85 protein-coding genes are annotated in these 113,463 nt (G+C 47.5%); 64 read left to right on the forward strand and 21 right to left on the reverse strand.

Features of this window, described 5'->3' with window-relative positions:
• Positions 1-185: 185 nt before the first annotated feature.
• From HY811_05875 to HY811_05900, 6 genes are all read left to right on the forward strand, one after another.
• Positions 186-608, forward strand: coding sequence for a PilZ domain-containing protein (locus HY811_05875; GenBank protein MBI4834325.1), 423 nt, complete (start codon positions 186-188; stop codon positions 606-608).
• 76 nt (positions 609-684) lie between these two features.
• Complete coding sequence (locus HY811_05880; protein ID MBI4834326.1) at positions 685-1,518, forward strand: WYL domain-containing protein; 834 nt, start codon at positions 685-687, stop codon at positions 1,516-1,518.
• Positions 1,519-1,738: 220 nt separating this feature from the next.
• Positions 1,739-3,064 carry a glucose-6-phosphate isomerase gene (locus tag HY811_05885; GenBank protein MBI4834327.1) on the forward strand — a complete coding sequence of 442 codons (1,326 nt, stop codon included), beginning with the start codon at positions 1,739-1,741 and terminating at the stop codon, positions 3,062-3,064.
• A 15-nt stretch (positions 3,065-3,079) separates the two neighbouring features.
• Positions 3,080-4,441, forward strand: a complete 1,362-nt coding sequence (locus tag HY811_05890) for a tryptophanase (GenBank protein MBI4834328.1) — start codon at positions 3,080-3,082, stop codon at positions 4,439-4,441.
• Between the two features lie 14 nt (positions 4,442-4,455).
• Positions 4,456-5,646: an acetyl-CoA C-acetyltransferase gene (locus HY811_05895; protein ID MBI4834329.1), complete on the forward strand. Its 1,191-nt coding sequence runs from the start codon at positions 4,456-4,458 to the stop codon at positions 5,644-5,646.
• A 100-nt stretch (positions 5,647-5,746) separates the two neighbouring features.
• Positions 5,747-11,371, forward strand: a complete 5,625-nt coding sequence (locus HY811_05900) for a fibronectin type III domain-containing protein (GenBank protein MBI4834330.1) — start codon at positions 5,747-5,749, stop codon at positions 11,369-11,371.
• Positions 11,372-11,374: 3 nt separating this feature from the next.
• Here the strand turns inward: HY811_05900 and def are convergent, their stop codons facing one another.
• Positions 11,375-11,890, reverse strand: coding sequence for a peptide deformylase (gene def / locus HY811_05905; protein ID MBI4834331.1), 516 nt, complete (start codon positions 11,888-11,890; stop codon positions 11,375-11,377).
• A gap of 75 nt (positions 11,891-11,965) precedes the next feature.
• Here def and HY811_05910 point away from each other — a divergent pair, with 75 nt between their 5' ends.
• The 19 genes from HY811_05910 to HY811_06000 all read left to right on the forward strand — a co-directional run bounded on the left by HY811_05910 (position 11,966) and on the right by HY811_06000 (position 32,851).
• Positions 11,966-12,892 carry a thiamine-monophosphate kinase gene (locus HY811_05910; GenBank protein MBI4834332.1) on the forward strand — a complete coding sequence of 309 codons (927 nt, stop codon included), beginning with the start codon at positions 11,966-11,968 and terminating at the stop codon, positions 12,890-12,892.
• A 1-nt stretch (position 12,893) separates the two neighbouring features.
• Positions 12,894-13,457 (forward strand): transposase, encoded by a 564-nt coding sequence (locus tag HY811_05915; GenBank protein MBI4834333.1) that lies wholly within the window; start codon positions 12,894-12,896, stop codon positions 13,455-13,457.
• Positions 13,439-13,876 (forward strand): tRNA (adenosine(37)-N6)-threonylcarbamoyltransferase complex ATPase subunit type 1 TsaE, encoded by a 438-nt coding sequence (gene tsaE, locus HY811_05920; GenBank protein ID MBI4834334.1) that lies wholly within the window; start codon positions 13,439-13,441, stop codon positions 13,874-13,876. The genes HY811_05915 and tsaE overlap by 19 nt, the downstream gene beginning before the upstream one ends.
• A 49-nt stretch (positions 13,877-13,925) precedes the next feature.
• Complete coding sequence (locus HY811_05925; GenBank protein MBI4834335.1) at positions 13,926-14,993, forward strand: M42 family metallopeptidase; 1,068 nt, start codon at positions 13,926-13,928, stop codon at positions 14,991-14,993.
• A gap of 57 nt (positions 14,994-15,050) precedes the next feature.
• Entirely contained in the window at positions 15,051-15,662 is a 612-nt protein-coding gene (locus HY811_05930; GenBank protein ID MBI4834336.1) for a sigma-70 family RNA polymerase sigma factor, read from the forward strand.
• 14 nt (positions 15,663-15,676) lie between these two features.
• On the forward strand, positions 15,677-18,622 hold the full coding sequence (locus HY811_05935; GenBank protein ID MBI4834337.1) for a hypothetical protein: 2,946 nt from the start codon (positions 15,677-15,679) through the stop codon (positions 18,620-18,622).
• Between the two features lie 12 nt (positions 18,623-18,634).
• Positions 18,635-20,368 (forward strand): terpene cyclase/mutase family protein, encoded by a 1,734-nt coding sequence (locus HY811_05940; protein MBI4834338.1) that lies wholly within the window; start codon positions 18,635-18,637, stop codon positions 20,366-20,368.
• A 46-nt stretch (positions 20,369-20,414) separates the two neighbouring features.
• A complete protein-coding gene (locus tag HY811_05945) occupies positions 20,415-21,488 on the forward strand; it encodes a terpene cyclase/mutase family protein (GenBank protein MBI4834339.1) in 1,074 nt (357 codons plus the stop codon).
• Positions 21,489-21,758: 270 nt separating this feature from the next.
• Positions 21,759-22,607, forward strand: coding sequence for an RHS repeat-associated core domain-containing protein (locus tag HY811_05950; protein MBI4834340.1), 849 nt, complete (start codon positions 21,759-21,761; stop codon positions 22,605-22,607).
• A gap of 68 nt (positions 22,608-22,675) precedes the next feature.
• Positions 22,676-23,137 (forward strand): hypothetical protein, encoded by a 462-nt coding sequence (locus HY811_05955; protein ID MBI4834341.1) that lies wholly within the window; start codon positions 22,676-22,678, stop codon positions 23,135-23,137.
• A gap of 15 nt (positions 23,138-23,152) precedes the next feature.
• The gene (locus HY811_05960; protein ID MBI4834342.1) at positions 23,153-24,205 is read left to right on the forward strand and encodes a tetratricopeptide repeat protein; all 1,053 of its coding nucleotides are present in this window, start codon (positions 23,153-23,155) and stop codon (positions 24,203-24,205) included.
• Between the two features lie 1,269 nt (positions 24,206-25,474).
• On the forward strand, positions 25,475-26,269 hold the full coding sequence (locus tag HY811_05965; protein ID MBI4834343.1) for a hypothetical protein: 795 nt from the start codon (positions 25,475-25,477) through the stop codon (positions 26,267-26,269).
• Positions 26,270-26,535: 266 nt separating this feature from the next.
• Positions 26,536-27,492 (forward strand): methionyl-tRNA formyltransferase, encoded by a 957-nt coding sequence (locus HY811_05970; protein MBI4834344.1) that lies wholly within the window; start codon positions 26,536-26,538, stop codon positions 27,490-27,492.
• Complete coding sequence (locus HY811_05975) at positions 27,479-27,934, forward strand: DUF116 domain-containing protein (GenBank protein MBI4834345.1); 456 nt, start codon at positions 27,479-27,481, stop codon at positions 27,932-27,934. The genes HY811_05970 and HY811_05975 overlap by 14 nt, the downstream gene beginning before the upstream one ends.
• Positions 27,935-28,047: 113 nt before the next feature.
• The gene (locus HY811_05980; GenBank protein MBI4834346.1) at positions 28,048-28,197 is read left to right on the forward strand and encodes a hypothetical protein; all 150 of its coding nucleotides are present in this window, start codon (positions 28,048-28,050) and stop codon (positions 28,195-28,197) included.
• Between the two features lie 199 nt (positions 28,198-28,396).
• Complete coding sequence (locus HY811_05985; protein ID MBI4834347.1) at positions 28,397-29,299, forward strand: polysaccharide deacetylase family protein; 903 nt, start codon at positions 28,397-28,399, stop codon at positions 29,297-29,299.
• Positions 29,300-29,368: 69 nt separating this feature from the next.
• Positions 29,369-31,324, forward strand: coding sequence for an adenylate/guanylate cyclase domain-containing protein (locus HY811_05990; protein MBI4834348.1), 1,956 nt, complete (start codon positions 29,369-29,371; stop codon positions 31,322-31,324).
• Between the two features lie 13 nt (positions 31,325-31,337).
• Positions 31,338-31,838 carry a hypothetical protein gene (locus HY811_05995; GenBank protein ID MBI4834349.1) on the forward strand — a complete coding sequence of 167 codons (501 nt, stop codon included), beginning with the start codon at positions 31,338-31,340 and terminating at the stop codon, positions 31,836-31,838.
• Positions 31,839-31,969: 131 nt separating this feature from the next.
• A complete protein-coding gene (locus HY811_06000) occupies positions 31,970-32,851 on the forward strand; it encodes a M48 family metalloprotease (protein ID MBI4834350.1) in 882 nt (293 codons plus the stop codon).
• A gap of 75 nt (positions 32,852-32,926) precedes the next feature.
• Here the strand turns inward: HY811_06000 and frr are convergent, their stop codons facing one another.
• On the reverse strand, positions 32,927-33,487 hold the full coding sequence (gene frr / locus HY811_06005) for a ribosome recycling factor (protein ID MBI4834351.1): 561 nt from the start codon (positions 33,485-33,487) through the stop codon (positions 32,927-32,929).
• 217 nt (positions 33,488-33,704) lie between these two features.
• Between frr and HY811_06010 the strand changes: the two genes are divergently transcribed.
• From HY811_06010 to HY811_06060, 11 genes are all read left to right on the forward strand, one after another.
• Positions 33,705-35,660, forward strand: coding sequence for a sigma 54-interacting transcriptional regulator (locus tag HY811_06010; protein MBI4834352.1), 1,956 nt, complete (start codon positions 33,705-33,707; stop codon positions 35,658-35,660).
• A 243-nt stretch (positions 35,661-35,903) separates the two neighbouring features.
• Complete coding sequence (locus tag HY811_06015; protein ID MBI4834353.1) at positions 35,904-37,925, forward strand: hypothetical protein; 2,022 nt, start codon at positions 35,904-35,906, stop codon at positions 37,923-37,925.
• Positions 37,926-38,024: 99 nt separating this feature from the next.
• Complete coding sequence (locus HY811_06020) at positions 38,025-38,828, forward strand: hypothetical protein (protein MBI4834354.1); 804 nt, start codon at positions 38,025-38,027, stop codon at positions 38,826-38,828.
• 439 nt (positions 38,829-39,267) lie between these two features.
• Positions 39,268-39,945: a hypothetical protein gene (locus tag HY811_06025; GenBank protein MBI4834355.1), complete on the forward strand. Its 678-nt coding sequence runs from the start codon at positions 39,268-39,270 to the stop codon at positions 39,943-39,945.
• Between the two features lie 648 nt (positions 39,946-40,593).
• The gene (gene queC / locus HY811_06030; GenBank protein ID MBI4834356.1) at positions 40,594-41,259 is read left to right on the forward strand and encodes a 7-cyano-7-deazaguanine synthase QueC; all 666 of its coding nucleotides are present in this window, start codon (positions 40,594-40,596) and stop codon (positions 41,257-41,259) included.
• 89 nt (positions 41,260-41,348) lie between these two features.
• On the forward strand, positions 41,349-42,206 hold the full coding sequence (locus tag HY811_06035; GenBank protein ID MBI4834357.1) for an aminotransferase class IV family protein: 858 nt from the start codon (positions 41,349-41,351) through the stop codon (positions 42,204-42,206).
• Between the two features lie 201 nt (positions 42,207-42,407).
• Positions 42,408-44,510 carry an FHA domain-containing protein gene (locus HY811_06040; GenBank protein ID MBI4834358.1) on the forward strand — a complete coding sequence of 701 codons (2,103 nt, stop codon included), beginning with the start codon at positions 42,408-42,410 and terminating at the stop codon, positions 44,508-44,510.
• Positions 44,511-44,513: 3 nt separating this feature from the next.
• Positions 44,514-46,223, forward strand: coding sequence for a pilus assembly protein PilM (pilM, locus tag HY811_06045; GenBank protein ID MBI4834359.1), 1,710 nt, complete (start codon positions 44,514-44,516; stop codon positions 46,221-46,223).
• A gap of 15 nt (positions 46,224-46,238) precedes the next feature.
• Positions 46,239-47,015 carry a hypothetical protein gene (locus HY811_06050; GenBank protein ID MBI4834360.1) on the forward strand — a complete coding sequence of 259 codons (777 nt, stop codon included), beginning with the start codon at positions 46,239-46,241 and terminating at the stop codon, positions 47,013-47,015.
• Between the two features lie 9 nt (positions 47,016-47,024).
• Complete coding sequence (locus HY811_06055) at positions 47,025-49,625, forward strand: tetratricopeptide repeat protein (protein MBI4834361.1); 2,601 nt, start codon at positions 47,025-47,027, stop codon at positions 49,623-49,625.
• Positions 49,626-49,655: 30 nt separating this feature from the next.
• The gene (locus HY811_06060) at positions 49,656-50,270 is read left to right on the forward strand and encodes a prepilin-type N-terminal cleavage/methylation domain-containing protein (protein MBI4834362.1); all 615 of its coding nucleotides are present in this window, start codon (positions 49,656-49,658) and stop codon (positions 50,268-50,270) included.
• A gap of 11 nt (positions 50,271-50,281) precedes the next feature.
• Here HY811_06060 and HY811_06065 read toward each other — a convergent pair whose 3' ends face one another.
• From HY811_06065 to HY811_06120, 12 genes are all read right to left on the reverse strand, one after another.
• Entirely contained in the window at positions 50,282-51,475 is a 1,194-nt protein-coding gene (locus HY811_06065; GenBank protein MBI4834363.1) for a tyrosine--tRNA ligase, read from the reverse strand.
• 7 nt (positions 51,476-51,482) lie between these two features.
• Positions 51,483-52,733: a hypothetical protein gene (locus HY811_06070; GenBank protein ID MBI4834364.1), complete on the reverse strand. Its 1,251-nt coding sequence runs from the start codon at positions 52,731-52,733 to the stop codon at positions 51,483-51,485.
• A gap of 13 nt (positions 52,734-52,746) precedes the next feature.
• Positions 52,747-53,100 carry a 50S ribosomal protein L20 gene (gene rplT, locus HY811_06075; protein MBI4834365.1) on the reverse strand — a complete coding sequence of 118 codons (354 nt, stop codon included), beginning with the start codon at positions 53,098-53,100 and terminating at the stop codon, positions 52,747-52,749.
• A gap of 138 nt (positions 53,101-53,238) precedes the next feature.
• Positions 53,239-54,087 carry a ribonuclease Z gene (locus HY811_06080; GenBank protein ID MBI4834366.1) on the reverse strand — a complete coding sequence of 283 codons (849 nt, stop codon included), beginning with the start codon at positions 54,085-54,087 and terminating at the stop codon, positions 53,239-53,241.
• Positions 54,088-54,100: 13 nt separating this feature from the next.
• Positions 54,101-55,180: a phosphotransacetylase family protein gene (locus HY811_06085; protein MBI4834367.1), complete on the reverse strand. Its 1,080-nt coding sequence runs from the start codon at positions 55,178-55,180 to the stop codon at positions 54,101-54,103.
• 51 nt (positions 55,181-55,231) lie between these two features.
• Positions 55,232-57,352, reverse strand: coding sequence for an acetate--CoA ligase family protein (locus tag HY811_06090; GenBank protein MBI4834368.1), 2,121 nt, complete (start codon positions 57,350-57,352; stop codon positions 55,232-55,234).
• A 10-nt stretch (positions 57,353-57,362) separates the two neighbouring features.
• Positions 57,363-57,821 carry a ribose 5-phosphate isomerase B gene (rpiB, locus tag HY811_06095; protein MBI4834369.1) on the reverse strand — a complete coding sequence of 153 codons (459 nt, stop codon included), beginning with the start codon at positions 57,819-57,821 and terminating at the stop codon, positions 57,363-57,365.
• A gap of 95 nt (positions 57,822-57,916) precedes the next feature.
• On the reverse strand, positions 57,917-58,987 hold the full coding sequence (locus HY811_06100) for a threonylcarbamoyl-AMP synthase (GenBank protein ID MBI4834370.1): 1,071 nt from the start codon (positions 58,985-58,987) through the stop codon (positions 57,917-57,919).
• Between the two features lie 387 nt (positions 58,988-59,374).
• Positions 59,375-60,094: a hypothetical protein gene (locus tag HY811_06105; protein ID MBI4834371.1), complete on the reverse strand. Its 720-nt coding sequence runs from the start codon at positions 60,092-60,094 to the stop codon at positions 59,375-59,377.
• A 27-nt stretch (positions 60,095-60,121) separates the two neighbouring features.
• A complete protein-coding gene (locus HY811_06110) occupies positions 60,122-60,298 on the reverse strand; it encodes a hypothetical protein (protein ID MBI4834372.1) in 177 nt (58 codons plus the stop codon).
• A 164-nt stretch (positions 60,299-60,462) separates the two neighbouring features.
• Positions 60,463-62,007, reverse strand: coding sequence for a YifB family Mg chelatase-like AAA ATPase (locus HY811_06115; protein MBI4834373.1), 1,545 nt, complete (start codon positions 62,005-62,007; stop codon positions 60,463-60,465).
• Between the two features lie 3 nt (positions 62,008-62,010).
• Positions 62,011-63,300 carry an insulinase family protein gene (locus HY811_06120; protein ID MBI4834374.1) on the reverse strand — a complete coding sequence of 430 codons (1,290 nt, stop codon included), beginning with the start codon at positions 63,298-63,300 and terminating at the stop codon, positions 62,011-62,013.
• Positions 63,301-63,397: 97 nt separating this feature from the next.
• Here HY811_06120 and queD point away from each other — a divergent pair, with 97 nt between their 5' ends.
• The 3 genes from queD (at position 63,398) to HY811_06135 (ending at position 65,444) form a co-directional block, all read left to right on the forward strand.
• Positions 63,398-63,769 carry a 6-carboxytetrahydropterin synthase QueD gene (queD, locus tag HY811_06125; protein ID MBI4834375.1) on the forward strand — a complete coding sequence of 124 codons (372 nt, stop codon included), beginning with the start codon at positions 63,398-63,400 and terminating at the stop codon, positions 63,767-63,769.
• 92 nt (positions 63,770-63,861) lie between these two features.
• On the forward strand, positions 63,862-64,368 hold the full coding sequence (locus HY811_06130) for a UvrB/UvrC motif-containing protein (GenBank protein MBI4834376.1): 507 nt from the start codon (positions 63,862-63,864) through the stop codon (positions 64,366-64,368).
• Positions 64,365-65,444, forward strand: coding sequence for a protein arginine kinase (locus HY811_06135; GenBank protein ID MBI4834377.1), 1,080 nt, complete (start codon positions 64,365-64,367; stop codon positions 65,442-65,444). Before HY811_06130 ends, HY811_06135 begins: the two co-directional genes overlap by 4 nt.
• On the opposite strand, the gene polX is transcribed toward HY811_06135, so the two are convergent.
• Both polX and HY811_06145 read right to left on the reverse strand, forming a co-directional pair.
• Positions 65,436-67,145 carry a DNA polymerase/3'-5' exonuclease PolX gene (gene polX, locus HY811_06140; protein MBI4834378.1) on the reverse strand — a complete coding sequence of 570 codons (1,710 nt, stop codon included), beginning with the start codon at positions 67,143-67,145 and terminating at the stop codon, positions 65,436-65,438. The genes HY811_06135 and polX overlap by 9 nt on opposite strands.
• Positions 67,142-68,341, reverse strand: coding sequence for a hypothetical protein (locus HY811_06145; protein MBI4834379.1), 1,200 nt, complete (start codon positions 68,339-68,341; stop codon positions 67,142-67,144). Before HY811_06145 ends, polX begins: the two co-directional genes overlap by 4 nt.
• A 234-nt stretch (positions 68,342-68,575) precedes the next feature.
• Here HY811_06145 and alr point away from each other — a divergent pair, with 234 nt between their 5' ends.
• Complete coding sequence (gene alr, locus HY811_06150) at positions 68,576-69,715, forward strand: alanine racemase (protein MBI4834380.1); 1,140 nt, start codon at positions 68,576-68,578, stop codon at positions 69,713-69,715.
• Between the two features lie 811 nt (positions 69,716-70,526).
• On the opposite strand, the gene gyrA is transcribed toward alr, so the two are convergent.
• Positions 70,527-73,031 (reverse strand): DNA gyrase subunit A, encoded by a 2,505-nt coding sequence (gyrA, locus tag HY811_06155; GenBank protein MBI4834381.1) that lies wholly within the window; start codon positions 73,029-73,031, stop codon positions 70,527-70,529.
• Positions 73,032-73,210: 179 nt separating this feature from the next.
• Between gyrA and recA the strand changes: the two genes are divergently transcribed.
• The 6 genes from recA (at position 73,211) to HY811_06185 (ending at position 83,208) form a co-directional block, all read left to right on the forward strand.
• Positions 73,211-74,278: a recombinase RecA gene (gene recA / locus HY811_06160; protein MBI4834382.1), complete on the forward strand. Its 1,068-nt coding sequence runs from the start codon at positions 73,211-73,213 to the stop codon at positions 74,276-74,278.
• A gap of 40 nt (positions 74,279-74,318) precedes the next feature.
• Positions 74,319-74,909, forward strand: a complete 591-nt coding sequence (locus HY811_06165; GenBank protein ID MBI4834383.1) for a hypothetical protein — start codon at positions 74,319-74,321, stop codon at positions 74,907-74,909.
• A gap of 9 nt (positions 74,910-74,918) precedes the next feature.
• Positions 74,919-76,172 (forward strand): imidazolonepropionase, encoded by a 1,254-nt coding sequence (locus HY811_06170; protein MBI4834384.1) that lies wholly within the window; start codon positions 74,919-74,921, stop codon positions 76,170-76,172.
• Between the two features lie 4 nt (positions 76,173-76,176).
• A complete protein-coding gene (locus HY811_06175) occupies positions 76,177-78,645 on the forward strand; it encodes a diguanylate cyclase (protein MBI4834385.1) in 2,469 nt (822 codons plus the stop codon).
• 242 nt (positions 78,646-78,887) lie between these two features.
• Positions 78,888-81,830, forward strand: a complete 2,943-nt coding sequence (purL, locus tag HY811_06180; protein ID MBI4834386.1) for a phosphoribosylformylglycinamidine synthase subunit PurL — start codon at positions 78,888-78,890, stop codon at positions 81,828-81,830.
• 196 nt (positions 81,831-82,026) lie between these two features.
• Positions 82,027-83,208: a radical SAM protein gene (locus HY811_06185; GenBank protein MBI4834387.1), complete on the forward strand. Its 1,182-nt coding sequence runs from the start codon at positions 82,027-82,029 to the stop codon at positions 83,206-83,208.
• A 619-nt stretch (positions 83,209-83,827) separates the two neighbouring features.
• Here the strand turns inward: HY811_06185 and HY811_06190 are convergent.
• Positions 83,828-84,538 carry a 50S ribosomal protein L1 gene (locus HY811_06190; GenBank protein ID MBI4834388.1) on the reverse strand — a complete coding sequence of 237 codons (711 nt, stop codon included), beginning with the start codon at positions 84,536-84,538 and terminating at the stop codon, positions 83,828-83,830.
• A gap of 1 nt (position 84,539) precedes the next feature.
• Positions 84,540-84,968, reverse strand: coding sequence for a 50S ribosomal protein L11 (gene rplK, locus HY811_06195; protein ID MBI4834389.1), 429 nt, complete (start codon positions 84,966-84,968; stop codon positions 84,540-84,542).
• 150 nt (positions 84,969-85,118) lie between these two features.
• On the opposite strand from rplK, the gene dnaA reads away from it, so the two are divergent.
• The 5 genes from dnaA (at position 85,119) to HY811_06220 (ending at position 93,382) form a co-directional block, all read left to right on the forward strand.
• A complete protein-coding gene (dnaA, locus tag HY811_06200) occupies positions 85,119-86,522 on the forward strand; it encodes a chromosomal replication initiator protein DnaA (protein ID MBI4834390.1) in 1,404 nt (467 codons plus the stop codon).
• A gap of 218 nt (positions 86,523-86,740) precedes the next feature.
• Complete coding sequence (gene dnaN, locus HY811_06205) at positions 86,741-87,856, forward strand: DNA polymerase III subunit beta (protein ID MBI4834391.1); 1,116 nt, start codon at positions 86,741-86,743, stop codon at positions 87,854-87,856.
• Between the two features lie 413 nt (positions 87,857-88,269).
• Entirely contained in the window at positions 88,270-89,034 is a 765-nt protein-coding gene (locus tag HY811_06210; protein MBI4834392.1) for an HNH endonuclease, read from the forward strand.
• Positions 89,035-89,254: 220 nt separating this feature from the next.
• Positions 89,255-91,000 (forward strand): DUF2326 domain-containing protein, encoded by a 1,746-nt coding sequence (locus tag HY811_06215; protein MBI4834393.1) that lies wholly within the window; start codon positions 89,255-89,257, stop codon positions 90,998-91,000.
• 1,218 nt (positions 91,001-92,218) lie between these two features.
• Positions 92,219-93,382 (forward strand): ATP-binding protein, encoded by a 1,164-nt coding sequence (locus HY811_06220; protein ID MBI4834394.1) that lies wholly within the window; start codon positions 92,219-92,221, stop codon positions 93,380-93,382.
• Between the two features lie 47 nt (positions 93,383-93,429).
• On the opposite strand, the gene HY811_06225 is transcribed toward HY811_06220, so the two are convergent.
• The gene (locus tag HY811_06225; GenBank protein ID MBI4834395.1) at positions 93,430-94,947 is read right to left on the reverse strand and encodes a phosphoenolpyruvate carboxykinase; all 1,518 of its coding nucleotides are present in this window, start codon (positions 94,945-94,947) and stop codon (positions 93,430-93,432) included.
• A gap of 209 nt (positions 94,948-95,156) precedes the next feature.
• On the opposite strand from HY811_06225, the gene HY811_06230 reads away from it, so the two are divergent.
• The 9 genes from HY811_06230 (at position 95,157) to HY811_06270 (ending at position 106,065) form a co-directional block, all read left to right on the forward strand.
• Positions 95,157-95,837 (forward strand): class I SAM-dependent methyltransferase, encoded by a 681-nt coding sequence (locus HY811_06230; protein ID MBI4834396.1) that lies wholly within the window; start codon positions 95,157-95,159, stop codon positions 95,835-95,837.
• 15 nt (positions 95,838-95,852) lie between these two features.
• Complete coding sequence (locus HY811_06235; GenBank protein MBI4834397.1) at positions 95,853-96,926, forward strand: HEAT repeat domain-containing protein; 1,074 nt, start codon at positions 95,853-95,855, stop codon at positions 96,924-96,926.
• Positions 96,927-96,968: 42 nt separating this feature from the next.
• Complete coding sequence (locus HY811_06240) at positions 96,969-97,955, forward strand: glycosyltransferase family 4 protein (protein ID MBI4834398.1); 987 nt, start codon at positions 96,969-96,971, stop codon at positions 97,953-97,955.
• A gap of 114 nt (positions 97,956-98,069) precedes the next feature.
• Positions 98,070-101,450, forward strand: coding sequence for a HEAT repeat domain-containing protein (locus HY811_06245; GenBank protein ID MBI4834399.1), 3,381 nt, complete (start codon positions 98,070-98,072; stop codon positions 101,448-101,450).
• Positions 101,451-101,456: 6 nt separating this feature from the next.
• Complete coding sequence (locus HY811_06250; protein MBI4834400.1) at positions 101,457-102,932, forward strand: glycosyltransferase; 1,476 nt, start codon at positions 101,457-101,459, stop codon at positions 102,930-102,932.
• 122 nt (positions 102,933-103,054) lie between these two features.
• Entirely contained in the window at positions 103,055-103,687 is a 633-nt protein-coding gene (locus tag HY811_06255; protein MBI4834401.1) for a hypothetical protein, read from the forward strand.
• Complete coding sequence (locus HY811_06260) at positions 103,687-104,349, forward strand: isoprenylcysteine carboxylmethyltransferase family protein (protein ID MBI4834402.1); 663 nt, start codon at positions 103,687-103,689, stop codon at positions 104,347-104,349. The genes HY811_06255 and HY811_06260 overlap by 1 nt, the downstream gene beginning before the upstream one ends.
• A 90-nt stretch (positions 104,350-104,439) precedes the next feature.
• The gene (locus HY811_06265; protein ID MBI4834403.1) at positions 104,440-105,564 is read left to right on the forward strand and encodes a type IV pilus twitching motility protein PilT; all 1,125 of its coding nucleotides are present in this window, start codon (positions 104,440-104,442) and stop codon (positions 105,562-105,564) included.
• 21 nt (positions 105,565-105,585) lie between these two features.
• Positions 105,586-106,065 (forward strand): hypothetical protein, encoded by a 480-nt coding sequence (locus HY811_06270; protein MBI4834404.1) that lies wholly within the window; start codon positions 105,586-105,588, stop codon positions 106,063-106,065.
• Positions 106,066-106,073: 8 nt separating this feature from the next.
• Here the strand turns inward: HY811_06270 and folE are convergent, their stop codons facing one another.
• Complete coding sequence (gene folE, locus HY811_06275; protein ID MBI4834405.1) at positions 106,074-106,637, reverse strand: GTP cyclohydrolase I FolE; 564 nt, start codon at positions 106,635-106,637, stop codon at positions 106,074-106,076.
• 135 nt (positions 106,638-106,772) lie between these two features.
• Here folE and HY811_06280 point away from each other — a divergent pair, with 135 nt between their 5' ends.
• Genes HY811_06280 through HY811_06295 form a run of 4 tightly spaced genes read left to right on the forward strand, consistent with a single transcriptional unit; the run spans position 106,773 to position 113,166 of the window.
• On the forward strand, positions 106,773-107,390 hold the full coding sequence (locus HY811_06280) for a TetR/AcrR family transcriptional regulator (protein MBI4834406.1): 618 nt from the start codon (positions 106,773-106,775) through the stop codon (positions 107,388-107,390).
• Positions 107,391-107,401: 11 nt separating this feature from the next.
• Complete coding sequence (locus HY811_06285; protein MBI4834407.1) at positions 107,402-108,841, forward strand: TolC family protein; 1,440 nt, start codon at positions 107,402-107,404, stop codon at positions 108,839-108,841.
• Between the two features lie 21 nt (positions 108,842-108,862).
• The gene (locus HY811_06290) at positions 108,863-109,996 is read left to right on the forward strand and encodes an efflux RND transporter periplasmic adaptor subunit (GenBank protein ID MBI4834408.1); all 1,134 of its coding nucleotides are present in this window, start codon (positions 108,863-108,865) and stop codon (positions 109,994-109,996) included.
• Between the two features lie 23 nt (positions 109,997-110,019).
• Positions 110,020-113,166 carry an efflux RND transporter permease subunit gene (locus HY811_06295; protein ID MBI4834409.1) on the forward strand — a complete coding sequence of 1,049 codons (3,147 nt, stop codon included), beginning with the start codon at positions 110,020-110,022 and terminating at the stop codon, positions 113,164-113,166.
• Positions 113,167-113,463 lie beyond the last annotated feature (297 nt).

The following is a 113,463-nucleotide window of genomic DNA, read 5'->3' on the forward strand; positions in this document are numbered from 1 at the left end:
AGGGTAACATAATGAATCTGTTTAAGTTTGTTAGCAGAGGTTATCGGAAAGAAAAAGCCATAGCGTAGAGGTAAAACAGCTAATAAACCGAAAGAAGAAACTTATAAAAATTATTCAACAGAGCAGGGACACCCCGAATAATCGGGAGTCCCTCGTAGGGGGGCCGTGGAACGATTTTCTTGAATATGGAAGATAAACCGTTAGAGCAGGATGAACACCGTAATTTCAAGCGCTACAGTATCGACGGGCTGGCCGTCCGCTCGGAAGAAAAGCACGTCCTGGGGCTTTTTAAGACCACCCCTAAAAAGCATATGGTACTGGATATTTCCAAAGGCGGAATACATTTTATCAGCCGGGAGAAATTCAAGATGGCCCAGGAGTTCTCCCTGGAAATTACCGGTAAACTGTTAAAGGACGCCCCTATCAAGGCGCAAGGCAAAATCATCCGCATAAAAGAGTTTCCCGGAATGACCGCTTTCGCAATCGGCGCGGAATTTACCGCAATGGACGACGAAAACAAAGAACGGTTGAAAATGCTGATTAAAAGCGCCGCCAAAGCCAAGGGCGAGATTTCCTCATATATCGATATCAACGCTACGCAAAAGTAAAAGTTCAATTGTTCATCAGTTCAACAGCTCAATAGTTCATGAGTTTTTATTGCCATAGATACCATATTATTTTAAAATGGCAGCCATGGAATTTATTTCCTTTGACCTTGAAACCACCGGTTTATACCCGATAAGGGACAGGATTATCGAAATCGGCGCGGTGAGATTTAGTGGCAATAAAATATTAGGCAAGCTTGAAACATTTGTCAACCCGGGAATGCCCATCCCTCCCGAACTCACCGCCAATGTCCACGGGATTACGGACGAGATGGTCGCCAACGCGCCGGGGGAACGCGACGCGGTGGAAAATTTCCTCAAATTCATCGGCACGACACCACTGATTGCCCATAATATCACTTTTGATATCGGATTCGTCTCCGCGGTCGTCTGCCAGCATAAGATAAAAACCCCCAGGAATATCCTGATAGATTCCTGCGAACTTTCCCGGAGTTATATCAAGGGAGTTGCTAATCATAAACTGTCCACGCTTGCCGAGTATCTGCAAATCAAGGAGCCGACCGCGCACCGGGCGATGGCGGATTCCTTGGTCGTGATGAGATTGTTTCTGGCGTGCCTGAAACAGATGCCGCCGGACATCACGCCCGAAGGCATTGCCCAGCATATCGGACAGCTTATCAGTTTCGGGGATTATATCTTCGGCGATGTGGAACTTTTCCCGGAGCAGCAGGTCTTGGACGAAGCAGCCAAAGGTAACCTTGATGTCGAAATAGAATACAAAAACAACAACGGCGACCTTTCCCGCAGGTGGCTGAGCCCCTACACCCTCTTTACATTTAAAGGCCGGCCCTACCTGGTCGCTTACTGCCACCAGTCCGCGGAGATGCGCCAATTTCGGATAGACCGGATAGTGAATGTCTACGGCAAGCGCCCGACGAGACAGGGAAGATAACAACTCAAAATCCCGACTTTGTCGGGACGTCTCCTTGCTCCGCAGGGGCTTTCACGAGACTTTAAAGAGACTATGGTTTTAGTTACAAGTCTCTTATAAGTCCCTGTTAAAATGTATTCTCTGTTTTATTTTTATGGTTTTAGTTGCTAGCGAATCGGTAATTTGATTTTATTATACCTATCAATCAAAAAAGCAAATACCGAAAGGATGGGGAACCCACATGATGCATATAGATTTCAAGAACATTAAATCAAATATCGTCGGCCCCAACAACGGCTTGAGCGACAGCGAGCTTAACGCCTACATCAATGGCTACCAGCACATCATCCGCGATAACGAAATAGAGCAAAGAAACGGGAAGCTCAAGTTTCTGGACCTGCCGAAACAGAACGTTTCTGAAATAGAAAAACTCGCCAAGAAGTATGCCGGCAAATTCGAGAATTTCGTGGTCTTGGGGATAGGCGGCTCGGCATTAGGGGCGCGGGCGCTGCAGACGGCTTTGTGCCCTCCGTTTTACAACCTGCTTTCCGCCAAATCCAGGGGAAACAGGCCGCGCCTCTTTATCCTTGATAACGTCGACCCGGACGAGACAAACGCGTTGCTCAAACTGCTTGACCTCAAAAAGACATTGTTCAACGTAATAAGCAAATCCGGCAAGACCCCGGAAACGACCGCCGGATTCCTGTTGGCGCTGGATATCTTAAAGAAGGCATTCGGGAAGAAATACCGCGAGCACCTGATTATCACCACGGACAAGGATAAAGGCATTTTAAGAAAGTTTGCCAACGATGAAAATATAATCTCATTTGAAGTGCCGAACGGGGTGGAAGGCCGGTATTCCGTACTTTCCGCGGTCGGCCTGGTGCCGGCTGCATTCGTCGGAATTAATATTTCCAAACTCCTTAAGGGCGCGCGCAATATGGCCGAGGCCTGCCGCAAGACATCCCCGCAAGGCAACCAGGCATACCTGACCGCGTTGGTTAATTGGCTCATGGACACCAAAAAGGGCAAGAACATGCTTGTCATGATGCCTTATTCGTATGCCCTTAAGGATATTGCGGATTGGTTCAGGCAGCTCTGGGCAGAAAGCCTGGGGAAGAAAGTGGATTTGCAGGGCAAAAACGTATTTACCGGGCCAACCCCGATTAACGCCCTAGGTGTGACCGACCAGCATTCCCAGATTCAGCTTTATAACGAAGGTCCCAATAATAAACTGGTGGTATTCCTGGAAGTGGAAAAATTCCGCTCCACCGTAAAGATACCGAAGATATTCAAAGACCCTGATATGGATTTCATCCAGGGAAAAAGCTTTAACAAGCTGATAAATGCGGAAAAGAAAGGCACGGAAATAGCCCTGACCGAAAGCAAGCGTCCGAATTACACAATCAAACTGCCGAACGTTTCGGAGGAGACCGTCGGCGGGCTTATTTATTTCTGGGAACTGGTCACAGCCTATTCCGGCAAGTTATATAATGTAAACGCCTTTAACCAGCCGGGCGTGGAAGCCGGCAAAATCGCGACAAGAGAATTATTAACTAGGAAATAGAAAAGGATTTGTTTTATGTTACTGCCTCCGTTTAAGATTAAAAGCGTTGAGCCCATCTCAACCACCACCCGAGAACACCGGATAAAGAAAATAAAAGCCATCGGCTACAATCCCTTCCTCCTGCCGGCGCAGGATGTCGTCATAGACCTCCTGACCGATAGTGGCACGGGCGCCATGTCCGACCGCCAGTGGGCAGGCATTATGGCCGGGGACGAAAGCTATGCCGGAAGCGTTAATTTCCAGCATATGGCCGCGGCGGTGAAAGATATCATGGGTTTCCCTTACACCCTGCCCACCCACCAGGGACGCGGGGCGGAAAAGGTGCTTGACCGCGCCATTGTCAGGAAAGGCCAGACTATCCCGGGCAATATGCATTTTGATACGACCAAGGCGCATATCGAGGATGCGGGCGGGAGGGCCGTGGATTGCACGATTGACGCTATTTATAATCCTTATTCAACCTATCCCTTTAAAGGCAATCTGGATTTGAAAAAGCTGGAGGCGGCAATAAAGCCCAATCCTGGCAACGTGGCTTATGTCCTGATAACGGTTACCTGCAATTCTGGAGGCGGACAGCCGGTATCGCTTAAGAATATCAGGGAAGTCGCGCAGATTGCCCGCAAATATAAATGTAAGCTCTTTATCGACGCGGCGCGCTTTGCCGAGAATGCCTATTTCATAAAACAGCGTGAACAGGGTCATCAAAATAAATCCATCGGGCAAATCGTGCGCGAAATGTTCTCCTATGCGGACGGCTGCACGATGAGCGCCAAGAAAGACGCCATTGTCAATATGGGCGGATTCATCGGGGTCAGGGATAAAGCGCTTTACCAGAAACTCGTTCCCCTGGGTGTCCTTCTGGAAGGATTCCCCACCTATGGAGGGATGAACGGGCGCGACATGGAAGCTTTGGCAATCGGCCTTTACGAAGGCACCGAGGAAGAATACCTGCGCTACAGGACAGGGCAGGTGGCGTATCTGGGAGGTGAAATGAAGAAAGCCGGAATTCCGGTTGTGGTGCCTTTCGGCGGGCATGCCATTTATATCGATGCCAAGAAATTCCTGCCGCATATTAAAAGGGAAAACTTCCCGGGCCATGCGTTAACCATCGAGCTTTATATCGAAGGCGGCATCCGGGCTGTGGAAATCGGCGCTCTTCTGGCCGGGCGCGACCCCGACACAAAGGAAAATATCTTTCCGGAACTGGAATTGGTTAGGTTAGCCATCCCGCGCCGTGTCTATATGAAAGAACACCTGGATTACGTTATCGAATGCGCTAAGAATATCTGGAAACGCCGTAAGAAGATTAAGGGCGTAACTTTTAAATTCGAATCGCCCATTATGAGGCATTTCCAGTCAACATTTAAACGATTATAGAAAGGGATTATCCGATGAACAGAAAAGTTGTAATCACACATGCCAAGCGGACCCCGATAGGCAAATTCCTGGGAATGTTTTCCGAAACCACGGCGGTTGATTTAGGCGTCTCCGTTACCAAATCGCTTTTCAAAGAATCCGGTCTTAAGCCGGACAAAGTGGACGAACTGATTTTCGGCAATGCCCGTCAGGCAGGCAACCGCCCTAATCCGGGCCGGCAGATTGCGTATTTTTCCGGGATGCCGCAAGAAAAACCCGGCTATACGGTCAATAAGGCCTGCGGCTCAAGCTTAAAATCAATCGTCCTGGCATACCAATCGATTACCTTGGGCGACGCGGATATCATCGTTGCCGGCGGGACGGAAAATATGACGATGGTCCCGTTTATGCTTCCCAAATTCCGCGCGGGATACAGGCTCGGCAATGACAAAGTGGTTGACGGGATGTACCACGACGGATTGCTTTGCCCGCTGTGCAATTTGGTGATGGGTGCAACTGCGGAAAACCTGGTTGTCCAATATAAAGTTTCCCGCGAGGAACAGGATAAATACGCCCTGGCTAGCCAGCATAAATGCGAGAAGGCCATCAAGGGAAACAGGTTCAAGGAAGAAATCGCCCCGGTAGAAATCAAGACAAAAAAAGGCACTATCCTGGCGGAAAAAGATGAAAACCCGCGCGAAGGGGCGACGCTCGAATCCCTTGCCAAGCTTAAACCGGTATTCAAGAAAGAAGAAGAAGGCGGAACGGTCCATCCGGGAAACGCCTGCGGGATAGCAGACAGCGCCGCGGCGGTTCTGGTCATGGCGGAAGATGTTGCCAATAAGCTTGGGTTTAAACCCATGGCTTATATCAATGGTTATGTCAGCGTGGGGGTTGACCCTGCGTATATGGGAATCGCGCCGGTTTCGGCTATCAAGAAACTGGAAGCCAAAACAGGCGAAAAGCTCAACGATTTTGACTTGATAGAATTGAACGAGGCCTTTGCCGCACAGGTAATCGCCGCGGACAGGGAACTCAAACTCCCGATGGACATAGTTAATGTAAACGGCGGTTCGATAGCGCTGGGACACCCCATCGGCGCGACCGGCTGCCGGTTTGTCGTGACATTACTCCATGAGATGCAGAAACGCAATGCCAAAAAAGGGTTGGCGACCCTTTGTATGAGCGGCGGCATGGGCATGGCAGTAAGTTTTACCCGTAAATAATATTCCGTTCTCAGACAAGCTAGATATTTCGCTTGACAAAAGCGTCTAGTTTCATTATATTACCGAATAGTGGGACTATGGGCAGTAACAGGAATTTATCATGATGTCAGGTTCAAGACTTTATTTATATTTATCGGTGCTTTTAACATTAGCCCTGTGTATCGGGGCTAAATGCGACTGGACCAAGGATAAAAAGGAAGATGCCGTCCAGCCAACCACCGGAAGCAGCGGTGAACCAGAGGACATAGATACCTGGCAAAACCAATCCATTGACTCCTCCGGCTCGGAAGGCGCTTTTCCTTCTATGGCCGTTGACCATAACGGCAAAATCCATATCAGCTATCTGGATAACACCAACAGCGACCTGAAATATGCCACTAATCTTTCCGGTACATGGTTCAGCACGACCATCGACTCCACCGGCAGCGTCGGCGCGTATTCATCGCTTGCCATAGACACTAATAATAACGCCCATGTTGCCTATTATGATGTCATCAACCGCGACCTTAAATATGCCACCAACCAAACTGGCGCCTGGGTACGCACCACGCTGGATTCCGCCGGCATGGTCGGCGCCTGGTGTTCGCTCGCACTGGACGGCAATAACAAAAGCCATATCAGTTATGCGGACGAAACCAACGGAGACCTGAAATACGCCACCAATATTTCCGGCACATGGGCAACCTATACGATAGATTCTCCCGGCGTGGTCGGGATAAAAACATCCATCGCCGTGGATGGAAACAACAAAGCCCACATCGCCTATTACGATGCCACTAATAAATCCGTGAAATACGCGACTAATTCAAGCGGAAACTGGCTGGCAAGCACCGTTGCTTCCGCATCAAACTCAACAATCTCCATCAAAGTAGGGACTAACAATAAAGCTTATATTGCTTACGATAACAGCCTCACCAAATCATTAAAATGCGCGACCAATGCCGAAGGGGAAAACTGGGTAATAACGACGATAGATGAAAACGCGGCGATTCCATCCCTTACCATTGATTCCCAAAACAAGCTTTATGTAAGTTATTATGATTTAACCAATAACTGCCTTAAGTATGCAACAAATGCCGGGGGTGGCGGCTGGGTTGTTTCAACCATCGACAGCAACTATCACGCAGGGGAGTTTTCATCAATCGGGATTGGCGCCGATAACACCGTATCTATCGCATATTACGACGCTAATAACCAAGACCTAAAATACGCGACTACCAGCCAGGAAACTCTGCCTGAAGTAACGGTTCCAACCGCGCCTAGCCCGCCAAGCAGCTTGACTGCAACGGTCGTATCTTCTTTCCGCATAGATATTAACTGGACGGATAACGCCAACAACGAAACAGGATTTACACTGGAACGCAAGATCGGTGCGGGCGGTACCTATCAGGCTATCGCAACGCCCGGAGTGGACACCGTAACTTACGCCGACAGCAGTTTAACCGAGGGAACCAGGTATTATTACCGTATTAAAGCACTTAACAGCGTGGGCTCCAGCAGTTATTCAGCAGAGACCAATGCACTGACCATTCTTAATTCACCTTCCAATCTGCAGGCAACGGTTATCTCCTCAACACGGATTGCCCTTGCCTGGGCAGATAATTCAGGAGGGGAAACCGGATATAAGATCGAACGCAAGACCGGTGCCGGCGGCACATACGGGCAAATCACATCGGTCGGGGCTAACGTCATGGCGTATTCGGATAACAGCGTGGTGGACGGCGAAATTTATTATTACCGCGTGAGGGCTTATAACGCCGACGGCAACAGCATTTATTCTGGTGAAACCAATTCACCCGTTTCGCTTAACGCGCCAACTGCTTTAACGGCCAGCACTATTTCGGCAACACAAATAAACCTCAGCTGGAACGATAATTCCAAGAACGAAACAGGTTATAAGATTGAGCGTAAAATCGGCACGGGCGGAATTTATGCATTGATTACAACCACCATGGCAAGCGTTATTTCTTATTCCAATACGGCACTGGTGGACGGGACGGTTTATTATTACAAAATCAAGGCCACTAATGCCAACGGCGACAGCTCTTATTCCGGAGAAGCCAACACGGCTACCATACTCGCCCAGCCGACAGGCCTGACCGCTGTGGCTGTTTCTGCCACGCAGATTAATCTCGGCTGGTCGGATAATTCCAATAGTGAACTGAACTACAAGATTGAACGCAAGACCGGTGCCGGCGGCACATACGGCGAAATCGCTTCGGTCGGGGCCGATATTACATCTTACCCTGATAGCGGCTTGACTGAAGGAACTCTTTATTTTTACAGGGTAAAAACATCCAACGCCCTTGGAGATTCGGCTTATTCGGGAGAAGTTTCTGCTTTGAGCACTATGGGACCGCCTTCCCTGCTCCAGGCAACGGTTATCTCTTCAACACGGATTAACCTTACCTGGAACGATAATACCAATACCGAAACAGGTTATAAAGTGGAACGCAAAACCGGAGCGCTCGGCGCTTACGGAGAAATCACCTCTCTCGGTGTTGACACCGAAGCATACCAGGATAATACCGTGGTGGATGGCGCGACTTATTACTACCGCGTGCGCGCTTATAACGCCGACGGTGAGAGCTCCTATTCCAACGAAGCCAGCCCGGCTATCCCGCTCAACGCCCCGACCGTTTTAACCGCCAACACAACCTCGTCTACCCAGATAAATTTGGGGTGGACGGATAATTCCCTGAATGAAACTAATTTTAAGGTCGAACGCAAGACCGGTGCGGGCGGCACTTACGGCGAAATTGTTTCTCTCGGAGCTAACACCACGTCCTACCCGAATATCGGCCTGGTAGACGGAACACTTTATTATTACAAAGTCAAAGCAACTAACGCCAGCGGCGAGAGTTCCTATTCCAACGAGGCGTTTGCGGTCACCGTTCTTAACCCGCCGACATCTTTACAGGGCAATGCCGTATCTTATTCCCAGGTCAATCTCAACTGGAACGACAACTCCGGCAGCGAAACCGGCTATAAGATCGAACGCAAGGCCGGGGCAGGCGGCACTTATAACCAAATAACCACCACTAACGCCAACGCTACTTCATATCCCGACACAGGCTTGACGGACGGGATTACCTATTATTACAAAGCCCGGGCAACCAATACCAATACCGACAGCGTTTATTGCGATGAAATCAGCGTGGCTATGCTTCTTTCTCCGCCGACCGGATTAAGCGCGACAGCCGCCTCGGCAACACAAATCAATATCGGCTGGCTCGATAATTCAAACAGTGAAACGAGCTACAAGATTGAGCGTAAAACCGGCGCGGGCGGCGCTTATGAAGAAGTCGCTTCGGTCGGGGCCAATATCACCTCTTATCCTGATACGGGTTTGACAGAAGGAACGCTTTATTACTACCGCGTCCGGGCTTCCAATGCCATAGGCAACAGCGCTTATTCAGGCGAAGCCAATGCCACCACTCCACTCAATCCGCCGACCGCTTTAACTACCACGGTTCTTTCTTCATCGCAGGTAAGATTGAACTGGGAAGATAATTCAAATAGCGAACTAGGATATAAGATAGAGCGTAAAACCGGCCTAGGCGGCATTTACGGCGATATCGGATTGGCCTCTATTGACATTACTGTCTTTACCAATACCGGAACGTCGCCGGAAACCATTTATTATTACCGCATCAAGGCTTATAACGCCAATACGGAAAGCAACTACAGCAACGAAGTCAGCGCGGCGACATCACTCGGCACGCCGACCGGGTTGGCAACGACCCCGCTTTCGCAAACCAGCATACGAATTAACTGGTCGGATAATTCCGATAACGAAAGCGAATACTGGATTGAACGTTCGTCTACCGGAGGAGGAATCAACTTCAGCCAAATTGCTACTGTTACGGCAAGCACCAGTATCTATAATGATACCGGACTTACCGCAAACACCACTTATTATTACCGTGTCAGGGGTTATAGCGTAGTTTTCGGAATCAGCGCTTATTCCGGTGAGGCATCCGGAACGACATGGGATAACCCGCCAGCGGCCCCGACAAACCTGATTGCTAAAGGACAGGCATTACAAATCGTTATCACCTGGACGGATAACGCCAATAATGAAACAGGATTCAAAATAGAACGCGGACCGGACGGAACAAACTTTAACCAGATTGATACGACCGGCGCAAATATTACTGCTTATACTGACGCTCCTCTTGCGCTTTTCACCACCTATTATTACCGGGTCCGTTCATATAATATCGGAGGGAACAGCACCTATTCCAATGTCATTTCCGCCACAACGAAAGCCGGTTATCTGGGCACCGGGGCGGACGGGGCGCTTAATGTCCCTGCCGGAAACACATTTAATATAAACACCCAGACTAACGGTGTAAACGGACGTGCCCAGCCTGATGGGTGGTGCTCGCGTATTTCTTCTCTTACCGCCAATACGGCTGTTTTAAATACCGTCCCGCCTGTCGGAACGTTTGTTGCTAACGATGAGGTTATCATTATCTCGGTGAAAGGAACAGTTTCTTCCACCAATATCGGCAATTACGAATTTATGCGCGTCCAATCAGTTGCCGGTAATGTTATTACATTCGATGATAATAAAATCAAATTCTATGGTGAAACTGCCGGGCAGGATAACAATCTCGCTACCTCGCAATATGTTATGCTCCAGAGGGTGCCTAATTACACCAATGTCACGGTTAATTGGACCGGCACATTAACCTGTGAAAACTGGAATGGCATAACCGGCGGAGTGGTGGCGTTCAGGGCAAACGGAACTGTGTCGGTTGGCTCAACAAGGGTTCCGGTTCAACCAAATATAACGGCATCAATTACGGCTTCCGGCAAAGGTCATCGCGGCGGAACAGGCACTGATTATGATAGTGATGCTCCGGCTGGAGAAACCTATTGCGGGGGGCTATATAATTCAGGAGGCAATGCTAATGGAGGTGTAATTGTAACTCCTGCTCCAGGAGGCGGTGGAGGCGGTGGTGGTGCCACAACTTGGGAGGGCGACGGAGCCCGTGCATCTAACGGAACCACTGGTCCGGCAGGTGGAGGTGGCGGTGCCGCTTATACCTCTTGGGGAGCTTGGCCTGATCCATCATTTGGAGGAGGCGGAGGCGGGGGTGGTTATGGATCTGTCGGATTAGGCGGGTTGGGATTTGCTGCCGGTTCTGATGGAGCGGGAGTAACCGGAGGGAATGGGGGCAGCTCAGACCTACAATCATGGATAACCGATGGCGGAGGCGGTGGCGGCGGCGGAACTTACGGTAATTCAGCCCAATTAAACAGCAAAATTTATTTTGGCGCTGGCGGCGGGGCCGGAGGAGGTGCGGGTGACGCTGATACAGATACTTCTCTCAATGGCGGTTCAGGCGGCAAAGGCGGCGGGTTTGTTTATATCACCGCCAACACTCTCAATGTTTTCTATAATTTTGACGGGGCTAATTCTGATTCTGGTTATATAATCGCTAATGGCGGCGATGGCGAATCAGTCGATTTTCTTAACTTCTCAACTCCCGGTGGCGGCGGCGGTGGAGCAGGTGGCTCGGTTGTCATTAAAGCTAATTCTATAATCAATCAACATGCCAATGGAATTACAGCAAAACCGGGGGCAGGCGGCACGAGTAATGGCGGATATAATGGAAGTAACGGCGGTGGCGGCAGGACTTATGCTGAGTATAATATTGCGCCGGCTAATCTACCCACTCCCAATTATGCATTCGGTGGTGCTCCTCAGAACTAACCTTTAAGATTTGGCTTTCCCGTCAAAAATTTTCTTTTCTTCTCCTGTCAGGTAATCCACAAAAAGAACGCCGTTGAGATGGTCTGTTTCGTGCTGAATCACGCGGGAAAGATTTTCCTGTATGTTTTTGTCTTCGCTAACCGGAACCAAGCCGGTATCTATCTCTATCTTTTGCCCGTCCAGGTTAAGGGCTTCGCATAAGATTCGTTTATGGCGCGGAACCTTTGCGCTAAATCCCGGAACGCTCAAACACCCTTCTTCTTCGCAAAGCTTGCCTGACTTTTTGGTTATCTTAGGATTAACCAAAACCAGCTCGCCCTCGGGCTTTTTGGAAAGGTTTATCACGACCATTCTTAAAGGTCTCCCGACCTGGGTGGCGGCAAGCCCTATCCCGTTTTCCTTATACATCAAATCCAGCATTTTCCTGGCAAGCTGTTTCAAGTCCTTATTGATTTCTTTGACATCCTGCGCTTTCCTGCGCAGTTTGTGGTCGGGATATTTTAATATAGTGAGTTTCATCTCATTTCCTTGGGGATTATTTTACTAAACTCTTATTGTTTTGCCAATAAAATTTTTATTATATATAATAGCTCCATGAAAGAACTTGCCTATATCAAATGGGTTCAAAGGCAATTGAAATCATCCCCCGAAATAACCATTCCTTCAGGCGATGATTGCGCCGGAATAAAAATTGACGGGAACAAAACTGCCTTAATTACTACCGATGTAGTTGTCGAAGGGATTGATTTCCGTCTCGGGACAACCGGGGCAACAGCTTTTAAGGTTGGTTATAAGGCGCTGGCTGTTTCGATTTCTGATATCGCGGCCATGGGCGGCGCGGATAAGCTTTATGCAGTCGCCACCATGGCCCTGCGCAAAGAATTAAGCAACCGCTTTGCCAAAGAGTTATTCCACGGGATGAAAACACTTGCCCGGAAGTTTAATATACCTATCATCGGCGGAGATATTTCTTCCGTAAAAGGGCCAATCAGCATAAGTACCACCCTATTAGGAATAGCCAAGAGCAAGAATATCCTAAAGCGCGCGGGCGCCAAGGAAAATGATGCCATTATGGTAACCGGAAAACTAGGCGGCTCGATTCTTGGAAAGCACCTTGGCTTTATTCCCCGCCTGGATGAGTCGCGCATCCTTAAAAACAATTATCGCATCAATTCCATGATAGATTTAAGCGACGGATTATTAATGGATTTGGATCATATCCTTAATCCAAGCGGAAAAAGCGCGATATTGTGGGAAAATAATATCCCGATATCGGATGATGCGCGTAAATTAAGCAGGAAAGATAAAACTCCCCCTCTCCACCACGCCTTAACAGATGGAGAGGATTTTGAATTGCTGTTTACTCTGCCGATAAACGAGGCTTACAAAATAGCCAAAGATAATCCTTTAAAAGCACCGGTTTCCTTTATCGGTATTATATGCAAGGGCAAAGGAATCAATTTATTGACCGAACAGGGCAAAATAAAGAAACTTATCCCCAAAGGATATGAACACTGGTAATATGGAACAAACAAAGCAACCTCAACGAAAACTAATGCGGTTAAAACATTATGATTATTCTCAAGCTGGTGGGTATTTTGTAACAATATGCGCACAGAACAGACAGATGATATTAGAACCGGACGAAATACAAAAAGTCATCCAACAATATTGGGACAAATTACCGGAGAAATACGCAGAGGTTGAAGCCGACCAATTCATCATTATGCCTAATCATATTCATGGCATTCTATTCATTGTAGGGGCGGTTCACGAACCGCCTAAATATAATAAGGCAATTCATGAATTGCCCCTACAGCAACGCCGCCAAATGGTCTTGCCTAAAATCATCGGTTATTTCAAAATGAATACGGCAAAACATATTAACAGAATCAGAAACACGCCCGGTTTTCCTCTATGGCAACGGAATTATTACGAGCATATCATTCGCAATGAAAACGAATTAACGAGAATTCGTGAATATATCATCAATAACCCGCTGAAATGGCACTTTGACAGGGAGAATCCTGAGCGGGTGTCCAACAAGCAGTATGAAGAAGGCTTGAAATGGTTAGAAGGAAACTAATCTCTAACAGCGTCAAAGAAACCGTGGCTTTTGGGGCGCGCCTCGGTAAAAAACTCAAAGCCGGGGATATTGTGGCGCTTTCCGGCATTTTCGGCGCAGGGAAAACCTATTTTACCAAAGGCATTGCCCGCGGGTTGGGCGTAAAAAATATCGACAAAGTCGTCAGCCCCAGTTTTGTCCTCGGAACGGTCCATCACGGCAAAAGATACAAACTTTACCACTTTGACGCCCACAGGCTGCCTGATGCCGCGGAACTTTTACGGCTGGGCTTTACCGACTGCTTCTCGAACGGCGTGTGCGTGATGGAATGGGCGGAACGTATGCGTGAACTTAAAGCGCAACCTAATGTAACTATTGTATACTTCAAGGTTACCGGAAAGAATAAACGGCTTATAAAAATCTCCGGTAAAAAGTTATAGAATTAATAATGAATTCCCCCGATGAATATCGGGAGAAAAGGAGGACTTTATGGATAAAGCAAAGCTCGGTCTCTTAAAAAAGCTGGTGGATGCCAATGGAGTTCCCGGGTATGAAGGGGAAATATCCGATATCATCGCCAGCGAGATGAAAGGATTAACCAATTTAAGTTATGACAAAATGGGGTGCATCATCTGTGAAAAGAAAGGGGCAAACGCCTCGCCGAAAATCATGATCCCCGGCCATATGGATGAAATCGGGTTTATGACAACTCTTATTACCGAGGAAGGATTTATCAAGTTTACGGCATTAGGCGGATGGCTTCCCCAATATCTGGTCGCCCAGCGCGTTATTATTAAAACGACCAAAGGCAATCTCCACGGAATCATCGGATCGAAGCCGATTCATCTGATGAGTGATGAGGAACGTAAAAAGCCTACGGAAATCAAAGCTCTTTACATAGATATAGGCGTTAAGGACAAAAAAGGCGCGCTAGAAGCCGGGGTAAAACCGGGCGACCCGATTATCCCGGTCGGCCCTTTTACCGTCATGGCGGATTCAGATTACCTTTTGGCCAAGGCATGGGACGACCGTATCGGCTGTGCCATATTTATCGAGGTAATCAAGGCGCTTAAAGGCCGAAGGCACCCCAATACCGTCTACGGAGTCGGCACGGTCCAGGAAGAAGTCGGCACCCGCGGCGCGCAGACCGCCGCACATAAGATTAATCCGGATGTTGCCTTAATCTGCGACGTCGGGCTGGCGCAGGATGTCCCGGGCGGAGAAAAAGGCGTCGGGGTCCTGGGAAAAGGGCCGATGATTACCATTTATGATGCGGGCATGATACCTAACCTGGCGCTTCGTGATTTTATTATCGAAGTAGCCGAAAAGAATAAAATTCCTTACCAGATACAAGCCCTGGAACGCGGCGCCACGGACGGGCGACCCATCCATATCCATGCAGGAGGCGTGCCTTGCGTTTATCTGGGCGTTGCCACCCGTTATATCCACAGCCATTCGGGGATTATCCACGCGGCTGATTATGAAAATATCATTAAGCTTCTGACCGAAGTGGTCATGAAACTAGATGAAAAACAAGTGCGAAAGTTCAGTAAATAAATTTTCTATAAAAACACGTATTTTTTGAACTAAAACCAGTTTTATACGTTTATATATATGTCAGCGCCGATTGAAGCCGAGAACAATGAATGGGCAGAAATACCGGATACCGAGCTGATGATGCGGTATAAAAAAAGCCGTGATAAAAAGGCGTTTGCCGAACTGGTCAGGCGGCACCAGAAACCGCTCTTGAACTTCTTTTACCGGTTTTCCTGGGACAGCGGAATATCGGAAGATTTGGCCCAGGAAGTATTTATAAAACTGGCGCAAAGCTCAAAGAACTATCAGCCGCGCGCCAAATTCAACACGTTTTTGTATACGATCGCCCGGATGACCTGGATGGACAATTTAAGGACGCGTAAATACAGGCTCCATCCGGTTTCCCTGGACCAGGGAATTAAAGATTCGGATAAAGACACGACGCTCAAAGAAATGGTCGTAAAAGACCCGAAAAGACCTGAAGAAAAACTGATAAACAAGGAAATGATTGACAAGGTAAAAGAAACCATGAAAGAATTGCATGAGGAACACCAGGTAATAATTAACCTGTGCGTTTTCCAGGGAATGAGTTACGACGATGCCGCAGAGGTGCTGAAAATACCGCTGGGCAGCGTGAAATCCAGACTGCATTTTGCGCTGGCAAAATTAAAGGAATTGGTAAAACCTTAGGTAAAAAGAGGTTTATGAAAACGTCTATTTATTGTTATTTATCTTTTATCTGCTTGGGGGTCTTGGTTATTTCTCAACCAGCAAAAGCTGAAAATAAGCCTCTTTCACCCATAAGCCGGGTTGAAACGGAATTAGAATTTGCCCAAAAGATGGTTGATAAATACCACTACTTGCTCTCTTTTGAATTAGCTGATGAAATATTAAAAAAGATACCGAAGAGTTCCCTGCCCAAGGAAACCCAGATTAAAGTTGATTCAGTTACGGCTGAGGTTAAGGTGCAAAAAATTAACATCCCCGGATTGAAAATGGAGGAACAATTCACTTATTTGGAGGAAGCAACCGATGCTTTAAAGCAACTGATTAAAACTTACGGCGATGACTATGCCGAAATCAAGGATGCCAGGCTTCAGATAGGAAACCTATTATTTGGCAAAGGAAAAATCCTTTTAAATCGGCTGGAACAGGAAACCGACGCGGATGTAAAAAGCAAGTTACAACCAGAGGCGGTTTCTTCTCTCAACCAGGCTGCTGAATATTTCGCAAAAACAGAAGATGCTTATCACAAAGAAATAGATGTTTTAAAAGAGCAAATTATCGCTGAAAACCTGAAAGACATCCCCGACAGCAAATTACTGCAACAGCTGGAGAAAAAACTATCTGACAACGATAACATTTTATCCTCCTTGCGATTTGCCAAGCCGCAGGTTTTATCCACGATGGCATTATTACCAAGTAATACCCAGCAACAAAAGAAGGATTTATTAAACAATGCCATAGATATGTTTGAACAAATCATGCTGGAAAAAGGACCGTTTTCGTCATTTACTTATCAGGCAGCTAATGAAGAAGGTGTTTGTTATTTATCTTTATGCGATTGGCAAAACGCTCTTCGATGCTTTACGATTTCAACTACCGAGTTGTTGAGCCAATTGGGGTTTCCGCAAAGCTCTTTGGGTTCCATTGACCCAAACTTCAAGGAAATCATCCAGCGCGGGTTTTCTTTAAAGGCACGGACTTACAACCAGATGTATGAATACCGACTGGTAATTGGAACTTTCGATGAGTTATCCAAAGTTTTTCCTCAAGCAGGGCAAAAAACCGATTATTACTTTCAAGAAGCCCTTCTTGAAAAAGCACTCGCCTTATACTATTTACAAACACCCGCCCAGTCTTTCGGAATAATCCAAAAAGTCATATCCGAAAAAGGGCCACTGGCAATAAAAGGGGTGGATTTATATTATAAGCTGGTACGTCACAGCACCCCCTTCGCTCTTTCCCCGGATATTCTCTTGAACAATATCAATTATCTCCGGCAAGCCAATCGTATCGATAAGATGGTTGCCCAAAGCAAACAATTCCTAACTGTTTTAAGAATGCTCCCCAAAGACACACAGGTGAAATATGCTCCGGAAGTATTATGGATACTGGGTCAGGAATTCTTACAACAAGCCAATCCGAATATTTACCAAGCATTAATCGCCTTTGAAGAACTATACAAGCAATACGGGGAATCCGATTATGCCCCTGATGCAGCAAATAATTCCCTGAAATGCTATCTAGAAATGGGAAAAGAAACCAACGACCGCTCTTACGAAGAACACGGCACGTTGATTGCTTCGCTAATGAGCAAAAAAGGATGGGGAGGCGATTGGCTGACGGCAATGACGGCATATCGCAATGGGAAATATCTTGAGGCGGTTAAATTATTCCAAAAAGCCTCTGAAACCCCTGCGAAATTTCTCCAATCGAAGGAAATGATCGGCTCGATGTATTATTTACACGCGGAAAGGGATCTCTGGCCTGCATACGAAAAAGAAGAGGATTCTGCCAGCAAGGCAAAACTAAAGGAAGAAACTATTCGCTATTTGAAAATGTCAGAAGAAAATGAAAAGGTGCTGACTGAATCCATCAACGAAAACACCGATGTCTTACGGGGCTACCAAGCCAGATCTGCCCTAAGGCTTGCCCAGATTTACCGGCACCCAGCCATGATGAAATATTCTGAAGTACTAAAGATACTGGCTGGATACGAAACTGCTTATGCCGCATTCGAAAAGGAAACCGCCAAAGCAATTGAGTATAAAACAGAAGCCCTGATAGAATCTTCTAATGATTATAAAAATCAGGCCAACCTTAAAACGGCGGAACTTTATCTTGAAAAATTTCTGGCAAAAAAGCCGGAAGAAGGCGTTTTAACCAAACTGGTTTTAGCAGCAGCAAGAAAGTACGAAGCGTTTGCAAACCAGACTGTTTCTCCGGAAATAAAAGGGGAAGAACGCTGCAAACAGCTTGAAACCATGAAAACAAGCAATTCTGTTCTTTACAACGATTTTATTCATTCTGTTGAACGAAGCGCCTTCTATTATGAACAATGGCTGCAAAAAGCACTTCCCGAAAACGTTTCGTATCTCCACGCGCTTTATGTCGCTAATAACCTTTCTCAGGCAGCCGATGACCTGGCAAAACATGCTTTCTACAAAAAAGCATCCGAGATTTACGAGAAGATACTTGATAACAAATATACCGGACAAATCCCCAAAGAAAACCTGTGGAAGATCCAGTGGGATTGGGCATCGTCTTTGACGAAAATGGAGAACTGGCAGGAAGCGTTTGCCATTCTGGAAGCCGTTGAATTACAACAACCAAATAATTTTACCATAAAAATAAACCTGGCAACTGCTTATGAAAAGGCGAAAGAATGGGATAATGCCCTTACTAAATGGCATGAACTGCACAGGCGTTTACCGGAAAAAAGCAAGGAATGGTGGAACGCCCGTTATCATATTCTTATCTGCTTGATGAATAAAGGCGATTCTGGCGGTTATATTGAAACTCGAAAACTAATAGATGGATGGAAATATCTTACTAACGGTGAATATGATAAGAATAAATTCGGTTTTAAAGACAAAATTAACACAATAGACAAACAATTATCCGAAATAGAACCGAGGAAACAATAAAGGATACGATATATGTGCGATAAAAATTATGATTTAATCGGCTACGTGAAAAACGGAATGGCTCCGGATGAAAAATCCGCCATTAAAAGCCACCTTGATTCCTGCGCAGAGTGCCGTGAGGAACTGCGGTCTATCAAGACACTCTTTGCCGCATTCAAAGAAATGACCGAAATAGAGCCTTCTTCCAATTTTGAATACCGGGTAATGCAGGAAATAGAAAAAATACCGGCGCCCGGCAATATCGGGCTCTACGGAATCCCTGATTTTGTCTCGCAGAAAATACAAACCGCCGTTGCCAGGGTTAAATATACTTTCCGGCATTCGTCTCCCTGGGCGCTATCGGCCGCGTTTCACGTTGTCCTCTTTGCCGTTTTGGGGTTGCTCTTTATCAAGCCTACCCAAACCCAAATCGAGAAAGATTATACCATAAGATTTATTCCTGATAACAGGCAAACCGAGCGTGAATTAATACCGGTTGATCCAAACACTATGGTTTTTAAGCCGAATGATTATAGATTTCCGCGTTTCGAAAGGGATGATATCCCTGCCTCTGATATACCCTTGCCGGCTCTTGAAAACCCCGAGTTTGTCCAGGACATAAATCCGGTCCAGCCTTTGGAAACGTTGCCGGATTCGGTCTGGGACCTCCGGCACCTGCCCCAGATGGTCAGGATAGATTCTGTTAAGAACAAGAATTTCACGGACCATTTGGTTAATAACAGGACCGGTGTTAAGCGTAAAGAACTGATTTCGCAATACGGCGGGGATTCTTCAACTGAACGGGCTGTCGCGCAAGGCCTTGATTGGCTCAAGAAAACACAAGAGCTAAACGGGTCGTGGGATCCGGAAAAACATGACGGGCTAAAAGATTACCAAGTCGGCTTGACCGGCCTATCGCTTTTGACATTCATAACCGACGGAAATAGTTCTTTGAAAGGCACTCACCAGAAAACGGTCCAGGCCGGCATAAAATACCTATTGTCACAGCAACAGGAAAACGGTTTGTTCGGTCCTTCAGCCCTAAACGGAAAAACTATTAATTATATGTATAACCACGGAATCGCCACCATGGCTGTCTTGGAAGATTATTGCCAGACACGCGATAAAACCGAGGAGAAAGCCGTTACCAAAGCGGTCGGATTTATCGTAAGCGCCCAGAACACCCAGGGCGGCTGGGGGTATCAATCAGCTAACGGGGTTAACGACACTTCGATAACTGTCTGGCAGATATTCGCTTTGAAACTTGCCCAAACGCTTGATATCGGGAATACCTCTTCGGCTTTAAAAAGGGCAAGCCAATGGCTTGCTTCAGTCACCAACGAAGACGGTTATGTCGGCTACCGCAAGACGAATAATTATCCCAACGGCCCTTATGCCCTGACTGCGGCTGGAATGTTTTCCCAGTTGTTTATCGGCTGGGATAAAAACGACGACCTGATTGAAAAGCAATCTAAAATATTGGCAACCCAACTGCCTAAAATGCATCCGGTAACCCAGGCCATCGATAATGATTATTATTACTGGTATTTCGGCACGCTGGCGATGTGCAAAAAAGGCGGCAAAGAATGGCAGAACTGGAACAAACACCTCAAGGAAACGCTCGTCAAAGCGCAGGAAACCAATAACACCGCCGGCGCAGGCTCTTGGGCTCCTGAAGACCGCTGGAGCGCTTACGGCGGCAGGCTTTATACCACCGCCATGGCAATACTTACCCTTCAAACGTATTACCGCTATTCGAATATATAATCAGAAAGAATTTGCTTTCTATCAATAAATTAGTATACTTTAAGTTATGGATACGCCTTTCAAATACGCAGCTATATTCGTATTATTAGTAATTGTCTTGGGGTCCACTGCTGCCTTCCTGATGAGCGAAGAGAAAAGCGATGCGCCGGACGACTCCGGCGATTCATTCGACCTGAACTCACGCATAAGCATCGCCGTTGACAAGGGATTAAAGTTCCTTGCTTCCAGGCAATCCAAAACAGGGCTGCTGGGCTCACAGTATCAGGTATTTGTGACCAGCGTTGCCGGATTGGCTTTCCTGGCCAGCGGAAATCTCCCCGGCGAAGGCAAATACGGCACTAATATTCATGCCGCCCGCCGTTATATCGTCAATTCGACCACCAAAGTCGGTTACGTCTGCGAAGACGAAAGAAGCGGCGGCGCTTCCCGCATGCACGGGCATGGCTTTGCCACCTGGTTCCTAGCCGAGCTTTACGGAACCAGCCGCCAGAGCGGGATAGAGGTGGAAGAAGAAGTTAAAACTATTCTCAAAAAAGCTATTGATGTCATTGAATCCAGCCAGAGCAACGAAGGCGGCTGGTATTATACCCCGCAAAAAGGCGGTGATGAAGGAAGCATTACGGTCTGCATCGTCCAGGCATTGCGCGCCGCGCGCAATATCGGCTTAAATGTAAACAAACAGGTCATAGACCGCGGTGTCGATTACCTTAAAAAAAGCGCAAATCCTGACGGCAGTTTTAAATACTCCTTAGGCAGCGGCGGAGGCGGAACATTTCCGTTGGCCTCCGGGGGCGTTTCTTCCTTATGCCTATACGGGCTATATGATGCACCCGAAACCCTGAAAGGGCTGGAATACATGATGAAGCATAAACCGGGTACCCCAAATAACTGGAGCTCTTATCCATACTACTCTAATTTTTACGCCACGCTGGCGATGTTCCTGGCAGGCGAAAAATACTGGAATGAATGGTTCCCCCTGGAAGCCAAAATGCTCCTGGAAAAACAAGAAGAAAACGGCTCATGGCCCAATGGCGAAGGCGGCTCTCCGGAGTATTCCACCGCCCTTGCCTGCCTGACATTGCAGATACCCTTGCAATATTTGCCACTCTTTCATAAATAAATCTTCTCGACCCAACCGTATGCCTGCCCGCCGAAGTCTAACGCAGATGGGCCTGCCCGTCCGGTCAGGCGAATTTGTGGTAAAGCTCCGTCCCGACGTTATCCTGCCTTAAAAAGTGTCAAATATGTCCCTTGCCCCTTTTGTGCTTTTGTGAGTAAAAAATCATACTTATTCCGAAATTTATCTTGACAAATAATCCTTATTAGATATATTGGTTATACTACCTAATAGGTTAAGATGATTTTGATTTATAAAAGAAAGGAATAATGTATGAAACAATCCAAATTACTCGGCATAGCCTTAAGTATAATAGTATTAATCGGAGTGGTATCATCCTTTGTGTTTGCCCGTCAGTATGACCCAAGAACCGGACGTTTTAACCGGCGCGACCCAATTGAATATGACGGTGGGGTGAATTTATATACCTATGTTGAAAATAATCCGGTTAATTATACAGACCCTTATGGGAAATGGAAATTCGAGGTAAAGGGAGAACAGGTTGTAGCTATTTCAACAAAAGGCGATGTTAATAGCTTGATGATGCTAGCAATATTGTTAAACAAATCTCTTACCCCCGAAGATATGGCTAGAGATTCTTTGAATGCTGAGTATGAAATTGGAAGTGAGATCGTTGTTTGTTGCGATGTCTGTTCTCTGCTGCCTAAAATGAAAGAAATGTCGGAATGGCTATCTTATATGAAAGGGCTCTATCAAAAAATGGACGCTTTAGGGGCGGACGAAAAACCGAAAACTGCTGATGATGTAGACAAAAAAATAGACGAATGGGTTAAGAAAGGAAAAAATATAGATGCGGCGAAAGCAGGAACTTCCCGAACAGAAGGTAGCGTGCGTTTAGGCGAAGTATATGTTCAACCATATGATAATCCGCTTATCGTTCAGATGCAACGTGAACACGAAGAGTATCATTTAAGGCCAAATTGGGATTTTATAATTGAAGTGGTAAAAAAGACAGGTGCGAAAAAAGCTGAACTAGATAATCCCACGTTTCTGCGCGATTACCATATTATGGATGAAATTGAAACATATGAGACCTCAATTAAATATACTAATGAACTAATAAATAAAATCGAAGATATTTGTTTGAAGAAAAACAAATAATTGTAAAAAATGGTTTTATAATCTATATGACGCTGATGCAATCCATATGGTTTAATCTAAGCAATTAAATGATGAAAAATAGGGATGTCATTATCTTAGTTATAGTGTTGTTTCTAATAAATAGCAGTATTTCCTGTTATAAAAAACAAACAATTATCGACAAAAATATAAGCATTATTAGCAACGATTCCTATTCGGAAAAGGAAAAAACTGAAAAGTTAAAAGAGTTGTATTATTCATCTGCTGAACTTGATGTGAAACAATTAACATCGCTTTTTACCGTATTTATAAATAATCCTAATACCATGCCATGCTCCTTAATTCCATTAGTTTTATATTCGGCAAGAAAAACAAGCTGTTTTGATGCTTTCGTTAAATCTCTTTCTAAAGAGCATCGTGATAGGCTGTTTGATTCTTTCGACTCTGTTGATAAAATTTACGAGCGCCACACGAAACCAGGTGGTTCTCCATGGCTTCTTCCGCCTAATAATTCAGAAATGTCCAAGGAGAATAAAGACTCAAAAGATTAATGGCTCAAAAGCATAATGGCGATAAATAATACGGTAAAACAACCCAATCCTTCCGCTAAACCCAAACGTTTCTTAAGAGTTACTTTCGGCATCCTTTTTATTATAATTCTCATTACCGCACTCATATTCTTTGCTTTTCCCGCATCCGCCCAATCCGAACTGGATAAGATGCTTGCCGGGCCGGATAACGAGATAGACCTCGCCCGCGCCGCCTTGCTCGTTGCACAGGAAGTTTATCCTAATATAGACATTGACTCTTATATTAAACGTATTGACGGCATGGCTGATAAAGTTCGCTATATCATAATGGCGGGCAGGGGTAATGCCTTTGACCCCGACTATCGGATAAGAGCCATAAACACCCTTTTCTTTTATGAAGAAAAATATGAATACGATACGGCGGATTTCTTCGGGAGGCAAGTTTCTAATTGTTTTCTAAATGGCATCATGGATACCAAAAAAGGCGCCTGCTTCACTATGCCCTTGTTATACCTTTGCTTGACTGACAGATTGGGATTCCCGATTTATGGCGTTAATATTCCCGACCATTTTACCATTAGATATGACGATGGCAAATATCGCACTAATATTGAAACCACCTGCAAGGGAGGCGTAGCCGGCGATGATGCCTATATAGATATTTGTTATATAACGGACAAAGAAATTAAATCCGGGGCTTTTCTGAGAAATCTATCTAAAAAAGAAGTTGTTTCAAATATGATTGAATCGCGAGGGAATTATTACTTAAGGGCAGAAGATTATGAAAGGGCTATCAGGGATTTAGAAAAGGTAGTTAAGATAAATCCGACTAACGCCGAGGCGTTTCTTAATCTTTCAAATATTTATAAGAACCATAAGAAAGACTTAAAAATCAGCGACCAATATTTCGCCAAAGCTCAATCGTTAGGGTATAATTTTGGCCGGCGAAAAACTGATTACGACTTAAAATATATTGAAAGTGTTATACAAATAGCCAAAGAACAAGGCATCGACACCAAAGAAATAGAGGCGGCTCGTGATAAAGAAGCAAAACGATTAGCCGAGTTAAAAAGGCGTACTGGGAGGTGACAAAAGCAAACGAGGAATACAGAAAAAAGCAGGAGAAACTGTTTAATCCACAACCGCCTGCACCGCAAAATCCTTTTCCGCAGACGCCGATTCCGCCTAACCCAAATCCTAATAAATAGTCTTACCCTAATTGCGGGAAAAGACATTCATCAATCCATCGGTGCCACAGTGCGATAGCCTCCCCTCTCGGGACGTCTGCTGACTACCTTTAGGACACCGCGTTTTGCAAGCCGCTATTTATAAGGGATACAAACCATCATTTTTGGAAAATGCCGTTTTTAAAACCGTATCCCCCCACCTGACGGCGTAATCCGACCGTACAAATGGCGTAACCTGACCCAACTGGCGGCGTGCACCCACCGTGCAAACGGCGTAATCTTACCGTAACAATTATGTATACCAACCCTAACAATCACGTAATCTTACCCTAACGAGGGCGTATCCCGACCGTACGAAGGGTGTATCCCGACCGTAGCAAGGGCGTAAACCGACCGCCGCAACGGTGTGTAACAACTCTAACAATAGCGTATCCTGACCGCACAAAGGGCATAATCCGACCGTGCAATCGGCGTATCCCGACCCTACAAAGGATGTTTATATAGGGTAGATAGGGGGTGTAGTGGTCCCGGAGCCAAAAAATCTTTCCAACCCCTTTTAAACCAAGAGGATACAAATTATGATTAGTCATAACCCCTGCCAAATTCGGACTTAGGTATTTTCGGCTTGATATGCAATTCCTTATCTTCTTGATTATAAAGGAGTTGGGAATTATGACCGCAATAATGGTTAGAATTATCGTATATAGCATCCTATTGTAACCAGTCAAACGGCAATTGTAACAATTCGTTTAGGAAAACCAAAATCCCGCAAAAAATCCGAAAAATATTTTTGGCTGTAACATCTTGAATTACCACTTGTTATAACCATTTTCGTTAAAGCTTTCGGGAAAACTCCGTTTTCAATTGTAACCGTTACCATATAAAGGGTGGAAGACGATAAAAGAAAACAAGATAAGCTGATACAGGAATTTGTGGATAAGAAAAATCGCAACTATTTTCATATGATTCCGAGATTTTCCCTAAAAAGGGTAGGGGGTCAGGCCAATTAATATTAGAGGGATAGGTCGGTTTCCGGGCGGACCTTCCGGTTCTTCTTCAGTTAGTCCTTCAGTCCCGATGAATATCGGGACGGCTAACAGTAAGTCTCTTCAGGTAATAAACCCGCCTGAAAGAGACGAGTAAACAAAGCGGTTTAGAAAGGAGAAAGCGTATGTCAACCATAGTTAGCCATGTGATTTTCATGGTCGGTTTGCCGCTTGAAACGCCGGAACGCATCGGGGAGAACTGGCTGGAAGGCTTGAAGGGCAATGCCCTCAAGCTCTACCAGAATCTCCTGGCGCGGATACCGGATAGTTTCAAGTTTCAGGAGCGTATGGCGGCTCCGGCTAACCAGGGCTTTGCCGAGATGATTGACCCGTCGTTTGTTTCCCGTACCGGGAACAAAAAGTCCCACATCGTGGACAGCCACGGGAAAAACCTCAGCGAGGCTTACCAGAAGTTCGTCCGCGGCCTTAACTACGCCTTTGAAACCGTTGACGGCGTCCAAGCCAAACGGTTCAAAGAGAAAGTGGAAAAGGCAAAGGAGAGTTTCCTGGAAGGGTTAGCCCGGCGCGCGCTCCTCTTTGGCGGAACCAAAGTGGAAGGCCGCGGCCCGGCGCCATTAGCCAGCCTTTGGCTGGTTAACCAGCGCGGGGTTTCGGGTATGCTGCGTGAAGGCGACCAGGTCCTGCAGGGCGGTCCTTACCGGATTTGCCAGATACAGGACAGGTCGACTTTCAAAGCGGCGCTTACCCAGCGGCTCATCCAGGCGGGAATCAGGATTATCAAATCCAACTTTTCCGCATCGGTTATCGCCGAAGAGAACAACCAGAACAACCAGACGGTGCAAAAGTTCATAGACCCTTCATTGGGAATGGAATCTTTCGCCACCGGCGGCGCTTCACGTTTGGATTTCATCCTCGTGAACGACCAGTTGTCTCTGGAAGTGCAGGCGAGCAGGGTGTAACCCAAGGGTTAGGGGAAGGAGGTCCCGGCTCCTCCCCCCCTCTTTTTTATTTATCCGCTTTGTCATAAATAAATTATTTCCTTCTGATAATTCATTTTCTTTTGGTATAGGACCATCGTCCTAACCACTGCCCCGCTCTGCTTCGCTCCGCGGGACTATAGGGAGTCCCTGCCCCGAAAGTATTCGGGGACAGGGGAAAATCATATTAAAGTTATCAAGAAGCGATTTTCTTGCTATAAAAATCTTACTTTATTATAATTATTGCCATGCAAATACTTTTCGCCGGAACAGCGCCTTTTGCCGTGCCGATCCTGGAAAAACTGATTGTCAGTAAAAACCACGTGATACTCGGCGTGGTCACCCAGCCGGACCGCTGCCAGGGACGAGGATTGAATATCATACCTTCCCCGGTAAAAAAATTAATCTCAAAATATCATTACCCTGTCTACCAGCCTGAAGACATAAACGATGCCTCTTTTACCCAGACTTTAAGAAAGCTAAACCCGGAAGCGGTTATCCTGGCGGCTTACGGGCAGAAGATATCCAACACGCTTCTTAACATTCCTCCTTATGGATGGATCAATATCCACCCGTCACTTTTACCCAAATACCGGGGAGCCGCACCGGTTGCCCATGCCGTCTTAAACAGTGAAACGCTGACCGGTGTTACCATCATGAAAATGGTCTCTAAAATGGATGCCGGACCGATAATGGCCCAGCAATCGCTCATGGTAAAACCTGAAGAAACCACGGCCGAACTGGAGCAACGCCTGGCCGGGTTAGGCGGTGAACTGCTACTCAACACCCTTGCCAAACTGGAAAAGGGCGAAATAGAAACCAAGTCGCAGTTTGAAGAAGGAGTAACGCTCGCTCCGTGCATGACCAAAAAAGAAGGCCTTATCAACTGGGCACAATCGGCATTTAAAGTTTATAACCATATCCGCGCCATGCAACCATGGCCCGGTGCATATACATTTTACCAACGCCCCGGCCATAAATCCATCCAGGTAAACCTTATCCGGGCAAGCCTGGGGCTGAAAGAAAGCTTTAACGAACCGCCCGGCACGATTATCGCCGCCACCAAAGCACGGCTTCTGGTAAACACCTCGGATGGGGCGATACATATTGAAGAATTGAAACCGGCCGGAAAAAACGCCATGTCCGCCTCGGATTTTATCAACGGTTACCGCGTCAAGAAAGGAGATTTCTTTGGGAATCACTGACCCCTTGTTTATCGGATTGAACCGGCTCCGCCTGAACAAGCTAAAGAAAAAGAAAGTCGCCCCGGAAAAGCTCCTCATCCTTTTCTCCTACTGCCTGCAGAATTCGGAATGCCCGCAGAAAATCGTGGCGAGCCTTTCCAACTGCAAACGATGCGGCAAATGCACGGTGAAAAACATCCTTGAATTGGGGGAAAAATACCGCGTCCGCTGTGTCGTGGCAAGCGGAGGGGGAATGGCCCTGGAAAAAGTAAAGGCCTCCGGCGCCCAGGTTATTATCGCCATCGCCTGCGAAAAAGAACTGAAGCTGGGCATCAAAGGCGTCTTCCCCAAGCCGGTCGAAGCCATTCCCAACAAGCGCCCCAAAGGGCCCTGCAAAGATTGCGAAGTAGACCCGGAAAAAATAGAATTGGCCCTGTGCTCACTTTGCAAGCAGGAAGAATAAACTAATCGCAAGATTTTATTTGACATCCGATTGATATTCTTCTACATTCTATAGCCTATTAGAGATATATAGTTTTTATGTCCCGATAACCATCGGGATGAAAGGAGCATAATATGGCGGATGATAAAGGCTATTGCGTGAAATGCAAGGCAAAGAAAACCATCGAGGGCGCTAAAGTGGTCACCATGAAGAACAAAAGGAAAGCCATGAAAGGCAAATGCCCCACTTGCGGAACCGGCATGTTCAGAATCATGGGCAAATAAGACAGGATTGCCGCAGTTTGCTAAACAGTAATTTAAGCTCCGGGGTTTTTACCGTTCGGGCAGAAGCCCCGGAGCTTTTCCCAATAATCACACAATCAGTTTTTACCCTTTTCTCTCCCTGCCTATTTTGCCGAAATAAGATAATACCGGCTAAAAATATCCATTGTCTTAACCGGATATAAATGGTATAGTATTTATTATGAGCCCAGCCAAGAAACCGAAGAAGCTTTGGAGGATAATCGTCGCCGTTTTATTAGGCTTATTGCTGATTGCCTCGGCAACGGCGAATTATTCGCTCTATACTATCAACCAACGCCTCGCGGCACAAAACGAAGACGCCAAATCGCTTGCCCGAAAGCTCCAGCTGGAAATTATGCAGCTTAAGGAACAAATCAAACAGCTGGAACAGGCACGCAACCCAAATGCCGCCAAACCAAATGCAGTGGTTTTCACCTTTGACGACGGCCCATACCGCAGTTACAGCCCTGATAATTCAACCGAACATACGGAAATTATCCTGGATATCCTTAAGAAAAACAATATCAAGGCAACTTTCTTCGTCCTGGGATGCCAGTTTGATGAAGAACAGGTCGGCAGCGGGGGAACACTTGAACGCTATAAAAAATGGGTTAAACGCGTGGTTGACGAAGGGCACACCTTAAGCATCCACGATTACAACCATATCCCCTACTGGAAACAATCCAGGGAAGAACTGGAAAAGTCGTTTAAATTTACTTCGGGCAAAATACGGGAGTTTACCGGCGTCTCCCCTTCAAAGTATGTGCGCTCGCCGGGCGGCAGTATTTCCGAAGAGGCTCAAGCCTATCTCAAGCAAAAGGGTCTCCGGCATGTCTATTGGAATATTGAGGCAGAGCCTTTAAACCTGAAGACAAGCGGCGGGTTCCTTGACCACGTAAAGAACGAAATCGCCCAGGGACAGCGCGGGATAATCCTGATGCACGACCGGAACGCCTCCGGATACCTCGCGGATTTAATCAAGTATCTCAATTCCAAAAATATTAAGATTATCTCCCTTGCCGAGTGGGATAGAAAATACGCCCTGCCCAAAACACCCTACAAAAACCAGGTCGTCCGGTTTTAGCCCTTTAGCGCATCTTCACGCTTCATTAATTACTTGAATTCAGGCGTAAAATCCTTATATTATAACGGAATGCGCATAAGGATTAAGAAAGTCTTTATCGGGCTGGCTATCGGTTTAATCTCCGCCATTCTGGCGAAAGTCCTTTTTACCGCAATTCCTTTCCTTTCCGGGACAGAAATCTTAACTCTTGATTACCGTTTTAAACTCTTTGCCGAACCTTCTAGTGCCGCCAAGGATATCGTCATCATCGCGATTGACCAATTAAGCCTGGATTACATGGAAGACCGGGGTGAGGAACAGGACCCTGTTTTCTGGCCGTGGAACAGGGCAGTTTACGCGGCGGCCGTGGATTACCTAAGCCGGGGGAAACCCAAAGCGATCATATTTGATATCACCTTGAAACGGACGGATGAAGAAGGGGACGATCTCTTTGCCAAGAGCATCAAAAACGCCGGCAATGTCTACTGCCCCATGGTCTTCACACAGGAAAAAAACCAGGACTATGCCAAAACGATAAGTCCCCAATCCAAGGAGTTACTGCTTAATAAGTTCTCGATTGACGTGCCAAATAACACCCGCCTCCAAACACCCATTTATAATATGGCGCATCCGCCTAATGAAATACTGCTGCCAAGCCCCAAACGGCTGGGCTCGGTAAACATAGATAAGGATAAAGACGGAGTATTAAGAAAAATCCCTTTGCTTTTCAGTTATGAAAATAATCTTTTCCCCTCATTATCCCTTGCCGTGGCGCTGGACATGCTCACATCAACGGGAATTTTCATATCCGATAACAACGAACTTTCTTTTTCACCCGCACATAAGTTTCCCCTGACACCGCAGGGCGAAATGTATATCTGGTGGCGCGGCCCGGCAAAAAGCTATTCGTATATCTCTTTCCGCACGATTTATGCCAATTGGTATGACACGCTTCAAAAGAAATCTTTCGAAAGCAAGTTTATCCCTGAATATTTCAAGGATAAAATCGTCTTTATCGGCTCGACTGCCCCATCCCACGGGGATTTGCATTCCGTACCGACGGATAATATCTACCCGGGCGTGGAAGCGCAGGCAACCGTGCTCGATAACCTTCTTTCCGGGCAATCCCTCCGTCCCGCAACCAATACGGTTAACTGGATTATCACCCTGCTTTTATGCGCCCTGTGCGGTTTTGTCATGTTTGCTTTTCCCTCATTCCTGGGGGGAGTTATCTCTGTGGCGGTTGCCGGCATCGTTTTTATTGTTATTAATTTATCCCTTTTCGCCGGGTCTCATTACTGGCTCGATATGGCTTCTCCCATGGCAGGTCTTTGCCTAACCTTTACCGGTGCGACCGTCGTTTATTACTTTAGCGAAGGAAAGGAAAAACGGCGCATCAAGACGACCTTTTCCAAATATGTCTCGCCAGATGTGGTGGATGAAATCCTGCGTGATTACAAGGGAATAAAAGCGGATACCGGCCAGCGCAAGGGAATGACCATCCTCTTTTCCGATATCCGCGGTTTTACCAATATGTCCGAATCCATCCCGCCTGAACAGGTCGTCAGCCTGTTAAACGAATACCTGACCCTGATGGTCGAGGTGATATTCCGCCACGGCGGGACTCTTGACAAATACATCGGGGATGGTATAATGGCTTTCTTCGGCGCGCCGAAAGAGCAGGTAAACCATGCCAGGCTCGCCGTTCTGACCGCCGTGGAAATGGTCCGGGAATCCCGGCGCCTGGAGGTAAAATGGAAAGCGGAAGGGAAGCCCAACCTGAATATCGGAATCGGGATAAATACGGGCGACGCCGTGGTCGGCAATATCGGCTCGGAAAAACGGCTGGATTATACGGTCATAGGCGATAACGTCAACCTGGCGGCGCGGCTGGAACCCTTGAATAAAGAATACAAAACTAATATCGTCATAAGCGAATCCACTGCCCGGATGTTGGGCGATGAGTTTAAACTTAAAGAACTGGGCACGGTCAATATCCGCGGCAAGGAAAAACCGATAAAGATTTACGAGGTGATTATAAATTAGAAAGGAACATCATATGAAAAAGATTCTCATTCTCTGCGGCATTCCGGCGTTTCTCCTTTCCTTATGCCTGATGAATTTAAGCTTTGCCGAAACCGAACTCGTCTATGTAACCAAAACCAAGGCCGACCTGAAAGAAGGCCCGGGAGAGCTCGAATACAAAACCGTGGCAAAGCTGAAACAGCGCGATATGCTGGAGGTTCTGGAAACCAAGGATGATTGGCTGAAAGTAAAAGACCTTAAATCCGGCAAGACCGGTTGGATTTACAAGGATAAAGTAAGCGCGGAAAAGCCCGAAGTAAAGAAAACCGAAAGCGCCTTGGGCAAAATCGCCCGTGACGGCGATGCCTCGGAAACGGCCAATACCACGGCCGCCGCCGGGATACGGCCCTTCGACCAAAAAAACTACCAGGGGCTCTCGGGCGATTTCAAATCGGTCGAGCAAATGGAAATGTGGCGCAAAGGTATCATGGACGGCGAAGTGATTGAGTTTATGAAACAGGGGAAATTGAGATAAAACTATTTAATAAGATTGCCACGCTCTCGTTGGTCGCTCGCAATGACGTCATTGCGAGGAACGAATAGAATGAGCGACGAAGTAATCTTACCGCCATGAGAAATTAGATGCGTTAAATAAGGAGTTATGATATGAAAAGATTGATTTTGCTAAGCGCTTTTCTTGCCCTGCTTTTTGGATGCACCGCCCTGCAAAAGGCATTAAAGGCCAAAGGGCTGGATAAGCAGGCCGCCGGAGTGGGCGTTATCCAGAATGTGGTCGCGGTCGCCACCCCTTTCAGCATTGATGAAGAGGTGGAAATCGGGCGCGCCATGGCCGCGCGGATGATTGCGCTTTCCGGCGGGATTTATCCGGATGAAAAACTGAACCATTACCTCAACCTGGTGGGGAGAACCGCGGCGCTGACCGTCGGCAGGGAGGATTTGCCTGCCGATATGTACCAGTTCGCCGTTTTAAACAGCGAAGAAATAAACGCCTTTGCCGTACCGGGCGGCTATGTCTTTATTACCTTCGGCTCCTTAAAAATAATCCGCTCGGAAGCGGAACTGGCCGCGGTGCTGGCGCACGAAATCGCCCACGTGGATAAGCGTCACCTTTTGGATGCGATAAAGGCCGGCTATAAAATGGACCTCCTGTCCGATGCCGCCACGCTCTTGCAAAAAGGCGACAACGAAGGATTGAATAAAGTTCTCTCTTCCACTTCGGATTTCGGGGTGGGCACACTCCTGAAAAACGGATTATCGCGCGAATGCGAGGCGGAGGCAGACCATCAGGCGGTAAAGTTCCTGGTCAATACCGGATATCCTTCCGGGGTATTGGTCGATTTCCTCGGGAAGATTAATGAGAAGACCGCCCAAAATGATGCCGGGACTAAACAGCTTTCCGCCACGCATCCGGATATGGCGTCGAGGATTAAGGCAATCAATGATTTTATCGCACAAAAGCAATTTAACCCGGATGCCGGACAGCTTGATGCGGAACGCTTTAACGAGTACGCTAAAGGAATAAAGTAAAATCTCACCACAGAGTTCACAGAGAAGGTGTTATAATTTACTCTGTGTTCTCAGTGGTAAATATCTTTTTGGCAATTAGACTTCCATTATCTCCTTAGTCTTCTTTTCCAGCAGTGTATCCACCTCTTTTTCGTATTTCTCGGTCAGTTTCTGCATTTCGTCTTTGACCTTGAATTTTTCATCCTCGGAGATGGTCTTGGCTTTTTCCTCGTCTTCCGCCATCTTAAGCGCGTCGCGCCGGATATTGCGGACGGAGACCTTATTGCGTTCGGCGGTTTCCTTGACCATTTTGCTCAATTGCTTGCGGCGCTCTTCGCTCAGGTGCGGAACGGCTAGGCGGACGAGTTTGCCATCGCTCTGGGGCGTGATGCCGAGTTCCGATTTTAGGATGGCTTTTTCTATATCGCCGATACAGGACATGTCAAATGGCTTAATGACCAGGAGACGCGGTTCCGGCACGCTGATGGTGGCAAGCTGTTTTAGGGGTGTTTGGGTGCCGTAATATTCCACGCGGATATTATCAACCAATGCCGGTGAAGCGCGTCCGGTCCGGATACCCTTGATTTCTTCGGCCATTACCTGGATAGTCTTCTGCATCCTCTGTTCGCTCTGCTGCATGATAACTTGATACGGCATATATGGTCTCCTTCGTTACGGTTTATTATGTAATCTATTTTTTCAGCTTAATTAGTGTGCAAAATATTTTTTATCTCTGTCTAATTATATAAAATACCCTGGCAAAGTCAATCTTTAGGGTAGTTCTATCTTTATCGCTTATAAAACTAATATTCGTCTTGACAACCGCCCCTTCTTTTTGTATAAATGGAACCATCTTGTAGTGAGAAACCGAACTATGCCAAAACGCCAATCGCTATCCGGTTATCTGGAACAAATCAAATTCGCCCTGGACAAACAGGATTGGACCAAAGCAAAACGTTTGGGGGAGATGGCTGTCCGGAAACTTCCTCTCTTCTCCTGTTCACCGGACGAAAAGTTTTTGTTATATTACCGATTAGGCTATGCTTACTCCTCTTTATCCGAGTTTTCCGTGTCCTTGGATTTTTTTTACAAAGCCCATTCCATTTCTTCCAAGCATCGCATTAAACCGGTTCTTATTGCGGCTAATTCTTCTCAGATCGCGCTTAACCTCGTTAGGTTAAAGCTTGTCAATAAGGCATTGGAATGGTTTCAGAAAACGTTACAATACTACCAAGCATACGGGTATGAAACGCCGCCAATGAACAAATTAAGTTATATCAGCGCCCTTACCAGTATGGCATATTGTTATTCCTACGAAAATAACCTAAGGCAGGTAGAGGAGATTATTGAAGAAAAACTTTCCCCGCATCTCCCGCAGATGCCCGGCTTAAATTTGATGGATTATTATCATCTTAAAGGTGAATACCTGATGGCGGTAAAAAAGTATGCCGATGCGCGGGAGGCTTTCAATGAATCTATAAAAACAAGCGGACAAATTGATTTTCCCCGCGGGATTCTTCAGGCAAAAATCCACCTCGCCCAGATTGAACTCATAGAAGGACAGGTGCAATCTGCCTGCTGGATTTTGGAGGACAACCTAAAGATTGCCCGCCGTCTTAAACTCAGTGATCTCGTTTGCGAATTGGGGCTTTTCTTAAGTAAATGTTATCATCTTCTTAATCTTCCGGAAAAGGCATCCGGCATAGAGAACCGCATTAAAAAAATCTTGAATAAACTGGATACTTCATGGCTTTATGAAAAGACCCGCGAGTTTGAGCGATTCTTCCGCCAATTACACGCTTCTGATATTCCACAAGTCCTAACCAGGGCCATAAATCAACGGTATGAGAAATCCTCTTATACAAAGACTATTATCGGCAACTCGACGGCAATGAGAGAAAACTGGCAATTAATAGAAAAAATCGCCCCGACGGATTTGCCGATTCTAATCCAAGGGGAAACCGGCACCGGCAAGGAACTCATTGCTCATGCTATCCACCAAAACAGCCTGCGTCTAAACAAAACCTATTTCCCATTTAACTGCGGAGCGATTCCGGAGACACTTATTGAAAGCCATCTTTTCGGGCATACCAGAGGCGCTTTTACTGATGCCAAAGAAGATAAGAAAGGTTGTATCGAATTGGCATCAGGCGGCACGCTTTTCGTCGATGAAATTTCCAGTATGTCCCCGTCCATGCAGCAGAAACTCCTGCGGGTAATGGAAGAAAAACTCCTCTGGAAAGTCGGTGCCTCAAAACCCATTCAGATAGATACCCGCTTTATCTTTGCCTCTAATCAGGATATTGAGCAGATGGTCAAAAACAAATTATTCCGTGAAGACCTCTTTTATCGTATCAATACCATTGTTATAAATCTTCCTCCTCTTCGTGACCGCAAGGACGATATTCCGCTACTTATCCAGCATTTCCTGCAAAAATATTCTTCATTCAGCCCCGACGATAGTCGGGACTCCGCTTCGCTCCGCATTCCGCAATCTACACTCGGCATTCTTCAGTCGCATCCCTGGCCCGGCAATGTCCGGGAACTGGAAAACGAGATAAAAAGAATCTGCGCCTTATATCCGAATGCAAAAATTATTACTGAAACCATGCTTTCGGCGCATATTCAATTTCATCATCCTGCTCCCGCCTTGTTGGATAAACCGGCAAAAAATGCCACGGCCAGGGAGTTGTTAGAAGAATATGAAAAAGATATCATCAAAAAATCGTTTATGAAAAATAACGGTAATATCCGCCAGACCGCGCATCAACTGGGTTATGAACGGCGCCAATTTTATCGAAGGTTGAAGCATCTGAACATCCGCACCTGAAAGTGTGGTAAAGCATCAACAAGTGCGTCATTTTGCCTCATTTCTGCCATTAATCTCTCTCTTTAGTGCGGCAATATAAAGCTCCAATCCCTTTATCTACATAGGATTATATAAAATCAACCATTCCGCCGATTTCCCGAAACTTGGCACGCTATTTGCTATACATTAAATACAGATATTAACCGCTAAGCCGCCGAAGGCGAGCCTCGCCAAAGGCGGGGCGCAAAGGAGGATGAAAATTATATGAAAATCAGGAAACTGGCCATTGGGATTTGGTTATTGCCGCCCATTCGGGCGAGCCTCGCCATTGGCGGGGTCATTGTTTGGTCATTGCTCATTGGTCATTGGGATTTTGTCCATGCTGATTCCTGGTCCGAAACCACCTTCACCGCGGGCGCATTTTCTAATACCGTAACTACCACTGGTTCGGCTGAGGTTATTTTAGATATTGACGCCTCTCAGGAAACTTTTTCATTTATCGGCTCAATTAACAAACACTCTTTCTGTCCTCGAACTAACGGCACGCTCTGGACTTGGGGTTATAATGGCTACGGCCAGGTAGGCGACGGGACGACGGCTAATAAGTCCTCCCCGGTCCAGGTAGCCGGGACGACGTGGAAGCAGGTCGCCGGTAGTTTCCATACAGCAGCAATCAAGACAGATGGAACGCTCTGGGCTTGGGGATGGAATTTTTATGGCCAATTAGGCGACGGGACGACGGTTAACAAATCTTCCCCTGTTCAAATAGCCGGGACGACATGGAAGCAGGTTGTTTGCGGAGAAAAACATACCGTAGCCGTCAAGACCGATGGCACACTCTGGGCTTGGGGCTATAATGGAACTGGCCAGTTAGGCGATGGAACGCTGGTCGATAAATCCTCTCCGATTCAAGTTGGTGCCTTGACGACATGGAAACAGGTCGCCTGCGGAAGTCAATACACCGTAGCCGTCCGGACAGACGGCACGCTCTGGGCTTGGGGTTATAATGGCAATGGCCAGTTGGGCGATGGGACAATTACCCAACGCACCTCTCCTGTCCAGATAGCCGGGACGACGTGGAAGCAGGTCGCCTGCGGAAGTCAATACACCGTAGCCGTCCGGACTGACGGCACGCTCTGGGCTTGGGGTTATAATGGCTGTGGCCAATTAGGCGATGGCACAATAACAAAGCGGACTTCACCTGTTCAGATAGCCGGGACGGCATGGAAACAAGTTGCCTGCGGAGAAAATCACACCTTAGCGGTCAAGACCGATGGCACGCTCTGGGCATGGGGGTCTAATAACAATGGCCAATTGGGTGACGGAACAACGGTTAGTAAATATTCACCTGTCCAGATCGGTGCCGCAACCACCTGGAAACAAGTTGCCTGCGGAGAATCTCATACCTTAGCCGTCCAAACCGACGGCAAACTCTGGACGTGGGGGGATAATATTTATGGCCAATTAGGCGACGGAACGACGGTTGATAAGTCTTCGCCTGTCCAGATAGCCGGAACGATATGGAAAGGGGTAGTCCCGGGTCCATATTTTGCCTCCGGCGTTTATACCTCAACCGCCATTGCACCGCTCGCCGTTTCTTACTGGGGAATTCTGACCTATACTAAGACGACTCCGGCCAATACCATTCTAACCGTGGATATCCTTAAGTCATCGGATAACTCTCTTTTAGTCGCGAATTGCCCTTCAGGGACAGACCTTAAAACAGCTTACCCTGCAATATTTACCGGTATTACCGGTATAAAACTTAGAGGGAATTTCTCTACGTCAGATGGAATTAATACTCCAACCTTGTCAGATTGGGGTTTACAATATATCTGTGATACCGTGGTTACCACCACGAACTGGACGGATGTGACTCAGGGAAAAGCAGTTCAGATGGGTCAATCCGTGGCTCAAGTTAAGTTTGATATGGTTGTTTCAGGTACCGGGACAGCCAAATGGAAAAAGTTACGTATTGATAAAGGCGTAGGTGCATACGCTAATATTGCCTGCCCCGATTCTAAAATCGAAGTCCAGGTCTGGATGGAAAATAATAACAACGGTTTCTGGGATGTCGGTGATATCCTTATCTCTAAAGGTAATTTCGCCAACGGCACGTGTTATCTCAATATGAAACGCTGGCAGGTGACGACCACCTCTAAGACCTATTACATCGTGTATAAACTGGCCAATGATATCGGAGGTGGTCAGCGTGCCGGAGTGAAGATAGTGGATAGCAGTTATCTTGAATTCGAAAACGCTACTGCTATCGGTGTTCCGCCGTAATAGATAGCAGGTAGTAGATAGCAGATAGTAGATAGGGTAGATAATCCCTATATTCTACCTGCTACATTCTATCTACTAAAGAAGAGAGGAGTTTGAGATATGACACCGGACATAATTAAGTTCCACATCAAACTGGGGTTTCCCCTGTTTGAGGCGCCTTGGAGGTCGTCTGACCAATGGGCGCAAGTGCTCGGGCTGGTCGCTCCCCAGGTAAATGCGAAACGCAAGCTCGCCGTCCCGACCGAGCAGTCCTTCGCGGATAAAATCGCCGACCCGTCATCCGTCGGTTACCAGGAAATCATCTCCGGCATCACGACCACGCGCAAAGGCAAGACCCAGGCCATGGTTTATAATGCCCAGCGCCAAAAACTAAGGACTGCGTTCACCAACTGGAGCCAGAAACTCGATTTCATGTTCGCGACCGTTGATGGCGTCGAGGCGAAACGTTTTAAAGAAGCAGTTGCCGCGGCAAAGAACCTCTGGGGTGCGGGCGCATCTAAAAGTCTCTTGCGCGCCACCGGCACCCGTTTGGAAGGCATCGGCGCTTCCATTATCGCCGCCTACTGGCTGACCAAACACAAGAAAGCGGTTGGCTCTATCCGGACCGGGACAGACCAGGTCGTCTCCGGTTCTCCCTTTAATATCTGCCAGCCAGGCTTAGCCAATACGCTCGTCTCGGCGCTGACGCAAAACCTGACCTTTGCGCTAATCGTTGCCCAGCAGGCAGAACTTGACCCGGCAATCCTGGCAGTCCTTAATGCCAGGCTTAATATGGTTGCCCAGATGTTTATTGACCCAAGCTTGGGCTTGGTCTCTTTTAGTCCGGGCGGCGGTTCACATTTGGATATCATCAACGACTCTGTATTAGGTGAAATGGTGTCGGTGAAGGTATCACAGGTATGAACTATCCCGACACTGTCGGTGGTCCCGGCTTACGCCGGGATGCCTGAATAATTATAGGCGGTAGAGGCAGGACGCCCATATCTTATATTATTTTTGTAGGGGCGAGTGAGCCAAGTATAGCTTTAAGAGTGGTACCCCCATACTTTGTTGGGTAGTACCCCATACCTTTGAGAAGGGGTGCCCATACTTTGGTAAGCAGTACCCCATAGTTTTGTAAGGGGCGCCCCATATCTTGGTGACTGGTACCCTATACCTTGACAAGTGGTGCCCCATACTCTGATAAGAGGTGCCCTATACCTTGGCGAAGGTTACCCCATAGTTTTACGATGGATACCCTACGGCCTTACGATGAGGGGAGCACGGCTTTATAAAGAATCCCCCACGGCGGGGGGTGTGCCTACCCCCCTACGTTTGACTTTACCAAAATTTCTAATTCCTTATGGGTCAAGATGATACGAACGAAAATGATGCCGGGAAAATATACATCAAAATCCCACTTCCGGCCACAAATGAGGATGGTTTGAAAGGCATGAAAAGATGGGCAAAAAAGGCATATAGAAAAGCACGGCTTCAGGTTAACCAGCGCAAGGCGCAGAAAATTAAGGCAATGATGCCGTTTGAAATGGCCGCTTATGCGGAGCGGAAGGTGTTCGGCAACTGGCGATTGGTGGCGCCATACCGTGATACCGTAGGGGCGATTCATGAATCGCCCCTACAGACAGCCATCCGGGCATTACGGCCTTATATTGTCCCCCGCTCGCCCCCGAAGGGGGCGGCGACCCGTTGGGATGAATTCCGGCGGCAATTCGTTAATCTCCTCAAACTTGCCTTTAACGCGATATGCGATTCTGATTATGACCAGAAGATAGTTGACCAGGTCAACGGCTGGCTGGATGAGTTGCTTAAGCGGTTTGCGGTTGACCCCGCGCATCCGGTCGAGGTGCACTATGTGCTTCGGCCCGAGACTGCGCAAGGTTATAGTTCCCCGGAATTCCTGAAAACAAGAAGCGCTATCTGGGAACGGTTTACCGGCAAGGGGCTTAATTTGGACCAGTTTACCAATCCCACGGCGGCCGGCCGCCAGATGGAGATGGAGTTAGAATGTGTAATAAAATGATGGATATAAAGGACGCCTGAATTACATTATTATGGTAGGAATGAAAGAAAATAAAAATGGACTTGTGATACAAAAAGGGGGAGCTGGGACACTCTTGCCAACCCCAACAAAATCAACATACTACGAATGAATTATTCTTGACATAAAATGCCGCTTTAAATAAGCGGGACAGGCAAAACGTCTTGTTAATCTTATTTTCCGTCGGACCATACCATCCAAATGTTTTAGACGCTCCGGATGTGGGTAGGGAGGGGGGATGGGTAGAGGGGGTGTTTTCATCTGTCCGGTAGGGTGCGAAGTCTTTAGCCGTTCCAAAGTTTATTGGGTTCATATTGATATGATTCTTTCCGCAGTAAATACTTCGGATAATAGATATGTTTAGCATTAATAAAGAATGGGCTAAAACTAAATCGCTTTACTCCGGGCGGCGCTTCTCACTTGGACTTCGTCAAAGCCAACAAGCCCTTTTACAAGGGCGTTCCGCAGTTGTATCTGGAAATCCAGGTTTCACAAGTGTAGCCATCCCGACGTTCGTCGGGACGTCGCTACGCTCCGGGTGTAGCCAATAAATTAGGGGCGGTTCTGAAAGGTTCCGCCCCTTTTTTATTTTCATTGACAGTTACCTAACCATAGATATAATTACAGGTTATGGCGAAAACACATAAAGCGGTTGCCCTGCTTTCCGGAGGACTGGATTCCGCCGTCTCCATAGCCATCGCACTCGCTGAAGAGATTAAAATTCCGCTTGCTCTGACCTTCGATTACGGCCAAAAATCCGCCCCCGCGGAAATCCACTCCAGCCGTAAATTGTGCGCTTTGTGGAAAATACCCCACCGGGCAATCAAGCTGGATTGGTTCAAAGATATCGCCAAAGGCTCTGCCTTAATCAATCCTTCAAAGCCGATTCCTCAGTTAAAGGCATCTGATTTGAATAATTTAACGAAACTAAAACGCACGGCGCAGGCGGTCTGGGCGCCAAACCGCAACGGGCTTTTCATTAATATCGCTGCCACCTTTGCCGAATCATTAAAAGCCGATTATATTATCACCGGTTTTAACCGCGAGGAGGCAGTCACCTTCCCAGATAATTCACCCGGTTTTATTAAAGCAATCAACCGGGCATTAAGCCTGGGGACTATCAATAAAGTTAAAGTGGTTAGTTTTACCATTAATATGGATAAGGCCATGATATACCGTAAAGGATGCGAGCTGGGAATCCCATTGGGTTTTACCTGGAGCTGTTACAAAAACGGTAAGCGCCCCTGCGGGAAATGCGAATCGTGTTTACGGCTCGCTAGAGCGCGCAGTCATTAGTTGTCCCGCTTCTCCCGACAAGGCGGGATACGGGGACGTCGCCATGGCTCCGCTAGTTATCAGTTATTAGTTGTTAGATAGTTAATTTTATGTTTGTCTGGGTTAACGGGCAGTATTTAGAGGAAAACCAGCCGTCCATCCTGGTGACGGACCGGGGATTTTTATACGGATTCGGCCTTTTTGAAAGCATCCGCCTTTATCCCGACCAAAGTCGGGACGGGTTCGGCAAGCCTTTTAGATTAGAAGACCACATCCACCGTATGAATAACTCCGCCAGGAAACTCGGCATCCCGATTGATATTAGCCTGCGCTCATTCAGGGACATCATCGAACGATTGGTAAAACTGAACAACCTCTCCTCAGGCAGGCTGCGGGTAGTCCTGACGGCCGGAACGAAGAGCAAGAAATACCTGCCCACTTACGTCGTCCAGACATTGCCGGTGGAGGATTACACGGATTCCTGGGAGCGGGGCACCAAGATAGGAATCGCCCCTTACCGGAGGAGCACGGAATCCCCCCTTTACCAGCATAAAACGCTCAATTACCTGGAAAACATCCTCTTCCGGGAAGAAGCCCAGCGTAAAAAGATGACCGAACTCATTTTTACCAATACCCGTGACGAGCTGACTGAGGGAACCATCAGCAATATTTTCATCGTCAAGGATGAAGAAGTCTTTACGCCCCCCTTATCCGCGAATATCCTGCCCGGCGTAACGCGCCAGATTATCTGTACTCTATGTAAGGAGCTCGATATAAAAATCCACCGAAAGGCTTTATATGAGGATGCAATCATCAATGCCAATGAAGTTTTTATTACCAATTCGATTATCGAGGTAATGCCCGTATTCAAATGCGATAATTATATCATCGGAGATGGCGAACCGGGCGCGGTTACCAAACAATTGCAGGAAGCCTATAAACAGCTGGTTAACCACAGTTTAAAGTAAATTAATATGGTTCTGTTGAAAACCTATGGTTTAAGCCCTTTTTGTCATTCCCGCCCCGCTTTGACGTTTCCGCGTCGTGCCGCCTCTGGCGGACAATGACAACGAAGAGGAGGAAAAATATAGGGTTTCAACAAAATCAATTAATCTTGATAAAACCAGCGGAAAATTGCATAATAGCAAATTACTGAATTTATTCTTAATATGGCACAGATTATTTTACGGCAGGATAACCGGGACGAGGTTATTGAATTAACCAAGCCAATCTTGAGCGTCGGCCGGACCAAGGATAACGATATCGTTATCCGGGGGGATGCTATTTCCCGGCGCCATTGCGAAATTCGCCAGACCGACGATGGTTATAACGTAATCGACCTGGGAAGCCGCAACGGGACCCACGTTAACGGCGCCAGGGTGACCGAGCAAAAACTCGCGATGGGCGACCGCATTACCATAGGTGATGCGGTTATTATATTCGAAAAAGAACTGCCCAGGCAGGATATGGCTGTGGATAAACAGCTGGTTAAGGCGGATAATTTTATCATCCCGACCAAGGCCAGCCATTTCTTCATCCTTTTATCCGCCGGTATTGCCGTTTTGGTAATCATCGGAATATTCATGTGGCGCACCAACCGGACAAATGAAATCTCACACGAAACCGAAGGGAATCTCCTCAAAGCGACCTCTTCTTTTGAAGGGGGAACCCTGCCCGCTGCCTGGACGATGCCGGTTCAACCGGGTTCAAAAGCGATGGTCACCAGCGAGGCGAAACATATCGGCAATTATTCACTTTTGCTGGAACATGGAAGCGCCCTGGCTCCTTTTATAAACTGCGCTTATGAGAAAATCATCATCCCTAAAAACGCGGCAAGCGTGACCTTTGGCGGGTGGATAAAATCCGACCCGTTCAACAAAAGCGCTTCGGGATTTAAAATGGAGTGGTTCAGGCAAAACGAAACCAAATCTTTTTTGGAATCTTATTCCGATCTGGTCATCCCCAAAGACCGGTGGCAGGAAGCTTCCGTAACCATGCCGGTCCCGCCGGAGGCGGCTTTGATGCAATTATCCTGCCTGGTTGCCGGGCCGGGAGGAAAAATATATTTCGACGACCTGAAACTTGCCGCATCCGAACTGGGAAGCGATAGCGATGTCTTTTTATTCAACAAAAGCACGGATGAGCTGAAAATCACCGGTTATTACAACGGCTCCTGGTCGATGGTCAGGAAAAACTCCGACCTTTTGGCAAGAGACGCCAATCTTTTCATCAAAAGCGAGGCCGGGCTGGGACAGCAAAGTTTTTCCGCCCAAAACACCCCGGCCAAGAAAAATGCCCGGAAAATCTTCTTTCCTGATACCAAAGAATGGCTGGATTATGAATTGGAACTGGGAACTTCTCTTGATGCCTTATCCGTAAGATACTTCATCCCGTTCCAGGCATTATCGCTTAAAATGGACGAGGTCTACTTGAAATTCTATATCCCGACGCAGATAATAAACAATAAAATAAAAATCAGGGGCACGGATTTAAAAGAAGTTTCCTACCGCGAAACAATCAATGAGGAAAGCGTTTCCAGGATAGAACTGCCTACGGGTGACAACATGCTGGTAATAAAATACCCGGTAGCGCTGGATGTATCCATAAAATTGCAGGGCGACGAAATAGAAATAAGCCAGGGTGTTTTCGGCCGGGAAAAGGTAAGCCAATACCGCAGCGCCGGCGTGACGCTGGAAGTAAATTTTGAATGGAAGCCGGTCGAACAGGAATCGCTCCTGGAAATCCAGAAATTACTGGAACAGGCCAAAGAGATAGAGCAAAAAGGGCGGCAGGGGGAGGCCATGGGAATTTACCTGGATATCCTGGCCCAAGCCGAGAAAAAGACACCCGCCTGGAACCAGGCAAATCTTTCTTTAAAAACGATCACGGACGGGGCGGAAAAAGAGCTGCAGGAAATAAAAAACCTGGTTGCCGAAGCCGAAATACTGCCGGAAGCGGAGCTCTTCAATAAAATAACGGAAAAAACAGACAAACTGGTTTCAATGTATAAAAATACCACTTATGCCGAACAGGCGGAGCTTTTACGCGATAAAACAAGAGAGTTGGAAGAAACAGCCCGCCGGGTTTCCGTGCAAAAAGACATCCGCGAATTATTTCCCGTGGCCGAAGGATATTTTAACGAAAAACAATGGACATTGGCCGGAATATTATTGCAAAAAATCATCACCCTTGATGAGGCCAACGTAAACCCGGAAACAAAGAAGGCGAAAGAAATGCTTGAAACGATAGAAAAAGAAGGCAACACCCAGTAAAATATGTGGACAGGAATTGATATCGGCAGTTATTCCGTCAAAGTCGTGCAGGTGGCGCGGGCTTCATTGGTCCAGCCAAATGCCGTGAAGGTAATCGGCGCGGCACGCTGGTGTTTTGATTCCGCCGAATACGGCGAAATTAAACAGCTCGGACAGGAAACATCACCGGAAAACGAACTGAAAAACCTGGACGCGGTAAAGAATATCCGGACGGCCATCGCGAAGATTTTCTATTCCGGCGGCATCAACCCGAAACACTGCGTCATCGGTGTCGGGGGTAGGGAAATAAACCTCCGCACGATTCTTGTGCCTCCGGTCCAGGGAACACAGCGTTTGAACAAGCTGATGGAATACGAACTGGGCGAAATGTCCAGTAAAAGCGGCGCGGATTTCTACCAGGATTTCTGCCCCTTAAAATTTCCCCAGAAAAAATACCCGGAAATGCCCGTGCTCATCGGCTTGGCCAAAAAGGCGTACTTGGACGAACGGCTGAAGATACTCGCAAACACCGGGATATCAATATCCGATATTTACCCGGAACCGATTGCCCTGCTTTCCGCTTTGCTGACCCAGAACATCGTAAATCCGGTAGAAGTGGTGATGCTTTTGGATATCGGGGCGACTAATATAAACGTAATCATCCACCAGGGAGGAAATCTGCTTTTTGCGCGTAATGTCAGCGGCGGCGGCGCATTTTTTACCCAGGCAATCAAAGACGTAATGAATATTTCTTTTGCGCAGGCGGAATCATTGAAGTTGACGGAAACCAACCTAACTATGGCGCACCGGAGCCAGGCAAATCCGATTAACGCGGCGGTCTTGCGGGTGGTCGGGCAGCTGCATTCTTTATTCCAATCCAGCGTTTCTTTTTGCCGGTCACAATTAAAGACAGAAGACATTAAGATTGACCGGGTTCTGCTTTCCGGAGGCGGCGCACGGATAAAAGGATTGACCGACCATTTGGCATCCATACTAAAATGCCCGACTGAGGTATTTAACCCCTTCCAAACGATAGACCTCACTTTGATAGACGACGCCGCTCGGCAAAAAGTAACCGAAGAACCATCCGATATGGTAATCGCCCTGGGGCTTGCCTGTACTGCCATGAAAAAACAGGATGTAAAAATATCATTTCTGCCCGAACGGCTTAAGAAGAAAAAAAGGTTTTTCCAGGAAACCGTTTATTTTATCACGGCTATAACATTACTGGCGGCATCAATAATCGTATTGCTGTTTAACGTTTTAAATGAACGGCAATACCTGAAATCCGAGCAGGAAAAAATCAATCCTCTCCAGGCGGAAATAGTAAAACTGAAGAAAAACCTGGAAACGGCCAAACAGAAAAAGGATATTTTATATAATGAGTATGCGGCCTATTTTGCCGAAACGGAAAAAAAGAGCTTCTTTGCCAACACGTTGATGGTTATCAGTCAGTTGTTCCCCCAGAGCGCCCGGCTTTCGGAAATAAACCTCGGCAAAATATCCCAAGCTAATAATAAAACCGTTTACGACAGCAACGCAATCGTCATTAAAGGGCAACTGACTGATTATATGGCACAGGAAGAATTCCGCCAGTTTAAGAATAATATTAATAACAACACCATATACCCTTTATTAATCCGCCAGGAAGAAGAACAGTTGAGGGAAATAAAAAGCGGGCCCTCGAAAGGGAAGTGGGAATTCGAAGTGGTTATCAGAAAGAAAATGAATTGATACGTAACTATAAAGATGTTTACCGACTCTAAAAAACTGTTTGTTTTATCGGTCCTGTTAATCATCGCCTGGGTTTTTACCTATGCGGTGATAATAGAATCCATTAAAGAAACCAATGCCGAACTAAAAAGCGAGCTGGAAAACAATCGCGCAAAAGTCGGCTCGATAATCAGCAGGGCGGGCGGCATCGACGACAGCGTCCTAAAAAAAATATCCGAGGAACAAAAACGGATAGAAGGAAAGCTTTCCAAAATAAAGGAAAAAACCATGTTCCGCCCCCGGCCAGAATATACGGTCGATCTTTCCCAACCCGACTTGTTAATCAAATTCAATGTCCTTTTGGGGACGAAGTATTCGCGTTTGAAAAAGGTGGCCGCCGCCAAGGAAATAAAATTCCCGGCATCCTTCGGATTCCCAACCGAAAACATCACCGTTAATAATGTGCCTTCTTACTTTGAAAAACTGGATGTCATAGATCGCATCCTCACCCTGGCAATTGAAAAGGGCTGCCAGGAGATAATCTCTATTAACATGGAAAAAGGAATTAAGGATTTTTTGGATGCCGGGCTCCTTGATAATGGGTTTTTTAAAACTGATCTTGTTGTAATCAAGTTAAAGGCGAAATTCAAATCCGCCGCTGAAATTATCTATGCGCTTACCGAAAACATGGCCGAAGAGGAAGGCTTCCTCTCGATTCCCCGTATCTCACTGGAAAGCGCCGATTCGGAAGCCGATTTATTAACGATGACCCTGGCAGCGGGGGTGATAAAGAAAATCTCCGGTAATCAATGAGGATTTAAGATGAAAAAGCTTATTAACGCAAAAATGTTTTTCCTTGCGGGAATCATATTGATAATAACCTCGGTTGTGTTATCACGCCCTGACGAGGAAGAATTGAACGTAAAAACAACCGCCTCGAAAGAAATCAGCTATCAACCTTCTGAATTGTCCGAAGCTACGGAAGTTTCGGAGCAGTTTTTAGATTATCTTGAAACGGGGCGCAATCCTTTTATATCTCCGGTGAAACTGGTAAAAAGCGAGGCGCAGCTTGAATCGCCTCCCCCTATACCAAAACCGCTTTTCTTTAACCTGTTTTCCCCCTTGCCTGATGAAAATCATTATAACGCCTTTACTTTTTTATTACCGCTGAAAAACGATCCTCCGGATGCGACAACGTATAATTTACTGGCCAGCGATGATATCAAACAATTGATAGACGCAACCAAACCCAAAGAAACCGTTGAGGATAAAAAACCGGATGATCCGTTTCCGGATACGATTACTTTATGGGATAATACCGTCTTAAAAGGGAAAATTGTCCGTAAAGACGAAACCTCGATTGTTTTCCAAAAAGAAGGCGACACCATTACCATTACATACGATCTCAAAGCGCTTCGTAATGTTAACGAACATATGACCATAGAACAAAAATACCTGAAGCGCAAATCGGAAATCAATGACGCGGATGCTACCGCCCATGTTGAACTGGCACGCTGGTGCATGGAAGAAAAGCTAATTAGCCAGGCCTTATTCGAAATCAACCGGGCGATTAAAATCGACGCTACACAGCTCGATTATTATCTGCTGGCGGCTGGGTTATACCGACGAGTTATGGATACGGAAAACGAGATGAAGCTTTATAAAGGCGCTTTAAATACATCTCTCGTTAAAAAAGAAGCCATTTATTTACAGATGGGAGAACTATACGAAAAGCTGAATAGAATGCCTGAAGCGATAGAGGCCTATAACTCAGCGGTCAAAGCCGCCCCGAACCAGATAACGCCCCTGGTTAAACTCGGGAGAATGTATTATCAATGCGGTTATTACGAGCAACTTGAAACAGCTTATAGCAACGCCAGCCGGATTTCCACACGCGATACTGATGTTGCTCTTCTGGAAGGAATGCTTCTGTTTAAAAAAGGGGAACTTTCCAAAGCAGAAGAGCGTTTGAACGAAATCCTGGATGACAATTCCGGCGAGGAAGAATGGAAACTTGAATTCCACAAGGATGAAATTTATTCAACACTCGGAGTTATTAACGTCCTGCAAAAAAACTACAACAATGCGTCCAAATATTTCTATGCGGCAATTGAAAACGCACCTTACAAAGCTTCCGGATGGATTAACCTTGCCGCTCTTTATTTAATGTCCAGGGATTATACGACGGCGGAATGGCTTATAAAAGAATCTATGGAACGTGCACCTGTTTCGGCAATGCCCTACCTTGCCGGAGCATACGCCTTGTGGGGGCAGAATAAAACAGATAATGCCTTGAAATCCCTGCAGGACGCTTCCAAAATGGAAACTGACAATATTTTAATAAATTTCGCCCTGGGGCAGTTTTATTTCTCAAAAGGAGATTTCAGCCAGGCGCAGAAGATATTCTCTGAAATCATTAAAAGAAAGCCCCTGATTCCTGCTTGCCTGTATTACCTGGGATTATGTTCTTTTTACGCCAATAATTTTCCCGAAGCGGCTATCTATTTTAAAGTCTACCTGACCAAACTGGCCAACGAAAAACCTTCACCGGCCGATTATTCAATGACGGGCATAGCTTATCTGTCCGCAAAACAAACAAACACCGCCCGTTTTTGGTTTGACCAGGCCCTTGCAATTAACCCCCAATTCGCGCCGGCTTTAAACGGGATAGGTTACATTGAATATTTATCTAAAAACACGGAAAACGCCATCAATCAGTTTAAAAAGGTGCTTGCCTTATACCCGAACGATGCCTATGCTTCCGCCTCGTTAACCGCAATTGAGGAGGCCGAAACCCAAGTTGCCTGGCCCGACCCATTTGACCGCCCCGATAATACGACCGTTGGCGAAGGATGGACGGAACATGATGAAAATTATAATGTAGAAATCGAGATATTCAACAGGCAATTAAAATTCAGCGGCATCCAAAAAAATACCGTCAACGGAGTAAGCTATATCGAGCGCATAAGCGCCGCTAATGCCCTTGTCCGTTTTGACTGCGAGTTAAACATAAAAGAAATGAATCGGGGAGGAGCGGGTATCTTTCTTGCCGCCAAAGATAGTGCTTCAGGGGCAAAGCAGGGCGTTTTATTTTACGGAATATTCCTCTCCGGAAATAAATATCGCTTGGGGTGGCAGGCTTCCGGTTCGGCCGACGTGGTTTCCGATAAATGGAACGAAATCCCGGTGGCCGAGCTGCCGAATGATTATCTCAAACTTTCCATCCGCAAAGCAACCGGTTCTGACAAACAACTGGAATTGAAACTCCTCTTAAATGATGTCGTCGTTGCTTCAATTGTATCATCCAAAATCCCATCTGTTAGCCGGGCAAAGATTTTTGCCTTAGGCATTTATGGATACGCCCCTATAGGAACAACATGGGAGTTGTTGGCCGATTCCGTAAAAGTAATCGAGAAAAGATAATATGAACCATCTTTTCAAAGGAGGGTTGTCATGAAAAAGAGTTGTGGTTTTACTTTGCTTGAAATGCTCGTCGTAATTAGCATTATTGTCTTGCTTGCCGCTATTTTGATCCCTAATATCTTTAAAGGGAAAAAAGATGCCGATGTCAGCGCAACTAAAGCTGAGATAATGAAGATAAAAGGAATGCTTGAACAGTATAAAAACAAATGGGGTGATTATCCCCCGACTTCGATCGCGGGCTTTACGGATGGCAACAATTTAAACCAAGGGGTCGAAACCCTTGTCGCCTGCCTGGCAAACACATCTAAAGGCGGACCGTTCCTGGATTGGCAGGAAAAACGCTACAGCAATTTCGATGATGATTCAACTTCAAAAACGGATTTAACCTGGCGTTTTGGTGATAACAAGCTTAGGGAAATTGCCGATCTCTGGAGACAGCCATTCGTTTATTTCCATGCACGTGATTATGCCGCCCCGGGGGCGTATGCTAATTACCAAGGACTTGACGACCTTGCTTTCTCCGCCGCCCCGCAAATGAGCTCGGAAACATCCACTTATCACAATCCGGAAGAATACCAGATATGGTCAATAGGCCCGGATTGTGAAAACCAAAACGGCACGGGAGATGATGTTTCTAACTGGTAAAGATTTGCCGATTATACCTTAATCCGGCAGAAGCGGTTTTTCTTGCCGACTTTAAGTATCATTCCGTTTTTAACGACCACTTCAGATTCCGGATCGATTACTTTTTCGTTATCGATCAATACCGCCCCTTGGCTTATAAGCCGAGTCGCTGCACTGGTTGATTCCGCCATTTTGCATTTGGTTAGCAATTTAGGGAGCCAGATTTTTCCGGATTTCATATCTCCTGGTCCGAGTTGTATTTCCGGTATGTCATTGGGCATTTCTTTGCGGCTAAAAACCCGTATGAATTTATCGGCTGCTTCCTGCGCTTCAGCGGCTGTGTGATAATTGGTGACTATTTCCCTGCCCAAACGCATTTTGGCATCGCGCGGATGCTGCTTCAAGATGCTTTCGATCTCCGCCATCTCGATTCCGGTAAGCAGAACGTAATAATCTTTCATCAGGCTATCCGGGATAGACATGGTCTTACCGAACATATCAAAAGATGGCTCGGTTACACCTATATAATTGTCCAAAGTTTTACTCATTTTATTAACACCATCCAGACCGACCAGCAAAGGAGTCGTCAGTGCGATCTGCGGGGCAATTCCTTCAGCACGCTGCAAGTCCCTGCCCACCAAAAGGTTGAAAGTCTGGTCTGTCCCGCCCAATTCCACGTCTGCCTTCACCGCCACTGAATCATATCCTTGCATCATCGGATACAGCAATTCATGCAATCCGATCGGAGCCCTTTCCCTTAATCTTTTAGAAAAATCATCCCGCTCTATGAATCGGGCAACCGTAACCTGTGAAGTTAGCTGAAGAATATCCTTCATTTGCAATTTTCCTAACCATTCGCTATTCCGTCGCAACTCAAGCTTTTCGGCCTTAAGAATTTTCCCAACTTGCTTCATATATGTCTCGGCGTTAATTTCTATTTCATCCGCGGTCAATTGCGGACGAGTTTTTACTCTGCCGGAAGGGTCTCCGATTAACGCAGTAAAGTCCCCGATGATTAACACCGCCTGGTGTCCCAAATCCTGGAACTGGCGTAACTTCCTTAAAACAACCGTATGGCCCAGATGAATATCCGGCGCTGTCGGGTCAACCCCCAGCTTTATCCTTAAAGGACGGTTTAGTTTAAGCTTTTCAATAAGTTCTGATTCGGAAAGGATATCAACCGCGCCTCTTTTAAGTATTTCCAGCTGTTTCTGCCATTTTTCCATAAATTACCTATCTCTTTCGTTCTTTCCACCACTGTCGCCAAGCTTTTTCATCTATCTCCAGTGGTAATCTGGTAATATGTTTCAACGAAGTCATCACGGCTCTTCTGGATTCCTCAGGAAAACTATCCAATGAACGCATCAATAATTCTATTGCCTTATCCTTGTCTTTTTCGGGGACTAGCAGGGCGCATAAAAAAATATCTATCGGAATCCCCCCGTCCAGCGCCTGGGCCAGGCAGGGCAAAGGGTCTTTCAACACTTTTTCCACACTCGGAGGAAAAACGCGGATAGTTGCCGGCAATGAAATTATTCTTTTAATGGCTTCATTAGAGCCCGATTTTATCTTGGAGGCTTTTATTTCCGTCCAAATGTCATATGTCCGGTAATATATGCTGGTCGGACTATCTTTGGATGTATCTATTGTAAACGTATGTTCCCAAATCTCCTGCGGGTTAAGCTTAATGGAATTTACCGGAAGTTTTTCGTCGGTAACATCGGTCGTGCTTACATAATCGCCCAGAGGGCTGTATTCCGCGAAAGTCCGATTTATCATCATGAAAGGATTTGCCCCTAGGTTTATTTCCAATGGGTCCAAAGACACATTTTCCATCTTGAACGTAACGAATATTTTGTCACCGATTTCATATATATCTTTTGGCGTCCGCAGTGTTACCCGGACAACGCTTTTCTGAATGATTTTCTCCTCGCACAAAATGCGAAACAGTTGTATTTTCTCGCGGAACGAAACTTTTGGCTCAAGCTTGTTTATGGCATTGATTGTATCCAGCGCTTCCTGGTATTGTTCTTTCTGATAAGACTGCACCGCCTGCAGGTATTTGGAATAAAAATATTTTTCAATAACGGCAACTTCCTTTTCCGAAGAAACACCGATTAATTCCTGCCATATTTTCAGGTTCGCCTTGATTTCATCCGCCGAAGGCAGTTGGAATGCATGTATCTGGCTAACCAGCTCCAGATAAATCCCTTTATCTTTCAGCTTATCAACCAGGAACGGAATAGCCGGCAACCCGATCTCTTTCAGTTTCTGGAAAGCCGCCTTGGCTTGGGCACTATCTTGGCTTTCTAGTTTCGCGATAAGTTCGATGATTTGATTTGTTTGGCTGATTAATTGTTCGCTCTCGGTTTGCTTATCGTCCTTTTGGAGAGGTTCGGGTTTCTTGTCTTTACCGGTGTCTTGCGCCCACAAAAAAGCGGACGCAACAAGGAAACAACCGATAAGAATCAAGCGTTTAGCCATAACATACCTGGAATTAAAGGTGTGCCCGTGCTGTTTTGACTAACTTTTCAAATACGTTCGGCTGGTTAATCGCCAGCTCTGATATTACCTTACGGTTAAGGTCAACTTTTGCTTTCTTTAAACCCTCTATAAACCGGCTGTATGAAATGCCGCTGGTTTCAGCCGCGGCTGAAATACGGGTAATCCAAAGCCTGCGGAAATCGCGCTTTTTCTGCTTGCGCCCCCTGAAAGCGTCGCGCCCGGCTCCGGTAATGGTTTCCTTCATGCTGCGGTAAAGCCGTCGCCTGCCGCCGACATAGCCTTTGGCTTGTTTCATCATTCGAACCTTACGGCGATGTCTTGGAACGTTGCTGACTGCTCGTGTCATATAGCCTCCTTTAAAATATATTCCCGGTTATTAATAAAGGATAGAATGTAACATAATCAACCACCTAAATCAAGAAAAATAAATGAGCGGCTCTCTGGTTCCGGCCTTTTTAGAAGGCTTGCCGCAAAAAGGAAATGGTTATATTTCTAGCTTTTTAAAATCATGGGCCAGTTGCACGCGACCGGTTGCGATTTCCGGATATGACTGTTTAACCTGTTTTAAAAGGTCAAATTTATCGGCCACTTCATAGATATGGGTTAGCAACACCTTTCTCACGCCCGATTCTTTCACAATTCCGGCAATCTTTTTGGGCGTTAAATGAAAAGGCATTTTTATCTCGTCGGAAGTGGAACATTCGGTAATCAAAAGATTCGCTTCTTTAGCAAGCTTTACGATATTAGGGCAATAATCCGTGTCGCCTGAATAAACCACGGATTTCTTTTTGTTTTCTATGCGGTAACCGACCGAATACTTTTCATGCACCATTTCGGCCGTTTTTAAAGACCACCCCTCGAATTTCATTTCATTATTAAGCACCTCCTTGATTGTTAAGGGGTAAGACGAAGCCTCCACCCATGAACCGTAGAGCGCTTTTATTTTCCCAAGGAATTTCTTGAAACCGCGAGGGCCGAAAATAAAAAGCGGTTTGGAGCGGAAGCCTTTTCCGCCAGCGTTAATAAACCGGTTAAGCTCTCCGGGCAGGTTTTTCTTAGCCACCACCTGATACTTCGCGCAGAAAAGGAAATCTGTTAAATCAATGGTGTGGTCGGGATGGAGATGCGAATAAAAAATGATGTCGATATCATTGGTTGTCAGACCCATTTTAGCCAGCTGACGCATGGAACCCGGACCTGAATCCATCAGGATATTGAGTTTGCGTATTTTCCCACTACCGGGAAAAGCTCCGGACAGGCTGACAACAATTCCCGGAGAAGCACGCTCTTTGCGCGGGAAGCCGGTTCCGCTTCCAAGAAAGGTTATTTGCATATTACATATTTCACTATAATTTCAGCCGTTTGTAAATCATTTTCGTATTTATATGCGAGGTTACCGCCCGGATTGCCTCTTTCACTTTGGATGGGGTCGCTAATCCTATATGCTTTGCCAAGGCGTCTAATTTGTTCATTGTTCGCATGATATCATACGGGACGACTAGGACCGGCACCTTTAATTCTTCGGCGCGGGAAAGGATAATATCACTTGGATAAAGCTTGTCCGTAAGAATAAGGCATTTCAGAGGCATCTCCAAAGCAGCCAACTGGATATCCGAGCGGTCGCCGCTCGTAACCACGGCTTGGCACTTTTCCTTGCGGAAAAGCGCAAGTGAGCTTTCCACGTTTGCCACGCCCATGCAAAATTGTTCCACCATATTATCCAGCTTTTCCTTGCCGGCAATTAATTCGCCCTGCAAAGAATCCCTGATTTCCCCTAGCGATACGGCATCAAGGGCGCGTTCTTGCGGAATGATTCCCAGAACCGGGATATCCTCGTTTTTCAGGTACGGAATCGCCTTGGTTTTTATGGCATTAAGCTTGGCAGGAGGAACGGAATTAAAGACTACGCCAATCAAAAGATTTCCCAAAAGTTTTTTAACGCTGATAAAATTATCTACGGATTCTCCCAGGTTTGTGAATTTATCTATGATAATAGTATGCCAGTTAAAGTCTTTGATAAGGCTGATTTCAGTCAACCCGAAAATACCACCCCGGTAAAACCTGCCCAACCCTTTGACAAGAACAACATCCTTTGTCTCGGAAAGAGTGTTAAAGGCGTTGCGGACGCGGTTATACAACTCCTTTTTTACCGCCTCTTTTCCTTTGAGAGCAAGGCTCCGGTCAACAAGCGAATCGCTGAGAAGCACCGGGCAATTTACGGCCGGCTGGAGAGGAAGCCCCAAATGCTGGTGGAAAAAGACGATATCGGCATCGGTTATCGTCCGTTCAAAGCGGTGCGGTTTATTCCCAATCGGCTTAAAGAAACTTAGCTCATATCCGCTTTGCTTTATCTTGTGGCCCAGGCCGACCAGCAAAAGATTCTTGCCCGCAAAATCAGAACTGGAAGAAATGCATAATGTTTTCATAATTATCTCCTTGCTTTTAATTCTTTAACCTTTGAACCTTTAAACATCGTGTTACAGCCAATCCGCTCCTTTCAAAGAAAGCCTCGCATCCAACGCCATACCACCTTTCCCGTCCTCAAACACCTTAAAGGGATTAATATCCAACTCGCTTATTTGAGGGAAGTCGGTAACAAGCTCTGCCAGGCGTAGGATAGTCTCTTTTATCGCATCGATATCCGATCGCGCCTCACCGCGCACTCCGGACAATATCGGATAACTCTTTATCTCTTTTATCATGGAAAGCGCCTCAGGTTCGGTTAGTGGCAGGACGCGGAACGAAACATCTTTTAAAGTTTCCACATAAATACCTCCCAACCCAAACATCAAAAGCGGTCCGAACTGCGGGTCGCGCGTCATCCCGATAATTATTTCCTTGCCGCCGGTCACCATCTTTTGGATGGAAACGCCTTCAATTTGCGCCGAAGGAACCCGTGACTGCGCGGTAATAATAATCTCGTCGAATACCACCTTTGCTTCTTCCGCATCGGCAATATTTAACCGGACCCCGTTGACATCGCTTTTATGAATAATATCCGGTGAAACTATTTTCATAACTACTGGGAAACCGATTTGCTTCACCATCTGTCCCGCTTCGTTTGCCGTCCGTGCAATCAGGTTCTGGGGCACTTTTATTCCGTAAGCACCGAATATCTTTAAAGCCGCTTCCGCCCCAAGTTGAGAATGCCCATTGATAATCGCGGTATTGATAATCTTGCTGGCAAGGGGTTTATTTACACTAAACCGTTTGATAATCTGTTTTACCGGCTGTTGCCGGATATTATAATAACGCATAGCCGCTTCGAAGGCAAATATTGCCTGCTCCGGCATCTGGTAATACGGAAAATGCGCTGCAGAAAGAATCTTAATCCCTTCGGAAGCGAATTCTCCTCCCATAAAAACGGCAAATATCGGCTTGGGCGATTTGTGGGCAAGTTTAATAATCGTATGCGCCAATTGAGCCGGGGGCAACTGGCTTGTCGCCGGAGTATATATAACCAAAACTCCATCCACTTTAGGGTCTTTTAATACCGTGTTTATCGCGAATGTATAACGTGCTTTATCGGCATCGGCAATCAAATCAACCGGGTTATAAATTGCCACGCCGGGCGGCAAATTGCGCCTTAAGGTTTCAACAGTCTTGTTACCGAAAGGCGCCAGCTCTAAAACAGGTGATTTCTCCAAGGCGTCGGCTGCCAGGATTGCCGGACCGCCTGAATTGGTTACTATCCCGATATTCGGCCCTTTTAATAATTTAGTTTTAATAAACGCCTTTGCCGCATCAAAGAGTTCCAGCAGTGTATTGACGCGGATAATGCCGGATTGCCTGAACGCCGCCTGGTAAGCCGCATCGCGCCCTGCCAGCGAACCCGTATGTGAGGAAACCGCCCGCGCGCCTGCCTTGGTTGTTCCACCTTTTACCATGATAATCGGTTTCTTGCGGCTGACCTTGCGCCCAATTTTCATGAACTCTATCCCGTGTTCTATCCCTTCCAGATATCCCAGAATCACTTTAGTTTGGGGGTCGTTTTCCAGGTGTTTCAGAAGTTTTATTTCATCCACGTCAATTTTATTGCCCAGTGATATCAATTTTGATAAGCCAATTCGTTCTTTTATCGTCCAGTCGAGTATCCCCATGGCAAGCGCTCCGGATTGGGAAAAGAATGTAATTTCTCCCTGGCGTGGGATCTTCGGAGTGATGGAAAAGGTAGCGTTCATAGAGGCAGAGGTTGAAATCAAACCCACGCAGTTTGGTCCTATCAGGCTGATTCCATATTTCTTTGCAACAGCCTGTATTTCTTTTTCCATTGCTGCACCTTGGGGACCTGTTTCCTTGAATCCGGCGGTTATTATAATGCCGGCTTTGGCGCGCTTGGAAATACAATCCTTTAAAGCAGGCAATACGTACGGCGCCGGGATGGAAAACACCGCCATATCAATATTGCCGGGAATATCACTGGCCGAAGGATAGCATTTAAGAGTAAGAATGCGTTTGGCTGAAGGGTTAACCGGATAAACCTTACCGTCAAACTTGCTTAAAATAATATTGCGCAGGACAATATGCCCGAGTTTGCCTGATTCGCGCGAAGCACCGATGACTGCAATACTTTTAGGATTAAATAAATATTTAAGCATATAGAATACTCTATTTCAGCTTCTTCACCCTTCGCTCATGCCTCCCTCTTTCAAACGGGGTTGCTATCCACACCTTGATAATCGCCTTGATTTTATTCATGGGAATCAGGCGTGCGCCCAAACAAAGGAGATTTGCATTGTTATGGCGGCGTGAAAGTTCGGCAGTGGTTTTATCATAACAGTTTGCCGCCCTTACGCCTTTGATTCTATTCGCCGCAATGCACATCCCCATTCCGCTGCCGCAGACAAGTATGCCGAAGGTAAATTTCTTCTGAGCCACGGCACGGGCAACCTTATATGCGTAATCTGGATAATCCACAGATTCTTCTGAATACGCTCCGAAATCACGAACTTTCGCAAGAAAGCGATGCCCCGACGAACGTCGGGATTTTCTTAAAGTTTTTAAATACGCCTTAATTTTTTCTTTCACCTGCCAGCCTGCGTGGTCTGAACCGATTGCTATTTTCATATATTTCCTTCCTCTCACTACCGAGCTACTAAGAACGCCCGACTAATTTTGAATAAAATTATTTCTCCTTCTCTGTGTCTCTGCGGCTAAAAACATTATTTATCGTTTATTATCTTATTCAACACATTTTCCAACCCGTTTTTTATCTTGAATGCTGCCTGCCGGTACTCTTCCAGTCCGCCGCCAATCGGGTCGCTGATATCCTCCCCTGAAGGATCAAGCATAAATATCTTTTCTGCCGCGGCGGGCTTCCAAGCGACCAGGGCCTTAAAATGCTCGCGGGTCATCACATAAATATAAGATGCCCCGTTTAAGAGGTCTAAGGTAACCGGCTGAGAACGGTGTTGCAAAATATCCGCCCCGTATTCTTTTAAAACCGTTACAGCTTTTTCTGAGGCGGAAATCCCGTATCCAGCGGCAATTCCTGCTGAAAGTATTTTATAGCCTTTTCTTTCCAGTTCAGGCTCAGCTACACCCAATTTGCCGGAAAGCATCTTCCTGAATAAGCCTTCCGCCATCGGACTCCTACAGGTATTGCCCGTGCAGACGAACATGATGATCTTGGTAAGAACAGGCTGTAAGTCTTCTTTTGCGATAGAACCACCGCGGATAATTTCCCATTTATTATCCTGGGTAACCTTTATGACCGTGGAAGAAACGCCGTAAAAGGCAGGTCCGCTGTCTATGATTATATCAAGCTTACTGCCGAAGGAATCAATAACCGGCTTGGCCTCTTTGGGAGGCGGCTGGCCGGCTAAATTAGCGCTTGGGGCAATCACCGGCACACCGCAAAACCTGATTAAATCCCGCGCAACCGGATGGCTCGGAAACCTTATCCCAATCGTTTTATCGCTGTCATCATCCAGGACAAGCGTCAAGGGACCGGGCCAGAAAGCACGGGCTAATCGCTCTGCCGTCTCCGGCGGGTTTTTGGCTAATTTATAAAAATCATCTATGTCGGAGATGTGATAGGTAAACGGACGGTTCATAGGGCTTTTCTTAAGCTTTCTCAAGCGCTCCACGGATTCCGGCATATCCGCATTCACTGCAATGCCGTAAACCGTTTCCGTAGGAAAGGCGACCAGACCACCCTTACGCAAGGCGTCTGCCGCAGGTGCAAGCTCGGATTGACTGTAATTCTTGGGGTCTATTTTTATTATACGCATGGTGATAATAAACTATACAAAAATCAGGAAAGTTCGGCAACATTTAACGGATTTAGTTTAGGGAAAAATTAATAGCCTTGCATCACCTTAAATATCCGTAGACATCCCCTATCCCCACCCTGGTCAAATGTTAAAATAAGGGTGCAAAAAGGCTTGTTTGGGGTATAAAAAACTTCTAATTAAAGGGAATAAACGAGTTTATTCTGATGAAAGTTGCTTTCAAATCACCCTTTATATCCACCCTCCTATCCCGTTACCGAATCAATCAATCCACTGGTTTAAATCTTCTAAAACAGGGTGTTCGACTATAGTAAAGTTTTTTATAGGAAGCTATTATACAAAATCTGCTTAATTAAAATTTATCTATTGAATCGGTTTTGCTTCCTATTATTTCTGCTCTTTCTTCTTCTTTTTTTCCTCTTCCTGTTTTTTCTTTTCTTGTATTTTTCGGTAGTCATCCAAGGCTTTCTTCATGGCAGTCTTCAGGGCTTTTGTATCCTTGGCTCCCGTAATCCTTAGCAGGGGGCTCTTTTCCAACTCTGTTTCTTCCGGGTCTACGATAAATATTGCTGGGGCAGAGGAAACGCCCCATTTTTGCATACGCTCAAAGGCTTCTTCATCTTCAGCTTGTTTTTTCTTTTCTTCTTCACTAAGCTCCTTTGCCTCATCAGGCTTCTTGGGCTTTTCCACTGCTTTCAACTTGACAAATACGAATTTCTCGTTGGTCTTAAGGAGCAGGCGGTCTTCTAAGGCTTTCAGCGTTTTTTCCGAACTCTTTTGCCCATCAACAAAGGCGATGAAAAGGAGTTTCTTCCCCGCGTTAGCATGCTCCACCCCCTTTTCCACGGAATCCAGCCAGCTAATTTCCTTAGAGGCATACAACGCCAGCGCTCTTTTGATTATCTCCAGCGCTTTCCCCGGCGCGGTTTCGTTTTGCATACGGTAAAGGAAAGAATCGCGGGTGATTTCGTTCTCATCCGGGTCAACGACAACTATTCCACCTTTTTTGGTGTATTCATCCATTTTATATTTTTCGGCTTCCTTGGGAGAGGCGTTAACCATATGGAATTCATGGGACATTTCTATAAACTTTTCGTCGGCAAGCACACGGCTTGCTTCTTCCTGCTGGACTGCTCAGGCATCACAGGTGGAAAATATCAGGACAGGCTTGCCGTCGGATTGGGCATTTTTAACGGCATCGTCATATTTCTTTTCCCAGCTAATTTTGGGTTTTCCGGGCTTATTTTGCGCCTGCGCCACACCAACCAGCAGGCAGATAACGAGCAATATGAGAAACATCTTTTTCCACATAGCCATTCCTCCTTAATGCAGTTCGTGGTTGGTATTATACCTCAATTTTATTTAATGTCAATAGAAATCTTGCTAGGTTCCCTACTTTTTCTAACAGGGACTTAAATGAGACTTTGATGAGACGATTTCTTCCAGGTCTATGCGGGAAACCCCTATTTTAATAGTTATGCAAACCGTGAACGGTCAAGACTACGGTATTGGATGGCTTCCGAAATATGCGCGGTCGCGATATCTTCCGCCTTTTCCATATCCGCAATCGTCCGCGCCACTTTAAGTATCCTGCCATACGCCCGGGCGGATAATCCTAATTCGTCTATCGCCTGCCTCAAGAGGCTTTCCGAATCTTCGCCCAGCTTGCAATATTTCTTGATATGCCTTGTCGTCATCTGGGCATTGCAGTTAATCTTATCATTCCTAAACCTTTCAAGTTGAATCTTGCGTGTTTTGGTTACGATATTGCATATTTCGACTGATGAAGTGCCTTCGGCTTTGGAGGATAATTCACGGTAAGCTACGGACGGGACATCCAGATGTATATCAATCCTGTCCAACAGGGGTCCAGATATCCTGGTTAGGTAGCGCTGGACCTGGTTCGGAGAACATTGGCATTCCTTTTTCGGGTCCCCGTAAAAACCACAGGGACATGGATTCATAGCCGCAACCAGCATGAATTTTGCCGGATAAGAAACAGTAGCGCTCGCCCTGCCGATGGAAATAATCCCTTCTTCCAGCGGCTGCCTCAGGCTTTCCAGAAGATTCCTGTGGAATTCAGGCAGTTCATCCAAAAAAAGGACACCGTTATGCGACAAGCTGATTTCGCCCGCCCTAGGCAATGTCCCCGAACCGCCTCCGATTAATCCCGGCTCCGAGCAAGTATGGTGTGGCGCGCGGAACGGGCGGGTAGCTATCAAGGAATTATCCGGCGGCAAAAGTCCCGCTACGCTGTGGATACGCGTGGTTTCCAAAGATTCCTGCAAAGTCAACCGCGGCAAAATAGTCGGTAACCGTTTGGCGAGCATGGTCTTTCCGCTTCCGGGAGGACCTATCATCAGGATATTGTGACCGCCTGCCGCGGAAATGGTCAAAGCACGCTTGGCATGTTCCTGCCCTTTGACATCCGAAAAATCAACTTCGTATTGATTGGACTCACTGAATATTTTATTGATATCCATCTTTAGAGGGTTTATCTTTATCTCACGATTAAGGAATCCGACCGCCTCGGATAATTTGCCGACCGGTATGACCTCCAACCCTTCCACCACGGCGGCTTCCATGGCGTTTTCTTTGGGGAGGATTAATCCCTTTACGCCTTTTGAAGCGCATATCATTGCCATGGATAAGGCACCCTTGACTGGGCGGATTAAGCCTTCCAAAGCCAGTTCGCCGATAATCGCATACCCTTTCAGATTATCGCGCGGGATTATATCATTCGCGGAAAGGATGCCGATGGCAATAGGCAGGTCATAAACCGGTCCTTCCTTTTTTATATCAGCCGGCGCGAGGTTAATGGTCAATTTGCTCTGCGACGGGAATTTATAGCCTGTATTGGCAAAGGCAGTGATGATACGGTCGCGGCTTTCCTTGACAGCAGTATCGGGGAGCCCGACTATCACAACCGATGGCATCCCGCGCCGGGCGTGGTCAACTTCTATTTCCAAAAGATGCGCTTCTATTCCCTTAACCGCAGCGGAGATTACTTTGGACAGCATAAATTAATGTTTCGGACGTATTATGGATACCGCATGCTGCGTCTCGTCGAGGCATTCTTCCATCCGTTTAAGAACGTCTTTTAAAAGCACCCGCTTGATGTATTTCACGGTGTCGAATATCTTGATGCCGTTAAATTGATAATAAATAAAAGCCGAGGAAACGTGTTCCGGTGAATCGAACAGGCGCACGAACCGTCCTGTGGATTTGCGCTTAATCAGGTTTAAATCCCGCTTTTTGATAAGATTCTTTTTGGCGCGCTTGATTCCTTCCAAGAGTCTTGCGTAAAGCTCGTCAGGATTTTCTGCCTCACCCCCGAGCGTCGCCATGCCGTAAGTTGGGTGTATTTCATAATTAAAGCCGAAAGTCTCGTCAATTACCCCGTCGGTATAAAGGCGATTATATAATTCGGATGACTTGCCGAAGATACAATCCATCATGATATCCGTGCAGATATTCTGCATCATAAGTTTCGTCCCGGTCATGCCGGTTTTTCTATCTTTGTAGCCGATGTTTATACGCGGGCGGGCAACCGCCATTTTGATATCGGTTTTCAGGTTCCTTATTTCAGGCGGTTCTGTAACGGTCTTGCGTGCTATTTTATATCCTTCTGGAGATTTTAAGGATTTATTCTTGAAATATTTTTCAAGCTCTTTGATGACCTTTTCCCTGTCGATATCACCGGCAAAGACGCCTATCATATTCGCCGGATGGTAGAAAGTATTATAGCAATCCTTTAAAGTCTGGGGTGTTATCGCCTGTATGCTTTCTGGAGTCCCGCCGATATCCAGACGAACCGGATGCTTATGATACAAGTTTTCGGCAAGGTTCCTGGCGATTTTCAGGTCCGGCATATCCTGATACATCCTCACTTCCTGCTCGATGATGTGTTTTTCCTTTGCTACACCCTCATCCGTAAAATACGGCTCGAAAGCAAGCTTTAAAAGAAGTTTTAGGTTCTCATCAAAATTCTCGGTCGAAGTAAAGAAATACAGGGTCATGGTATAACCAGTTGAGGCATTGTAATAGGCGCCCTGCTGGGCAAATTCTTGCATGATATTACCACACTCTTTATGGAACATCAAATGCTCTAAAAAATGCGCTACGCCGGAAGGAGTCTTGACCCAATCCGTATGCGCCGGTGGTTTAAACTCCAAGTCGAGCGCGCCGTATTCCACGGCAAACATCGTGCTTTTCTTGCTCAGGCCTTTTTTGGGAATAAACGCCAGGGAAAGCCCGTTAGAAAGCTTATCAAAATAATAAGTCTCTTTTAATGCGCTGCTTGTTATTTTCATGGGTTTAGATTATACAAGATAAAGAAGCGCCTGTCAAAGATAACAAATCCTTATCCTTGACTTTGACCAAATTTATGGTAGAATTACGCCATTACTTATGTACGAACTGGTAATCAAAACTAAATTCTCCTCCGCCCATCGCCTGAAACACTACAAAGGCAAATGCGAGGAACTGCACGGGCATAATTGGGATGTGCAGGTTATCCTGGAGGGCGAGGCGCCGGATAAAATCGGCTTGCTGATTGATTTCAAGGAAGCCAAGAAGATTATCCATAAGGAAACCGAGATGCTCGACCATAAGTATCTAAACCAAATTGAATATTTTAAAACGCATAACCCGACAACCGAAAATCTCGCGCGGTTTTTATACGGGAAACTGTCCGCGGCTTTTAAGCGGCGCGGAGTAAAAGTTAAAAAGGTAGGCGTCTGGGAATCCCCCGAATGCGGGGCGTATTTTAGTGAGGAGTAGTTATCAGTTATTCTGTTAAATCTGTTCCCGCCAGAGGCGGGTCTGCCTTTGGCATGATAATCCCGTTGTTAAAATAACGGAGCGAATTAATTATGCTATGTAAAAACTGCAATAAGCGGCCGGCAACCATCCACCTGACTGAAATAAGCCATAATAATGTAAAGCAGGAAATTCACCTGTGCGAGGAATGCGCACAGCAAAAGGGGCTTCCTTATAAACTGCAGTTCTCGCTTTCCGAGGTCTTGAGCAGCCTCATCGAGCCCATCATGACTAAGATGGGCAAAGAAAACCTCAATATGAAATGCCCGAATTGCGGGATAGATTACGCGACCTTCCAGAAGAAAGCCCGTTTCGGCTGCGCCAAGGATTACGAGGTCTTTAAGAAAGGCATCTCGCCGATACTGGAAAAGATACACGGCGCTACCCAGCACTATGGCAAGTTCCCGCAGGGAACCTCCGGCTCCGGAATCCTAAAGGAAAAGGAGCTACTGGATCTCCACCGCGAACTGGAAAAACTGGTGAAAAGCGAAGAATTCGAAAAGGCGGCTGAAATACGCGATAAGATAAAGAAATTGAAAACCAGGAAGAAAACAGAATGAAAATAGATGATTTGATGAACAAGGTCGGCACTTGGCTGGAAGGAAAAGGCAAGGATTCCGATATCGTCATTTCCTCCCGCATCAGGCTTGCCAGAAACCTGGATAATTTCGTCTTCCTGACCCTGGCAAATGAGGAGCAGAAAAAGGAAATCGTCGGCTTCATCCATAACGCACTTGTCTCCGCCAAGATAATACCGCCCATGCATTATTTCAGCTTCAAAGACCTTACTTCGGCAGACAAGCACCTGCTTCTGGAAAGGCATTTAATCAGCCGTGACCATGCCGAAGCGCCTAATGGTGTGACCGGTCAAAATGGTTCCCGCGCTTTGGTTATAAACGATAAAGAGACTTCAAGCATCATGATAAACGAGGAAGACCATCTGAGAATCCAGGGTTTGAGGAGCGGTTTTCAGTTGGCCGAATTATGGGATGAAATAAACGAACTGGACAGCCGCATGGAAAAACACCTGCCTTATGCCTTTTCTTCCCAGTTCGGATATCTCACCGCTTGTCCCACTAACGTGGGAACCGGATTGCGTTTCTCTGTAATGGTCCATCTGCCGGCCCTGGTTTTGAGCAAACAGATAGAAAAAGTCTTCCAGGCATTGACCCGCGTTAAATACACGGTGCGCGGATTCCTGGGAGAAGGCTCGCAATCCATGGGAGATTTTTACCAGATATCCAACCTGGTCACTTTAGGCCGGGCGGAAAAAGATATTTTAAGCGAGATGGAAAACGTCATCCCGGAAATCATAAAATACGAACGCACCTGGAGGGAGAAACTCTTGAATGAACAGGCAAACCAGACAAAGGACCGCATCTGGCGCGCTTACGGAATACTTAAAAACGCCTACACCATCACTTCGGGAGAGACCATGGAACTACTTTCCGCGGTAAGGATGGGAATCAATATAGGATTAATCAAGGACCTAACTATCGCCCAGGTAAACGAGATGTTTATATTTTCCCAACCGGCGCATCTGCAGAGAATCGCCGGAGAGGCACTCGGACCGGAAGAGCGGGATATTTTCAGGGCGAGTTATTTCAGGGGAAAACTAACCAAGCCTTCAAAGTGATTTTCTCTTTTTCTTAATCTCTTCCCAGGTATAGGTGTTAATCACGTCTTCTTTACCCACCCATCCGCGCCGGGCAACCGAAATGCCTAATCTGGCAAAGCCGAGCATATCAGAGTGATGTGAATCCGTTCCTATGGAAAACTTTACCCCGAATTCTTTTGCCCTTTTGCAATTCAGGTCGTTCAAATCGAGCCTGTCCGGGAATGAATTTATCTCCAGGAACGTCCCGGTCCGGGCCGCCGCTTCGAATATTTTATCCATATCAAGATTTACATAGCCTTCCCGGGTGGAAATAAGGCGCCCGGTCGGGTGGGCGATGATATCCACGTGTGGATTCTCCATCGCTTTGATGATGCGGCCTGTCACGTTATTCTTAAACCCGGAATAGACTGACGCCACGACCAAATCCATTTCTTTTAAGATGCTGTCCGGGAAATCAAGCTTCCCATCGGAAAGGATATCCACCTCCGCGCCTTTGAGAATTCGGATTTCCTTAAAGCGTTTTTGAAGTCCGTCTATCTCCTTTGACTCTTCTTTTAATCTGGCGGGTGATAATCCATGGGCATAAGAAGCCGCCTGCGAATGGTCGGTTATCAGGATGTATTCATAGCCGATTGCCCGGGCGGCCATGACAACCTCTTCTATCTTTGACCGGCCATCTGAATAAAGGCTGTGGCAGTGCAAATCGCCTTTTAGGTCGGCGTAGCCAATCAGTTTCGGGAGCTTGCCTTCCAGTGCCGCTTCTATCTCGCCGCGGTCTTCCCTGATTTCCGGCGGCATCAATAGCATATTAACAGCTTTATAAACTTCTTCCTCTGTCTTTCCGGCTATGAGCTTTTCGCCTTTAAAGACGCCGTATTCGTTAATCTTTAACCCCTTATCTTTTGCCAGCGAGCGCAGTTTTATATTATGCGCCTTGGAGCCGGTGAAATACTGGAGCGCCGCGCCGTAGGATTCTTCCGGCACCACCCGCAAATCCGCCTGATGCCCGCTTTTAAGGATGACGGACGCCTTGGTCTCTCCCGCGCCGAGAATCTCCCGAACAATCGGAAGCTCGGTGAAACGCCTGATAATCTTGCCCGGTTTCTCGCCTGTCGCCAGGATATCGATATCGCCGATGGTTTCGCACATCCTTCGCAGGGAGCCTGCCGGCGAGATCTGCTTTATGGATCGAAGGTCCTTTTTAAGTTCCGCGATGATGCCGTCTACCAGCGGCAATGCCCGGCCTAACAGAATCCGGCCCTGTATCTTTGTTACCAGCGCCAGCCCGCGGGAAATATTTTCCACCTTTTTTTCTCCCATCATCGGCAGTTTGGCAAGCGAGCCGTTTTCAATCACCTTTTTCAAGTCATCCACGTTCTTTACCTTAAGCTTGCGAAAGGCAAGGCTTAAAGTCTTGGGGCCCAATCCCGGTATCCGTCTCAAATCAAAGATGCCGTCAGGAATACCTTCGTTAGCCTCTTCAAGCTTTTTAATCTTTCCGGTTGCCAGATATTCTTCTATCTTCTTATGGAGCCCTGTTCCGATGCCTGAGATTTCCTCCAATTTCCCTTCCCGCGCGATGGCTTCGATATCCTTGGGCATTTCGGAAAGAGTCCGGGCGGCCTTGCGGTAGGCGTTTACGCGAAAGGTGTTTTCTCCCTTGAATTCCAGGGCATCCGCAATCTGGAGAAAAATATCGGCTATTTCCCGGTTTTTCATCTTTTATCTAAATATTTAGCCAAATCTATCTTCTTATATTCGGCTTTGGTGGCGGGAATCTTTCTGCAGGCAAGGTAAATCGTCCGCGTTTGCGGATATATCACCATGGACTGGAGATTTATCAGGGGTATCGGAACAGATTTAAGTATATTTATTATTTCATTATGGCCGATTTTCCCATGAAGTCCCTTGGCCTGGATTGCCATGGTGTTATAGCGGTCGTCGCCGTCGGACATCTTCATTTCCGGCGTGACAAACCAGTTGGTCGCGCAGAGAATTCCGTTTGCAGGATACCGCACTGCCACACTCTCAGAAGTGAATTCAATCACCACGGAGTTTCCTCCTGAATCAGCCAGGGCAAGATTGGATGGCGCGGTCCGCCTGGCTGCCTTGACGATTTCAATCGCCTTTTCTATATCGGATGCCTCTTCCAGTATTTTACGGAAGAGCATGGATGTCGGCATGCCGGAATCATTGATGGCGCCGTCAAAGCTGACCAGCATTGCCAGCGACAGGCCGTCCTGGTTCATCCCGGAAATTACGCCGGCCAATCCGGGCCAGGTGATTGAGGCAAATGACTTTTTATTATCGGCCTGCCTGCCGGACAGGCAGGGATGGTAAACCGTAATCATATTGTAATTAACCGCCATGCCAAGTGACGGGAAATCCAGGTTGCGCCCGAAAATAAGTTCCTTCCCTGCCGGAGGGGAGGTAATGATGATACTGCAAAAAGGAAGCCGCGGGTCATCAATCATGGTGTGGAGTAAAAGGAAGTCGTTAATTGATACGCCGGAAACCTTCGTCATGGCATCCAGTTCTTCCATATATTCAGGCGGGATGAAAGGCTTCATTAGCTCCCGGGCTTTTATCGCCCGTTCGAGGTTCTTGCCCTGGGAAAGAAACCGTCCGATATAATTATGAATGAGCGCGTTCAGCTGGGATTTCAAGAGTTCGCCCTGCTGTTCACCCATTTCCTGCGGACTGCCGCGCAGGATAAGGAGGGGAATCTCCTGCTCAAAAGTAAGCTCGCCTTTTCCCGCTTTAGCCGGGGCAACCTCCACCCGTCCTGTCTTCTCGACGACATACGGGGGAACTTCGATAAAACAGCAGAAACTGTTAAACAAGATAAAGCCGGCGGCTAAGAATAATAACAGGACGGCTATCCGTTTCAGCCCGTTTTTGGTTATCAGTTTCATATGTCACCTGCTTAAGATTATATATCACCAAAATTCTAATGGCAAGAGAAAATAACGCATAGATATAATTATTCTAACTATTGAACAATTAGCCCCTTGAACAATTGAACCTGTTTATAGAAACTATTATCGCCCTTCTTTCCATCTGCCGATATAAATACATATATTATCTTTTGCCACTAAGACACTAAGGCACAAAATGGTTCTTTGCGTCTTTGCGGTGAATTTTAACCTATGAAAAAATACCGCACCTGGGCAGAAATCAATCTGGCAAAGGCCGCCGCCAACCTGAAGGCCATCCGGAACAAGGTCGGTCCGGATACCAAGATTATGGTCGTGGTCAAGGCGGATGGCTACGGGCACGGCGCGACGCAAATAGGCCGGACGGTCCTGGAAGCCGGCGCGGCCATGCTCGGCGTGGGCGATTCCACCGAGGCGATTGAACTCAGGCAATCCGGCATCTTAGCCCCGATACTGATACTGGGCGCCCTGATTGAGGAAGAGCTCGGCTGGATTATCTCTTACGACATCACCCCGACCGTCCACTCTATGGATTTACTGCCGCTTTTGGATACCGAAGCCAAGCGCCAGAATAAGAAACTAAAAATACACCTGAAAATTGATACCGGCATGAGCCGTTTGGGCGCCTCGCCTAACCGCGCGGTAGAAATAATAAAGAAGATTAAGGCATCGCCGAATTTGCAACTGGAAGGAATCTGCACCCATCTTTCCTGCTCGTTTAACCACAATGAGCTCGATTTCACCAAGAAGCAGATAGAGGCGTTTAAGAACATGGTCAAGGAAGTGGAATCTAACGGCTTTCGAATTCCCTTGAAACATCACGCCTCAACCGGGGCGATATTCACACTGGCTAACAGCTTCTTTAATATGGTCCGTCCGGGCGGGGCGATTTACGGGATAGACCCGGGCAACGTCTCAGAAAAAGGCGTCAAGTTCGACCCGATTCTCTCCTTTAAGTCGCAGGTATCGTTTTTGAAGACGGTTCCTTCCGGGACGCCGGTCGGCTATAACCGCACTTATACCACCAACAAGCGCACGAAGATTGCGACCATTCCGGTGGGCTATAACGACGGCTATCCGTATCAGCTGGGCAACAAAGGCATGGTCCTTATCCGGGGAAAGCGCTGTCCGATTATCGGGACGATTACCATGGACTATATCATGGCGGATGTGACCCACCTGCCTACCGGACAGGCAGGTCTGCCGGCGGTCGCAGTTGGGGATGAGGTCGTGCTGATAGGCGAGCAGAACGGTGAAAAACTGCCCGCGGAAGAATTGGCGAGGCTGGCCTGCGTTTCGCCTTATGTCATCACCTGCGGATTAGGCAAGCGTGTCCGCCGCGTTTACGTGTAAAACCCATATCAGAACAGGTTCCCTTTCGGAACCAATTTACTAACCTAGCACATCTTTCTAATTAACTAATGGAGTAGCAACGACGTCCCCGTAGCGCAGCGAAGTGGTGTAACATAGGTGGGGTTCTCTAGTCTACTACAGGTGGTTTCATAAGTCCTTTTAGGGGATTACCCCCTTTTTTGACAAAGGGGGAAATAGGGAGATTTTATACCTTATGAAACCTCTTCTAGTCCATTGGCTACCTTCACTTAAGTCTTGCTATTTCGATTCTGATTAAACTTAATTTCCCGTCGCACCCCCTATTCCAAGTGCTTTGACCGGTCCGGATAGGGGTCAGGAGGGGGGTATAGGGTAGGTGGGTATAGGGGGTGGTGATACCCTGTAAGGAGGGCATAACTATTTTTGTTCCCCTTAAATAGAATTTCGAGATACTCCCTTTTCGCGTTCGGGATACGCCGGAGAGGGATACCCCTGGGGATATAGGGGGGATGGGTAGAGGGGGGTGTTTTCATCTGTCTGGGAGGGTGCGAAGTCTTTAGCCGTTCCAAAGTTTATAGGATTCAGATTGATATGATTCTTTCTGCAGTAAATACTTCGGATAATTAGCCTGCTTGGAATTAATAAACGAGGGTATAAAGCTGAATCGCTTTACTCCGGACGGCGCAAGCCACCTTGATTTTATCAAGGAAAACGGGCAACTGTTCTTGGAGGTGAAAGTTTCCCAGGTGTAACTCTTCGGCAAACCAAGGGTAAATTGGGGGCGTTCTTTGAACGCCCCCTTTTTTATTTGTGTTGGTCTGTAAAATTATATTTATTCGCCTTCTTCTTCGTGGACGACGCGGGCGACTGAGACGAGTTTATCGTTTGCCTGCAGGGAAATGAGCCTGACCCCTTGGGTGTTCCTACCGATGACCCGGATGCTCTTTACCGGAATCCTGACAACCATCCCAGCTGAGGTGCCCATGATGATATCGTCATCGTCTTTCACTTCCTTCATGGCAATGAGCTTGCCGTTACGGTCGGAAGTCTTGATATTATGGACGCCCGTCCCTCCGCGGCGCTGGATGCGGTATTCGTCGAACCCGGTCCGCTTGCCGTATCCTTTTTCGCAGAGGCTCAAGAGCGAGGAATCCTTATCAACGATAATCATATCCTTGACCTGATCACCTTTTCTTAAACGTATGCCGGTCACCCCACGCGCCGAACGCCCCATCTGCCGAACATCGGTCTCCGGGAAGCGGATGCTCATGCCGTCGCGCGTGCCCAGGATAATATGGTCTTTGCCGCCGGTTACCCGGACTCCGATAAGCTTATCGCTGCCGTTCAACTTCAGGGCGATGATACCGCCTTTCTTGGGATTGCTGAACGCCTTGAGCGTGGTCTTCTTGATATAGCCGCTCTGGGTCGCCATGACCAGGAACCCTTCATCAAAGTTCTTGACCGCGATTGCCGAGGTAATGCTTTCGCCCTGCGCCAGCCGGATGAAGTTTACCAAAGCGCGGCCCTTTGCCTGACGGCCCATCATCGGGATATCGTAAACTTTTATCCAATGAACCTTGCCGAGCGAGGTAAAGAAAAGAATATAATCGTGCGTGGAAGCGATGAAGAGGTGCTCCGCGAAATCATCTTCTTTTATTTCCGCGCCCATGACGCCTTTCCCTCCGCGCGCCTGTTTGCGGTAGGAAGTCAAAGGCATGCGCTTGACATAGCCGGCATGGCTGATAAGGACGGCCATGTCTTCCTCGGTAATCAGCTCTTCCAGGGAGAAATCCTGCGCTTCTCTTTTCAATATCTGGGTCCGGCGGGCATCGCCGTATTTTTCTTTTATCTCGTAAAGGTCTTCGCGGATGATATCCAAAACCAGCCCGTCATCCGCTAATATCGCCTTATATTCGACAATCCTGTCTTTCAGTTCTTTCAGGTCTTTTGCCAGCTTCTCGTGTTCCAGGCCGGTCAGGCGCTGTAACTGCATTTTAAGGATGGCATCGGCCTGGATTTCGCTCAGCTTGAAGCGTTTCATCAGGCCTTCGCGGGCGATATCCACGGTCTTGGATTTCTTTATCAGTTTAACGACGGCATCTATGTTATCTATGGCGATGATTAATCCTTCAAGTATGTGCGCTTCGGCCTCGGCTTTTTCCAGGAGGAACCTGGTCCGCCGCTTGATTATTTCCATCCGGTGCTCTTTATAGGCGACCAGTATTTGTTTCAGGTTTAAGACCTGCGGGCGGTTATCCACCAGGGCAATCATGATAATGGAAAAACTGTCCTGGAGCGGCGTGTTTTTATAGAGCTGGTTGATGACCACCTGGGCTTCCTCGCCGCGTCTGAGTTCGATGACGATGCGCATGCCGTCCTTATCGCTTTCGTCGCGGATATCCGAGACGCCCTGTATCTTATCGTTTTTAATCAGGTCGGCGATGCGTTCGATGATGCGCGCCTTTTCCTGGTTATAGGGAATTTCGGTAATGATTATATTTTCCCTGCCGCCTTTGGCTTCTTCGGTGGCGACCTTGGCGCGGACGGTGATGATGCCGCGTCCGGTTTCGTAAGCGCTCTGGACGCCTTTAAACCCGCAGATGATTCCGCCGGTCGGAAAGTCCGGGCCTTTGACGATTTCTATAAGTTCGCTTATGGGGGTGTCCGGCTTATCTATTATTTTAATGATGCCGTCGCATACTTCGGAAAAGTTATGGGGCGGGATGCTGGTCGCCATGCCGACGGCGATGCCGGAAGAGCCGTTGCACAGGAGATTGGGGAATTTGGAAGGGAGGACAGTCGGTTCCTCGCGGGTTTCGTCATAATTCGGGACGTAATCCACCGTGTTCTTTTCCATATCCTCCAGCATCTGCATGGAGAAATTGGTCATGCGGGCTTCGGTATAACGCATGGCGGCCGGGGGGTCGCCGTCAATCGAGCCGAAGTTGCCCTGACCGTCAACCAGCGGATAACGGCAGGCAAAATCCTGCGCCATCCTGACCAGTGTCGGGTAAACAACCTGTTCGCCGTGCGGATGGTAGTTACCGGAAGTATCGCCGGCGATCTTGGCGCATTTGCGGAACTTGCTCCGGGGACCGAGGCCTAAATCGTTCATCGCGACCATGATGCGCCGCTGGGAAGGTTTTAAGCCGTCGCGCACATCCGGTAAAGCGCGCGAAACGATGACGCTCATGGAATAATTGAGGTAGGAATCCTTCATCTCGTCTTCGATGAGGAGGTCGCGTATGTTCCCGCCGTTGGGAGAAGCGCTTTCCGGAGCGGTTTCTTTTTCCACGGTCTTTGCCGCGGGTTTATTCTTATCAGGCTTATCTTTCATCTTGCTCATGGCTTGTTTATCTTTTGATTATAGCAAGCGGGGATATAAAATCCAATATTTTTGGATTAAATTTATTGTCAGGCAGGGTTTCGGCTGATATAATATCGGCATAAATATCGGATAAATAATGAAGGTCCCGATATTCATCGGGATCCCGCTTCGCGGGAAAAGGAGTTTTTATGGCGCCAAAGGGAACCGAGGATAAAAAAGAAGATAAAAAGGAAGATTTAAAAGAAGACGCGCTTCAGCAGGCAATCAGTCAGATAGAAAAGAGTTACGGAAAAGGGGCGATTATGAAGCTGGGCGGCGGAATGCGGGTGGATATCCCCTGCATCTCGACCGGGGCGCTTTCGCTTGACCTTGCCCTGGGCGGCAGAGGGATTCCCAAAGGGCGCGTTACGGAAATATTCGGGCCGGAAGCCTCCGGGAAAACGACCCTGTGCCTCCATATCGTTGCCAACGCCCAAAAAGCAGGGGGCAACGCGGCTTTCATAGATGTGGAGCACGCCTTGGACCCAAACTACGCGGAAAGAATCGGAGTAAACCTGAAAGACCTGGTCATCTCCCAGCCGGACAGCGGCGAACAGGCGCTGGATACCACCGAGCTTCTGGTCAGGAGCAACGCGGTTGATTTGGTCGTGATAGATTCCGTCGCGGCGCTTGTCCCGAAAAGCGAGCTGGACGGCGAAATCGGGCAAAGCCATATGGGACTGCAGGCGAGATTAATGTCCCAGGCATTGAGAAAACTTACCGGCGCGATAAGCAAATCGCACACGGCGGTTATATTTACCAACCAGATAAGGGAAAAGATCGGCGTATTTTTCGGCAATCCGGAAACGACCCCGGGCGGCCGGGCGCTTAAGTTTTACGCCTCGGTCAGGATAGAAGCCCGGCGCGGAGTGGCACTTAAGGAAGGCGAACAGGTTATCGGCAACCGCGTGAAAATCCACATAGTCAAGAATAAAATCGCACCGCCCTTTAAGAGGACGGAATTTGAAATCCTCCACAAAAACGGGATTTCGCGCGAAGGCGATTTGATTGAGCTGGGCTCCAACCTGAATGTCATAGAGAGGAGCGGCACCTGGCTTTCTTATAAAAACCAGAAAATCGGGCAGGGGAAAGATAAGGCGCGCGAGTTTTTAAGCCAGAACCCGGAAGTGGTCAAGGAACTGGAAAAGGATATCCTGACGGCGTATAACTTAAATCCGATTATCCCTAAAAATAAAGAGGCTTCCGAGGGTGACTAAAATAGGCCTGCCCCGATGAACATCGGGGCAAGAAGGATAAATGTTTACCAAACATTTTGTTGGTCTGGTTGCCGGCTTGTTTTTTTTAACCTCCTCCTGCGCGGGTATTTCCAAGTACGGGGACATGCCGGATGAAATCAAGATTTCTTATTTCGTTCTCACCCAAGGAATCCGCAAGAAAGAAATCCGTGGTTTTTACGGCGCGCTTGTCTCGGAAAGCTGGGCAGAAAAATACGACAAGAAACTTAATGAATCGTTTGAACAGTTAAAGCTGCCCCCTGAATTCCCGGCCGTTAAGAAAGCCCCTGATGAAGGGGTAAAAGAACTGATCTTAGTAATGGAGGAAAACGGATTTTATTCCCTCATCGGAACCGATATAAAAAAATACAGCGCGGAAGAATTGAATAATCCTGGTTTTATGATTCACGTGCTAACCATCCAGAAAGGGGATTCTATTTACAGCGTCGCTATCGAAGACCTGCCTAATAGTAAAAAAGAAACGTTTATCTTCCTTAAAGATATCTTTATAAAAAACTATTCTCTGGTTGAATCGTGGGATTCCAGCGTAACCTATGAAGAAGCAGACTGGGACCAATGGTTTCAGGAGCAGATTCAAAAGAACAAAAAATAATCACGTCGCATGAAAAAACGAATAAGTTTGGTTGTCAAAAACGCCTCCGAGGTAATTACCATGCGCTCAGCCAAGCCGGGACCAAGATGCGGGCGTGATATGAACGAATTAGGGCTCATTCCGGATGGAGCGCTGGCTATTGATAAAGATAAAATACTAGAAGCCGGTCCTACTAAAAAAATCACGGCAAAATATCAGGCCTCAAGAACTATTGATGCCTGCGGAAAAATCGTCACGCCGGGACTAATCGATTCACATACGCATCCGGTCTTCGCCGGAGACCGCTCGAACGAATTCGAGATGCGCCTGAAAGGAGCTACTTACCAGGAAATCGCTGCTTCAGGGGGAGGAATAAAATCAACTGTCAAGGCCGTCCGCGAAGCTTCCGAAAAAGAGCTGGTTAATTTTTCCTTACTCAGGATGGAAAGGTTTCTTTCCTGTGGCACTACCACGATAGATGCTAAAAGCGGTTATGGATTAAATCTTCCTGATGAAATGAAAATGCTCCGGGTGATACGCGCTCTTGGCAGGATACAGCCCTTGGAATTAATCCCGACCTTTTTGGGCGCGCATGAAATCCCTCCCGAATACCAGGGCAGGAAAAACGAATACGTCAAGCTTATCACCGAACAAATGATACCTAAGGTGCTTGATGACAAACTCGCCGAATTCTGCGATATCTTCTGCGAAAAAGGCGTGTTTGAAATAGAAGAATCCCGGTATATCCTGGATTTCGCCAGAAAGCACGGATTAAAAATAAAACTCCACGCGGATGAATTCGCGCCCTTGGGCGGCGCGGAGCTGGCCGCCGAACTCGGGGCGATATCCGCCGACCATTTAATGGCCGTTTCGGATAAAGGCATCCGGGCGATGAAAGAAAAAGGGGTGATTGCCGTCCTGCTGCCGGGCACCACGTTTGCCCTCGGACTTAAAAATTACGCGCCGGCACGGAAAATTATCGATAACGGCAATCCGGTCGCACTGGCGACTGATTTCAACCCGGGGACCTGCTTCTGTGAATCGCTGCCGGCCATCATGAATATCGCCTGCACCCAGATGAAAATGACGCCGGCCGAAACGCTGTCCGCAGTAACCATAAACGCCGCCTGGGCAATCGGGCGCGGAGAAGCGCTCGGCTCTATCGAAGCAGGCAAACAGGCGGATATCGTTATCTGGGATGCGCCATCGTATAAACATATTCCCTATCATTTTGGCGTTAACTTGGTCTCTGCCGTGATAAAAAAAGGCAAGGGTATCATTTAATCTTATGCTCAGCCAGGAAACTGTCCAGTTAGTCCTTTACAACTGCATGGGTTATAAAAAGGGCGAAACCGTCCTGGTCGTAACGGACGACACGCTCTGGGATTTAGGGTCTGCGTTCTACAACAAAATAAAAGAGCTCGGGATAGAAGTTGTCCTTAATTCCATGAAACCCCGCTCGATAAACGGCGAGGAGCCTCCTCAATCGATAGCCGAGGCGATGAAGAACGCCGATATCGCGCTTCTGGTCACCGGAAAGTCTTTAAGCCACACCCAGGCCCGCCGGCTGGCCTGCGCCTCCGAACGGAAAACCAGGATTGCCAGCATGCCCGGTGCGGATGCTAAAAGGCTGGAACAATTGCTTAAAGTTGATTATGATGAAATGTTCCGCCACGGATTTTCCTTAAGCGAAGAGCTGAAGAAAACCAAACGAGTGGAAATAACCACGCCCGGCGGGACAAACCTTTCCATGGAAATAACCGGTCGCGCGCCGCATGTCGACAGCGGCATTTTAGATACGCCGAGCGCTTTCGGGAATCTCCCAGCCGGAGAAGTATACCTGGCGCCGATGGAGGGCACCGCCAACGGTATTATCGTCGTAGACGGAAGCATCTCCGGAATCGGCCGCTTAAAAAAGCCCATTAAAATCACCGTTAAAAACGGGTTGGCCGAGCAGATTGATTCTACGGAACTAAGGAAAATCATCGACCCCTTGGGTCCGCTTGCCAGGAATATCGCCGAACTGGGAATAGGCACCAATCCGAACGCCGAAGTAGTCGGGAATATACTGGAAGACGAAAAAGCAATCAATATGGCCCATATCGCACTGGGAGACAACGTAAGCATGGGCGGCAAGGTAAAAGCACCCTGCCATATGGACGGCATTATGTTTTCCCCGAAAATAAAACTCGATGGCAAACCAATTCCGGAAAGGCTCATCAGATGGTATCCTTCCGCACGCACCGCAAAGAATAGGCGTCCCATATCGGACACGACTTATTCCATTATGGAATTCGAAGATACGCGTTCTTCCATCGGACCCGAATTATTTCAATTGCTTTTTGATAATTCCAACGACCCGCAGTATGTCCTGGATTTAAAAAGCCAGGTTTTTATGGAAGCCAACCGGGCATTTCTGGAATTATCCGGCTATTCAAAAGAAGAGCTGGTCGGAAAGCTGAAGTCGTCGGATTTGACGCCACCGAACTCCCGGCCGGTTTTAATCAGCAAGCGATCGGCAATAGACAAAGGGATTGCGCGGGAACGCTACCAATTCGAAATGCTGACAAAGCACGGCGATATAAAACCGGTCGAGCTTAGCGTCCACCGGACGAAGATAGGCGACAAGGAAGTGACTATCGGCTCGGCGCGCGATATCAGCGAAAGGTTGCGCCTGGAAAAAGCCTTGCGGGAAAAAATAACCGAAATCGCCTTTGCCGGCAACCGACTCCTGGCTTTGACCGAAAAGATAAAGAACGTTCCCTTGATAACCGCCGCGCTCCTCAAAAGCAAAAGCGAAGCGGAACTCTGCAAGGGGGCCATAAAGTTGTTATGCGCAAAAGAAGGGCTTTCTTACAAAGATGCGGCTATTTATTTCCTGCTGGGAGGCAGGTTAAAGCTTTCCGAATGCAGCAAGATGATGCGTAAGGAAAAAACCGGTTTGCCCCCTTCTATTATTAATATTCACGGTTCCCATCATTTCGCCCTGGTCGCCCGCGGGGAAATCGCCCGTTACCAAAAAGATACGGAAATCTTATTGCCCCTACGGGGCTTGCGCCAGATTATCGGCGTGGTGCGTATCATCATGGACCAGAAGGAAAAGGAACTCATGGACAATAACCCGGTAACCAAGAAAAGCTACGAGGATATCGTCGAGACAATCGGGTCTATTCTGGGGCTTCTTACCGAAAGCCTGCGGATGGATAAAATCCTGGAGATGCAATCAATTATAGACGAGTTGACCCAGATTTATAACCGCCGCTATTTTGAACGGATGATAAAAGAAGAGACCGATCGCGCACTTCGTTACCGCCGCGCGTTATCGCTTTTCCTGATAGATCTTAACAAATTCAAGCAAATCAATGATGCCTCCGGCCATAACCAGGGAGATATTATTTTAACCGAAGTCGCCCAGTTCCTCAAAAAACACAGCCGTAAAATTGATGTCGTCTGCCGTTATGGAGGCGATGAGTTTGCTATTATTCTTCCGGAAACGAATTCAAAGGGGGCTTTGCTTAAAGCCACCCGTTTATACGACCACTTAAAAAACCATAAATTCACCAATATAAAAGCGCCCCTCGTTCCTTCTCAGCGGAGCGGGAAAGGATTCTACCGGATTACCGCCAGTTTCGGGATAAGTACGCTTTCTAAAGAGAAAAACATTCTCACGGAAGAAGAACTTCTGTCAACAGCCGACAAGGCGCTTTATAAAGCAAAAACCATGAGGAAAAGGCAGATTAAAAGCTATTGGCTATAATCCCGCACCCAGGTTAATTACCCCTTCATATCCGCTAAAGGCGTCGCCCGCAAGCGAACCTCGCCAGACTGGCGGGGATCCGGCCCCGCTATGCGAGGCTGAAATTCTTTGACTTGGAAACGTATTTGGGATAAAAATATTTACTTATGAATCAGGATTAGCCACCGAGACACTGAGTTCACAGAGAGGAAATACTAATAATCTCTGGGTTCTCTGTGACTCTGTGGCAAGGATTTAACTATATGTTATATCAGATTAATGTTGAAACCAAACGTGGACAGGCTGACCCGGTAAGCGCCGGTATCAAAGCGGATATCATAGATCTCGGCATTAAATCCGTTAAGAGCGTCCTTTTCACCCAGCTTTATTTTATCGAAACCGAAGCAAGCGAATCACAGGTCAACCTGATTGCCCAAAGGCTTCTTTCCGACCCGGTCACTTCTAATTATGAATGGCGAATTGCGAATGGGGAATGGAAATCCGAAAAATCAGCTGTCCGGATTCCGCGTTCCACAACCGGCACTCTTATTACCGTTCTCCACAAGCCCGGCGTGATGGACCCGGTCGAGGCAAGCGCCCTGAAGGCAATTGCCGACCTGAAAATAAACGCGACAGTCCTGCGCACCGGACGGCAGTTTATCCTACAGGGAAAAATCACACCCGCCCAGCGGGAACAAATCGCCCGGAAAATCCTGGCAAACGAAGTCATCGACGATATCCATTACGGTCCGATGTCCCTGGATAAAATAACCATCGGCAATCCTTACGAATTCAGGCTGAATATCCTGCCCTGGCGCAAGATGGCCATGGACGCGATGATGAAAATAAACAAAGACCTCCAGCTTTCCCTGAACGAGCAGGAACTGAAAACGATACAGGATTATTTCAAATCCATCGACCGCGACCCGACTGATGTCGAGCTGGATACCATCGCCCAGACCTGGAGCGAGCACTGCAAACACAAAACACTCATGGGGCTGATTGAATACACCGAAGGCGCCGGCGCGCAAAAGAAAACCGAGCAGATTGAAAATATCCTAAAGCAAACCATCATGAAGGCAACGCTGGAAATAAAGAAGCCCTGGTGCATTTCCGTTTTCAAGGATAACGCCGGAATCATAGATTTCGACGATAAGAACGCACTGACCTTTAAAGTGGAAACGCACAACCATCCTTCGGCAATCGAGCCTTACGGCGGCGCCGGTACCGGAATCGGCGGCGTTATCCGCGATACGCTCGGCTGCGGATTAGGAGCCAAGCCGATACTGAATACGGATGTTTTCTGCTTCGGCCTGCCCGACCTGCCGCATAATAAATTGCCAGCCGGCGTCTTGCATCCCAAACGGATTATGAAAGGCGTGGTCGCCGGCGTGCGCGATTACGGCAACCGCATGGGAATCCCCACCCCCAACGGCGCGGTCTATTTCGACGACCGCTACACCGGGAATCCCCTCGTCTATTGCGGCAATGTCGGCTTGATGCCCAAGGATAAATGCGCCAAAAAAGTCCGGGCGGGCGATTTAATATTGCTCGTCGGCGGGCGGACCGGGCGCGACGGCATCCACGGCGTCACTTTCGCTTCGGCGGAGCTGACTGAAAAATCCGAAGAGGTCTCATCAATCGCCGTCCAAATCGGCAACGCCATCATGGAGAAAAAGGTCGCCGATACCGTCCTTCAGGCGCGCGACCGGAATTTATATACCGCCATTACGGATTGCGGCGGCGGCGGATTGTCTTCCGCCATCGGCGAAATGGGCGAAGAAACCGGGGTGGAAGTCGACCTGGAAAAAGTCCCCCTAAAATACCAGGGGCTTTCTTACACGGAAATCTGGATTTCCGAGGCGCAGGAACGCATGGTCATGTCCGTCCCGGTAATCCATAAGGATAAAATACTGGAGATATTCCAAAGGGAAAACGTGGACGCCACCTTTATCGGCCGATTCACCGGAAATAAAAGGCTTGTCCTGAAATACAACGGTAAGGAAGTGGCTAATTTAGAGATGGAATTCCTCCATCACGGCGGCCCTAAATTCTTCAGGAAGGCCGAATGGTCTCTGCCGAAACATAAAGAGCCGCGCCGCTTCTCAAGCGGGAAAACTAACCGAGTCAATAATTACGGCAAAACTCTTAAACAGATTCTTGCCATGCCGAATATCGCCAGCAAGGAATGGATTATCCGTCAATACGACCACGAAGTGCAGGGCGGCAGTGTTTTAAAGCCGCTTGCCGGAATAAAGAACGACGGCCCTTCGGATGCCTGCGTGAGCCGCCCCTTGCTTAATTCATATAAAGGCGTGGTCGTTTCAAACGGGATGAACCCGAAATACAGCGAGATCGATCCCTACCATATGGCCGCTTCGTCAATCGACGAGGCGTTGAGAAATATCGTTGCCGTGGGCGGCGACCTTGAACGGACCGCGCTTCTGGATAACTTCGCCTGGGGCAATACCAATAAGCCCGACCGCCTGGGCGCACTGGTCCGCGCATCGCGCGCCTGTTATGATATCTCCAAAGTTTACGGGACGCCTTTCATCTCCGGAAAAGACAGCCTGAATAACGAGTTCTTTACCAAGGGGAAAAGTATTGCCATCCCTCATACATTGCTTATCTCCGCCATCTCGGTGATTGACGACGTCCGTAAAACCGTTTCCATGGATTTTAAGGAGCCGGGAAATCTCATCTACATTATCGGGGCAACCAAAGAAGAGATGGGCGGCTCGCATTATTACGAGCTTCTAAAATATATCGGGAATTCCGTCCCGGTGGTCAACGCCGCGGAAGGCAGGAAGACTATGCTAGCGTTATCATCCGCTATAAAGAACGGGTTTGTCCGCGCCTGCCACGACCTTTCCGAAGGCGGGCTGGCAGTTACCCTGGCGGAAATGGCATTTGCCGGAGAAATCGGCGCTAAGATAGACATTTCCAAAGTGCCTTGCGATAATGCCATTAAAGAAAACGACGTTATTCTTTTTTCGGAATCTAATTCACGCTTCCTGGCCGAGGTCTCCCCGAAACACCGCAAAGACTTTGAATCTGCGCTAAAGGATTGCGCCTTCGCCTTTATCGGCGAAACCGCCCCGGTGAAAATGCTGCGCGTTACCGGGCTTGATAAAAAGCTGATTATCAACGAATCCCTGAATTCGCTTAAAGACGCCTGGCAGAAGCTAACCAGGCAGTTTAGCTAAAAATAAATCCCTTTTATTAAAGAAGAGGAATTTCATAAATGTCATTGCGAGGAGTGGAACGACGAAGCAATCTCGTTTTCCCTGAATAAAACAGAGATTGCCCCGCTCGACTTCGTTTCGGGGACACCCGATAATAGGGAGTCCCAGAATGGGGCCACGCTCCTTATAGTCGCTCGCAATGACAGAATAAACTTTTATGTATATAAACCGGTTGGACATAAAAAAGAAGCTGGAAAAGAAGCTCACACACGAAACCATCGAGCAGGCCAAAGGCGATTTCCACGCCTGGCGGCAGAAATGCGTCACCTTGCTCCCGGTTATCAGCGGGAATAATTGCCCCTTTGCCTGCACTTATTGCTATATCCAGAGCATGGAATCGCCCTCGGCGCAGAAAAGCGACCCGTTCGCCTTTAAAGAGCCGGAACCCTTAAACCTTTCCGGGGAACAGCTCTGCTGGGCGCTCCTGGAAAATAAGGAATTCATTCCCGGCGAATACGGCACGCCCTTGGCATTCGGGCATGTCTCGGAGCCCTTCCTGCCAAGCCTTCTGGAAAATACGCTCGGCTATTTCAAGGCGATATCCGCGTACCTGGGCAACCCGATACAGTTTTCGACCAAGATGTTCATTACGCCCGAACTGGCTAAAAAGATAAAAGGCTCGCTGAAGCATAAGCTGGTCAGCCCTCTGGTCACCATCACCACGCTTAAGAACGCGGCGAAACTCGAGCCCAAGGCGCCGCCGCCGGAAGAGCGCTTCCAGAGCATTGCCAATCTTTCCAAGGCAGGCTATAAAGTGTTCCTCTATTTAAGGCCGCTGATACCGGGCATTGTCACCGAAGAGATTGAGGAAATCCTAAAGCTCGCCAAGAAGGCCGGCGCCATCGGAGTGGTCGGTGGGGGTTTTAGGATAACGCTCCCGATTCTTAACCGGATGAAGGATGCCAAGGCGGATGTCTCGGAAATCGCCAACCGCATCCCGAATATCGGCGACAAACAGCGCTATATTTATACCAAGGACCTGGAGGATAAAGTCGTCACGCTTGCACATAATCTCAAGATGGTTGCCCTGCGCTCGACCAAATGCGCCATGGCATACGCCTGCAAGCTTCCCTCGCCCTCGCTTTACTGGCAATACAATAAGAATATCTGCGTCAAATGCAAACCCTGCGAAAAAGAGGCGCCCAAATACAAGAAATCCGATATCGATAAAATCCTGAAAGAGGTCTTCCCGACGGAAACGATTCTCTCTTATAAGGACGAGAAAGGCGCGGTTGAGATTGCGGTAAAGCTCTCCGAAGGAAAGACGTCCTTGGAGCCGTGGGTGCCGCGCGTCTTGGAAACGTATCTCAGGAAGCCCGTGACAATCAAACGGCAGTAAATGCTTTGATTCGCCACAGAGTCACAGAGGGCACAGAGAAAATTAGATATGTTTAAATCAAAAAGACTGCTCACTATTACCGGGCTTATTCTCGTCCCTTTCTGGACTTATATAATGTTCGAGAGCACGGGATTAGGGCACGGGAATTATATATTATTTAATCTTTTCAATGCGCCATTTAGCTTATTGTTGTCTCTTATTCTAAATACTTCTGATCCGGGATTTTTTGCTAATATGATATTTTTCTCTTGCTTACTCATAACACCTGTATTATATGGTTACATTATTGATTTATTCTCCGACTTTAAAAAAGAGTGGGTTGGTTTCCTAATAGTTTTTATTCTCCATTATGCATGTTATATAAGAATTCGTCTCTCTCCATCATTTTATTTTTATTATCAGGATAACCCTTACGATAAAATAGATTACACTTTTCTTTCTCAAGGATACGTGTTTTTTGCTGTGTGGAATTTATGGATACTCTTTGTGACTTTGAAGCGATGGCGTAACGCAAAAAGCATTGTTCCTAATCCGGAAACAAAGTAATTTTTCCCTCTGTGCCCTCCCGCCTTTGGCGAGGCTCGCCCTTGTGGGCGGCTGCGGTGAAGTCCCTTCCGTTCTACTTCGCCGCGACGTATTTCAGCTGGAACCCGGGGCTCATCGTCGCCGAGAGAGTGACCTTCTTTATGAATATCCCTTTAGCCGAGGTGGGCCTTAGGGATTGAATGTGTTCCAGGAACGATTCCACGTTGTTCTTCAAATCTTCCACGCTGAAGGAAAGTTTCCCAACCGGCACGTGGATGATGCCCAGCGCGTCGCAACGGAATTCGACCTTGCCGGCCTTGAATTCCTTGACCGCGTTCTTGATATCTTCGCTGACCGTGCCGTTCTTGGGTGAGGGCATCTTCCCCTGCGGCCCCAAGACCTTGCCGAGCCGGCTGATGTTCTTCATCATGCTCGGAGGCGCGATAGCCACGTCAAAATCCGTCCAGCCGTCCTGCACCTTTTTCATTAAGTCTTCGAAACCCACTTCATCCGCTCCGGCATCGCGCGCCGCTTTGGCATCGTCGCCCGCCGCGAAGACGATTACCTTCCTGGTCTTACCGATTCCTTTGGGAAGGGTAACCGCGCCGCGGATTAATTGGTCGCTTTTCTTCGGGTCGATTCCCAGATTTATCGCCATTTCCACGGTCTGGTCGAACTTGACCGGGGGAAGGCTTTTTAAGACGTTTACCGCTTCGGCTGTCTCGTATTGCTTCGTGGCGCCGCCGGCGGCTTCGTATTTCTCCTGGACTTTCTTCTGCCTTTTGGTAAGCTTTACTTTTTCCATATTACCCCACCACCTCTATGCCCATATTGCGGGCGGTCCCTTCTATGACCTTGCAGGCTTTTTCGATATCGGTCGTATTCAAATCCTTGAGTTTTACCTGGGCGATTTCCTTTAACTGCGCCTTGGTCACCTTGCCGACCTTGACCTTATGCGGCTCGGCAGAGCCCTGGGCGATTCCGGCCGCCTTCTTTAAAAGGACCGAGGCGGGCGGCGTCTTGACGATAAAATCAAATGTCCGGTCTTTATAAACCGTAACGATTACCGGCGTTACGAGGCCTTGCGCGCTCTTGGTCTGGTCGTTGAAGCGCTTGACGAATTCGCCGATATTAACTCCGTGCTGTCCTAAAGCCGGGCCGACCGGTGGTGCCGGGGTTGCCTGGCCGCCGGGCGCCTGCAGTTTTATTTTCACCATTACTTCTTTTTTTGCCATATTTTGCTCCGTTATTCCCATTTTTCCGGGAATATAGAAAACCAATACTATATATATCGGAACGGCTTCTGTCAAGATTTTCTTGACTATTCCTGATTTGTAAGGAATAATACCGGTTCGCTTGGCTTATCAAATTCAAAATAAGGTAACATGAAAGCCCTGACACCGGAACTGAAAGACAAGATTTATAAGGAAATCCGGGGCAAACTGCCTCCGGACGAGGCGGCTTCCTGGATGAAGTCGCTCGAATTCCTGCAGACGGAAAACGGGACGCTCGAGATTCCGCTACCCAACGATTACTTCCGCAACTGGTACGAAAAGCATTATAAGGATTTAATCGCCAAAACCGTTTCAGAAGTCCTGGGAATCCAGCCGAAAATCATCTTTAAGATACCGTCGGATTACCAGGGCACGCTCTTTGAATCCGCGGCTAAGGAATCCGGCCACGACCCGAAAGCCCCCAAGCCCCATAAGCCCGCGCCGGAAGCGAAACCGCCGGTGGCAAACGCCAACCGGCCCAAGGGCGGGACGCTTAACTCCAAATATACCTTCGAGCAGTTCGTGGTCGGCCCGTGCAACCGGCTGGCGCACGCCTGGAGCATGGCGGTGGCGGAAAACCCGGGCAAGGCATACAACCCGCTCTTTATCCACGGCTCGGTGGGCCTCGGCAAAACCCATCTGCTGCAGGCCGCCTGCCATTATATCCTCGCCAAGCGCCCGGAATATTCCATTTATTATCTCTCCTGCGAAGGGTTTGTCAATGACTATATCTCCGCGGTCCGCTCCGGCGGCTACGACGCTTTCCGCAATAAATACCGCTCGGTCGATGTTTTGGTGATAGACGATATCCACTTCCTGGGCGCGGGCGAAAAGCAGGCAAGCCAGGAGGAATTCTTCCATACGTTTAACGCGCTCCACAACGCCCAGAAGCAGATTATACTTTCCAGCGATTCTCCGCCTCAGGATATCCCGACTTTGGAAGACCGGCTGGTCTCCCGCTTTAAATGGGGGCAGGTGGCGCGGCTGGATTCGCCGACCTTTGAAACGCGCATGGCGATTATCAAGCAGACTGCCGAGTGGATGAAAAAGGCCGTGCCGGACGACGTCTGCGATTTTATCGCCTCCAGCGTGGAATCGAACATCCGCGATTTGGAAGGCGCCCTTAAAAACGTCATTGGCTTCGCCGAGGCGACCAAGAAACCGATTGACCTGGCGCTGGCAAAGGATTCCCTGCGTGATTTGATAGGCGTTTCCGCCTTCCCGGTCACCATCCCGCAGATACAGGAAGTCATCAGCAAGTTCTTTAACGTCAAGATATCGGATTTGCAGTCCAAGAAGCGCGTCAAATCCGTTTCCGTCCCGCGGCAAATCGGTATTTACCTGGCGCGGTCTTTGACTTCGCTCTCGCTTGAAGAAATCGGAGCGGCGTTCGGGGGCAAAGACCACTCCACGGTGATGTATTCGGTGGAGAAAATAAAGCAGCGTGCCCATAAAGACCGCCAGTTTACGGCGACTTTAAACCAGCTGACCAAGAACGTGAAACAAGGAGGATAAACGGTTGAAACCCTGTGGGAAAAGGCGGGAGTTTTCCGCATTTCTCCCCATGTTTTCGGATTAGGGCAAATGAAAAATCGGATTCGCCCGGTTATCCACCGGCCGCTAACAGCGCCGTTTGGTTGTAGGTCCATAGATTACGTAACTAAGGAACGTTACTCCCCGAACGAGGGGAAGATAATAAGAATAATTATATATATTAATAAGGAGTAATTAGTATGAAGGTAGTTTGTAAAAGAAACGATTTGCTTGACGCGTTCAGCATGGTTAATGTCGTCATTCCCACCAGAAGCACCGTTCCGGTATTGCAGAATATCAATCTTACCGCGGAAGGCTCCAGCCTCTATATCATCGGAACTGATTTAGAGGTGGGCATAAAGGTGGAGATAAAAGCGGAGGTAAAGGATAAAGGCAGTTTGCTCATCCCGACCATGCGGCTGGGCGCTCTTTTAAGGGAAACCGCGGACGAAAATATCAAGATAGAAACCAGGAATAATATCGCCAGCATTACAACCAAGGAAGGCGAATATAAGCTGGTCGGGCCCGACCCTGTGGATTACCCGGAGTTCCCGGCATTCGACTCCGCTAAGGCGTTTGATATGGAGCCCAAAGGCGTAAGGGAAATGATACATAAGACGATATTCGCCACCTCGGCGGAAATCACCCGCTATGCCTTAACCGGCATACTGGTGGAAATCAGGAAGAAAGAAATAAGAATGGTCGGAAGCGACGGCAAGAGGCTGGCGTTCATAAAGCACCGCTCGGAGCAGAGCGTGGAGCAGGATAAAAAGGTCATTGTCCCGAGCAAGGGAATGATGCTACTGGAGCGCGTCATCCGGGACGACCACAAGCTGAAAATCGCGATAGACGATACCCTGATAAAAATATGCCTTTCCCCCGCAAAGGAAAAGCATCCGGAAACGATTATCTTCTCGCGGCTGGTGGACGGCGCTTTTCCGGATTACGAAAGCATCATCCCGACTGACGGGAACAAGGTCCTGGAAATGAAGAGCGAGGATTTGCACAGCGCTTTAAGAAGGGCAACCGTGGTCACCACGGATAAATTCAAGGCGACCAAGTTTATCCTGAAGGACAACAAGTTAAGCTTGCTCAGTAAGACCCAAGAAGTGGGCGAGGCAAAGGTGGAGGTGGAGGCGAAATACAAAGGCGAGCCTTTTGAAATCGTCTTTAATCCGGATTTCTTTATAGACGCTTTGAGGGTCTTGGGGGAAGGCAACCTGGCGATAGAGTTCAAGGAAAAAACCTCCCCGGCAGTCTTTAAATGGGGCAAGGACTATGTGTATCTCGTCATGCCATTGACGATTGATATATAAAAACAGGTTATCAGTTAATTCGGCGTCCCGACCCTACCTGTGTAAAATATCGTTGATCGTTCTGGCCAAAAGTGACGGGGCTGGTCAAAGTAAAGGGAGAAGGGACAATTGCCCCCAATAGAGCTAAATAAACTTTGCGTCTTTGTGGTTAATCCTGTCGGCAGCACATCGAAATTTCCTTGCGCCTCTACTAATAAAAATGATATATTTTAGGCGTCCCCGAATCCCGCTATGCGGGAGAAGTGAGACCAAACTTCCATTTGCGGTTATATAATCTTGGTTAAGAATAAAAGCGGGGATTACGAGGCGTCCACGGAATTACTGATTTATCGCAGGTGGTTACGGGGAAGATGGCAAATAAATAAAACGCGGATAATTGAGTACTAACGAATAAAAAATAGTATAAAAAGCTTATGCCAAACGGTACTCGTAAATATCCTGACCCTGATTTAAAACTTTTATGGGGATTGGCAGCCGCCAGATGTTCTTTTCCAAATTGTAGAGAAAAATGCGTGGTAGAAGCAACGAGTAAAGATCCAACAAAACCCATAGGTAAAATATCGCATATTTATGCACACGCTGATAAAGGGCCAAGAGCGAAACCTGATATGACTTCCAAAGAACGTGATTGTTATAATAACTGGATATTGTTATGTGGGACTCACCATGACACCATAGACGTTCAACCTAATACATATACTCCAGAACAACTTAAACAATGGAAAGTAGACCACGAAAAGTGGGTCACAAATAAACTTGCTATAGACATTCCGTCAATCGGATTTCTTGAACTGGAGATGACAACTTCAGCTATATTGTCTACATCAATACCGCAATCTATTGATCTTACGCTAATCCCTCTTCAAGAAAAAATCCAAAAGAATAGTTTGAGCCAAAAAAGTCATGAGCGAATAATGTTAGGACTCGTTAAATCAAAAGAAGTGGAAGAATTTATAGGAGAAATGGCGAAACTAAAATCTGATTTTCCGGACAAGTTAAAAGCAGGTTTTGTATCCGCCTATGTTAAACTAAAGAATGAAGATAAGCTTATCGGAGATTCTTTGTTCTTCGCTTTACATGATTTTGCTTCTTCTAATAATACTGATTTTGATAAACAAGCAGCGGGGTTAGCCGTATTGGTTTATTTGTTTGAAAAATGCGAGGTATTTGAAAGGTGATTTTGCCGAGTAAGCATATTAAGCTTTCTGATTCATTATTAAACATTGGCGCAATTATTTTACGTAATCTTAATAGTCCTCAAACCGTAAGTGCATTATGGTCTAAAGTACATTCTTTCGCAGAAGTAAAAACTTTTGATAGGTTTATATTAGGTTTAGACTTCTTATTTATGATTGGAATCATTGATTTTAACGATGGATTACTCCAAAGGATAAAAGCATGATTTATTCAATTAAGTCTGATAAGCCTTCTTTTAAAAGTATCGAATTTAATCCAAGATTTAATGTTATTCTTGCAGATAGAACCAAAGAATCAACTAAAAGGGATTCAAGAAATGGATTAGGTAAATCTACACTCATAGAAATTATTCATTTTTGCTTGGGAGCGAACAAAGGTGGAACATTGAGTCAACCTAATATGAATGGATGGACTTTTATTTTAGAGTTAGATTTAATGAACAATAAATATTCTATAGCCAGAAACACTTCGAAACCGAATGAAATTATAATTAATGGAGATTGTTCAAGTTGGCCATTAAAACCAGATACGCATAAAAAAACTGGCGAACAAATGATGTCTCGCAATAATTGGAATACCCTGTTAGGGATTCTAATGTTCGGATTAAACCCTCCTGAAGATATAAAATATACGCCAACTTTTAGAAGTTTGTTGTCCTATATAATAAGGCGCAATAGTCATCATGGTGGCTTTCTTGAAGCATTCCAGAATTACAAAAAGCAACATGAATGGGATAGACAAGTAAATAACGCTTTCTTGCTTGAGCTTGGCTGGGAGTTTTCTGCTAAACTACAATTACTTAAAGATAAGTTAAATGCTCTTGAACAAATAAAACAAGAAGCGCAATCAGGCATACTTTCTGACCTTATAGGAACAATAGGGAAATTAGAAGCCTTGAAGATTAGACTGGAAGATCAAACAAAGCAAGAAAGTAAAAATTTAGATGATTTTAAAGTTCATCCTCAATACAGCAAAATTGAAGACGAATCCAATGGGCTAACGGATAATATTCATGCTTTAATTAACCTTAATATAACTGATAAAAAACTTCTGGAATACTATGAATCAAGCCTTAAAGATGAAATAGACAGTAATCCCGAGGCTGTAACCAGTGTTTATAAAGAAGCAGGGTTGATTTTGCCTAAAGAAGTTACGAAAAGTATTCAAGATGTTTTGTCTTTTCATAAACAAGTTGTATCAAACAGAAAAGATTTCTTAGCTTCGGAAATAAACCGTTTGCAAAAGTTAATCATAAATAGAGAGCAAGAAAAACAAAATCAATCTGAAAAGCGTGCGGAATTAATGCAAATTTTAAAAAAACACAAAGCGCTAGAGGAATACACCTTACTGCAAAAGAATCATCAAAAAACCGTATCTGAATTAAATGATGTTAATTTTAGATTGGAGCGTTTAAAGCAATTCGATCGGGGCAAAAGCGAAAACATAGTCGAGCAAGAATTAATTTTTCAATACGCAAATACTGATCTAAATGAAAGAAAAAGTCAAAAAGAAAAAGCAATCTTATTATTCAATTCTAATTCAAAAGCACTTTATGACGCTCCCGGCAATTTATTGATTGATTTCAAGAAAAAAGGGTTTGATTTTAATATTATTATTGAAAGATCGAGTAGTCAGGGAATAGAAAACATGAAAATATTTTGTTATGATTTAATGCTTGCTAATATTTGGGCTAAAAAGAAATCAACGCCTGGCTTTCTTATACATGATAGTATTATTTTTGATGGAGTTGATGAGCGACAAAAAGCTTTAGCTTTACAGCTAGCAGAAAAAGAATCCCGATCGTGTGGTTTTCAGTATATTTGCACTATGAATTCAGATTCAATCCCAATAAAAGATTTTGACTCCGATTTTAATTTTAATAAATATGTAAAAGCAACATTTACTGATGCAACTGAAAATGGTGGGCTTTTAGGTATTAGATTCTGATAAAATAGTTAGAATAGTAACAGATCCCGTCCCCTAAAACGAGCCTGCCTATGGCTACCTGCCCGTCCAGCCAGGCGGGCGGCAGACAGGCCGAATCAGCCCCGCCCCGCCGCTGCAAGGCAGTATTAAAACAATTCCAATCCGCTTTTTAAAACTCCCGTTAGCCAGTATATCATTTCCCTAGGCTATACGTCCTGTTCCCGGTAATGCCCTATCCTACGCCTGAAATAACCCTATCCTGCACCTAAGGCGGCGTAGTCTCATTTCATTAAGGGGGTAGAGAGGTTTCTTTAACCGGGGTGTCCTTGCCCTTAGGCAGGGATATCCTTAAGCGTAGGTAGGGGTATAGTTAATCCGGCATAGGGGTATTACAGCTCTTCTAACCCCCTATCCGGCAAAATGGGGTGGGGGGTAGATAGGGTATCTACCCCCCGGGGATACCCCCCCGCTGCGCTTTCCCGCTCCGCTGTGCTTCGGGGACGCTTGAACATACTTTATATTGTAGAAGCGCGGGGACGCCCATATTTCTCATGGAATGTATCCCGACATTTTCGGGATGCCAATCGGTTTAATCTCGAATTGCAAGGACAGCCCCCACCTACAATTCAATTCGCTATTAGATGCATTATATTGATTTTCGTAAAATCAATCCTGAACTCAACACTTGCTTTTTATACTTTTCCTTCGGGCACCCCATTTCCACTGATTTGGAGTGCCGGATTAAAGAATTATAGGGGGGTGGGGGTATGGTGGGGAGGGGTGGGGTAAAGATTTGCCTCAAGTAGCCTAAATTTCATGAGTTTGCTTAATTAAACGCTTTTGGCCCCTAAATCAAATCATTTCAACGTCCAGGCTAAATAATTTGGCCGGGGGGAGGGTATGGTGGGGGGAGGGGGGTATTTTCAGTTCACCATGGGGGTGCAAAGTCTTTAGCCGTTCCAAAGTTGATTGGATTCAGATTGATATGATTCTTTCCGCAGTAAATACTTCGGATAATTAGCCCGCTTGGAATTAATAAATAAGGGGCTAAAGCTGAATCGCTTTACTCCGGGCGGTGCATCTCACGTGGATTTCATCCCCGAGAATCGGGACTCCGTTCCACTACGCAAAGATAACCGGCCCTTTTACAAGGACGTTCCGCAGCCGGATATTAAATGCTTGACAAGATGGCGGCCACCTGTTATTATTGGAATCACTGATTCCATTTTAAGACCTAATATGGAAACGATAATACCAAGAATATTTGAGCCGCCAAAACACAGTTTTTTTCTTTTCGGACCGCGCGGAACGGGAAAAACCACCTGGTTAAGGCAAACCTGCCCGGACGCGCTCTGGATAGACCTGCTCGAACCGGATATTTTCCGTTCCTACAGCGCCTACCCCGAAAGGTTGCGGGAAATTGTCACGGCTAATCCCGGCAATAAAACCGTGGTCGTTGACGAAATCCAAAAAGTCCCGGAACTGTTAAGCGTAATCCACTCGCTGATTTCAAAAAAGCACCCGGCCCGCTTTATATTAACCGGCTCAAATGCCCGTAAAATAAAACGAACCGGCGCGGATTTGCTTGCCGGACGGGTTGTCAAAAATACGTTCCATCCTTTTATGGCGGCTGAGCTGGGCGGGAAATTTAATTTAGGCAATGCTTTAAAACATGGCTTGTTGCCGCTGGTTATCTCCGCACGGGATGCCGAGAGCGTTTTAAAAACTTATGCGGCTTTGTATGTCCGGGAAGAAGTCCAGATGGAAGGACTGGTCAGGAATATCGGCAATTTTTCCAGGTTTTTGGAGGCGGCCAGCTTTTCACACGGCGCCGTGCTTAATATCAGCAATGTCGCCCGCGAGTGCGCGGTGGAAAGAAAAGTCGTGGAAGGATATATCGGAATTCTGGAGGATTTATTGTTGTCCCAGCGCCTGCCTGTTTTCACAAAACGCGCCAAAAGAACGGTCAGTTCTCACCCCAAGTTTTATTTCTTTGATGCCGGGCTTTTCAGGGCATTAAGGCCTTCCGGGCCTTTGGATAAACCGGAAGAAATAGAAGGAGGGGCTTTGGAAGGGCTGGTGGCGCAGCATCTGGCGGCCTGGAATTCTTACCGGGGGGATAAGAACAGGCTTTACTACTGGCGCACCCCATCCGGTTCGGAGGTGGATTTCGTGGTTTACGGGAGCGAGGCATTCTGGGCGATAGAGGTAAAAAACACATCCCGCATACGCCCGGAGGATTTGCGCACCTTAAGCAGTTTTAAAAACGATTATCCGGAAAGCAAGGCTTATCTCGTTTATCGCGGAAAGGAACGCATAATGAAAAATGGTATTTTATGCCTGCCTTGCGATGAGTTCTTGTTAAGGCTTAATCCCAAGAATAAAGAGATTTCCTTTACTTAATTATATGCCCGCACGGTAAATCCCGGGACGCCCTGCCTCCTTCCTTATTATTTAATCGAATCCTTGATTTCCTGCTTCAGTCCCTTGAATGTATTGAGCCAGTCCTTGCGCTCCGCCTTCAATGCCGCGACCAGCTTCCCATACTCCTCAGGCTTGTAATAATTCCTCGGCTCGAATTTCTTCGCGTCCATATCGGGCACCTGCTCCGGCACCTGGTAATGCCAGTCCGGGTCTTCCTTCCACTTGATATCGCCTTTGGCAATATGCTTGATGATATTCGCCGAATCCACGACACCAATTTTAGCACCCTCCGCGCCGCCGACCTTGCCCGTATTCATGACGTATACCTCGATATCCCCGCGTTTTTTGAGGATATTATAAAAGATATTGCCTTCATCCTCTTCCGGCCCGATGATGAAGGGATTCGTCCCGACCACGCGCTTTTGTTTTCCCGCCTGTGTCGGGTCGCCGGCCGAGGTCTCGACCGATTCGCCCAGCATAAAGAAGGCGGCCGCCTGCTCCAGCGACAACTTCGCCACCGGCGGCATAATATCCGCCCGGCGGAAGATAAATACCAGGATATTGGCGTAAGGAATATCTATGGCGTCATCCGTATAACCCATGTCTTTACGCCGGACAATGGCGCGCCCGTTGGAGGTAACCTGGTAGTTGGTAAAATCCACCTTGCCGGTCGCTTTATCCACCCAGACATTTTCCAGCACCGCGTGCGGGGCGGTGACCGCCTTGTAAAGGAGCGGGTCCTGCGTGGGCGAAAGGCCCTCGGTCTTCATGTAGAAATTGTCTTCCGTCCCGATGCAATAGCCGGTGTCTTTGAGGAAGACGACATCGTCTTGGCGGATTTTAACGGTCTCCTCGCCCTTTAGGAAATGGTGGTGGCAGGTAAGGGTGGTTTTTCCCGTGCCGGAAAGCCCGAAGAGCAAAACGCCTTTGCTTACCAGCTTGCCGTCACTTCCAGTGACGATTAATTCCTTGGAGCCGGCGTGGAAACCGAGCCAGCCTTTTTGCTTGGCTATCCACATCCCCAGGCGCAGGAACGATTTCTTCACCTCGCCGGTGTAATCCGTTCCGAGGATAAAGGTCTTCTTTAAACCGGCGTGCACCAATACCTTCCGCTCCGGCCATTCCGGGATATCAATGGTGGTCATATCAGGTTTACCCTGAGCGTTTCCGCCGAAGGGGTTATCCTTGGTTTTTGGGAAGAGCGTCTCGCCCCAGCCGTAGGCAATCCGGGAGAACTCCTTGGTGACGTAATAACGGCAGCCGAGCGCGATTTCCTTGGACCGGCACATGGTGCGCTCTATCATAATCAGGTCTTTGGTCTTCAAATATTCCATGACCTTGGAGATAGTTTCTTCCTGTTGGGGGGTGGGCTTATCAAAGATGATTTCGGTGAACTTGGCGCTCCGGGAGTTGATTTTGGTGGTGTAAGAAGCGCTCCCGAATTCGGTGGTGATCTCGTCCTTCTTGGCGAGTTCGCGCAGTTCCTTTGGGCTTGGATTATTGAGGATGGACTTGGCCTTTATTTCCGTTTCAAAGATGTTCATAATGCCTCTATTCTATAGACGTAAGAACTAATAAACTGAAACACTAAAAAACACAAATCAACAAAGATTTATTATAGTTATCATACTCCAAGAGAGCGGGAAGTCAATATATAAATAAGTGCTGTTAACAGGATAATTCTTGCCTTTCGCCAGAAAGAGTAGTAGTATATTTCCTTGTTTGGCAAACCACAAGCGAAAGGAGGAAAGATATGAAAACCAATTATGCCGGGCATGAAAGTGTTTACCGCAAGCATAAGGCAACCGGGAAAGACGGATGGGACGCCGACCCTGTTTCAACCAAAGAAACGCTTGATACGATGGAAAAAGCGCTCAAATCCGGCTATCTCCCCAAGAAGGGCCGGATGATAGAGCTGGGCTGTGGAGCCGGAAACGTCGCCTTGTGGCTTGCCGATAAGGGGTACGAGATTTCCGGGGTAGAGATTTCCTCGACCGCCGTGGAATGGGCCAAGGAAAAGGCCAAGGCGAAGAATATCAAGGCCGATTTCCGCGTCGGGAATGTCGTGGATTTAAAGGACTATAAAGATAATACCTTTGATTTCGTCCTGGACGGCCATTGCCTGCATTGCATTATCGGGGATGACCGGAAGCAATTCCTGAAAAACGCCCTGAGAATCATAAAGCCCAAGGGGGTGTTCTTCGTGGATACCATGTGCGGGGAGATACTGAACGAGGATTTGAAGAAACAATTCGACCCCAAGACCCGATGTTTAATATTGCCGGACGGCACCGCCCAGCGCTATATCGGATTGGCCGAAGATATCGTCCGGGAAGTCAAAGACGCCGGGTTCAAGGTCCTGCACCACGAAATCAGCCTGCGCAAATCCAAGGACGATAACGATACGGTCCTGGTCTACGCGGTGAAGGAATAAAAAGGAGTAAAAAACATGCTAAACCCAGGCAAGAAGATAATATTCCCAACGCTGGTTTTATTTTCCGTGTTTTTCGGGATGCTTATGCGGGCAGAGGCGCAAACTCCGCAAGCCGAAAAGGAGAAGCGCAGCACGCAAATAAAAGAGCTGACCGAAAGGCTCAAAAGCAAAGACTCCAGGAAAAGAGAGGAAGCCGCCTATTACCTTATGGATATGAAGGCGATTGAGGCCGCCCCGGAACTCCGGAAGCTTCTGGAAGACGAGGATACCGATGTGCGCGAGACGGTTATCGAGGCGCTGGGAACAATCGGCGACAAGGAATCAATTCCGTTAATAAGGAAATTTTTATCCGATAAGGAAGACGGCCTCCGCGCCACGTCCGTGCAGGCCCTGGCGCGGCTTAAGGACAAGGAATCCATTCCGGCAATCAGAAAGGCGCTTTCGGATGAATACCCGCCGGTGCGCGTTTACGCGGCGGTCGGGCTGGGCAAATTAGGCGATAAGGACGCGATTCCTTTGATACGAAAGCTTTTAAGGGATGATAACGATATCGCCTGCGAAGCGGCCATAAGCGTTTTGGCTGATTTCGGCGACCGGGAATCTATCCCGCGTTTCCGCGAGCTTTTGGACGACCCCTCCGGGCTGGTGCGCGGGTCGGCCGTTGACGCGCTGGCTAAATTCGGCGACAAGGAATCCATTCCCAAGATAAAGAGCCTTCTGGAGAAAAAAGACATCCCCTCCCGCACCTCCGCCCTGTCCGCGCTCGGGATATTGCAGGACCGCGGTTCGCTGCCGGAGATAAAAAAGGCGCTTTCCGATAAGGAATGGACCGTGCGGCTTTCCGCCGCCCAGGCGCTCCTTAAATTCAAGGATAAGGAACTCCTTCCTGTGGTTATAAAAATGTTCGAAGACAAAGACAAGCTCTTGCGCGGGTGGCTGGCCGTTTACATGGTGGAAGAAGGCGAGACCTCTTCCGTCCCGAAATCCGCCATCGCGGATATCAAAGAGCTTTACAAGACATGGCTGAGCGAAAGAGGAACCGCGCAGGTCGAAAAGGCATTGAAAGAACTGGGCGCCGCCGATAAATAATTATTTTGATTCGCAATCCGCTTTATGTTTTAATCAACAGCCATGAAAGTATTGTTTTTAGGTCGGGGCCATAACCATCCGGCGACCCGTTACCGCATCACGCAGTTTTTGGATTATTTCCGCTTGAACCGGGTGGAGCCGGTGATTGAGGATTTTCCAGACGGCTTTTTCAAGTGGTGGCGCCTGAGCAAGAAGAAATACGATATCGTCTTCATCCAGAAAAAGCGCGTTTCCGTATTCTGGCTGGAGCGTTTTAAGTCGCAGGGCGCCAAGGTCCTGTATGATTTCGACGATGCCGTGATGTTCGCCTCCTCACGCCACGCCACGCCAGATTCTCCCAAGAGAATGAAAGCGTTTGTCAAGATGGTCAAGGCAAGCGACGGCATCATCGCCGGGAATCCGTATTTGAAAGAGCAGGCCGAGCAGTATAACAAGAAAGCCTGGATTATCCCGACCTCAATGGATACGGAAAAATACCCGATAGCCCGGCACGGGACCAAAGACCCGGCAACCCCGGTAATCCTCGGCTGGATAGGCGGGGGAAAGTCGCTGGTATTTCTTCAGGCGCTTTTGCCTGCCCTGGAAGAGTTGGCGGGCAAGTTTAACATACAGCTAAAGATAGTCTGCAACGCGTTCTTTGATTCGGATAAGATAAAGATTATCAAAAAGCAGTGGAAAGAAGAGCACGAGATTTTGGACGTCCTAACGTTTGACATCGGTTTGGCGCCGCTGCCGGATGACCCATGGAGCAAAGGCAAATGCGCCGCGAAGTTATTGCAATACATGGCGGGCGGGATTCCATCGGTCGCCTCTCCGGTCGGCGTCCATACGGAGATAATACAGGAAGGCGTCAACGGGCTCCTGGCAACAACGCCGGAAGAATGGAAGGCGAAGCTTGAGCGGTTGATAGCCGACGCCAAGTTGCGTGAATCCTGCGGGCTTGAAGCGAGGAAGACGGTGGAGGAAAGATATTCTGTAAAATCGAGCGCGCCGAAACTGATAAATATATTTAAAGAAATCGTTAAATAATGACTTGTCCCGACGCTGCCGGTCGGGACGCCTGGATAATAATGAACGTATCCCTCTTTGCTATGCTCAGAGGGGCGCTTGAATGATGATTTTAGTAGAAGCGGAGGCTGTATTATGAAAAAACTAAACGAAGTATTATTGGTAACTTTCACAACGGCTTGTTTGATGTTAACCGCCTGCGATTCGAAGCAAGGGGAAAGCCGCGCGCCGGATAAGGGACAGACAGGCAAAGCACCTGATAAGGTGGAGCCGATTCCTTATTCGGATTCGTTCCTGATAGATAATCCGCCCATCACGCGCGCGGTGGAGGGAAATCCGTTGAAATATGCCGCCCAAAGGATAGACCTTGATTTGGACAGTTTCGAACTGCCCCGCCCTTACGAAGGCCTTTACCGTTTGGCATGCCGCTTCCCGATTATTGATGCGGTGGCGAACCGCCCGCTTTATATGAAGCAATGGGCCGAGGATACGACCGAGCAAATTAATAAATTCCATAAAGAAAAGGGATTGGGAGCAATTCCTTTTGCCATCAGTGTGCTTCGGGAAACAGACCAGTTCCCGATGAAGGATTACGGCCCGGACGAAAAAGCAATGAAGGCACTAAAAGAAGATTTAAGCAAATCGAACTTCACGCCGAAGTATCAGGAAATATTGCTGAATCTATACGGCGGCTATTCGATTGCCCAGCAAATGGTGAAGGCAGCCAAAGGCAATCTTTCCGAAGACGACCTGAAATTCTTTTACGCCAATCCCGGCTATTTTCTTGCCCCGGACGGAAAGAGGATGCCCTCTGTCACGGGAAATGTGGACACGCACTTTATGTTTATCGAGCGTGCCCGGAAAGTTGGGTATGAATATATTTTCGCCGCGGCAATGATACTGGCCGATGCCTCTTCCGGATATGTTAATGCGACAAAGGGATTCAAACAAGCCGATTACTTCACCGACCCGGATAAAGCCAATGAAACTTTTAACTGCGGGGATATGGTCATCACCGGATTCGGGGATGATGAGCATAAAAACACTGCGTCATTCTTAATAGACTTGGGCGGGAATGATACTTACACGAATAATGCCGGCGGTTCCTTCGGGACCAAAGGTGATGTCGCCGTATGCCTCGACCATTCGGGAGACGATTATTACAAAGCGCCGGATAAAAGCTATGTCCAGGGATTCGGGTTTTTGGGAGTGGGATATTTAATCGACCTTGCCGGGAACGACAAATACTATGCCAAACACTTCTCGCAGGGCGTCGGAATCATCGGGGTCGGTGCGATATATGATGTAACAGGCGATGATATCTACGACGCGCATGCCGTCTGCCAGGGCGCGGGGATAATCGGCGTGGGGATGATTCTTGATACGTCCGGGAATGATTTATACGATTGCGCGACAAACGGGCAGGGCTCGGCAACGACCTTGGGGCTGGGCGTTTTATCCGACCTTGAAGGGAATGACAAATACCAGTTAGCGCTGGATAAGAATAAAGATAATCTCGGCGTAGGCCCGCTCCCCGGATACGGGCAGGGAGGGGCGCTTTCCTTCCGCCCCTGGCCGCCGACAAAGAAATTCACGCCCTACGGCGGCATCGGGATTCTGACCGACGGCGCCGGGAACGATACCTATCAAACCGCGGGCTGGTGCGACCAGGGCGGGAGTTATATTATGTCTCTTGGCGCGCTGGTTGATTATGCCGGTAACGACAATTACACCAACGGCCGCGGCGGCGGGAGCTCCATCCATATCACCAACGCGATTATCATAGATAAAGACGGGGATGATGTTTACAACACCAATTTCCTGGGGTTCGGCTCGGGCAGCGACCGCTCGCCGGGAATCTTTATCGATTACCGCGGGAACGATACTTATAATAAAGACAAAGATTGCGTCATGTCTTACGGCGCGGGCTGTAAGCCTTTAGGGTTTTCCCTGTTTATCGATTACGAAGGCGTGGATACCTATCACTGCAAATATCCAGCATTGCCGACCGACCATCCGGGCGAGAGTTTCGGCGGCATTTCTCCGGAATCTGATTGCCGCGCCTGGCCGTATTCCATCTTCCTGGATTTGGGCGGGAAGGATAATTACCAGATACCGCTTAGAGAAAACGATACGGAAAGATTCAGTTACGGACACGGAATACACTTGGATACCACATGGCCCGACGGAGATGTCATCGGCAAGATTACCAATCCCCTGCCGCCATACGGCGATTATAAGCTTCCGCAAACCGTAAATAACGAATATATCAAGCTCCTGCAGAATCCGGATTTATTCAGCCGGTTTCAGGCAATCGGGCAGATTTCCAATGCCGGGCCAGAAATCATCCCGCAACTGGTCGAATCAATCGTCAACTCTACCCACCGACAGTTTAACCGCGACATCATGGAGTGCATACATTATTATTTGACGCGTGATAAGATTAGCGGAAAAGAATCCGCGCAGCTGGTTCCTTTGCTGAAAGCGGCGGATGCGGAAGTGCGGATAATCATCGCGCACGATTTGGGATTGTGGGGTTTTAAGAACGCCATCCCGGCGCTTCTTGAGACCTTGGAAAAAGATTCCGAGGGACAGGTGCGCCGGTTTGCCTTGGCCGGCTTGTTATTACTTGATGCGCGCGAGGCATTGCCGCTAGTCCGCAAACTCCTTGCAACAGATTCCACGGCTGATGTCCGGCGCGTGGCGATAGGATACCTCGACAAGCTTGACCGGGAAAACTCAATTGACTTAATCCTGAAAGCAATGGAAACGGATTCCAGTCCGATAGTGCGGGGAACCGCGGCAGAGGTTTTCGTCAATTACCGGGATGAACGCGCCAAAGGTGTTTTAGAACGTGCCGTTAAATCAGATGATGTCTACCTCCGGCGCGCGGCGGCCAAGGGGCTGGCCAATTTCGGGAACTTCGCGGCGCTGGAAATCCTGATAGATTCGATGGACTTCCGCTCCATAGATACTTCAGGCAATTACGGCGAGAACGTGCCGGCTTATATCGCGCGGTATACCGGGGTGAATACGCCGGGGGACGGCAGCCCTTACGACCCGGCGGCGTGGAAGAAATGGCTGAAGGAAAATAAGGATAAAATAGACATCAGGAAGAATGCCGATGCCTATCTTGATTTCGCTTTGGTTACGGAAAACAGTGCCAATCTTTCGGACGAAGAGAAAATCCGTCAGTATGAAGAATTCCTGGCGAAATTCCCGGGTTATATCCCGGCCAGAGAGGTTTTAGGGAATCTCTTGAACGGAGTCGCCTGGAACATGGTCACGGCGGATAAATCAACCCCGGCGTTTAATGCCGAACTGGGATTAAAATACGCGATAAGGGCGGTTGAATTAAATCCGATTCCGATGATTATCGATACGCTGGCCGAGGCATACGAAGCCAACGGGCAGATAGACGACGCGATAGAGATCTGCGAAGAGCAATTGAAGAAAACCCCGGAGGAGGCGATGTTTAAAGAAAGGTTTGAGCGTTACAGGAAAATGAAAGAATAGAAAGCCATGCCGAAAATAAGCGTTGTCATTGCCGCGTATAATAACGGCAAATTCCTGCCGGAGGTTCTGGAATCCATCTTTAGCCAAACGGAGAAGAACTTTGAAATTATCGTGGTGGATGACGCCTCCGAGGATAATACGCAGGAAATAATGCAGCAATACCGCAACCGGGTGGTTTATGTCCGCCTGGCAGCCAACGGCGGCTCGGCCATTGCCTGGAACAAGGCGATAGAATTAGCCAAGGGGGAATATATCGTGCTGGCTGCGGCGGATGATGTCTGGATGCCTGACAGATTGGAACTGCAGGCGAAAGTGCTGGATGAAAAGCCGGAGATCAGCCTGGTTTACGGCAAATGCATTACGGTGGATGAAAAAGGGAATCCGCTGAAGGAAGATATTATCCATAAAACGCATCCCGCGGGAAAAGTATTTCTGGAGCTGTTCAGCCGGGATAACTTTATGCCCGCCTCGACGGTGATGTTCAGGAAAGCGCTTCTGGCAAAATCAGGCATGCTGGACAGCGCGTTCAGGCTCTGCCAGGATTACGATTTCTATATGCGCCTGGCGCGGTATAGCGAGGCTGCTTTTGTGGACAAGGTTCTGGTCAAATACCGGAAACACGCCGGCTCGGTCACCACCGGCAAGCGCCATAACGCCTTTGCCTTCCAACGCAAGGTGATAGACAAAATCTGGAACCTCTATAAAGCGGATATAGAATCCGGCATAACCGAAGGGCTTTACCACAAAAGATTGGTTAAGCAGTCCTTAAAAGAAGGACGATATTATTTAAGGCGCAAGGAAAAATCACTCGCCCGCGAAAGCCTGCGGGAAGGGTTTAAATACAGCCTTTTTAACTTAAGCTTATTGTTCCAGTATTTAAGGACAATGAAAACAATCGAAAGAATCGGCAAGCGCATCAGGAAATTCAACCTAAAACTGGCGTTCCTTTTCCTGATAATCGTCTCGCTCATTTACCTGGCAATCAAACTGCCCGAGCCGGAATATTTATTGCCGTTTTATATCGGCGGGCTGGCGCTGGTTATCTTCGGGGAAATCGTGCGCGTCTGGGCGACCGGCCACTTGGAAAAGAATAAATCGCTGACCACGAGCGGTCCTTACGGCTATGTCAAAAACCCGATGTACGTGGGCTCATTCATCATCATGCTCGGCTTTAATGCCATGGCGTTTAATCCTTATATACATTATATATTGGCGCTTGAGTTATTGTCGTTCGTTTTCTATTATGTCCCTGTCAAGCGCAAGACCGAAAGCCCGCGGCTGGTGGAAAAGTTCGGAGAGGCTTATCTTGATTACGATAAAAAAGTGCCGGATTACATCCCGCGCCGTTTCAGCGCGTATCAGGGGGAGAATTCGGAAAAGAAATGGACCAGGGCGGTATTTTCCGAGAACAATGAGCTGCACGTCGGCTTTATGGTGCTTCTCGGCGCGATTGCCGTAACACTGCGGTTTTGGATTCATTAATAAAATAAGTAAGCAGATTGAGCGGATAACAATTCATTTGTAATATAAAACGATTTGTTAATTCTTATATAAAAGTTAAGTGAATTAATTCGAATTATCCGTTAATCCGTGTACAGTATAAGATGAAAGTCATTCAAGTCCTTAAAGACAATCCGCCGCTGTCGCCGATTACCCGCTTGGTGGAATACGAGGGGAGAAAAGCCGTCTGGAAAGATTATTCCGAGCGCAGTTTTTGGGTAAAGGATATCTGGGGGAAGTTGCTTATCCGCCACGAAGCGCAAAGCATCAAGCGACTTGAGGGGATAAAAGGCATCCCAAGATTAATCAAGCGGGTGGGCGAATACGGATTTTTAATGGAACATATCGAAGGCGAGCCGCTCAAGAAATTTAAAAAAGAGACGCTTCCTTTCAGCGTGTTTGGTAAAATGTCCGGCCTGGTAAAAAAACTCCACCAACGAGGGGTCGTACACCTGGATTTAGGGCAGAAAAAGAACATACTTCTGGATAAAGAGTATAATCCGTATTTCATAGACTTTGCCAATGCGCTTTATTTCAGGAAAGACGCTCTAGGATTTAATGCATTGTTTAAGATGCTATCCCTGATAGACTACAGCTCGCTTTTAAAGTTTAAGCACCGCTTTTTCCCGGAGACGCTGACGGAAAAAGAAAAGCGGCGGTTAAAATGGTTTTTCTTCAGCCGCCACTTTTGGATATTCAAACCTAAAACATACAGGCAGAAAGACAAGGTGCTTTAATGAAATTAAGAACGAATATCCGCCGTGTTTTTATCGTGGTGATTTTGCTTTGGTCGCATCCGGAATTGTATCCCTTTCTTATCGGCGCCGGATTGGTTGTGATAGGCCAAATCATCCATTTTATTTCCGCCGGATATTTAACCAAGCAATCAGAGCTAACCACGGCCGGGCCGTACCGCTTTGTGCGCAATCCTTTTTATGCGGGAAATATTCTGACTGATATCGGTTTGTGCCTAATGGCGAATAATCCGTATGTTGCAGCCATCTTTTTACCCTTGTTTTACCTGGTGGTTATCCCGCGCCGGGTAAAGAAAGAAGAAAAATTCCTTTCCGAAAAGTTCGGAAACGCGTATGTAGAATTCTGTAACAAGGTGCCGAGATTTTTCCCGCGCTTATGGCCGGCCAAATTGGATAAAATAAGCGGATGTTTTTCCTGGGGGCAGATTATAAAATACCGTGAAATATGGCGTGTCATGCGGGCGTTCGGTCTCGTTATCATATTTTATCTTCAATATCGTATTGGTTTTGACCTTATCAATAATACCGCCCGATGGAATGATTTACTAAACAATTCTGTAAACATGCATCTTTTAATAGTGCTGGCGATTATCATAATAATCCCGCCGATTATCCAATTCGGATTTATTTCCAAGAAACGGTAATTTTCTTCGTTTCGAGAGTTCCCGATTATATTAAAGGTTAAAGCGAAAAAGATTGACTTCATCGTTATGACATAGTAATATAAAACCATCATGGGAGATACGAAAAACTATCAGGGACTTTTTGCCACAATGGTGGCTGAAAAGGCATCTGACCTTTTTGTCAAAGTGGGCGTTCCGCCTTCCATCCGCGTGAGCGGAAAGATGAGGACGGTTGACGGCCCTCCGGTTACCGAAGATATTGTCAAGCAGATGTTCGAGGATATCACCAATGAACGCCTGCGCAAGGAGTTCGAAGCCAAAGGCGAGGTGGATACTTCTTATGAAATGTTCGGCGTGGGCAGATTCCGCGCCAATATTTTTAAGCAAAGAGGAACTTTGGCAATGGTTTTTAGGCACGTCCAAAGCAAGATTCCTCCGCTGGAAGAAATCAATGTTCCGATGGCGCCTTTGCAGAAACTATGCCTGGCAAAAAGGGGCTTGATACTCCTGACCGGGACGGCCGGAAGCGGAAAATCCACGACCATTGCCAGCATGATAAATTATATCAACCAGAATTACCATAAGCATATCATTACCCTAGAAGACCCGATAGAATATTTATTCCGCGACGATAAAAGCGTGATTGACCAGCGCGAAGTAGGAATAGATACCCATTCATTTGCCCAGGCCTTGCGCTCTTCCTTGCGCCAGAGCCCGGACATCATCATGATAGGCGAAATGCGCGACCTGGCAACCATGGAGGCGGCGCTTAACGCGGCCGATACCGGGCACCTGGTCATCAGCACTTTGCATACGATAAACGCCTCGCAGACCGTGGAAAGAATCATCAACTTTTTCCCGCCGCACCAGCATCAGCTTTTGCGGGAACAACTGTCCATGCTTCTGGAAGGCGTGATTTCAATGAGGCTATTGCCCAGGCGTGACGGCAAGGGCCTTATCCCGGCTGTGGAAATACTACTCAATACCCCGACCATCAAAGAGCTTTTGTTCAACGGAAAGACCAGGGAGTTATACAACGCGCTCAAAGAAGGCGCTTATTACGGGACGCAGACCTACAACCAGTCTTTAAAAGACCTTTATATGAAAGAGCTGATTACCCTGGAAGATGCCATGGCCGGCGCGGACAGCCCGGACGAACTAAAGCTTGAGATACGCGGAATCAAGAAGGGGTCAGCAGCAGGCGATTTCGATTTCACCAAATTCAAGCCCAAATAAAGCATAGTTCAATAGCTAGATATGAATCATTCGATGACCACTGGTTTTAGTTTCGGTTCTACCTCAGGCATCATTACTACGCTTGGCTTGATGGTTGGTCTGCATTCGGTTTCCCCCGATAAACTGGTGGTTCTGGGCGGGATATTGACCATCGCGATTGCCGATGCTTTTTCCGACGCCTTGGGGATGCATGTTTCCGAGGAGGCCGAAAATAAGCACACCCCCAGAGAAATATGGGAAGCAACTATTTCTACTTGGGCGGCGAAATTTATAACCGCCTGCACATTCCTCGTTCCGCTGGTGCTTTTTTCCGTTGAAACCGCCATTACCGTGAGCGTGATTTACGGGATGAGCCTTTTAAGCATAAGCAGTTATTTCCTGGCCAAAAAGCAGGGTGTTAAACCGATAACCGTGATCTTTGAGCATGTTTTTATCGCCGCCCTGGTTGTCGCCATCACGCATTACATCGGGGATATCATCCATTCGTTTTGCAAGGTTTGAGGAAAGGGTTATTTCTGCCTGATTAATGCCATTGCCTCGGCGCGCGTGGCGGCGTTCTTCCTGAAGACTCCCCTGACGACGGATGTGATTACCTTTGAACCGGGTTTCTTGACTCCCCGCATGGTCATGCAGAGATGCTCGGCTTCTATTATCACCATTACTCCCCGTGGTTTCAATGCCTTGTGGATGGTTTCGGCAACCGCGGTGGTCAATGCTTCCTGCACCTGAGGGCGCTTGGAAAGTATTTCCACTACCCGGGCAAGCTTGCTTATCCCGCAGACGCGTGAGCCGCCCGGCAGGTAAGCCACATGGGCCTTGCCGATAAAAGGGAGAAGATGGTGTTCGCACACGGAAAAGAAGGGGATATCGCGGATAAGGACGATTTCGTCATGGTCCTGGGAGAGAAGCACCTTGATTACCCGCGCCGGGTTGGTGCCGATTCCGGAATAGATTTCCTCGCACATTTCGGCCACCCTCCTGGGCGTTTCTTTTAAGCCGGTACGCTTGGGGTCGTCACCGATTCCCTCCAGGAAAAGCCGTATCGATTGCTCAATCTTTTTCTTGTTTATCATAAAGGAAAGATTAAAGGATACACTTTAGCCGGAAGCGCGTCAATAAAATAAATTTGTGTTGTAGCGGGATTTTTCTTGACAAGCAGGCGACTTTAATATAATATAAGTTCAGACGGACGCGTCCGTCCAATTGTTATGGCAAAAAAGAATGCAGTAAAGGAATCCAGCCCGCTGGAAAGAAGCGGGCAAATCCTGGATGCCGCCACAAAGTTTTTTAGCCGCGATGGCTACCGCCTGACCGATGTCCAGGATATCGCCGACAAACTCAAACTCGGCAAGGGAACGGTTTACCGCCATTTCAAATCCAAGCGGAAGCTTTTTACATCTATTATAGAGCGCGGCATGCAGCGGCTGGTAGCGGAAATCCATTCCAAAATAGAAGGCGCAGGAAATCCGCTGGAAAGGCTCGAGCTGGCAATCATGGCGCACCTGGATTTCTTCGAACGGAATAAGGATTTGATTGAACTCTTCATGCATGAACGCAGTGAATTCAAGGACCACTTCAAGCCGCTTTACCTTAAATATTACCAGGAACACCAGAAACGGATTGAATATATCATAAAAGAATGCGTCCAGAAAAAGCTGGTTAAACCCGTTGAGCCCAGAGGGGTTGCCAGCGTCCTGACGGACCTTTATTACGGGGTTTTGTTTACCGCCTATCTGGGAGAAGGCAAGAATAGCCTGCAGCAAAAAGGCAGATACATAATAGATATATTTCTGAAAAACATGATGACGGGAGCCCGTTATGATTAAGGAGGCTTTTTATGAGATGTAAATTCGGATTAGTAGCTTTAATCGGTTTCTTTTCCCTGGTTTCCTGCATCGCGAGCCGGCCGGTAAATTACCCGGCGGGAAATTACGAGGTGGTTATCCCCTCGCGGGATTCCGGGCCAACCGAGGTCTCTTACGCCGTGCCGCTCTTTGCGGATAATAACCAAGCCGTTCCCGGCAAAGGCAAAATAGCGCTTTCGCTGGATACCTGCATCAAGGCGGCCCTGGAAAATAACCGCCAGCTTTTGAGCGCTATGGAAGGCAAAAATAAGGCAAAAGGCAGGCTAAAAGAAACCGAAGCCTTGAGATACCCGCAGCTTACCGTGAATCTTACTTATACCAGGATTGATGAAATAAACACATTTGATATAGGCCCGACGACAATCGAAACCGGTTCGCTGGATAATTATAAGGGCGAGGCATCCTTAAAGCAATTGTTATACCAGGGCGGTAAAATAAGAGCGCTGATTTATTCGGCCGAGCTAGGCCAGCGTATCGCCGCATTGCAATTTGATGACACGAAAGAAGCGATATATTTCCTCGTTGCCAAGTCTTATTACGATGTTGTCTTAAACCAGGAAATACTCGACGTCAACAAGAAGAGCCTGGAAACGACCAGCGCCCACCGGGATAACGTCAAGGCGTTAAAAGGACAGGGCATGGTTTCCGATTACGAATTACTGCGCGCCGAAGTGCAGGTAAGCAACCTCAAAACCCTGGTCATGCAGGCGGAAAGCAATTTGAAATTATCCAAACTTACTTTATTGCGCGTGATGGGCGCCCCGACCGATGATGAAAGCGCGGAAATAGAACTGATTGATAAATTTGATTACATTGCTCAAACGACGGATTTGCAGAAATCCATGGAAACAGCGTTTAACTTAAGGCCCGACCTTGCCCAGGCAGGACTTTTGGTCAAGATGCAGAAGGAAAGCATCAAAGCCGCCCGGGCGGATTTAAGGCCGACCGTTTCGGTTTTCGCCAACGGGGGAGAGGAAAAGCCTTCCCGTAAGGTCTTCGGAGGGACAGAATGGGGCGATTACTGGAACGCCGGCGGCATGGTCTCGTTCCCGCTTTTTGAAGGCGGCAAGACCCGGGGGAAAATCATGCAGGAAAAAGCCGTCCTCCACCAATACCAACTGGCTTTGAGCGATACCGAGGAAAAAGTCCGCTATGAAGTAAAGCAGGCGTTTCTTACCCTGAAAGACGCTGAGGAAATGATTAACGCGCAGAAGGAAAACGTCAAGCAGGCGCGCGAAGGCCTGCGCCTGGCAGAGCTTGGTTACAAGAACGGAGTGAATACACAGCTGGAGGTAATGGACGCCCAAACAGCCCTCGATATCGCCCAGAAAAATTATCTTTCGTCCTTATACGGCTATAATGTTGCGTATTTAATGCTAAAGAAATCCATGGGTGTTTTGAACAGCAAATAATATTTAATGAAAGGAAAGAATATGAAGAAAATAATTATTTCAGGATGCATCATTCTGGCCGGTTTGGCCTTAATAGTTTTTCCGGGCTGTAAAAAGAAAGCCGCGGCGGCTAACGGCGAACAGGAAAAGATTCCTGTCAACGTGGTGCTTGCCGCCAAGAGCGATATCAGCGATATCGTTGCCTTGACCGGAAATATCGAAGCGATTAACACCGCCGATGTTTTCCCGAAGGTGACTGGCCGGGTGGAAGAACGGTTCGTGAATAACGGAGACATGGTAAAAACCGGCAACAAGCTGGCTGTGCTTGAGCACTCGCTGATTACCGCGCAGGTAAAGCAGTGGGCGGCTTCTTTGGAAGCGGCCGACCAGCAGCTGAACCAGTTGGAAATAAACCTGGTGAACCTCGGCAAGGACCTGGAACGGATTTCATCCTTGGCCGATTCCGGCGCCGTTTCCGAGCAGAAGAAAGATGATATAGAAACAAAATATAACGCCATGCAGGCGCAGAAAAAACAAGTCCAGGCGCAGAAAAAGCAGTCCGAAGCCATGCTCGAACAAGCTGTGATACAGGAAAGGGAAGCGACTATCGTTTCTCCCGTAGACGGGTTTGTCGCGGCGTGCTATTTGGAAAAAGGCGACATGGCGGCGCCTTCCCAGCCGGCGTTTAAAATCGTCCAGATAGAAAAAGTTAAGATAATCGCGCACCTTTCGGAAAACGATTTCACCAGAGTGAACACCAAAACTCCCGCCCGGTTAAAAATCGGGAACGAGCCGGAGATTTCCTGCGCGATAAGCAATATTTCCCCGGCGCTCGATTTGCGCACCCGTTCGGCGGAACTGGAAATACACCTTGATAATCCCGAATATAAACTGAAACCAGGCATGTTTGCCGAAGTCGAATTGATAATTTCCACCGAAACCGGAAGAATCGTCATCCCGAAAGATTACATCCTGGTGGAAATGGGCAAATATTTCGTGTTCAAAGTTGTGGACAATAAAATCAAGAAACAGGAAATACAAATCGGCATCCAATCCAAAGGGATGGTTGCCGTTATGGAAGGCATTTCGGAGGAAGACCAGCTTATAACAATCGTGGGCGCCCATCTGAAAGACGGGACGTCGGTTGAAATAATAAAAGAAAGCGCGGCGAAATAGCCCCGCTGAGGGAGAGATTACATATGACTTTTCCAGAATTCGGAGTAAAGCGTCCGGTTACCAACCTGATGATTTTTACGGCGGCAATCGTGCTGGGGTTGTTTTCCCTGCATTTCCTGCCAATTGACCTCATGCCGAAAATCGATCCCCCGGCTATCACCGTGACGACGATTTATCCCGGCGCCTCAGCTGAAGACGTGGAGACAAAAATCACCCAGCCCATCGAAAACGACCTTTCCATCGTTTCCAATCTGGACGAGCTGGTCTCCTTTTCCCAGGAAGGCATTTCCACGGTTACCTGCAAGTTTAACTGGGGAGAAAACCTGGACGAAGCGGCCAATAACATCCGCGACCGGCTGGATTTTACCAAGCGCAAGCTCCCGACCGACGCCCAGCAGCCGATGATTATCAAGTTCGATACCTCGATGATACCGATTTTGGGCATGGGTGTGACGGCAAAGGAATCCTGGGAAAAACTTTACGATATCGTGGATGTCCAGCTGAGCGAGGCATTAAAGCGGGTTCCCGGGGTCGGCGCGATCCAGATCATCGGCGGGATGGAAAGGGAAATCCATGTCGAGCTGAACCAGAATAAAATGGACGCTTACGGGCTTTCGGTGCGTGAAATCGAAAGCGCCATCAAGAACAGCAATATTACCATCCCGGCCGGCAGCCTGAAAGTCGGCAAAAACGAGTATATGCTCCGCATGCCCGGCGAGTTCCAGAAAGTCGGCGAAATCGGAAGAACCATCGTCAAGGAATCCAAAGGCAAACTCGTCCACCTTTCGGATATCGCGTTTGTCAAGGACTCTTTCAAGGAAATGAAAATGAACGTGCTGGTGGACGGCGACAAAGGCATGATGATGATGGTCCAGAAACAGTCCGGCTCCAACAGCGTGGAAGTGGCGCACGCGGTGCGCGATAAGCTGGACGAGATAAGAAAAACCCTGCCCGCGGATGTTAAAATAAACGAAATGTTCAATACCGCCCAGTTTATCGAACAGACGATAGACAACCTTTCGACGACCATAATGTGGGGCGGTATTCTGGTCATTTTGGTCATGCTGTTTTTCCTTAGGGACCTGCGGGGGAGTTTGATTATCGCCCTGACCATCCCGTTTTCATTAATCATTACGCTTATTTTCGTTTACGCCTTCGGGATGACCATCAATATGATGTCCCTAGCCAGCCTTTCAATCGCGGTCGGCATGGTTGTGGATAACGCCGTGGTCGTCCTGGAAAATATTGCGTATCACCGGAGTATCGGCAAGCCTCTAAAAGAAGCGGCGATATTCGGCTCCTCGGAAGTGGGGCTGGCGATTTCCGCCTCGACCCTGACGACCATCGTCGTCTTTGTCCCTCTTATCTTTATGACGGGCATCAGCGGCATAATGTTCAAGGAACTCGGCATTGCCATCATTGTCACGCTTTTGGCGTCGCTCTTTACGGCATTGACCATGACTCCGATGCTTGCCTCCCAGCTTTTGAAAACCGTGGAAGAGGAAAAGGAAGGGTGGTATAAGGTCTTTTATAAATGGAGTGAAAACATCTTCAATAAAATAGAAGCTACTTACGCGAATATGTTAGGCTGGGCGCTTCATAACCGGGCTTTGGTCATCGCCGGCTCATTTATCATTTTCGTTTTATCGGTCCTTCTGGTGCCGTTTATCGGTAGCGAATTCATCCCGGCCGAAGATACCGGAGACCTGTGGATAACCGTGGAACTGCCGGTCGGCAAGCGCGTCGAGGAAACGGTCAAATTCGGGGAGACCCTGCGCAAGATATTCGAGGCGGAAGCCGGCAAATACATAAAACACCTCTTCGTCCGCTCCGGGAAATCAGATTTCGGCTCGATGTCCGGCCAGAAAGAAGGGCCGAATGTCGTCATGGTCGGCGCCAAGCTGGTGGCGCTTTCCGAAAGGGATATCGGGATTGAGGAAATCGGCAACCGGATACGGGAGAAATACAAGCTGCTTCCGGGTGTGGTTAAAATCACGGTGGACAGCGGCAACCCCTTAAACCGGATGCTTATCGGCGGCGCCAAACCCATGTCCGTGGATATCATCGGGGAGGATATGGATAAGACCAACCAATTCGCCGCGGCGGTCAGGGATGTCATGTTGAAAACACCAGGCACCTCAGACGTCTCCATCAGCCGTGATGTCGCCAAGCCGGAACTCTCGATTAATATCAATGAGGATAAGGCCGGATTGGTCGGGTTGAATAAGGCAACCATCGGCCAGACCTTAAGGACATATTTTTACGGCAACGACACTTTGAAATACCGCACCGGCAGGAAAGAATACAATATCCTGATTAACCTGCGTCCAGAAGACCGGCAGTATGTGGAAAACGTGCGCGATATCAGCATTCCTTCTCCGGGCGGGGAAAGGGTTCCGCTTTCAAGCATCGCCGCGATTACGGAAAAAACTGGCTCGATAGAAATCGAGCGCGAAAACCAGGAGCGCATTGTCCGCGTTTCTTCCAATGTCTACGGCCGTTCGCTGGGCGAGGTTGCCGCGGATGTCGAAGAAGGCATCAGCCATATCCCGCGCCCGCCGGATATCAAGGTCAATATCGGAGGGCTAGTCAAGGAGCAGAGGAAATCCTTTGCCGATATGCAGTTATTGCTCCTGCTTTCCATCATGCTCGTTTACATGGTCATGGCGGCGCAGTTTGAATCCTTATTGCATCCCTTTATCATCATGTTTTCCGTGCCGTTCGCCTTTAGCGGAGTGCTGTTCGCGCTTTGGATTGCCGGATACGCTTTGTCGCTGGTGACGATTTTAGGCGCGGTGTTATTGGTCGGTATCGCGGTCAATAACGCGATAGTCCTGATAGATTATATCAATATCCTGCGCTCGCGCGGGGTGGTGCTGGCGGAGGCGGTCCTGCAGGCAGGACGGCGCCGTTTACGCCCGATATTGATGACTTCACTGACCACCATTTTCGGGCTGATACCGATGGCCTTTGCCGGGGGCGAGGGCTCGGAATCCTTCCGCCCGATAGGCATGACCATCTTGAGCGGGCTGACCGTCTCCATGTTCATCAGCCTGATTCTGGTGCCGGTGATTTATAGTTTGGTCAATATGGATAAAAAGGTGATTGCGAAATCCACTACGCCTGCAAACGCACACGACCCTTCGCAAGATATGCCTGAAGGGGGCTAAAGGAAAGGGGGCATCCGCAATATGTTAATCGGGACACCCCCTAGCTACTAGTCTACCCCTGAAAAACCTACACCCGCCTCTACTTGTTGCCATCATTCAGGCGTCCCTGCCGAAGTGCAGGGATGGCTTACACCTGTGATACCGTTACTTCCAAGAACAACTGCGGAACGTCCTTGTAAACGGGCCCGTTATCCTTGCGTAGTAGAACGGAGTCCCGATTCTCGGGGACGAAGTCCAAGTGAGAAGCACCGCCCGGAGTAAAGCGATTCAGTTTTAGCCCCTTATTTATTAATTCCA

It is taken from the genome of Planctomycetota bacterium, from assembly GCA_016207825.1.
Classification (GTDB): Bacteria; Planctomycetota; MHYJ01; order JACQXL01; family JACQZI01; genus JACQZI01.

Excerpts from the sequence above, each read along its gene's own strand:
- HY811_05985 (MBI4834347.1), top strand. The coding sequence starts at position 28,397 with ATGAGCCCAGCCAAGAAACCGAAGAAGCTTTGGAGGATAATCGTCGCC.
- HY811_06050 (MBI4834360.1), top strand. The coding sequence starts at position 46,239 with ATGTTTACCGACTCTAAAAAACTGTTTGTTTTATCGGTCCTGTTAATC.
- dnaN (MBI4834391.1), top strand. The coding sequence starts at position 86,741 with ATGAAGGTAGTTTGTAAAAGAAACGATTTGCTTGACGCGTTCAGCATG.
- HY811_06190 (MBI4834388.1), bottom strand. The coding sequence starts at position 84,538 with ATGGAAAAAGTAAAGCTTACCAAAAGGCAGAAGAAAGTCCAGGAGAAA.
- rplT (MBI4834365.1), bottom strand. The coding sequence starts at position 53,100 with ATGACACGAGCAGTCAGCAACGTTCCAAGACATCGCCGTAAGGTTCGA.
- rplK (MBI4834389.1), bottom strand. The coding sequence starts at position 84,968 with ATGGCAAAAAAAGAAGTAATGGTGAAAATAAAACTGCAGGCGCCCGGC.
- HY811_06285 (MBI4834407.1), top strand. The coding sequence starts at position 107,402 with ATGAGATGTAAATTCGGATTAGTAGCTTTAATCGGTTTCTTTTCCCTG.
- recA (MBI4834382.1), top strand. The coding sequence starts at position 73,211 with ATGGCGCCAAAGGGAACCGAGGATAAAAAAGAAGATAAAAAGGAAGAT.
- HY811_05885 (MBI4834327.1), top strand. The coding sequence starts at position 1,739 with ATGATGCATATAGATTTCAAGAACATTAAATCAAATATCGTCGGCCCC.
- HY811_06085 (MBI4834367.1), bottom strand. The coding sequence starts at position 55,180 with ATGAAAACATTATGCATTTCTTCCAGTTCTGATTTTGCGGGCAAGAAT.
- HY811_06255 (MBI4834401.1), top strand. The coding sequence starts at position 103,055 with ATGAAAGTCATTCAAGTCCTTAAAGACAATCCGCCGCTGTCGCCGATT.
- HY811_05910 (MBI4834332.1), top strand. The coding sequence starts at position 11,966 with ATGAAAGAACTTGCCTATATCAAATGGGTTCAAAGGCAATTGAAATCA.
- alr (MBI4834380.1), top strand. The coding sequence starts at position 68,576 with ATGAAAAAATACCGCACCTGGGCAGAAATCAATCTGGCAAAGGCCGCC.
- gyrA (MBI4834381.1), bottom strand. The coding sequence starts at position 73,031 with ATGAAAGATAAGCCTGATAAGAATAAACCCGCGGCAAAGACCGTGGAA.
- HY811_05880 (MBI4834326.1), top strand. The coding sequence starts at position 685 with ATGGCAGCCATGGAATTTATTTCCTTTGACCTTGAAACCACCGGTTTA.
- HY811_06210 (MBI4834392.1), top strand. The coding sequence starts at position 88,270 with ATGCCAAACGGTACTCGTAAATATCCTGACCCTGATTTAAAACTTTTA.
- HY811_06145 (MBI4834379.1), bottom strand. The coding sequence starts at position 68,341 with ATGAAACTGATAACCAAAAACGGGCTGAAACGGATAGCCGTCCTGTTA.
- HY811_05930 (MBI4834336.1), top strand. The coding sequence starts at position 15,051 with ATGTCAGCGCCGATTGAAGCCGAGAACAATGAATGGGCAGAAATACCG.
- HY811_05895 (MBI4834329.1), top strand. The coding sequence starts at position 4,456 with ATGAACAGAAAAGTTGTAATCACACATGCCAAGCGGACCCCGATAGGC.
- HY811_05940 (MBI4834338.1), top strand. The coding sequence starts at position 18,635 with ATGTGCGATAAAAATTATGATTTAATCGGCTACGTGAAAAACGGAATG.
- HY811_06080 (MBI4834366.1), bottom strand. The coding sequence starts at position 54,087 with ATGCAAATAACCTTTCTTGGAAGCGGAACCGGCTTCCCGCGCAAAGAG.
- HY811_06115 (MBI4834373.1), bottom strand. The coding sequence starts at position 62,007 with ATGCTGTCCAAAGTAATCTCCGCTGCGGTTAAGGGAATAGAAGCGCAT.
- HY811_06135 (MBI4834377.1), top strand. The coding sequence starts at position 64,365 with ATGAAAATAGATGATTTGATGAACAAGGTCGGCACTTGGCTGGAAGGA.
- HY811_06225 (MBI4834395.1), bottom strand. The coding sequence starts at position 94,947 with ATGAACATCTTTGAAACGGAAATAAAGGCCAAGTCCATCCTCAATAAT.
- def (MBI4834331.1), bottom strand. The coding sequence starts at position 11,890 with ATGAAACTCACTATATTAAAATATCCCGACCACAAACTGCGCAGGAAA.
- HY811_06000 (MBI4834350.1), top strand. The coding sequence starts at position 31,970 with ATGAAAAGATTGATTTTGCTAAGCGCTTTTCTTGCCCTGCTTTTTGGA.
- HY811_06110 (MBI4834372.1), bottom strand. The coding sequence starts at position 60,298 with ATGTGGAAAAAGATGTTTCTCATATTGCTCGTTATCTGCCTGCTGGTT.
- dnaA (MBI4834390.1), top strand. The coding sequence starts at position 85,119 with ATGAAAGCCCTGACACCGGAACTGAAAGACAAGATTTATAAGGAAATC.
- HY811_06245 (MBI4834399.1), top strand. The coding sequence starts at position 98,070 with ATGAAAAAACTAAACGAAGTATTATTGGTAACTTTCACAACGGCTTGT.
- HY811_06280 (MBI4834406.1), top strand. The coding sequence starts at position 106,773 with ATGGCAAAAAAGAATGCAGTAAAGGAATCCAGCCCGCTGGAAAGAAGC.
- queC (MBI4834356.1), top strand. The coding sequence starts at position 40,594 with ATGGCGAAAACACATAAAGCGGTTGCCCTGCTTTCCGGAGGACTGGAT.
- HY811_05970 (MBI4834344.1), top strand. The coding sequence starts at position 26,536 with ATGCAAATACTTTTCGCCGGAACAGCGCCTTTTGCCGTGCCGATCCTG.
- HY811_06270 (MBI4834404.1), top strand. The coding sequence starts at position 105,586 with ATGAATCATTCGATGACCACTGGTTTTAGTTTCGGTTCTACCTCAGGC.
- polX (MBI4834378.1), bottom strand. The coding sequence starts at position 67,145 with ATGAAAAACCGGGAAATAGCCGATATTTTTCTCCAGATTGCGGATGCC.
- HY811_06215 (MBI4834393.1), top strand. The coding sequence starts at position 89,255 with ATGATTTATTCAATTAAGTCTGATAAGCCTTCTTTTAAAAGTATCGAA.
- HY811_06040 (MBI4834358.1), top strand. The coding sequence starts at position 42,408 with ATGGCACAGATTATTTTACGGCAGGATAACCGGGACGAGGTTATTGAA.
- HY811_06165 (MBI4834383.1), top strand. The coding sequence starts at position 74,319 with ATGTTTACCAAACATTTTGTTGGTCTGGTTGCCGGCTTGTTTTTTTTA.
- HY811_06090 (MBI4834368.1), bottom strand. The coding sequence starts at position 57,352 with ATGCTTAAATATTTATTTAATCCTAAAAGTATTGCAGTCATCGGTGCT.
- HY811_06020 (MBI4834354.1), top strand. The coding sequence starts at position 38,025 with ATGACACCGGACATAATTAAGTTCCACATCAAACTGGGGTTTCCCCTG.
- HY811_06220 (MBI4834394.1), top strand. The coding sequence starts at position 92,219 with ATGGAAACGATAATACCAAGAATATTTGAGCCGCCAAAACACAGTTTT.
- HY811_06250 (MBI4834400.1), top strand. The coding sequence starts at position 101,457 with ATGCCGAAAATAAGCGTTGTCATTGCCGCGTATAATAACGGCAAATTC.
- HY811_06010 (MBI4834352.1), top strand. The coding sequence starts at position 33,705 with ATGCCAAAACGCCAATCGCTATCCGGTTATCTGGAACAAATCAAATTC.
- HY811_06025 (MBI4834355.1), top strand. The coding sequence starts at position 39,268 with ATGGGTCAAGATGATACGAACGAAAATGATGCCGGGAAAATATACATC.
- HY811_05900 (MBI4834330.1), top strand. The coding sequence starts at position 5,747 with ATGATGTCAGGTTCAAGACTTTATTTATATTTATCGGTGCTTTTAACA.
- HY811_06230 (MBI4834396.1), top strand. The coding sequence starts at position 95,157 with ATGAAAACCAATTATGCCGGGCATGAAAGTGTTTACCGCAAGCATAAG.
- HY811_06100 (MBI4834370.1), bottom strand. The coding sequence starts at position 58,987 with ATGCGTATAATAAAAATAGACCCCAAGAATTACAGTCAATCCGAGCTT.
- HY811_06170 (MBI4834384.1), top strand. The coding sequence starts at position 74,919 with ATGAAAAAACGAATAAGTTTGGTTGTCAAAAACGCCTCCGAGGTAATT.
- HY811_06065 (MBI4834363.1), bottom strand. The coding sequence starts at position 51,475 with ATGGAAAAATGGCAGAAACAGCTGGAAATACTTAAAAGAGGCGCGGTT.
- HY811_05995 (MBI4834349.1), top strand. The coding sequence starts at position 31,338 with ATGAAAAAGATTCTCATTCTCTGCGGCATTCCGGCGTTTCTCCTTTCC.
- frr (MBI4834351.1), bottom strand. The coding sequence starts at position 33,487 with ATGCCGTATCAAGTTATCATGCAGCAGAGCGAACAGAGGATGCAGAAG.
- HY811_05960 (MBI4834342.1), top strand. The coding sequence starts at position 23,153 with ATGGCGATAAATAATACGGTAAAACAACCCAATCCTTCCGCTAAACCC.
- rpiB (MBI4834369.1), bottom strand. The coding sequence starts at position 57,821 with ATGAAAATAGCAATCGGTTCAGACCACGCAGGCTGGCAGGTGAAAGAA.
- folE (MBI4834405.1), bottom strand. The coding sequence starts at position 106,637 with ATGATAAACAAGAAAAAGATTGAGCAATCGATACGGCTTTTCCTGGAG.
- HY811_06060 (MBI4834362.1), top strand. The coding sequence starts at position 49,656 with ATGAAAAAGAGTTGTGGTTTTACTTTGCTTGAAATGCTCGTCGTAATT.
- HY811_06055 (MBI4834361.1), top strand. The coding sequence starts at position 47,025 with ATGAAAAAGCTTATTAACGCAAAAATGTTTTTCCTTGCGGGAATCATA.
- HY811_05945 (MBI4834339.1), top strand. The coding sequence starts at position 20,415 with ATGGATACGCCTTTCAAATACGCAGCTATATTCGTATTATTAGTAATT.
- HY811_06035 (MBI4834357.1), top strand. The coding sequence starts at position 41,349 with ATGTTTGTCTGGGTTAACGGGCAGTATTTAGAGGAAAACCAGCCGTCC.
- HY811_06070 (MBI4834364.1), bottom strand. The coding sequence starts at position 52,733 with ATGGCTAAACGCTTGATTCTTATCGGTTGTTTCCTTGTTGCGTCCGCT.
- HY811_06120 (MBI4834374.1), bottom strand. The coding sequence starts at position 63,300 with ATGAAAATAACAAGCAGCGCATTAAAAGAGACTTATTATTTTGATAAG.
- HY811_06130 (MBI4834376.1), top strand. The coding sequence starts at position 63,862 with ATGCTATGTAAAAACTGCAATAAGCGGCCGGCAACCATCCACCTGACT.
- HY811_05955 (MBI4834341.1), top strand. The coding sequence starts at position 22,676 with ATGATGAAAAATAGGGATGTCATTATCTTAGTTATAGTGTTGTTTCTA.
- HY811_06240 (MBI4834398.1), top strand. The coding sequence starts at position 96,969 with ATGAAAGTATTGTTTTTAGGTCGGGGCCATAACCATCCGGCGACCCGT.
- HY811_05915 (MBI4834333.1), top strand. The coding sequence starts at position 12,894 with ATGGAACAAACAAAGCAACCTCAACGAAAACTAATGCGGTTAAAACAT.
- HY811_06185 (MBI4834387.1), top strand. The coding sequence starts at position 82,027 with ATGTATATAAACCGGTTGGACATAAAAAAGAAGCTGGAAAAGAAGCTC.
- tsaE (MBI4834334.1), top strand. The coding sequence starts at position 13,439 with ATGGTTAGAAGGAAACTAATCTCTAACAGCGTCAAAGAAACCGTGGCT.
- HY811_05950 (MBI4834340.1), top strand. The coding sequence starts at position 21,759 with ATGAAACAATCCAAATTACTCGGCATAGCCTTAAGTATAATAGTATTA.
- HY811_05935 (MBI4834337.1), top strand. The coding sequence starts at position 15,677 with ATGAAAACGTCTATTTATTGTTATTTATCTTTTATCTGCTTGGGGGTC.
- HY811_06260 (MBI4834402.1), top strand. The coding sequence starts at position 103,687 with ATGAAATTAAGAACGAATATCCGCCGTGTTTTTATCGTGGTGATTTTG.
- HY811_05965 (MBI4834343.1), top strand. The coding sequence starts at position 25,475 with ATGTCAACCATAGTTAGCCATGTGATTTTCATGGTCGGTTTGCCGCTT.
- HY811_05980 (MBI4834346.1), top strand. The coding sequence starts at position 28,048 with ATGGCGGATGATAAAGGCTATTGCGTGAAATGCAAGGCAAAGAAAACC.
- HY811_06295 (MBI4834409.1), top strand. The coding sequence starts at position 110,020 with ATGACTTTTCCAGAATTCGGAGTAAAGCGTCCGGTTACCAACCTGATG.
- HY811_06235 (MBI4834397.1), top strand. The coding sequence starts at position 95,853 with ATGCTAAACCCAGGCAAGAAGATAATATTCCCAACGCTGGTTTTATTT.
- pilM (MBI4834359.1), top strand. The coding sequence starts at position 44,514 with ATGTGGACAGGAATTGATATCGGCAGTTATTCCGTCAAAGTCGTGCAG.
- purL (MBI4834386.1), top strand. The coding sequence starts at position 78,888 with ATGTTATATCAGATTAATGTTGAAACCAAACGTGGACAGGCTGACCCG.
- HY811_06290 (MBI4834408.1), top strand. The coding sequence starts at position 108,863 with ATGAAGAAAATAATTATTTCAGGATGCATCATTCTGGCCGGTTTGGCC.
- HY811_05875 (MBI4834325.1), top strand. The coding sequence starts at position 186 with ATGGAAGATAAACCGTTAGAGCAGGATGAACACCGTAATTTCAAGCGC.
- HY811_05925 (MBI4834335.1), top strand. The coding sequence starts at position 13,926 with ATGGATAAAGCAAAGCTCGGTCTCTTAAAAAAGCTGGTGGATGCCAAT.
- HY811_05990 (MBI4834348.1), top strand. The coding sequence starts at position 29,369 with ATGCGCATAAGGATTAAGAAAGTCTTTATCGGGCTGGCTATCGGTTTA.
- HY811_05890 (MBI4834328.1), top strand. The coding sequence starts at position 3,080 with ATGTTACTGCCTCCGTTTAAGATTAAAAGCGTTGAGCCCATCTCAACC.
- HY811_06175 (MBI4834385.1), top strand. The coding sequence starts at position 76,177 with ATGCTCAGCCAGGAAACTGTCCAGTTAGTCCTTTACAACTGCATGGGT.
- HY811_06015 (MBI4834353.1), top strand. The coding sequence starts at position 35,904 with ATGAAAATCAGGAAACTGGCCATTGGGATTTGGTTATTGCCGCCCATT.
- queD (MBI4834375.1), top strand. The coding sequence starts at position 63,398 with ATGTACGAACTGGTAATCAAAACTAAATTCTCCTCCGCCCATCGCCTG.
- HY811_06265 (MBI4834403.1), top strand. The coding sequence starts at position 104,440 with ATGGGAGATACGAAAAACTATCAGGGACTTTTTGCCACAATGGTGGCT.